At 63.2% G+C, this 115343-nt stretch carries 99 protein-coding genes and 3 pseudogenes (1 of these 102 only partly in view); 51 read left to right on the top strand and 51 right to left on the bottom strand.

Annotated elements, in window-relative coordinates; genetic code table 11:
• The 3 genes from BSY16_RS15920 to BSY16_RS15910 all read left to right on the top strand — a co-directional run.
• Positions 1-29 carry the end of a RidA family protein gene (locus BSY16_RS15920; protein ID WP_069060570.1) on the top strand. Its footprint begins 352 nt before the window's first position, so 29 of the gene's 381 nt are visible here — the last part of the coding sequence; its start codon lies off the left edge, out of view; it ends in the stop codon at positions 27-29.
• Positions 30-125: 96 nt separating this feature from the next.
• Entirely contained in the window at positions 126-1235 is a 1110-nt protein-coding gene (gene leuB, locus BSY16_RS15915) for a 3-isopropylmalate dehydrogenase (protein ID WP_069060569.1), read from the top strand.
• Between the two features lie 122 nt (positions 1236-1357).
• A complete protein-coding gene (locus BSY16_RS15910; RefSeq protein WP_069060568.1) occupies positions 1358-2056 on the top strand; it encodes a phosphatase PAP2 family protein in 699 nt (232 codons plus the stop codon).
• A gap of 59 nt (positions 2057-2115) precedes the next feature.
• Here BSY16_RS15910 and BSY16_RS15905 read toward each other — a convergent pair whose 3' ends face one another.
• The gene (locus tag BSY16_RS15905; RefSeq protein WP_069060567.1) at positions 2116-4005 is read right to left on the bottom strand and encodes an MFS transporter; all 1890 of its coding nucleotides are present in this window, start codon (positions 4003-4005) and stop codon (positions 2116-2118) included.
• A gap of 490 nt (positions 4006-4495) precedes the next feature.
• Between BSY16_RS15905 and BSY16_RS15900 the strand changes: the two genes are divergently transcribed.
• Together BSY16_RS15900 and BSY16_RS15895 are read left to right on the top strand one after the other, a co-directional pair.
• The gene (locus BSY16_RS15900; RefSeq protein WP_069060566.1) at positions 4496-5530 is read left to right on the top strand and encodes an aspartate-semialdehyde dehydrogenase; all 1035 of its coding nucleotides are present in this window, start codon (positions 4496-4498) and stop codon (positions 5528-5530) included.
• A gap of 234 nt (positions 5531-5764) precedes the next feature.
• Entirely contained in the window at positions 5765-6586 is an 822-nt protein-coding gene (locus tag BSY16_RS15895) for a lytic murein transglycosylase (protein WP_069060565.1), read from the top strand.
• A gap of 141 nt (positions 6587-6727) precedes the next feature.
• Here the strand turns inward: BSY16_RS15895 and BSY16_RS15890 are convergent, their stop codons facing one another.
• Both BSY16_RS15890 and pdxY read right to left on the bottom strand, forming a co-directional pair.
• Positions 6728-7369 (bottom strand): carbonic anhydrase, encoded by a 642-nt coding sequence (locus BSY16_RS15890; protein WP_069060564.1) that lies wholly within the window; start codon positions 7367-7369, stop codon positions 6728-6730.
• Between the two features lie 89 nt (positions 7370-7458).
• Positions 7459-8334 (bottom strand): pyridoxal kinase PdxY, encoded by an 876-nt coding sequence (pdxY, locus tag BSY16_RS15885; protein WP_069060563.1) that lies wholly within the window; start codon positions 8332-8334, stop codon positions 7459-7461.
• A gap of 275 nt (positions 8335-8609) precedes the next feature.
• Here pdxY and BSY16_RS15880 point away from each other — a divergent pair, with 275 nt between their 5' ends.
• Both BSY16_RS15880 and BSY16_RS15875 read left to right on the top strand, forming a co-directional pair.
• Complete coding sequence (locus tag BSY16_RS15880) at positions 8610-13391, top strand: NAD-glutamate dehydrogenase (protein WP_069060562.1); 4782 nt, start codon at positions 8610-8612, stop codon at positions 13389-13391.
• Positions 13392-13482: 91 nt separating this feature from the next.
• Entirely contained in the window at positions 13483-14868 is a 1386-nt protein-coding gene (locus BSY16_RS15875) for an MFS transporter (RefSeq protein WP_069060561.1), read from the top strand.
• 57 nt (positions 14869-14925) lie between these two features.
• On the opposite strand, the gene purH is transcribed toward BSY16_RS15875, so the two are convergent.
• From purH to htpX, 4 genes are all read right to left on the bottom strand, one after another.
• Positions 14926-16536: a bifunctional phosphoribosylaminoimidazolecarboxamide formyltransferase/IMP cyclohydrolase gene (purH, locus tag BSY16_RS15870; RefSeq protein WP_069060560.1), complete on the bottom strand. Its 1611-nt coding sequence runs from the start codon at positions 16534-16536 to the stop codon at positions 14926-14928.
• Between the two features lie 98 nt (positions 16537-16634).
• On the bottom strand, positions 16635-18317 hold the full coding sequence (locus tag BSY16_RS15865) for a heparinase II/III family protein (protein ID WP_069060559.1): 1683 nt from the start codon (positions 18315-18317) through the stop codon (positions 16635-16637).
• Positions 18318-18428: 111 nt separating this feature from the next.
• Entirely contained in the window at positions 18429-19835 is a 1407-nt protein-coding gene (locus BSY16_RS15860) for an RsmB/NOP family class I SAM-dependent RNA methyltransferase (RefSeq protein ID WP_069060558.1), read from the bottom strand.
• Positions 19832-20797 (bottom strand): zinc metalloprotease HtpX, encoded by a 966-nt coding sequence (gene htpX / locus BSY16_RS15855; RefSeq protein WP_069060557.1) that lies wholly within the window; start codon positions 20795-20797, stop codon positions 19832-19834. Before htpX ends, BSY16_RS15860 begins: the two co-directional genes overlap by 4 nt.
• A gap of 158 nt (positions 20798-20955) precedes the next feature.
• Here htpX and BSY16_RS15850 point away from each other — a divergent pair, with 158 nt between their 5' ends.
• A complete protein-coding gene (locus tag BSY16_RS15850) occupies positions 20956-21153 on the top strand; it encodes a DUF1674 domain-containing protein (protein WP_069061575.1) in 198 nt (65 codons plus the stop codon).
• A 192-nt stretch (positions 21154-21345) separates the two neighbouring features.
• On the opposite strand, the gene acs is transcribed toward BSY16_RS15850, so the two are convergent.
• Positions 21346-23301 carry an acetate--CoA ligase gene (gene acs / locus BSY16_RS15845; RefSeq protein WP_069060556.1) on the bottom strand — a complete coding sequence of 652 codons (1956 nt, stop codon included), beginning with the start codon at positions 23299-23301 and terminating at the stop codon, positions 21346-21348.
• A gap of 231 nt (positions 23302-23532) precedes the next feature.
• Here acs and BSY16_RS15840 point away from each other — a divergent pair, with 231 nt between their 5' ends.
• Entirely contained in the window at positions 23533-24234 is a 702-nt protein-coding gene (locus tag BSY16_RS15840; protein WP_069060555.1) for a DUF1013 domain-containing protein, read from the top strand.
• A 75-nt stretch (positions 24235-24309) separates the two neighbouring features.
• Here BSY16_RS15840 and BSY16_RS15835 read toward each other — a convergent pair whose 3' ends face one another.
• Both BSY16_RS15835 and BSY16_RS15830 read right to left on the bottom strand, forming a co-directional pair.
• Entirely contained in the window at positions 24310-26208 is a 1899-nt protein-coding gene (locus tag BSY16_RS15835; RefSeq protein ID WP_069060554.1) for a propionyl-CoA synthetase, read from the bottom strand.
• A 136-nt stretch (positions 26209-26344) separates the two neighbouring features.
• The gene (locus tag BSY16_RS15830; protein ID WP_069060553.1) at positions 26345-27004 is read right to left on the bottom strand and encodes a YggS family pyridoxal phosphate-dependent enzyme; all 660 of its coding nucleotides are present in this window, start codon (positions 27002-27004) and stop codon (positions 26345-26347) included.
• Between the two features lie 197 nt (positions 27005-27201).
• Between BSY16_RS15830 and leuS the strand changes: the two genes are divergently transcribed.
• From leuS to holA, 3 genes are read left to right on the top strand one after another with little or no spacing between them, the layout of a single operon-like run.
• A complete protein-coding gene (gene leuS, locus BSY16_RS15825) occupies positions 27202-29832 on the top strand; it encodes a leucine--tRNA ligase (RefSeq protein ID WP_069060552.1) in 2631 nt (876 codons plus the stop codon).
• Positions 29819-30343: an LPS assembly lipoprotein LptE gene (gene lptE / locus BSY16_RS15820; RefSeq protein ID WP_069060551.1), complete on the top strand. Its 525-nt coding sequence runs from the start codon at positions 29819-29821 to the stop codon at positions 30341-30343. Before leuS ends, lptE begins: the two co-directional genes overlap by 14 nt.
• 7 nt (positions 30344-30350) lie before the next feature.
• A complete protein-coding gene (gene holA / locus BSY16_RS15815) occupies positions 30351-31385 on the top strand; it encodes a DNA polymerase III subunit delta (RefSeq protein ID WP_069060550.1) in 1035 nt (344 codons plus the stop codon).
• A gap of 53 nt (positions 31386-31438) precedes the next feature.
• Here the strand turns inward: holA and BSY16_RS15810 are convergent, their stop codons facing one another.
• The 8 genes from BSY16_RS15810 to hemE form a co-directional block, all read right to left on the bottom strand.
• The gene (locus tag BSY16_RS15810) at positions 31439-32329 is read right to left on the bottom strand and encodes a ParB/RepB/Spo0J family partition protein (RefSeq protein WP_069060549.1); all 891 of its coding nucleotides are present in this window, start codon (positions 32327-32329) and stop codon (positions 31439-31441) included.
• A gap of 23 nt (positions 32330-32352) precedes the next feature.
• Positions 32353-33147, bottom strand: a complete 795-nt coding sequence (locus BSY16_RS15805; RefSeq protein ID WP_069061574.1) for a ParA family protein — start codon at positions 33145-33147, stop codon at positions 32353-32355.
• Positions 33148-33160: 13 nt separating this feature from the next.
• Positions 33161-33793, bottom strand: a complete 633-nt coding sequence (rsmG, locus tag BSY16_RS15800) for a 16S rRNA (guanine(527)-N(7))-methyltransferase RsmG (RefSeq protein WP_069060548.1) — start codon at positions 33791-33793, stop codon at positions 33161-33163.
• The gene (mnmG, locus tag BSY16_RS15795; RefSeq protein ID WP_069060547.1) at positions 33790-35679 is read right to left on the bottom strand and encodes a tRNA uridine-5-carboxymethylaminomethyl(34) synthesis enzyme MnmG; all 1890 of its coding nucleotides are present in this window, start codon (positions 35677-35679) and stop codon (positions 33790-33792) included. The genes rsmG and mnmG overlap by 4 nt, the downstream gene beginning before the upstream one ends.
• 67 nt (positions 35680-35746) lie before the next feature.
• On the bottom strand, positions 35747-37072 hold the full coding sequence (gene mnmE, locus BSY16_RS15790; RefSeq protein ID WP_069060546.1) for a tRNA uridine-5-carboxymethylaminomethyl(34) synthesis GTPase MnmE: 1326 nt from the start codon (positions 37070-37072) through the stop codon (positions 35747-35749).
• 124 nt (positions 37073-37196) lie between these two features.
• A complete protein-coding gene (gene rho / locus BSY16_RS15785; RefSeq protein ID WP_150129972.1) occupies positions 37197-38462 on the bottom strand; it encodes a transcription termination factor Rho in 1266 nt (421 codons plus the stop codon).
• Positions 38463-38648: 186 nt separating this feature from the next.
• Complete coding sequence (hemJ, locus tag BSY16_RS15780) at positions 38649-39188, bottom strand: protoporphyrinogen oxidase HemJ (protein ID WP_069060545.1); 540 nt, start codon at positions 39186-39188, stop codon at positions 38649-38651.
• Positions 39185-40219 (bottom strand): uroporphyrinogen decarboxylase, encoded by a 1035-nt coding sequence (gene hemE, locus BSY16_RS15775; RefSeq protein WP_069060544.1) that lies wholly within the window; start codon positions 40217-40219, stop codon positions 39185-39187. The genes hemJ and hemE overlap by 4 nt, the downstream gene beginning before the upstream one ends.
• A 404-nt stretch (positions 40220-40623) precedes the next feature.
• Here hemE and BSY16_RS15770 point away from each other — a divergent pair, with 404 nt between their 5' ends.
• From BSY16_RS15770 to dnaQ, 5 genes are read left to right on the top strand one after another with little or no spacing between them, the layout of a single operon-like run.
• A complete protein-coding gene (locus tag BSY16_RS15770; RefSeq protein WP_069060543.1) occupies positions 40624-41445 on the top strand; it encodes a pyruvate, water dikinase regulatory protein in 822 nt (273 codons plus the stop codon).
• Between the two features lie 29 nt (positions 41446-41474).
• On the top strand, positions 41475-42074 hold the full coding sequence (locus BSY16_RS15765; protein ID WP_069060542.1) for a Maf-like protein: 600 nt from the start codon (positions 41475-41477) through the stop codon (positions 42072-42074).
• A complete protein-coding gene (locus BSY16_RS15760) occupies positions 42067-42924 on the top strand; it encodes a shikimate dehydrogenase (protein ID WP_069060541.1) in 858 nt (285 codons plus the stop codon). The genes BSY16_RS15765 and BSY16_RS15760 overlap by 8 nt, the downstream gene beginning before the upstream one ends.
• Entirely contained in the window at positions 42924-43520 is a 597-nt protein-coding gene (coaE, locus tag BSY16_RS15755; RefSeq protein ID WP_069060540.1) for a dephospho-CoA kinase, read from the top strand. Before BSY16_RS15760 ends, coaE begins: the two co-directional genes overlap by 1 nt.
• Positions 43521-43536: 16 nt before the next feature.
• On the top strand, positions 43537-44241 hold the full coding sequence (gene dnaQ, locus BSY16_RS15750; protein WP_069060539.1) for a DNA polymerase III subunit epsilon: 705 nt from the start codon (positions 43537-43539) through the stop codon (positions 44239-44241).
• Positions 44242-44324: 83 nt separating this feature from the next.
• Here dnaQ and secB read toward each other — a convergent pair whose 3' ends face one another.
• Together secB and BSY16_RS15740 are read right to left on the bottom strand one after the other, a co-directional pair.
• Positions 44325-44801, bottom strand: coding sequence for a protein-export chaperone SecB (gene secB, locus BSY16_RS15745; protein WP_069060538.1), 477 nt, complete (start codon positions 44799-44801; stop codon positions 44325-44327).
• A 74-nt stretch (positions 44802-44875) separates the two neighbouring features.
• Positions 44876-45334 (bottom strand): FxsA family protein, encoded by a 459-nt coding sequence (locus BSY16_RS15740; RefSeq protein WP_069060537.1) that lies wholly within the window; start codon positions 45332-45334, stop codon positions 44876-44878.
• Positions 45335-45488: 154 nt separating this feature from the next.
• Between BSY16_RS15740 and BSY16_RS15735 the strand changes: the two genes are divergently transcribed.
• The 6 genes and pseudogenes from BSY16_RS15735 (at position 45489) to gyrB (ending at position 50818) form a co-directional block, all read left to right on the top strand.
• Positions 45489-46193 carry a Tim44/TimA family putative adaptor protein gene (locus BSY16_RS15735; protein WP_069060536.1) on the top strand — a complete coding sequence of 235 codons (705 nt, stop codon included), beginning with the start codon at positions 45489-45491 and terminating at the stop codon, positions 46191-46193.
• A gap of 13 nt (positions 46194-46206) precedes the next feature.
• Entirely contained in the window at positions 46207-47322 is a 1116-nt protein-coding gene (mltA, locus tag BSY16_RS15730) for a murein transglycosylase A (RefSeq protein WP_069060535.1), read from the top strand.
• A pseudogene (locus tag BSY16_RS33265) lies at positions 47309-47411 on the top strand (Smr/MutS family protein); the annotation flags it as partial. The gene mltA and the pseudogene BSY16_RS33265, both read left to right, overlap by 14 nt.
• Before the next feature lie 119 nt (positions 47412-47530).
• Positions 47531-47875: pseudogene (locus BSY16_RS33260) on the top strand (Smr/MutS family protein); the annotation flags it as partial.
• Entirely contained in the window at positions 47872-48252 is a 381-nt protein-coding gene (locus BSY16_RS15720) for a helix-turn-helix domain-containing protein (protein WP_069060533.1), read from the top strand. The pseudogene BSY16_RS33260 and the gene BSY16_RS15720, both read left to right, overlap by 4 nt.
• Positions 48253-48385: 133 nt before the next feature.
• Positions 48386-50818: a DNA topoisomerase (ATP-hydrolyzing) subunit B gene (gene gyrB / locus BSY16_RS15715; protein WP_069060532.1), complete on the top strand. Its 2433-nt coding sequence runs from the start codon at positions 48386-48388 to the stop codon at positions 50816-50818.
• Positions 50819-50860: 42 nt separating this feature from the next.
• Here the strand turns inward: gyrB and BSY16_RS15710 are convergent, their stop codons facing one another.
• Entirely contained in the window at positions 50861-51454 is a 594-nt protein-coding gene (locus tag BSY16_RS15710) for a nitroreductase family protein (RefSeq protein ID WP_069060531.1), read from the bottom strand.
• Positions 51455-51614: 160 nt separating this feature from the next.
• On the opposite strand from BSY16_RS15710, the gene gabD reads away from it, so the two are divergent.
• The gene (gabD, locus tag BSY16_RS15705; RefSeq protein WP_069060530.1) at positions 51615-53066 is read left to right on the top strand and encodes an NADP-dependent succinate-semialdehyde dehydrogenase; all 1452 of its coding nucleotides are present in this window, start codon (positions 51615-51617) and stop codon (positions 53064-53066) included.
• A 64-nt stretch (positions 53067-53130) separates the two neighbouring features.
• Complete coding sequence (locus BSY16_RS15700; protein ID WP_069060529.1) at positions 53131-53931, top strand: HpcH/HpaI aldolase family protein; 801 nt, start codon at positions 53131-53133, stop codon at positions 53929-53931.
• On the opposite strand, the gene BSY16_RS15695 is transcribed toward BSY16_RS15700, so the two are convergent.
• Positions 53925-55016, bottom strand: coding sequence for a mannitol dehydrogenase family protein (locus tag BSY16_RS15695; protein WP_069061572.1), 1092 nt, complete (start codon positions 55014-55016; stop codon positions 53925-53927). The genes BSY16_RS15700 and BSY16_RS15695 overlap by 7 nt on opposite strands.
• 10 nt (positions 55017-55026) lie before the next feature.
• The gene (locus tag BSY16_RS15690; protein ID WP_069060528.1) at positions 55027-55905 is read right to left on the bottom strand and encodes a GntR family transcriptional regulator; all 879 of its coding nucleotides are present in this window, start codon (positions 55903-55905) and stop codon (positions 55027-55029) included.
• Positions 55906-56098: 193 nt separating this feature from the next.
• Here BSY16_RS15690 and BSY16_RS15685 point away from each other — a divergent pair, with 193 nt between their 5' ends.
• The 9 genes from BSY16_RS15685 (at position 56099) to BSY16_RS15640 (ending at position 65535) form a co-directional block, all read left to right on the top strand.
• Entirely contained in the window at positions 56099-57118 is a 1020-nt protein-coding gene (locus BSY16_RS15685; RefSeq protein ID WP_069060527.1) for an aldo/keto reductase, read from the top strand.
• A 26-nt stretch (positions 57119-57144) separates the two neighbouring features.
• Positions 57145-57591, top strand: a complete 447-nt coding sequence (locus BSY16_RS15680; protein ID WP_069061571.1) for an RbsD/FucU family protein — start codon at positions 57145-57147, stop codon at positions 57589-57591.
• Between the two features lie 268 nt (positions 57592-57859).
• Positions 57860-58846 carry an ABC transporter substrate-binding protein gene (locus BSY16_RS15675; protein WP_069060526.1) on the top strand — a complete coding sequence of 329 codons (987 nt, stop codon included), beginning with the start codon at positions 57860-57862 and terminating at the stop codon, positions 58844-58846.
• Positions 58847-58919: 73 nt separating this feature from the next.
• Entirely contained in the window at positions 58920-60473 is a 1554-nt protein-coding gene (locus BSY16_RS15670) for a sugar ABC transporter ATP-binding protein (protein ID WP_069060525.1), read from the top strand.
• Between the two features lie 89 nt (positions 60474-60562).
• Positions 60563-61537 (top strand): ABC transporter permease, encoded by a 975-nt coding sequence (locus BSY16_RS15665; RefSeq protein ID WP_069060524.1) that lies wholly within the window; start codon positions 60563-60565, stop codon positions 61535-61537.
• 1 nt (position 61538) lies between these two features.
• A complete protein-coding gene (locus BSY16_RS15660) occupies positions 61539-62555 on the top strand; it encodes a zinc-binding alcohol dehydrogenase family protein (protein WP_069060523.1) in 1017 nt (338 codons plus the stop codon).
• Between the two features lie 180 nt (positions 62556-62735).
• Complete coding sequence (gene phaZ, locus BSY16_RS15655) at positions 62736-64025, top strand: polyhydroxyalkanoate depolymerase (protein ID WP_069060522.1); 1290 nt, start codon at positions 62736-62738, stop codon at positions 64023-64025.
• A 128-nt stretch (positions 64026-64153) separates the two neighbouring features.
• Positions 64154-64591 (top strand): DUF2852 domain-containing protein, encoded by a 438-nt coding sequence (locus tag BSY16_RS15650; protein WP_069060521.1) that lies wholly within the window; start codon positions 64154-64156, stop codon positions 64589-64591.
• A 182-nt stretch (positions 64592-64773) separates the two neighbouring features.
• A complete protein-coding gene (locus BSY16_RS15640; protein ID WP_069060519.1) occupies positions 64774-65535 on the top strand; it encodes a M48 family metallopeptidase in 762 nt (253 codons plus the stop codon).
• Positions 65536-65538: 3 nt separating this feature from the next.
• On the opposite strand, the gene BSY16_RS15635 is transcribed toward BSY16_RS15640, so the two are convergent.
• On the bottom strand, positions 65539-65733 hold the full coding sequence (locus BSY16_RS15635; RefSeq protein ID WP_069060518.1) for a YqaE/Pmp3 family membrane protein: 195 nt from the start codon (positions 65731-65733) through the stop codon (positions 65539-65541).
• Between the two features lie 129 nt (positions 65734-65862).
• Here BSY16_RS15635 and BSY16_RS15630 point away from each other — a divergent pair, with 129 nt between their 5' ends.
• The 5 genes from BSY16_RS15630 to BSY16_RS15610 are packed head-to-tail and all read left to right on the top strand — an operon-like array spanning position 65863 to position 70926.
• A complete protein-coding gene (locus tag BSY16_RS15630; RefSeq protein ID WP_069060517.1) occupies positions 65863-66549 on the top strand; it encodes a phosphoribosylanthranilate isomerase in 687 nt (228 codons plus the stop codon).
• Positions 66546-67766, top strand: a complete 1221-nt coding sequence (gene trpB / locus BSY16_RS15625) for a tryptophan synthase subunit beta (protein WP_069060516.1) — start codon at positions 66546-66548, stop codon at positions 67764-67766. Before BSY16_RS15630 ends, trpB begins: the two co-directional genes overlap by 4 nt.
• A gap of 1 nt (position 67767) precedes the next feature.
• Complete coding sequence (gene trpA / locus BSY16_RS15620) at positions 67768-68607, top strand: tryptophan synthase subunit alpha (RefSeq protein WP_069060515.1); 840 nt, start codon at positions 67768-67770, stop codon at positions 68605-68607.
• 42 nt (positions 68608-68649) lie between these two features.
• The gene (accD, locus tag BSY16_RS15615; protein ID WP_069060514.1) at positions 68650-69561 is read left to right on the top strand and encodes an acetyl-CoA carboxylase, carboxyltransferase subunit beta; all 912 of its coding nucleotides are present in this window, start codon (positions 68650-68652) and stop codon (positions 69559-69561) included.
• 21 nt (positions 69562-69582) lie between these two features.
• Positions 69583-70926, top strand: a complete 1344-nt coding sequence (locus tag BSY16_RS15610; protein WP_150129971.1) for a bifunctional folylpolyglutamate synthase/dihydrofolate synthase — start codon at positions 69583-69585, stop codon at positions 70924-70926.
• 57 nt (positions 70927-70983) lie between these two features.
• Here the strand turns inward: BSY16_RS15610 and trxA are convergent, their stop codons facing one another.
• From trxA to BSY16_RS15550, 13 genes and pseudogenes are all read right to left on the bottom strand, one after another.
• Positions 70984-71304 carry a thioredoxin gene (gene trxA / locus BSY16_RS15605; protein WP_069060512.1) on the bottom strand — a complete coding sequence of 107 codons (321 nt, stop codon included), beginning with the start codon at positions 71302-71304 and terminating at the stop codon, positions 70984-70986.
• Positions 71305-71399: 95 nt separating this feature from the next.
• Complete coding sequence (gene addA, locus BSY16_RS15600) at positions 71400-74978, bottom strand: double-strand break repair helicase AddA (protein ID WP_069060511.1); 3579 nt, start codon at positions 74976-74978, stop codon at positions 71400-71402.
• Entirely contained in the window at positions 74971-78150 is a 3180-nt protein-coding gene (gene addB, locus BSY16_RS15595) for a double-strand break repair protein AddB (RefSeq protein ID WP_069060510.1), read from the bottom strand. Before addB ends, addA begins: the two co-directional genes overlap by 8 nt.
• Before the next feature lie 35 nt (positions 78151-78185).
• Positions 78186-78306 (bottom strand): annotated as a pseudogene (locus BSY16_RS33255) (endonuclease domain-containing protein); the annotation flags it as partial.
• Between the two features lie 25 nt (positions 78307-78331).
• On the bottom strand, positions 78332-79066 hold the full coding sequence (locus tag BSY16_RS15590) for a nucleotidyltransferase family protein (RefSeq protein ID WP_069060509.1): 735 nt from the start codon (positions 79064-79066) through the stop codon (positions 78332-78334).
• A 13-nt stretch (positions 79067-79079) separates the two neighbouring features.
• Positions 79080-80576, bottom strand: a complete 1497-nt coding sequence (gene tsaE / locus BSY16_RS15585) for a tRNA (adenosine(37)-N6)-threonylcarbamoyltransferase complex ATPase subunit type 1 TsaE (protein WP_069060508.1) — start codon at positions 80574-80576, stop codon at positions 79080-79082.
• 15 nt (positions 80577-80591) lie between these two features.
• Positions 80592-83045, bottom strand: a complete 2454-nt coding sequence (locus tag BSY16_RS15580) for a sensor histidine kinase (RefSeq protein WP_069061570.1) — start codon at positions 83043-83045, stop codon at positions 80592-80594.
• A gap of 288 nt (positions 83046-83333) precedes the next feature.
• The gene (gene ahcY, locus BSY16_RS15575; RefSeq protein WP_069060507.1) at positions 83334-84734 is read right to left on the bottom strand and encodes an adenosylhomocysteinase; all 1401 of its coding nucleotides are present in this window, start codon (positions 84732-84734) and stop codon (positions 83334-83336) included.
• A gap of 108 nt (positions 84735-84842) precedes the next feature.
• The gene (locus BSY16_RS15570; RefSeq protein ID WP_069060506.1) at positions 84843-85115 is read right to left on the bottom strand and encodes an HPr family phosphocarrier protein; all 273 of its coding nucleotides are present in this window, start codon (positions 85113-85115) and stop codon (positions 84843-84845) included.
• Between the two features lie 15 nt (positions 85116-85130).
• Positions 85131-85532 (bottom strand): PTS sugar transporter subunit IIA, encoded by a 402-nt coding sequence (locus BSY16_RS15565; protein ID WP_069060505.1) that lies wholly within the window; start codon positions 85530-85532, stop codon positions 85131-85133.
• A 150-nt stretch (positions 85533-85682) separates the two neighbouring features.
• Positions 85683-86138, bottom strand: a complete 456-nt coding sequence (locus tag BSY16_RS15560) for an HPr kinase/phosphorylase (RefSeq protein ID WP_069060504.1) — start codon at positions 86136-86138, stop codon at positions 85683-85685.
• Positions 86135-87916: a sensor histidine kinase gene (locus BSY16_RS15555; protein ID WP_069061569.1), complete on the bottom strand. Its 1782-nt coding sequence runs from the start codon at positions 87914-87916 to the stop codon at positions 86135-86137. Before BSY16_RS15555 ends, BSY16_RS15560 begins: the two co-directional genes overlap by 4 nt.
• 116 nt (positions 87917-88032) lie before the next feature.
• Entirely contained in the window at positions 88033-88761 is a 729-nt protein-coding gene (locus BSY16_RS15550; RefSeq protein ID WP_210187395.1) for a response regulator transcription factor, read from the bottom strand.
• 315 nt (positions 88762-89076) lie between these two features.
• Between BSY16_RS15550 and BSY16_RS15545 the strand changes: the two genes are divergently transcribed.
• The 4 genes from BSY16_RS15545 to BSY16_RS15530 all read left to right on the top strand — a co-directional run bounded on the left by BSY16_RS15545 (position 89077) and on the right by BSY16_RS15530 (position 92472).
• Positions 89077-90687: a phosphoenolpyruvate carboxykinase gene (locus BSY16_RS15545; RefSeq protein WP_069060502.1), complete on the top strand. Its 1611-nt coding sequence runs from the start codon at positions 89077-89079 to the stop codon at positions 90685-90687.
• 113 nt (positions 90688-90800) lie between these two features.
• Entirely contained in the window at positions 90801-91235 is a 435-nt protein-coding gene (gene arfB / locus BSY16_RS15540; RefSeq protein WP_069060501.1) for an alternative ribosome rescue aminoacyl-tRNA hydrolase ArfB, read from the top strand.
• 100 nt (positions 91236-91335) lie between these two features.
• Positions 91336-91848 (top strand): peptidoglycan-binding protein LysM, encoded by a 513-nt coding sequence (lysM, locus tag BSY16_RS15535; RefSeq protein ID WP_069060500.1) that lies wholly within the window; start codon positions 91336-91338, stop codon positions 91846-91848.
• A gap of 6 nt (positions 91849-91854) precedes the next feature.
• Positions 91855-92472 (top strand): alpha-ketoglutarate-dependent dioxygenase AlkB family protein, encoded by a 618-nt coding sequence (locus tag BSY16_RS15530; RefSeq protein ID WP_069060499.1) that lies wholly within the window; start codon positions 91855-91857, stop codon positions 92470-92472.
• Between the two features lie 4 nt (positions 92473-92476).
• On the opposite strand, the gene coaA is transcribed toward BSY16_RS15530, so the two are convergent.
• The 8 genes from coaA to BSY16_RS32760 form a co-directional block, all read right to left on the bottom strand.
• Positions 92477-93472: a type I pantothenate kinase gene (gene coaA / locus BSY16_RS15525; RefSeq protein ID WP_069060498.1), complete on the bottom strand. Its 996-nt coding sequence runs from the start codon at positions 93470-93472 to the stop codon at positions 92477-92479.
• The gene (locus tag BSY16_RS15520; protein ID WP_069060497.1) at positions 93472-93792 is read right to left on the bottom strand and encodes a phosphoribosyl-ATP diphosphatase; all 321 of its coding nucleotides are present in this window, start codon (positions 93790-93792) and stop codon (positions 93472-93474) included. Before BSY16_RS15520 ends, coaA begins: the two co-directional genes overlap by 1 nt.
• A 10-nt stretch (positions 93793-93802) precedes the next feature.
• Entirely contained in the window at positions 93803-94579 is a 777-nt protein-coding gene (hisF, locus tag BSY16_RS15515) for an imidazole glycerol phosphate synthase subunit HisF (RefSeq protein WP_069060496.1), read from the bottom strand.
• On the bottom strand, positions 94576-95319 hold the full coding sequence (gene hisA, locus BSY16_RS15510) for a 1-(5-phosphoribosyl)-5-[(5-phosphoribosylamino)methylideneamino]imidazole-4-carboxamide isomerase (protein WP_069060495.1): 744 nt from the start codon (positions 95317-95319) through the stop codon (positions 94576-94578). The genes hisF and hisA overlap by 4 nt, the downstream gene beginning before the upstream one ends.
• A gap of 13 nt (positions 95320-95332) precedes the next feature.
• The gene (hisH, locus tag BSY16_RS15505) at positions 95333-95983 is read right to left on the bottom strand and encodes an imidazole glycerol phosphate synthase subunit HisH (protein WP_069060494.1); all 651 of its coding nucleotides are present in this window, start codon (positions 95981-95983) and stop codon (positions 95333-95335) included.
• Between the two features lies 1 nt (position 95984).
• Complete coding sequence (locus tag BSY16_RS15500; protein ID WP_069060493.1) at positions 95985-96461, bottom strand: DUF2628 domain-containing protein; 477 nt, start codon at positions 96459-96461, stop codon at positions 95985-95987.
• 23 nt (positions 96462-96484) lie between these two features.
• Positions 96485-97078, bottom strand: a complete 594-nt coding sequence (gene hisB, locus BSY16_RS15495; RefSeq protein ID WP_069060492.1) for an imidazoleglycerol-phosphate dehydratase HisB — start codon at positions 97076-97078, stop codon at positions 96485-96487.
• Between the two features lie 769 nt (positions 97079-97847).
• Entirely contained in the window at positions 97848-97976 is a 129-nt protein-coding gene (locus BSY16_RS32760) for a hypothetical protein (protein WP_286157141.1), read from the bottom strand.
• 234 nt (positions 97977-98210) lie between these two features.
• Between BSY16_RS32760 and hslV the strand changes: the two genes are divergently transcribed.
• From hslV to BSY16_RS15470, 5 genes are all read left to right on the top strand, one after another.
• Positions 98211-98771 (top strand): ATP-dependent protease subunit HslV, encoded by a 561-nt coding sequence (gene hslV, locus BSY16_RS15490; protein ID WP_069060491.1) that lies wholly within the window; start codon positions 98211-98213, stop codon positions 98769-98771.
• A complete protein-coding gene (locus BSY16_RS15485; RefSeq protein WP_069060490.1) occupies positions 98758-99252 on the top strand; it encodes a GNAT family N-acetyltransferase in 495 nt (164 codons plus the stop codon). The genes hslV and BSY16_RS15485 overlap by 14 nt, the downstream gene beginning before the upstream one ends.
• A gap of 9 nt (positions 99253-99261) precedes the next feature.
• Positions 99262-100572 carry an ATP-dependent protease ATPase subunit HslU gene (hslU, locus tag BSY16_RS15480; protein ID WP_069060489.1) on the top strand — a complete coding sequence of 437 codons (1311 nt, stop codon included), beginning with the start codon at positions 99262-99264 and terminating at the stop codon, positions 100570-100572.
• Between the two features lie 178 nt (positions 100573-100750).
• Entirely contained in the window at positions 100751-101698 is a 948-nt protein-coding gene (locus tag BSY16_RS15475; protein ID WP_069060488.1) for a DUF1402 family protein, read from the top strand.
• Between the two features lie 111 nt (positions 101699-101809).
• On the top strand, positions 101810-103219 hold the full coding sequence (locus tag BSY16_RS15470; RefSeq protein WP_069060487.1) for a cytochrome P450: 1410 nt from the start codon (positions 101810-101812) through the stop codon (positions 103217-103219).
• Here the strand turns inward: BSY16_RS15470 and BSY16_RS15465 are convergent.
• A complete protein-coding gene (locus BSY16_RS15465) occupies positions 103164-103715 on the bottom strand; it encodes a hypothetical protein (protein WP_069060486.1) in 552 nt (183 codons plus the stop codon). The genes BSY16_RS15470 and BSY16_RS15465 overlap by 56 nt on opposite strands.
• A 145-nt stretch (positions 103716-103860) precedes the next feature.
• Here BSY16_RS15465 and BSY16_RS15460 point away from each other — a divergent pair, with 145 nt between their 5' ends.
• Both BSY16_RS15460 and BSY16_RS15455 read left to right on the top strand, forming a co-directional pair.
• Entirely contained in the window at positions 103861-105867 is a 2007-nt protein-coding gene (locus BSY16_RS15460; protein WP_069060485.1) for a hydantoinase/oxoprolinase N-terminal domain-containing protein, read from the top strand.
• Between the two features lie 126 nt (positions 105868-105993).
• Positions 105994-108153 carry a malate synthase G gene (locus BSY16_RS15455; protein WP_069060484.1) on the top strand — a complete coding sequence of 720 codons (2160 nt, stop codon included), beginning with the start codon at positions 105994-105996 and terminating at the stop codon, positions 108151-108153.
• A 249-nt stretch (positions 108154-108402) separates the two neighbouring features.
• Here the strand turns inward: BSY16_RS15455 and BSY16_RS15450 are convergent, their stop codons facing one another.
• Positions 108403-109065 carry a L,D-transpeptidase gene (locus BSY16_RS15450; protein WP_069060483.1) on the bottom strand — a complete coding sequence of 221 codons (663 nt, stop codon included), beginning with the start codon at positions 109063-109065 and terminating at the stop codon, positions 108403-108405.
• Positions 109066-109442: 377 nt separating this feature from the next.
• Between BSY16_RS15450 and BSY16_RS15445 the strand changes: the two genes are divergently transcribed.
• Positions 109443-109973: an MmcB family DNA repair protein gene (locus BSY16_RS15445; protein ID WP_069060482.1), complete on the top strand. Its 531-nt coding sequence runs from the start codon at positions 109443-109445 to the stop codon at positions 109971-109973.
• Here the strand turns inward: BSY16_RS15445 and BSY16_RS15440 are convergent.
• The 4 genes from BSY16_RS15440 to hrpB form a co-directional block, all read right to left on the bottom strand.
• Positions 109970-110533, bottom strand: coding sequence for a hypothetical protein (locus tag BSY16_RS15440; RefSeq protein WP_069060481.1), 564 nt, complete (start codon positions 110531-110533; stop codon positions 109970-109972). The genes BSY16_RS15445 and BSY16_RS15440 overlap by 4 nt on opposite strands.
• A gap of 145 nt (positions 110534-110678) precedes the next feature.
• The gene (locus BSY16_RS15435; RefSeq protein WP_069060480.1) at positions 110679-111251 is read right to left on the bottom strand and encodes an ActR/PrrA/RegA family redox response regulator transcription factor; all 573 of its coding nucleotides are present in this window, start codon (positions 111249-111251) and stop codon (positions 110679-110681) included.
• A gap of 76 nt (positions 111252-111327) precedes the next feature.
• Positions 111328-112629, bottom strand: a complete 1302-nt coding sequence (locus tag BSY16_RS15430) for an ActS/PrrB/RegB family redox-sensitive histidine kinase (protein WP_069060479.1) — start codon at positions 112627-112629, stop codon at positions 111328-111330.
• An 80-nt stretch (positions 112630-112709) separates the two neighbouring features.
• Positions 112710-115178 carry an ATP-dependent helicase HrpB gene (gene hrpB / locus BSY16_RS15425; protein ID WP_069060478.1) on the bottom strand — a complete coding sequence of 823 codons (2469 nt, stop codon included), beginning with the start codon at positions 115176-115178 and terminating at the stop codon, positions 112710-112712.
• Positions 115179-115343 lie beyond the last annotated feature (165 nt).

The following is a 115343-nucleotide window of genomic DNA, read 5'->3' as shown; positions in this document are numbered from 1 at the left end:
TCGAAGTGACGGCTCTTCGACAGAGCTGAATCACTCGCGCAAAAATCTTTCGTCCCGGCGATTTTCCTTGAACGGAAGTTGCGCTAAGAAGCGCGCGACCAATCCGTGACATCAAGGAAATTGCCATGACAGCGCGTACCCTCCTCCTTCTGCCCGGCGACGGCATCGGCCCGGAAGCCATGGCGGAAGTCCGCAAGATCATCGCCTATATGAACGCCGAACTCGGCGCCGGCTTTGAGACCGACGAAGGCCTCGTCGGCGGCTCGGCCTATGACGCCCATGGCGCGGCGATCTCGGAAGGCGACATGGAGAAGGCGCTTGCGGCGGATGCCGTACTGTTCGGCGCCGTCGGCGGCCCGAAATGGGATACCGTTCCCTACGAGGTCCGCCCGGAAGCCGGCCTGCTGCGCCTGCGCAAGGACCTGAAACTGTTTGCGAACCTGCGCCCGGCGATCTGCTATCCGGCACTCGCCAACGCCTCCTCGCTGAAGCCCGAGCTGGTCGAGGGCCTCGACATCCTCATCGTGCGCGAACTGACCGGCGGCGTCTATTTCGGCGAGCCGAAGGAGATCATCGATCTCGGCAACGGCCAGAAGCGCGGGATCGACACGCAGGTCTACGACACCTACGAGATCGAGCGCATTGCTGGCGTCGCCTTCGAACTGGCCCGCACGCGCGGCAACCGCGTCTGCTCGATGGAAAAGCGCAACGTCATGAAGTCCGGCGTTCTGTGGAACCAGGTCGTGACGGAAACGCACAAGCGCGCGTATTCCGACGTGCAGCTCGAGCACATGCTGGCGGATGCCGGCGGCATGCAACTGGTTCGTGCGCCAAAACAGTTCGACGTCATCGTCACCGACAACCTGTTCGGCGACATGCTCTCCGACGTCGCCGCCATGCTGACCGGCTCGCTCGGCATGCTGCCGTCCGCCTCGCTCGGCGCACCGGACGCCAAGGGCCAGCGCAAGGCGCTCTACGAGCCCGTGCACGGCTCGGCACCGGACATTGCCGGCAAGGGTATCGCCAACCCGATCGCCATGATCGCCTCCTTCGCCATGTGCCTGCGCTACTCGTTCAACATGGTCGCGGAAGCCGACAACCTCGAGAAGGCGATCGCAGACGTGCTCGACAGCGGTGTGCGCACCGGCGACATCATGTCCGAAGGCAGCCGCCAGGTCGGCACGACGGAAATGGGCGACGCGATCCTCGCAGCCTTCAAGACGCTCTCGGCCTGAGACAAACCATCCGACTGAAAAGGCTCCCGGCGCATCGCTCCGGGAGCCTTTTTCATGTCCGCTCTCTTGAAATGGCAGCACTCGCCAACACATGGGACACACGCCATGTCCGAAGGATGCCCATGAACCGCCCGCTCGCCACCTCCACGCTCTGGATTCTCGCCGCCACCGTCGTGCTCGTCCTGGCCCTCATCCCCTTCGATCCGGCTCTGTCGCAACGCGCCCAGGGCCTGCCTGGCGCCATCGTCACCTTCAACCAGCGCATCACGGATTTCGGCACCTTCAGCTGGATGATCTACGGCTCCGCCGTTATCATCATCGTCGCCTACATCATCCACCGGGTCAGCCGGAACGAGACCTTAGCGGGCCGGGCAAGAACCGCGCGACGACTGTCGCTCTACTTCTTCCTGACGATCGGCGCGACAAGCGCACTGGTGCATCTCTTCAAACTGATTGTCGGGCGGGCACGGCCGGAACTCTTTGCCGACCACGGCGCCTACAGCCTGACGCCCTTTGCCTATGATGACCTCTATTCCAGCTTTCCATCCGGTCATTCGGCGGCCGTCAGCGCCTTCTTCGGCGCCTTTTCCATGCTCGCGCCGCGGCTGCGGCCGCTCTTCCTGATCGGCGCGCTGATGATCGGCGTCTCGCGCGTCATCGTCGGCGCGCATTATCCGAGCGATGTGGCCGCTGGCCTGTTGCTCGGCCTCTGGACCGCCGTTGCCACAGCCTTTTTCTTCGCCCGCAAGGAATGGCTTTTCCGTTTCAACGAGAAGGGCTGGCCGCTGCCGAAGGCGCTTCTTCCCCCACCAGCGCAATAAAAAACCCGGCCCGTGTTGCCACGAGCCGGGTTGCCATGAACTCATCGGAAGGGGGGAGATCAATCCATGGCGTGGATGTCGCGGTCCTTGGTTTCCGGCAGGAACAGCAGGCCGATGACCAGCGTGAGACCTGCGAAGACGATCGGATACCAGAGACCGAAGTAGATATCGCCCTGGGCCGCGCTCATCGCGAAGGCCATTGCCGGGAGCAGACCGCCGAACCAGCCGTTGCCGATATGGTAGGGCAGCGACATGCCGGTGTAGCGGATGCGGGTCGGGAAGAGTTCGACCAGCAGGGCGGCGATCGGGCCGTAGACCATCGTGACGTAGATCACGAGGACCGTCAGCACCGCGATGATCGTGGTCCAGTTCACGTTTGCAGGATCGGCGACCATGGTGAAGGGACCGCCGCCGGCAATCGTGTAGACCGGCATGTCGGTGACACCGGTGGCTTCTTCGGCCGTCAGCAGCTTGGCCTTGATGAGGTCGGCTGCCGGCATGTTGGCCTTTTCGCCGGCACGGATGGCCGCCGCATCAAGGGCGAGTTCCGGGTTCGCGGCGACGAAGGCATCGAGCTTGGCTTCCGGAACCTTGGCGGCACCGCGGACCAGCGGATAACCGCCGTCATGAAGCGCCATGTTGGTCTGCTTCTGGAAGGCAGCGTCGAGAGCCTTGGCCTGGTCGCCTGCGGCGATGGCGTCATAGCTGTTGATCGTCTGCTCGCCGATCTTCACCGTCGCAGCCGTGCCGGCAGCCGCCGTGGTGACGACGTCATAGGGCACCGAGTTGCGGGTCAGGAACGATGTTGCGATATCGCACGAGGTGGTGAACTTCGCAGTTCCCGTCGGGTTGAACTGGAACTTGCAGTCTCCCGGAGCGGCGGTAACCGTCGCGCGGATCGTGTCCTGTGCCTGTGCAAGTGCCGGGTTGCCGGCCCAGGTCAGAGCCTTGAACAGCGGGAAGTAGGTCAGCATGGCAAGCAGCAGGCCGGCCATGATGATCGGCTTGCGGCCGATCTTGTCGGACAGCCAGCCGAAGAAGACGAAGAAGCCGGTGCCGAGCAGCAGCGAGCAGGCAACCATGATGTTCGCGGACTGACCGTCGACCTTCAGCACGCCGGTCAGGAAGAACAGCGCGTAGAACTGGCCGGAATACCAGACGACGGCCTGGCCGACGACGGCGCCGAACAGTGCGAGCAGCGCGATCTTGGCGTTGCGCCACTGGCCGAAGGCTTCGCTGAGCGGTGCCTTGGAACCCTTGCCCTCTTCCTTCATTTTCGCGAAGGCCGGCGATTCGTTCATCTTCAGACGGATCCAGACGGAAACGCCGAGCAGAATGGCCGAGAGCAGGAACGGAATGCGCCAGCCCCATTCGGCGAAGGCTTCCTTGCCGAGAATATATTGCACCGCGAGGATGACGACCAGCGACAGGAACAGGCCGAGCGTCGCGGTTGTCTGGATCCACGAGGTGAAGTAGCCGCGCCTGCCGTCCGGAGCATGTTCCGCGACGTAGGTGGCAGCACCGCCATATTCACCGCCGAGCGCCAGGCCCTGCAGCATGCGCAGCAGGATCAGGATGATCGGAGCGGCGATACCGATGGTGGCGGCACCGGGCAGAAGGCCCACGACGAAGGTCGAGACCCCCATGATGAGAATGGTGACGAGGAAGGTGTACTTGCGGCCGACGAGATCGCCGAGACGACCGAACACCAGCGCGCCGAACGGACGAACGAGAAAGCCGGCAGCAAAGGCCAGCAGCGCAAAGATGTTGCGCGTCGTTTCTGGATACTGGCTGAAGAAGGTCGCGCCGATATAGATCGCCAGCGAACCGTAAAGATAGAAATCATACCATTCGAAAACTGTGCCGAGCGAAGAGGCGAAGATCACCTTCTTCTGCTCACCGGTCATCGGCGCCGCCTTGGCGGTGCCTGCCGTCGAAACATTTGCCATTTGTTTGTCCTCCACAAAAACGGCGTGTCGGGGCAGCCCATGGGGGTCCGGTGTTCCTCCCTAAAAACACCGGACGGGGCGCGCCTGATGGAAGGATGGCAGAAAACGGACTGTGACATCAGCGCTGCTTTGGGCTTATGACTTTCGGCCTACGACTTAAGTTACAGGCGGCTGGTCTCACTGAAACGCCGCATTCATCCTGCAAGGCTTGACTCTTCGCAAGATGAGCGTATTCAGCACGCACGCAAGGGAACCGACATGAACCGCTTTGGTCTAACCATCGCCAGCATGATCGCTCCGGCCTTCAACGCCGGACGGGTTCGCTATTGCGTATCGATTTCCAAAACAACGGCCAAAACGACGACGAAAACCGTCTGACGTCTCTGGCCCACCGCTCTCTCCCCGGTATGGCCGGGGACCGAAACCCGCGTCGAGGCCGGCGGGTTTCCCCTCCTGACCCCGCGGAGAGACAGAGAAAGAGAGCATAAATATGGGTTTCAAGATCGCAATCGTCGGCGCGACCGGCAATGTCGGCCGTGAGATGCTGAACATCCTTTCCGAGCGGGGCTTCCCGGCTGACGAAGTCGTGGCGCTGGCCTCCAGCCGCTCGTTCGGCACCGAAGTGTCCTTCGGCGACAAGACGCTGAAGGTCCAGAACCTCGAAAACTACGACTTCTCGGACACCGACATCTGCCTGATGTCGGCTGGCGGCACGGTTTCGCAGAAGTGGTCGCCGAAGATCGGCGCCAAGGGCTGCGTCGTCATCGACAACTCGTCCGCCTGGCGCTACGACGCCGACGTTCCGCTGATCGTTCCGGAAGTGAACCCGGACGCCATCAGCCTGTTCACCCGCAAGAACATCATTGCCAACCCGAATTGCTCGACCGCCCAGCTGGTCGTCGCGCTGAAGCCGCTGCATGATCGCGCCAAGATCAAGCGCGTCGTCGTCTCGACCTACCAGTCCGTCTCCGGCGCCGGCAAGGAAGGCATGGACGAACTCTTCCAGCAGACCCGCGCCGTCTTCGTCGCCGATCCGGTCGAATCGAAGAAGTTCACCAAGCGCATCGCCTTCAACGTCATTCCGCATATCGATAGCTTCATGGAAGATGGCTACACGAAGGAAGAGTGGAAGGTTCTCGCCGAGACCAAGAAGATGCTCGACCCGAAGATCAAGGTGACCTGCACGGCCGTGCGCGTTCCGGTCTTCATCGGCCATTCCGAATCGGTCAACATCGAGTTCGAAAACGAAATCACGGCGGACGAAGCCCGCGAGATCCTGCGCGAAGCGCCGGGTTGCCAGGTCATCGACAAGCACGAAAACGGCGGCTACATCACGCCGTACGAATCGGCCGGTGAAGACGCGACCTACATTTCGCGCATCCGCGAGGACGCAACCGTCGAGAACGGCCTCAACATCTGGGTCGTTTCCGACAACCTGCGCAAGGGTGCCGCCCTCAACGCCATCCAGATTGCGGAGCTGCTCGTTGCCCGTGGCCTGATCAAGGCGAAGAAGCAGGCCGCCTGATTGAACGAAAGACGAGGAGAAGGGGCGTCTGGCGCATTTCGGTCAGAAATGGCAACGTTCCCTTAACCAAGTTTAAATAAAAGTCCCGGTTGTTCCGTCTGAGAACAATCGGGACTTCGCTTTGAAACCATGCCGGCGGTCGCGCCGGAGCGGGCTCACGGCGAGTTGCGGTGACAGGAACAGGGGAGCATGACATGCTCCCGCAGCGGATAGACGAACATCACGGGGTTTTTTATGGGCATGACAAAGAGCGTGACCAAGGTGCTGGCCGCATTGATCGCCACAGCAGCGGTGCCGGCGGTGGCTGAGGCTGCCAAGTGCGGCAACGATGCGAGCGGTTTTCCGGCCTGGGTCGAGGCATTCAAGAATGAGGCGGCGGGCCGCGGCATCAGCAGCGCGACGATCAACAAGGCTTTCGCCAATGTCAGCTACGCGCGCGCGACGATCCGCGCCGACCGCGGCCAGAAAAGCTTCAAGCTCTCGCTCGAGCAGTTCATGCAGAAGCGCGGCGGCCAGGCGATCATCCGCCGCGGCAAGGGCCTGAAGAAGCAGAACGCTGCCCTCTTCGACCGTATCGAAGCGCGCTACGGCGTGCCGGCCGGTCCGCTGCTCGCCATCTGGGGCATGGAAACCGGCTTCGGCGGCTTCCTCGGCAAGGAACACACGATCTCGGCCGTCGCGACGCTCGCCTATGACTGCCGCCGGTCGGACTATTTCACCAACCAGCTCTACGCGACGCTGCAGCTCGTGCAGAACGGCACGCTCAGCACCACGGCCCGTGGTGCGGCGCATGGCGAAATCGGCCAGACGCAGTTCCTTCCGGCAAACGTGCTGAAGTATGGCGTCGACGGTGACGGCAACGGCCGCATCGACCTCGTCGGCTCGAAGGCCGACGCGCTCGCCTCCACGGCGAACTTCCTGCGCGGCCACGGCTGGAGTGCCGGCGGCGGCTATCAGCCAGGCGAGGGCAATTTCGGTGCATTGCAGGGCTGGAACGCGGCCAGCGTCTACCAGCGCGCGATCGCGATCATCGGCGCGGAAATCGACGGCGACTGAGCCGGATAGGATTTGAATACGGAAAACCCGGTGCGAGCCTTCGCGCCGGGTTTTTTCGTTTTGAGCATGCCCGCTTTGTTTTAAATCGCGAAAAAGCTCGCCCGCTTGTTTTTCGCGATTCCGGGCTTTGCCGGAATTGCTCTAGAGGCTCGGGCGTAAAAAATCGCCCGTCTTGCCGTCCATGACCCAAAGCTCGCCGGTCGAAATATCGAACCAGGAGCCATGCAGTTGCATGCGGCCTTTCTCTTCCAGAATGCGCACGCAAGGGAACGTCCGCAGGTTGGCAAGCGAGTTGCGGATGGAGACACGCTCCAGCGCACGCTGCCGCTCAGCCTGCGTCAGGATTTCAGCGCCCTGGATCTGCTCGGCAACGGGCTTCAGCATGCCCATCCACTTGCCGATGAAGTCACCGGGTGACAGCGGTTCGGCATCCGGGTCGAGCGCGGCGGAAATGCCGCCGCAGCGGCCGTGGCCCATGACGACGATATCGCTGACCTTCAGCGACTGCACCGCGAATTCGAGCGCAGCCGAGGTTGCATGGAACTGGCCGTCCGGCTCATAGGGCGGCACGAGGTTCGCGACGTTGCGCACCACGAAAAGTTCGCCAGGCCCGCTGTCGAAAATGGTTTCCGGTGCAGCGCGGGAGTCACAACAGGCAATCACGAGGGTCTTTGGCTTCTGGCCGGTCTCGGCCAAGGCCCTGTAGCGCGCCGATTGTTCGGCATAGCGGCCGGACATGAAATTGCGGTAGCCGTTCAGAAGACGATCGGGAAAGCGGTTCATGATGTCGGAATACCCCCGTGTAACGATCTACGGATGAGGCCCCATCCGGAAGTGCATAAACCACTCCGCAGGGCAGGGCGCAAGGCGCTTTAGGGCCGTCGCGTCTGCGCCGGATGCACAAGGCGGCGCATCTGCACCATGGCCATGGGTGTCGAAATGCTGGCGGCGTCCTGCTCGAGCGTCAGTTCGTCGGCACCGCGCTTTGCGGTGCGTGCGACAATCTCGAAGACGCTGGCGGTCGCCATCATCAGCGCGCGCTCTTCCGGCAGCTTTTCCATCAGCCGGGACAGGAAGATCGCGGCAAGCAGGTCCCCGGTGCCGTTCGGCGGGTTTGGCACGAGCCTATGTTCCGCCAGAAGCGCGCTGCGGCCGGAAAGATAGAGATTGCCCGTGCTGCCCGCCATCAGCGGCAGCGAGGAGGTCACGAGCATGCGGGCCGGGCCGAGCGAGAGGGCCGCGTCAACGATTGCCGCATTGGTCTCAAGCGGCGCGCCGGCGAGCCAGGCCAGTTCGAAGCGGTTGGGCGTGGCGATCGAGGCGAGCGGGATCAGGCTGTCGCGGATCGCCACCGCCGTTTCTTCCGCAATATAGAGGCCGTTCTCGTCGCCGCAGACCGGATCGCACATGTAAAGAAGATCGGGGTTGTCCACACGAAGGCTTTCAACCAGCCGCGCCACGGCGCGCGCTTGCGCAGCGTTGCCAAGATAGCCGGACAAGACGGCTTTCACCTCGCCCCGCCATGGTGCACGGATGAGGTCTGATATCATCGCGTCGAAATCATCCGCCGAAATCGCCACCCGCGTCGATTTTCCGTGGCCGGGATGCCAGGGCAGAATGACCGTCGGCAGCGCCCAGACCGGATGCCCGAGCGTTTCGAGCGCGAAGACGGCGGCGCGGTTGCCCACCGTGCCGCGCACCACATGGCTCGAAATGACGATGACGGTGCCCTTGTCGCTCTCGGTCATAGCCTGCTCCCTCGTTCCGTTCGAGTGATGACAAGGGGGTGTTTTCCTGTCAACGCCCGACATGGCAAGCGCCTGTCGCTGCAGGGCAACATGGAACGGCTTCAGCCGGTTTTTGGCTGCTTTTCGACGAAAAAACCCCGATTTAACGTCAAAACGTCAGCAAAACTGACCTATTCCGGACAAAATCGATTGAATTTTCTCGCAAATGCACAAATTTCGTCGCGCGTATTTTTTCTTCTGCTAACGTCCGGCGATCGGATTCGAGGGAAAATTCCATGGGTGCCAGGACCAACGTGAAACGAGAAAAACACATCGAGGCCGCCAAAGCTGCAGCCGCCGCCCTCGGCGCAAAGACGCTGAACCCGGACATCCTTTTCGGACGTGCCAGCAAGGACGATATCGAGCATTATACCGGCGAAATGCTGGCTGCCGCCGCCGCCCATGCCATGGCCGAAATCGAGGCCTGGGACGGCTCCGCGCCGCGCGTGACCGTCACCACGCTGCCTGACGTCCGGCCCCAGGGCCAGCCGGTCTCCGTGCTCTCCGTTACCGACCGCAACCAGCCGTTCCTCTACGATTCGGTGATGGGCGAAGTGACGAGCACACATCGCGACGTACACCTCGCGATCCACCCGATCCTCGTGGTGAAGCCCGGTGAAGCGCCGAAGCTCTTCTCGCCGGACGAGGAAAGCGAGCCGACGCAGCGGGTCAGCCATATCGAGATCCATCTCTCGGAGCTCGCGCCCAATGAGGCGGCGTCGCTCACCGAGCGGGTCCGCAACGTGCTTCACCAGGTTCATGTCGCCGTCGACGACTGGCCTTCCATGGTCGAAAAACTCGACAGCGCCATGGCCGACATGGAGCGCTACGCCAAGGCCAAGGCCGACAAGGACGAGGCGCTCGCCTTCCTGACCTGGCTGCGCGGCAACAACTTCACCTTCCTCGGCATGCGCGAATACAGTTATTCCGGCAAGGGCGAACAGGCGACGGTGGAGCGCGGCGGCGAAGGCCTCGGCATTCTCGCCGACCCGGATGTCCGCGTGCTGCGCCTCGGCAAGGACGCCGTGACGACGACGCCGGAAATCCTCGAGTTCCTCGAAGGCCCGGATCTGCTGATCGTCACCAAGGCCAATGTGAAATCCGTCGTGCACCGTCGTGCCTACATGGATTATGTCGGCCTCAAGCGTTTCAACGAGAAGGGCAAGGTGATCGGCGAGTTGCGCATCGTCGGCCTCTTCACCTCGACAGCCTATACCCATGCCGCCGGCCAGATTCCGCTTCTGCGCTCCAAGGTGGCGGATGTTGTCGAGCATTTCGGCTACGACCCGAAAAGCCATTCGGGCAAGATGCTGATCAACACGCTGGAATCCTATCCGCGTGACGATCTCTTCCAGATCGACACCGGCCTGCTTGCCAGCTTCTGCGAACAGATCAACGAACTGTCCGACCGGCCGCGCATTCGCGTGCTGCCGCGCATCGACCGCTTCGACCGTTTCGTTTCCGTGATCGTCTATGTGCCGCGCGAGCAGTACGATTCCGACGTGCGCGAAAAGATCGGCAACTATCTGAAGTCGGCTTATGACGGCCGCGTCTCCGCCTATTATCCGGCTTTCCCGGAAGGCGGCCTTGCCCGCGTGCATTTCATCGTCGGCCGCTCCGGCGGCAAGACGCCACGCATCCCGCAGGCAAAGCTCGAGCAGGCCGTGCGCGAGATCGCCACCCGCTGGACCGACCGTTTCGAAGCACTCTCCAATGCCGATGGCCTGCGACTGGTCGCCGACCGCGGCTACCAGGAGGATTTCACGCCCGCCGAGGCCCATGCGGACCTTGCCCTGATTACCACGGCAACATCCGAAAACCCGATCAGCATCGCCTTCTACCGCAAGGCCTGGAACACCGATCTCAGCTCCGTCGAGTTGAAGATCTTCCACGCCAACGAACCGGTGTCGCTGTCGAAGCGCGTACCGCTCTTGGAAAACCTCGGCTTCAACGTCATCAGCGAACAGACGCACGACCTGACCGTCGTGGGTCTCGATGGCGAACAGCGCCGCGTCATCCTGCATGACATGGAGCTGAAGCACCGCGACGGCATCGAGATCAACCTCGACAAGCTGAGCCCGATGCTGGAGGAAGCCTTCCTTGCCGCCTGGCATGGCGAGGTGGACGATGACGCGCTGAACCGTCTCATCCTGACCGGCGGGCTTTCCGCGCGCGAAATCATGGCCCTGCGCACCTATTCGCGCTACCTGCGCCAGACCGGCATCCCCTATTCGCAGGGCTATATCGCCGATACGCTCAACAAATATCCCGCGATCGCCGCCAACCTCTTCCGCCTGTTCAAAACCCGCCTCGACCCGAAATTTTCGGACCGCCAGCGCGAGAAGAAGACCGGTGAAACGGCGACGGCGATCGAAGAAGCGCTGGCCAACGTGCCGAGCCTCGACGAGGACCGGATTCTCCGCCGCTACGTCAACGCCATCCAGGCGACACTGCGCACCAACTATTTCCAGCGCGATGCCGACGGCAAGCCGCGCAAGACGCTGGCGATCAAGCTCGATCCGAAGGCGCTGGACGGCCTGCCGGAACCACGCCCCTTCCGCGAAATCTTCGTCTACGGCGCCGAGGTCGAAGGCGTGCACCTGCGCTTCGGCAAGGTCGCCCGCGGCGGCCTGCGCTGGTCCGACCGTGCACAGGACTATCGCACGGAAGTGCTGGGCCTCGTGAAGGCGCAGCAGGTGAAGAACTCGGTCATCGTACCGGTCGGCGCCAAGGGCGGCTTCTATCCGAAGCAGTTGCCGGTTGGCGGCAGCCGTGACGCCATCTTCAAGGCCGGCACCGAGGCCTATAAGACCTACATCCGCACGCTGCTTTCGGTCACCGACAACATTGTCGGCCAGGACATCGTGCCACCGGCCGATACGGTCCGTCTCGACGGTGACGATCCCTATTTCGTCGTCGCCGCCGACAAGGGCACGGCGACCTTCTCCGACACCGCGAACGGTCTGGCACAGGAAGCCGGCTTCTGGCTCGACGACGCCTTCGCGTCGGGTGGCTCCGCCGGCTACGACCACAAGAAGATGGGCATCACCGCCCGCGGTGCCTGGGAAACCGTCAAGCGCCACTTCCGTGAAATGAACATCGACATCCAGAAGACGCCCTTCACCGTTGCCGGCGTCGGCGACATGTCGGGCGACGTTTTTGGCAACGGCATGCTGCTGTCGCGGAAAATCCGGCTCCTCGCGGCCTTCGACCACCGCGACATCTTCATCGATCCGTCGCCGGATACCGATACGTCCTTCGCCGAGCGCCGCCGCATGTTCGCCCTGCCGCGCTCGAGCTGGCAGGACTATGATCGTTCCGTGCTCTCCAAGGGTGCGATGATCATCCCGCGTACGGAAAAATCCGTGACGCTGACGCCGGAAGCCATGGCGGTCATCGGCATCGACAAGGCCAAGGCGACGCCGTTCGAGATCATGACGGCGATCCTGAAGGCCCCGGTCGACCTGATGTGGTTCGGCGGCATCGGCACCTATATCCGCGGCCAGAACGAAACCGACGCGGAAGTCGGCGACCGCGCCAACGACCCGATCCGCATCGTCGCCGACGACGTGCGCGCCAAAGTGATCGGCGAGGGCGCAAACCTCGGCGTTACCCAGCGCGGCCGTATCGCCTTCGGCCTCAAGGGCGGGCGCTGCAACTCCGACGCCATCGACAACTCGGCCGGCGTGAATTCGTCGGACGTCGAGGTCAACATCAAGATCGCGCTCGCTTCCGCCATGCGTGACGAGCGGCTGACGCGCGCCAAGCGCAACGTGTTGCTCGCCTCGATGACGGACGAGGTGGGCCACCTCGTGCTGCGCAACAACTACCTGCAATCGCTGGCGATCTCGCTCATCGAAAAGCAGGGTGTTGCCAACCGCGCGCCGCTGACGCGCCTGATGGACCGCCTGGAGGCCGCCGGGCAGCTCAACCGCAAGGTCGAGACCCTGCCGGACGACCGCACGGTGGCGGAACGCTACCAGGCTGGCAAGCCGCTGACGCGACCGGAAATCGGCGTGCTGCTCTCCTATGCCAAGCTCGTGCTGTTCGACGAACTCGTACACACCGGCCTGCCGGACGAGCCCTATTTCGAACCGACGCTGATGAGCTACTTCCCGGCGAAGATGCAGAAGACCTATGCGGACGACATCCGTTCGCATCGCCTGCGCCGCGAAATCATCGCGACCATCCTTGCCAACGAGGTGATCAACCGCGGTGGCCCGGCCTTCATCACCACGCTGACCGACGGCACCGGCTTCGGTCCGGCGGATGCCGTGAAGGCGGCCGTCATCGCCCGCGACGGCTACGGCCTCTCGGCGCTCTATGCTGGCGTCGATGCGCTGGACACTCTCGTCGCCGGGTCCGTGCAGAACGAACTCTATGAGGAGATCGGCCGCATCTACGCCACCGTCACAAGCCTGCTTTTGACGACGGGCGCGGTGTCGGGCTCGATGGAGCAGGCAGTGCACAAGCTGAAGCAGGCACTGAAGCAGCTTCGCCCGCATCTTTCGACGCTGATTTCGGAAGCGGCTGGCGACGAAGCCCGCCGCAAGGCCCATGCCTATGAGGACGAGGGCGTGCCGGCGGATCTGGCGGAAGAAATCGCCACGCTCTCCATGCTGATCTTTGTGCCGGAGGTGATGCTGATTGCCGGGGCGACGGGCGACACGCTCGGCAAGACCGCGCAGACCTTCGCCGGTATCAGCTCGACGCTCAATATCGGCCGGCTGCTCTCGGCGGCAAGCCGCATCCCGACCGGCGATCTCTACGAGGCGCTCGCCCTGCAACGCAGCCTCACCGACATCGCCAATGCCCGCCGTGACCTCGCGACGGTCGTCCTGACGCGCCACAAGGGCGACAAGGCGCCGCTCGCGGCCTGGCAGCAGGCCGACGAGAAGAAGCTTGCCCGGGTGACGGCCAATCTCTCCGCGCTGATCGAAGCAGGCGAAGCCACGCTCGCCAAGGTGAGCGTCGCCGCAGGCGTCCTCAGCGATCTTGCGCAGGAACGGGCGAAATGACACAGTCCTGCTGCCGGTTGATGAAGCATAGGCTTCATTAGCCGGCTTGCGGACGGGCGCTCAGTCTTCGCCCCGCGTTTCAGGAGGGGCGATGACGGATGTCGTGGAAAGCCGGGAGCCGCGCGTAGGCCGTTTCGGTATTACGGGCTGGATGCTGTTCGACTGGGCGGCACAGCCCTTCTTCACGGTCATCACCACCTTCATCTTCGGCCCCTACCTCGTCTCGCGCCTGACCGAGGACCACGCAGCCGGCCAAGCCGCCTGGAGCTATACGCTCACCATTTCCGGCATTGTAATTGCGCTGCTCGCGCCGATCATGGGCTCGATCGCCGATGCTTCCGGCGCGAGAAAACCCTGGATTGCCGTCTTCGCGGTGATCAAGATCCTGTCACTCATTGCGCTTTGGCATGCCACGCCCGGCAGCAGCCTGCCCTTCGCCATGGCCATGATCGTGCTGGCGACGGTGGCGGCCGAGTTTTCTATCGTCTTCAACGATTCGATGATGCCGCGCCTCGTCAAGCCGGAAGATGCCGGCCGTATCTCCAACATCGCCTGGGGCCTTGGTTATCTCGGCGGCATGATCGTGCTGATCGCGGTGGTCGCCCTTCTCGCGGCCAACCCGGAAACCGGCAAGACCGCCATCGGCATTGCGCCGCTGTTCGGCCTCGATCCAGCGACCGGCGCGGACGCCCGCATCACCGGGCCGATTTCAGCACTCTGGTATCTCGTCTTCATCCTGCCGATGTTTTTCTTCACGCCGGATCAAAGCAAAGGACTGCCGATCGCCGCCGCCGTGCGCGCCGGCTTGGCGGATCTCTCCGCCACCCTACGCGACCTGCGCGGCAAGCCGGGCATCCTGCGCTTCCTGGTCGCCCGCATGATCTACCAGGACGGCGTCAACGGGCTCCTGGCACTCGGCGGCACCTTTGCCGCCGGCATGTTCGCCTGGCAGACGTTTGAACTCGGCATCTATGGCATCATCCTCAACGTCGTCGCCATCGGCGGCTGCCTCTATGCCAGCCGGCTCGACAAGCGCCTCGGCTCGAAAACCGTCGTGGTGATCAGCCTCGTCTGCCTGACCATCGCGACGATCGGCATCGTCTCCACCGGCCCCGGCTTCACGCTGTTCGGCCTCATCCCGCTATCGACCGCCGATTCCAGCGGTCTCTTCGCCACGGCAGCGGAAAAGGCCTATATCCTCTACGGCCTGCTGATCGGCGTCGCCTTCGGCCCCGTGCAGGCCTCCGCCCGCTCCTACCTCGCCCAGAGCATCCATCCTGACGAAGCCGGCCGCTATTTCGGCCTCTATGCTCTCTCGGGCCGCGCCACATCCTTCCTCGCACCGCTGTCGGTCGCGCTCATCACCACGGCAACAGGCTCAGCGCGCATCGGCATGATGGCACTCATCGCCTTCCTCGTCGTCGGCTTCCTGCTCTTGCTGCGCACACCCTATCCGGCCAACAGGGTGAACACCTGAAACGCAAAACGCCCCGCAAGCGGGGCGTTTCGATTCCGGGGAAGAATCCGGATAAATTCAATGCCGGAAGTGGCGCATTCCGGTGAAGACCATCGCGACGCCCGCCTCATCAGCCGCCGCAATCACTTCCGCATCGCGCATCGAGCCACCCGGCTGGATGACGGCGGTCGCACCGGCGGCAATCGCCGAAAGCAGGCCGTCGGCGAAGGGCAAAAAGGCTTCGGAAGCCACAGCCGAGCCGCGTGTCAGCGGCTCCGCAAGGCCCATCGCCTTGGCAGCCTCTTCCGCCTTCAGCCCGGCAATGCGGGCGGAATCCACGCGGCTCATCTGCCCGGCGCCGATGCCAGCCGTCTGGCCGTCCTTGGCATAGACGACGGCATTCGACTTGACGTGCTTGGCGACCTTGAAGGCGAACTTCATGTCGACCAGCTCCTGCGCGGTCGGTGCGCGATTGGTGACGATCTTGAGTTCGAGATCCTCGACCATGCCGTTGTCACGGCTCTGCACGAGCAGGCCACCGGAAACCGTCTTGGCGGAAAGGCCCGGCACGCGCGGATCGGGCAGCGCGCCCGTGACCAACAGGCGCAGGTTAGGCTTGCCGGCAATGATGGCCCGCGCTTTCTCGTCCGCATCCGGCGCGATGATGACCTCGGTGAAGAGCTTGACGATCTCTTCCGCCGTCTCGCCGTCGAGCGTCGTGTTGAGCGCGATGATGCCGCCGAAGGCGGAGACCGGATCACAGGCCAGCGCCCGCGCGTAAGCATCCTTCAGCGTCTTGCCGGTGGCGACGCCGCAGGGATTGGCGTGCTTGATGATCGCGCAGGCCGGGCCGTTTTCCGGCAGGAACTCGGCCACCAGCTCGAAAGCGGCGTCCGTATCGTTGATATTGTTGTAGGAAAGCTGCTTGCCCTGCAGCAGCGTCGCTGTGGCGACACCGGGGCGATTCTCGCCGGTGACGTAGAAGCCGGCCTTCTGGTGCGGGTTCTCGCCGTAGCGCATCTCTTCCTTGAGCACGCCGCCAAGCACGCGGTGACGCGGCATAGCGATGTCGAGCGCCTCGGCGAACCAGTTGGAGATCGCGGCGTCATAGGCCGCCGTACGAGCATAGGCCTTGGCGGCGAGGCGCTGGCGGAAGGCATAGGAGGTCGACCCATCCGCCAGCTCTTCCAGCAGGGCAGGGTAATCGGCCGGGTCGGTGACAACAGTCACATAGGCGTGGTTCTTAGCGGATGCGCGGATCATCGCCGGGCCGCCGATATCGATGTTCTCGACGGTCGTCGGATAGTCGCCGCCCTTGGCGCGCACCTCCTCGAACGGATAGAGGTTGATGATCGCCAGGTCGATCGCATCGATGCCATGCGCCTTCATCGCCTCGACATGCTCAGCGTCGTCGCGGATCGCCAGCAGGCCGCCATGCACGGAGGGATGCAGGGTCTTGACCCGACCATCCATGATTTCCGGAAAGCCCGTGACCTCGGACACGTCGGTCACCGCAAGCCCGGCGTCGCTCAGCGCCTTGTGCGTGCCGCCGGTCGACAACAGGCGTACCCCCTTGTCGGCGAGCGCGCGGGCGAGATCGACGATGCCCGCCTTTTCGGAGACGGAGAGAAGCGCGGTGCGCACGGCAACACGATCAGGGGCGGGGATTTTCTTGGAAACAACGGCCATGGGGGCGCTCCGTTCTGACGGCCCGCGGGAGGGGGCCGGATGGTCATGCGCCCCGTTATCACAGCCGTCGCCCGGAGAAAACGGCAAACGCCCGCAATTCAGCGCTGTCGCACCAGCGACCACTGAACTTCAGGCACCGTATTGAGCGGCATGGTCAGCGTCAGCTGGCGCGACGTCCTGACGCCGGAGGGATCGGCAAAGAAGACGTCCTCTTCCTCCTCAACTGGCACATCGACGCAGGTCAGCGCCCAGGCCTCGCCATCCGGCGCGACCAGCCGGGTCTCGTTCGAGGATGCGCGATAGAGCTGGATGGTCGGGTGGATATGAAAACGCACCACCGCCTGGCCCTTTTCGATGGTGCCGTTCGGGTCGTTCGGCTTGAAGAAACGCTCCCGGCCGCGAATTTCGCTGCCGGTGGCTGCAACGAGGATATCACGCTCGTAGAGAAGGCCGAAGCGCTTCAGGTAACCGTCATGGCTGGCCGTCACGCCATCGGCACCGGATTCGCGCTCGGTGCGGGCGACATCGACTTTCTTGACGCCGCCGATGATGATCGGCCCGAGGAACCGCGAGCCGGAAATGCGCGACGATGAGGTATCGTTCAAGGTGGCGACCGAATGGGCCGCCGTCGTGCGCGACAGCTGGCGCAAGGCCTCTCCGGCAAATCGCGGCCGGCCGGAATTGACGATAAAACGGTTTTTGCCGGACGACATCTCGATGGAAAGCGTTCCCGCAGACGCCGTCGCGGAAAGATCGACGGCTTTCAGCAGGCCGGTGTCCATCAGGACGACCGTCTCCTTCACCGCGAGGCGATCGTAGTTGATGGACGGCAGCGCCTTGAACGGCGCGCCGCCCGTCTCATCGTAGCGCAGGGCCGACATCAATTCGTTCGCCAGCGTGTAGGTGGCGCCATTGAACAGCGCGAGTTCACCCCCCTGGTGGCGGAAGAAACGCAGCGCCGGATAGATGCGATCGATGCAGGGAATGAGCTGCGCCGGCATGTCATGGCCGAGATTGACATAGGTCTGGCGCAGCGGCAGCAAATCGAGCAGCAGATCGAGGGCTGCCCGCGGATTGCGCGAGCAATGGCCACCATCGGCAAGGATTTGCCGGTCGAGTTCCTCGTCGAGATGACGCGCGGCCTTGCGCATCCGCGCGGCGGTGGCCGGCATGGCGATGGAGGCCATGGCAAGGGCTATGCGCACCCTGAGCCGCGGCTCACCATCCCGCGTCGTATCGGCGACGTGGCGCAGATAACGGACCTGGAAGGCGAGGCTCTTCAGGAAGCGGCGATAGAACGGATAGTCGGCATCCTTCAGCACGACCGGCGAATGGGAAAGCCAGGCGATGATGCGTTGCGCGGCGACGTCCGGCCGCCAGGCGAGGCCGCCGATGACGCGGCCATGGCTTTGCAGCCAGTCGTCGACGATGAAGCGAGAGGTCTGTGCTGCCTTTTCCGGATCGACGAGGCGCATATGGCGCAGCCAGCCAAACGAATGCAGGCGGACGGCGAACTCTTCCGAGGGAAGCTCCAGCGCGAAGGGCGAATCACCCTCACACTCCAGAACACGACCCGCCAGGGGGAACCGGCCGGCAGCTATTTCTTCGCCGGCAAAAGAATCGGCAGGATGCAGGTCGGTGGGTGCGACGACCAGGCGATCCGGCGTACCGCCGGAAAACCGCATGGCGCTGATTCGGCCCAGGGCAAGCCGTCGCGAGAACCGGCGCCAACCCTCACGCAAATACAGATAGAGAAGCCGCTGCCGGTCGGAAAGCTGCATGGTTAACGAATGCCTCCTTCCTATAGGTAGGCTGATGCGGCAAGCCGCGTCAATTCATCGGAGCTGATGGACTGTTGATGACGCAGCCGGTGCGGGGTGAGGTGCTGTCGTTTAGCCGCCGTTTCGCAGCCGCACGGCATAAAATCCGTCCAAACCGCCGGCATGTGTCTCGGTTGCCGGCAACATGGCGGGTGTCGTGCGGAATTCGCCGCGCGGCGAGATCGCCGATTCCAGGCCGGGCCAATCGGCAGGATCGACTGGGTCGATTCGCCAGGACGGATTATCGGCGAGGACGCGGGCGACCGTCTCTTCCCCTTCGTTCGGATCGAGCGAGCAATTGGAGAAGACGAGCGTGCCGCCGGGCTTTACCAGCGTCAGAGCGTGGCGCAGCAGGCGCTCCTGCAGGCGGGCAAGTTTTTCGATGTCTTCCGGACCCTTGGTCCAGAGCACGTCGGGATGGCGACGGATCGTGCCGGTGGACGAGCAGGGCGCATCGAGCAGGACGGCGTCAAAAAGCGCGTCAGGACGGTAATCCGCCATGTTCGCCTCGACAGCCGTCACCGGAAGCGCCAGACGTTCGAGATTGCCGATGAGCCGCTTCAGGCGGTTGGCCGACTGATCGAGCGCCGTGACCTCGGCACCGGCATGCGCCAGCTGCGCGGTTTTTCCGCCGGGCGCAGCGCAGAGATCGGCAACGCGCTTGCCGGCAAGATCACCAAACAGCTTTGCCGGAATGCTGGCGGCGGCGTCCTGCACCCACCATTCGCCCGCATCAAACCCTTCCAATGCCGGAATGGCGCCGGAGGCGGCCGGCAGGCGCACGGAACCGGTCGGCAGGACGAGACCACCCAGCCGAGCAGCCCAGCCTTCCGGGTCGGATTTGACGGTGAGGTCGATAGCCGACGGTTCGAGAAGCGCTTCGGCAATCCGTCCCGTGTGCTCACGCCCGTAGATGTCGATAAGCCGTTGGTAGAACCAGTCCGGAACGACGGGAATCGAACGGGTCGCCGCCAGATGCGAGGCCTTTTCGCGCGACAGGCGACGCAGCACCGCATTGGTGAGGCTGGCAAAGCGGCGGTTGCGCGGGTCGATCTGCGCCTGCTCGACCGCAAGGTCGACAGCGGAATGATCCGGAACGTCGAGATAGAGGATCTGTGCTGCGGCGACCGTCAGGGCGTGCTGCAAGGCGCGCGCGCCCACCGGCAGCGGCGTGCCGACCAGCGTGTCCAGAATGGTGTCGATGCGGGGAAGATGGCGCAGCGCCGTGTTGATGATGGCGCGTACCAGTGCACGGTCGGCGTCGTTGAGCTGCCGATAGGCCGGATTGCCGTTCTCGGCGTCCAGCATGCCGTCGAGCGGCGTCCGGCGGTCGATGACGGCGGCAAGGATCTTGGCGGCCGCCTGCCGGGCACGCAAGCCCGGCTTTTCCGAATGGCTCTCGTGCGCCTCCACGGGGGCTCGCCCCTTACCGCCGCGATGCCGATTGGGATGTGCTCTGTGTTTTCTGTCGTCGCTCAAGACCAGGGACCCTTGGGTGGTTCGGAACCACCGCGTCCCCAGCCCGTCGTCGGGACGGAGCGCGATTTGCGTGAGGGATTATCAGCCCGGACCGGCTCCGTCGAGCGCGCTTGCATGCCACGGGCCATTTCCTCAAGGGCCGCGATGCGGTTCTCGGTGTTCGGATGGGTCGAAAACAGGTTGTCCATACGCTCGCCCGAGAGCGGATTGATGATGAACATATGCGCTGTGGCCGGGTTGCGCTCGGCATCGTTATTGGGAACGCGGCCCGCCGCGACGGCGATCTTGCCGAGTGCCGACGAGAGCCACAACGGATTGCCGCAGATTTCCGCGCCGCGCTTGTCGGCCGAATATTCGCGCGTCCGGCTGATCGCCATCTGCACCAGCATTGCGGCAAAGGGGGCGACGATCATCGCGATCAGCACGCCGATGAAGCCGAGCGGGTTGCTGTTTTCGCGGTTGCCACTACCGCCGAAGAACATGGCGAAGTTGGCAAGCATCGAAATCGCACCGGCAATCGTCGCCGTCAGCGTCATGGTCAGCGTGTCGCGGTTCTGAATATGGGCAAGCTCGTGCGCCATCACGCCCGCCACCTCTTCATAGGAGAGCGCCTGGAGAAGACCGGTCGAGGCGGCAACCGCAGCATTTTGCGGATTGCGGCCGGTTGCAAAGGCGTTCGGCTGGTCGCTGTTGATGACATAGACCCGCGGCATGGGCAGGCCGGCGCGTTTTGCGAGGTCGCGTACGATGCCGAAATATTCCGGCGCTGACCGCTCATCGACCTCCTTGGCGCCGTACATGGACAGAACCATGCGGTCGGAATTCCAGTAAGAAAAGAAATTCATGGCGATGGCGATGAGCAGCGCGATCATCATGCCGCCCTTGCCGCCGATGAGCAGGCCCACGCCCATGAAAAGCGCCGTCATGAAGGCGAGAAGCATGGCTGTGCGAACGATGTTCATAGGTTTTCGGCTCCTGTCGGGTCTCGTTGCCCGCGTGCATTCCCCTGTTGTCAAGGGAGTGTTTCACGTGAATCAGCGCTTTCCACAACGCCGTCACGCTCCTATATGATGGTAAGCGAACAGGAATTCTTCAATATCCGGGAAGGATGCCGATTTTCATGCAGAACGACAACGACAATCATTCAGACGGCCGCAAGGTGCTTTCTCCCGCCGCATTGCGCGCCCTCCAGGAAGCTCAGGAACGGCGCAAAGCCGCGCAGCCGGTTGAACCGGCGCCCGAGGTCGGCGGCCGCGGCGGTGCGGACCCGGCCCGTTTCGGCGATTGGGAAGTCAACGGCCGGGCGATCGATTTCTGAGGGTAGGAATCCGGCTCAGGAATGACCCGGGCTATCGCCGCGGTCCGTTACCTCTCCTTCGTCATGGTCGGGTCGAGCCCGAGGATGACGGAAGAGGGGAGGAGAGGAGAGGAGAGGATATTCCCTCAAGCAATTCTCCAAAAGAAAACGGCGGCCTGGGCCGCCGTTTCGCATTTATCCCAGCCTCTTCAATCAGCCAGCGGCCTTGTTTTGCCGATTGGCGATCAGGTCATCCACGACGGCCGGATCGGCAAGCGTCGAAGTATCGCCGAGCGCACCAAAATCATCCTCGGCGATCTTGCGCAGAATCCGGCGCATGATCTTGCCGGAACGGGTTTTCGGCAGGCCGGGAGCGAACTGGATCTTGTCCGGGCTCGCGATCGGGCCGATCTCCTTGCGCACATGCTTCACTAGGTCCTGGCGCAGCGCATCATTCCCCTCCTCGCCGGCCATCAGCGAGACGTAGCAATAGATGCCCTGACCCTTGAGGCCGTGCGGATAACCGACGACGGCGGCTTCCGAAACCAGATGGTGCGAGACCAGCGCCGATTCGATTTCCGCCGTGCCGAGGCGGTGGCCGGAAATGTTGAGCACGTCGTCGACGCGGCCGGTGATCCAGTAATAGCCGTCCTCGTCGCGCCGGCAGCCGTCACCGGTAAAGTACTTACCCTTGTAGGTCGAAAAATAGGTTTCGACGAAGCGCTTGTGATCGCCGTAGACCGTGCGCATCTGGCCGGGCCAGCTGTCGGTGATGCAGAGATTGCCGTCAGCGACCCCTTCCAGCACATTGCCTTCATTGTCGACGAGCTGCGGCTTGATGCCGAAGAACGGCCGTGTTGCCGAACCCGGCTTGAGGTCCGTCGCGCCCGGCAACGGGGTGATGAGAATGCCACCGGTCTCCGTCTGCCACCAGGTATCGACGATCGGCGCGCGGCCCTCGCCGACGACGTTGTAGTACCATTCCCAGGCTTCCGGGTTGATCGGCTCGCCGACCGAACCGAGCAGGCGCAGCGACGAACGCGACGAGCGCTTCACATAGGCGTCGCCTGCACCCATCAGCGCGCGGATCGCCGTCGGCGCGGTGTAGAAGATGTTGACCTTGTGCTTGTCGACCACCTCCCAGAAGCGGCCGGCATCCGGGAAGTTCGGCACGCCTTCGAACATCAGCGTGGTCGCGCGGTTCGCCAGCGGGCCGTAGACGATGTAGGAATGGCCGGTCACCCAGCCGACATCGGCCGTGCACCAGTAGATATCGCCATCCTGGTAGTCGAAGACGTATTTGTGCGTCATCGAGGCATAGACGAGGTAGCCGGCAGTGGTGTGCAGCACGCCCTTCGGCTTGCCGGTCGAACCGGACGTGTAGAGGATGAAGAGGGGATCTTCCGCCTTCATCTTTGCCGGCGGACAATCGCGCGGCACGGTCAGCACTTCCTGGTGGTGCCAGATATCGCGGCCCGGCGCCCAGCCGATCTTGCCGCCGGTGCGGCGCACGACCAGAACCTTGTTGACGATGACATGGTTCTTCGCCGCGATGTCGATCGCCGTATCGGTGTTTTCCTTGAGCGGGATCGGCTTGCCGCCGCGCACGCCCTCGTCGCAGGTGATGACGAAGGTCGATTCGCAGTCGACGATACGGCCGGCCAACGCATCCGGCGAGAAGCCGCCGAAGACGATCGAGTGAATGGCGCCGATGCGCGCGCAGGCGAGCATGGCATAGGCCGCTTCCGGGATCATCGGCATGTAGATGGTGACGCGGTCACCCTTCTTGACGCCGTGCTTCTTCATCACGTTCGCCATGCGGCAGACGTGCTCGTAAAGCTCGTTATAGGTGATCTTCTTGTCGATATAGGGGTTGTCGCCTTCCCAGATGATGGCGACCTGGTCGCCATGCGTCTTCAGGTGGCGGTCAATGCAATTGTAGGAGACGTTGGTGATGCCGTCCTCGAACCACTTGATCGGGACCTTGCCGGTGAACGACGTGTTCTTGACCTTGGTATAGGGCTTGAACCAGTCGATCCGCATGCCGTGTTTGTCCCAGAAACGCTCCGGGTTCTCGACGCTCTCGCGATACCATTTCTGATAGGTTTCGTTGTCGATCAGCGCTCGGCTTTTCGCGGATTTCAGGACCGGATAGGTCTTTGCGGACATGGATTCCTCCTCACTGCGCATAGGCGGGATGCCGCATCTCCTCGGGCTCCCCGCAACTCCTGCGCCATACATAACAGGTCAAATCCGTCGGGCAATTAGACAAAGGTCATTTGTCGCTTGAAGAATTGCATTTCTGCGACAGTGAGGTTATAGAGGGCCGAATTCCCGGAACATAGTGGTTACTACCCACGGCCCGCGACACCGGCGCGGACGCACAAGAGGACTATATCCATGGCTCAACAGCTGCTTATGCCAAAGGCAACGGCCGTCTGGCTTGTTGACAACACGGCGCTGTCGTTCGACCAGATCGCCACGTTCTGCAAACTGCACCCGCTCGAAGTGAAAGCGATCGCCGACGGCGAATCGGCCCAGGGCATCAAGGGCCTTGATCCGATCTCGACCGGCCAGCTTTCCCGCGACGAAATCGCCCGTGCGGAAGGCAACCCGAACCACAAGCTCAAGCTTTCCGAACCGAAGGTTCGCGTGCCCGAATCCAAGCGCAAGGGCCCGCGCTACACGCCGGTCTCCAAGCGTCAGGACCGCCCGAACGCCATTCTCTGGCTGGTGCGCAACCACGCGGAACTGAAGGATGCGCAGATTTCGCGTCTCGTCGGCACGACCAAGTCGACGATCGAGCAGATCCGCGAACGCACTCACTGGAACTCGACCAACCTGACGCCGATGGATCCGGTGACGCTTGGCCTGTGCTCGCAGATCGACCTCGACCTCGAAGTCGAACGCGCCTCGAAGGGCCGTCCGCTGCCGACCGCCGCCGAACTGGGTGCGACGCTCGAATCTGCGCAGGAAACGGAAAAGCTGCCCTACGGCACCGACCGCGAGGAAGAGAAGGAAATCGACGCCGATGCCGTCTTTGCCAAGCTCAAGTCGCTGAAGTCGGCAACGCCTGACGAGGATGAAGACGAGCGCTTCTAAGCACCGTCGAACACCACATCAAAAAGCCCGGCCGTTTCCACGACCGGGCTTTTTCTTTGCCTGTATGCAAGGCAGCTAGCCGATTCGTCGTGCCGACAGCGCCCCGGCGATCTCATCGAGAACAGCAGGATCGTCGATCGTCGCTGGCATCTTCCATTCTTCCCGGTCGGCGATCTTCTGCATGGTGCCGCGCAGGATCTTGCCCGAACGCGTTTTCGGCAGGCGCTTCACGCAGAGCACTGTCTTGAAGGCCGCAACGGGGCCGATACGCTCGCGCACCAGTGCCACGACCTCCTGCTCCACAAGCGATGATTCACGTGAAACACCGCTCTTCAGAACGAGGAAACCAGCAGGCACCTGTCCCTTCACCGCATCGGCAACGCCGATGACGGCGCATTCGGCAACGTCCGGATGGCTGGCGCAAACCTCTTCCATCGCGCCCGTCGACAGCCGATGGCCGGCGACATTAATGATATCGTCGGTGCGCGCCATGACGAAGACATACCCGTCTTCATCGAGGTAGCCCGCATCTGCTGTCTTGTAATAGCCAGGGAACTCCGCAAGGCAGGTCGTGTGAAACCGTTCGTCGGCGTTCCAGAAGGTCGGCAGGCAGCCCGGGGGCAGGGGAAGTTTTATCGCGATGTTGCCGAGCGTGCCTGCCGGCACCTCATGGCCGGCATCGTCCAGTACGTGCAATTCGTAACCGGGCATCGGCACGGTCGGCGATCCGTGTTTCACGGGCAGCGGATCGAGGCCAAGCGGGTTGCCGACAATCGCCCAGCCAGTCTCCGTCTGCCACCAGTGATCGATGACCGGCACGCCCAGCACACTTTCCGCCCAGCGGATCGTTTCCGGATCGGCGCGCTCGCCGGCGAGGAACAGCGCGCGCAGGCTGGAGAGATCGTGCCGTTTCACGAACACACCCTCCGGATCCTCCTTGCGGATCGCACGGAAAGCGGTCGGCGCCGTAAACAGCACGGAGACCTTGTACTCCTCGACGACGCGCCAGAAGGCGCCGGCATCCGGCGTGCCGACCGGCTTGCCCTCGTAGAGCACCGTCGTGCTGCCGTTCAGCAGCGGCCCATAGACGATATAGGAATGGCCGACGACCCAGCCGATATCCGACGCCGCCCAATAGACCTCGCCGGGCGCCACCCCGTAGAGCGCGCCCATCGACCAGGCGAGCGCCACCATATGCCCACCATTGTCGCGGATAACGCCCTTCGGCTGGCCGGTCGTGCCCGACGTGTAGAGAATATAGAGCGGATCGGTCGCGGCAAGCGATGCGCAGGCAACCGTGCGCCCCGCGGCAGCCTCCAGTGCCGCGCCGAGATCGACATCCCGACTGGACGTGAGGTCTGCCGCGAGTTCAGCGCGCTGCAGCACGAGGCAATGCTCCGGCTTGTGCTTCGCAAGTTCGATCGCCGAATCGAGCAGCGGCTTGTAAGCGATGATGCGATTGGGCTCGACGCCGCAACTCGCCGAAACGACCAGCTTCGCCGCGGAATCGTCGATACGCGCCGCGAGTTCACTTGCTGCAAAACCGCCGAACACCACCGAATGGATCGCCCCGATGCGGGCGCAGGCGAGCATGGCGAAGATCGCTTCCGGGATCATCGGCATATAGAGGATGACGCGGTCGCCCTTCGCGACACCATGATCGACAAGCACCGCCGCCATGGCGTTCACCTGCACCAGCAGGTCGGCATAGCTGTAGCGCGCCTTGCGGCCGGTCACCGGGCTGTCGTAAATCAGCGCGACCTGATCGCCGCGACCGGCCTCCACATGCCGGTCGACGCAGTTGTGACAGGTATTGCTGAACGCGTCGGGAAACCAGCGCCCATAGACGCCCTGGTCGGCATCGAAAATCTTCACCGGCTCCGTGAACCAGTCGATCGCCCGCGCGGCCTCGGCCCAGTAAGCCTCGTGGTCATCCTTCCAGGCCCGATAGGTCTCGGCATAATTTTTGTGCATCGCTTCCTCCCGCCGACCATAAAGCGGCCAGCTCCTCCAATCGGGAGAATAGGAGAGGGAGGGCTTTTCGCAAAGCCAGACGAAAGCCCTAAGCGACAAAACCGACGCTTGCGCTTCATCAAATCGAACAGGCGGTTTAGCGCGTGCCGAAAATCGCCGAGCCGACGCGCACGCTGGTTGCGCCGAAGCCGATGGCAGTTTCATAATCACCGGACATACCCATCGACAGCCTGTCGAGACCGCAGCGTGCCGCGAGCTTGGCGAGCAGTGCGAAATGCGGACCGGGATTTTCGTCCGCCGGCGGAATGCACATCAGCCCCTCGATGACCAAGCCAAGCTCTTCACGGCAGAGGGCAACGAAAGCGACCGTGTCGTCCGGTGCGATGCCGGCCTTCTGTGGCTCGAGCCCGGTATTGACCTGGACATAGAGCCTGAGCGCGCGCCCCTGCCGTGCCATTTCCGCAGCAAGTGCGCGGGCGATCTTCTCCCGGTCCACCGTCTCGATGACGTCGAACAGCGCCACCGCCTCGGCGGCCTTGTTAGATTGCAGCGGACCGATCAGGTGAAGCTCGATGCCATCAGTCTCCTCGCGAAGGCCGGGCCACTTGCCCTGCGCTTCCTGCACGCGGTTCTCGCCGAACACACGCTGTCCAAGCGCAATCGCCGGGCGAATCGCTTCCGCATCGAAGGTCTTCGAGACCGCGACGAGCGTGACCGCTTCAGGCCGCCGATCGGCTTCCATGGCTGCCTTGCGCATGCGGTTGCGAACGTCTTCGAGACGGTCCTGAAGGTCCATGATCACTCTCCATCAGCATCAGGCTCCGGACCTAGCGAAAACGGCGCCACTTGCCAAGCACGAGACGCTGCGACAAGCCCGCGCGAGGCCCACAAAACTTGACGCTTCGGCGGTTTCATGATGAAGGTCTCGCCACTATATTCGCATGGGCGAACCGCCCTCCAAGACTCCCAAAAGACTTCCGGAACATCAAAGACATGGCCACCGAACGTTACAATCCGCGCGATGCCGAACCCCGCTGGCAGGCAAAATGGAACGAAGAAAACGTCTTTCTGACCCAGAACGACGATCCGCGCGAAAAGTACTACGTGCTAGAGATGTTCCCCTATCCGTCCGGCCGCATCCACATGGGCCATGTGCGCAACTATGCGATGGGCGACGTGGTTGCCCGCTACAAGCGTGCGCGCGGCTTCAACGTGCTGCACCCGATGGGCTGGGACGCCTTCGGCATGCCCGCCGAAAACGCCGCCATGCAGAACAAGGTGCACCCGAAAAGCTGGACCTACGAAAACATCGCGACGATGCGTGCGCAGCTGAAGTCGATGGGCCTGTCGCTCGACTGGTCGCGCGAATTCGCCACCTGTGACGTCGAATACTACCAGCGCCAGCAGCACCTGTTCCTCGACTTCCTGGAAAAGGGCCTCGTCTACCGCAAGCAGTCCAAGGTAAACTGGGACCCGGTCGACCACACCGTTCTCGCCAATGAGCAGGTCATCGACGGCCGCGGCTGGCGGTCGGGCGCGCTCGTCGAGCAGCGCGAGCTGACGCAGTGGTTCTTCCGCATCACCGATTTCAGCCAGGACCTGCTCGATTCGCTGGAAACGCTCGACCAGTGGCCGGAAAAGGTCCGGCTCATGCAGAAGAACTGGATCGGCCGCTCCGAAGGCATGCTGGTGCGCTGGGAAGTGTCCAGCGGCGCTGGCCTGACGACCGAAAAGGACGTCACCGTCTATACGACGCGTCCCGACACGCTGTTCGGCGCCTCCTTCCTGGCGATTTCCGCCGATCATCCGCTGGCTCGGGAAGTCTCCGCCACCAATCCCGAGATCATGGCGTTCTGCGAGGAATGCCGCCGCGCCGGCACTTCGCTTGCCGCCCTCGAAACCGCCGAGAAGAAGGGCATGGACACGGGCATCCGCGTTCGCCATCCCTTCGATGCCAGCGTGGAACTGCCGGTCTATGTCGCGAACTTCGTGTTGATGGACTACGGCACGGGCGCCATTTTCGGCTGCCCCTCCGGTGACCAGCGCGACCTCGATTTCGCGCGAAAATATGACCTGCCGGTCGTGCCCGTCGTCATGCCGAAGGATGGCGACGCCGCCACCTTCGCGATCGGCGATGAAGCCTATGTCGGCGACGGCGTAATGATCAATTCCCGCTTCCTCGACGGCCTCGGCACGGAAGAAGCATTCGAAGAGGTCGCCAAGCGCCTGAGCGCGGCCACGCTCGGCAATGCGCCGCAGGGCGAGCGCAAGGTGAATTTCCGCCTGCGCGACTGGGGCATTTCGCGCCAGCGCTATTGGGGCTGCCCGATCCCGGTCATCCATTGCGATGATTGCGGTGTCGTGCCCGTACCGAAGGCCGACCTGCCGGTAAAGCTGCCGGACGATGTCACCTTCGACAAGCCCGGCAATCCGCTCGACCGCCATCCGACCTGGCGCCATGTCGCCTGCCCGCACTGCGGCAAGGATGCCCGTCGCGAGACGGACACGATGGATACATTCGTCGACTCGTCCTGGTACTACGCCCGCTTCACGGCACCTTGGGAAAACAACCCGACCGATCCCGCCGCCGCCAATGCCTGGCTGCCGGTCGACCAGTATATCGGCGGCATCGAGCACGCGATCCTGCACCTGCTCTATTCGCGTTTCTTCACCCGCGCCATGCAAGTGGCCGGCCATCTCGACATCAAGGAGCCCTTCAAGGGCCTCTTCACGCAGGGCATGGTCGTGCACGAAACCTATAGCCGCGGCGAAGGCGCCAAGCGCGAATGGGTGACGCCGGCCGAAATCCGCATCGAGGAAGCGGACGGCAAGCGCAAGGCCGTGCATCTCGAATCCGGCGAAGAAATTGCCATCGGCTCGATCGAGAAGATGTCGAAGTCGAAGAAGAACGTCGTCGATCCGGACGATATCATTGCCTCCTATGGCGCCGATACCGCCCGCTTCTTCGTGCTTTCCGATTCTCCGCCGGACCGTGATGTCATCTGGTCGGAAGCCGGCGTCGAGGGCGCAAATCGTTTCGTCCAGCGCGTCTGGCGTCTCGTCTCCGAAGCCGCACCGGTGCTGAAGACCGTCGAAAGCCACGCCGGCGCCGAGGGCGAGGCACTCGCTGTCTCGCAGGCCGCGCACAAGACGCTGAAGTCCGTCCAGGCGGATTACGACAAGCTCGCCTTCAACAAGGCGGTCGCGCGCATCTACGAATTCGTCAACACGATCGCCGCACCGCTGGCAACGGCAGCCGCCGGCAAGGCCTCGCCGGAACTCACTTCCGCCCTCCGGGAAGCCGTCGGCATCCTGATCCGCATCGTCGCGCCGATGACCCCGCATCTGGCGGAAGAGTGCTGGCGTGAAATCGGCGGCGAAGGCCTGGTGGCAATGACGGCCTGGCCGTCCTATGACGATCGTCTTGTCATCGAAAACGAAATCACGCTGCCCGTGCAGATCAACGGCAAGAAGCGCGCGGATTTGACAATCGCCCGCGATGCGGACCAGAGTGCGGTCGAAGCGGCCGTGCTGGCCCTCGAGGCCGTCCAGGTAGCACTTGCCGGTAAGCACCCCAAGAAGATCATCGTCGTACCGCAGAGGATCGTGAATGTTGTTGTCTGACGGAACCGGCCTCTCGCGGCTCGGCAAGGCGCTCGCCGGCATCGCGCTTCTCGGCGTGCTCGCCGGGTGCCAGGTGCGCCCGCTTTATTCCACGGCCGCTGGCACGGAAGGCAAGCTTGCCTCCGTCTCCATTTCGGAGGCCGACGACCGCGTGGAACAGCAGGTTCGCAACGACCTGATCTTCCTCTTTGCCGGCGGTGCAGGCGAACCGCAGAATGCCCTCTATCACCTCGATCTCAACGTCTCCGTGCGCAATATCGGCGTGCTGATCGATGTGGCAGACGATGTTCCACGTGCCGGTCGTATCGTCGTGTCGGCGGACTACAACCTCGTGAAGTCCGACTCCGGCGAAACGATTACATCCGGCAAACGTTCGGCCGTCGCGCTGGTCGATTTCCCGATCCAGGAATTCGCCAAGCTGCGCGCCGTTCGCGATGCGGAAAACCGCGGCGCCCGTGAACTGGCGGAACTGGTCCGAGCCGATATCGCGTCGGCTCTCGGCCGTCGCTGAGCCGGCTATGGCCGAGATCAAATCGCACGAATTTGACGGTTTCCTGAAACGGAAGCCTTTGCCTGCACGCCTGCTGCTCATCTACGGACCTGACCGCGGCCTCGTTTCCGAACGAGCCTCGGCACTTGCCGCGGCCAGCGGTGTCGATCTCAAAGACGCGTTCTCCGTCGTGAAACTCGACGCCGGTGAAATCGGCAACCACCCAGGGCGTCTCATAGACGAGATGAACGCCATCGGTCTTTTCGGCGGTGATCGTCTTGTCTGGATCCGCAACGCCGGCAACGAGAAGGGTGTTTCCGATGCCCTGGAAATCCTCTCGCGCGAGCCGGCAGGCTCCTCTACGCTGATCATAGAAGCCGGCGATCTCAAGAAGGGCGCAGCCCTGCGCAAGGCGGCAGAATCCGCCGCCCAGGTCGTCGCCGTCCCCTGTTACGCCGATGACGGCCGCGCCCTACAGGCGTTGATCGATCAGGAATTGACGGCCGAGAACCTGCGAATTTCTCCCGCCGCCCGGCAGCGTCTGACGGAAACCATCGGCGGCGACAGGCTGGCCTCTCGCAACGAGGTGCGCAAGCTGGCGCTCTACTGTCGCGGCAAGGCGCTTATCGAGGAGCAGGATGTCGAGGAAATTGTAGGCGATGCCAGTGCGATCTCGACGGACGACGCCATCGATGCCATTCTCAAGGGCGATCGTGACGGCTTCCTGCATGCCATCCAGAAGATCGTTTCGTCCAAAACGCCAGTCTTCCTCGTCCTGCAAGGATGCCTGCGACAGTTCCAGCTCATGGAATTGATGCGTGCAGAAATGGACGAAAAACGAGCGCCCGCCGCCCAAGCCATTGCGATCTTGGGCCGGCATCTTCATTTCCGCCGCAAACCGATCGTGGAAAATGCGCTGAAAACCTGGACAGGTCCGGCCATTCGGCGTGAAACACAGCGCCTGCAGGCGGCGATCCTGCAAAGCCGGCAGCGCGCCGCTCTGGAAGATACGATTGCCATGCAGACCATGCTGGCAACCGTGCTTCAGTCGGCCCGCCGCTGAATCCGGCTAAGGATTTGTGACCTTCGCGCGAAATAGCGAGCCTCTTGGAAGCGTCAGCGACGCTCTAGAAGCCGGCAGATTTCTTCGAGCTGTTCCAGTGTCTTGTAGGCGATCCGAAGCTGGCCGCCGCCGCCCTTGTGATTGACGGTGACATCGAGACCAAGGACATCCGAAAGCGTTCGCTCCAAGGCCAGCGTATCGGCATCCTTTTCCTCCTTGCGCGGTGTCTGCGCATGGCTCGGATCGCTCTGAGCTTTGATATCGTTCTGGGCGAGACGCTCCGTATCCCGTACGGACATACCTTTTGCCACGACTGCTTTCGCAAGGACAGTCGGATCCGAGGTCGGAATGAGCGCCCGCGCGTGCCCGGCGGATAGCGTGCCGGAAGCAAGCATATCGCGCACAGGCTCCGGCAACTTCAACAGGCGAAGACTGTTTGCCACGTGGCTGCGGCTCTTGCCGATGATTTCGCCGAGGTCGTTCTGCGTATAGCCATGATCGGCGATCAGCAGCTCATAGCCCATTGCTTCTTCCAGTGGGTTGAGATCCGAACGTTGGACGTTCTCGACGATTGCGATTTCCAGCGCCGTGCGGTCGTCCACGTCGCGGATGATAACCGGGATCTCGATCAGCCCTGCCAGCTGGGCCGCACGCCAGCGACGCTCGCCGGCGATAATTTCGTAGCGGCTTTCTGCAATCGTGCGCACGACAACAGGTTGGACTATACCATGCTGGCGAATAGAGGACGCTAGGTCCTGCAATTCGGATTCGTCAAAATAACGCCGCGGATTGCGCGGATTTCGACCGATAAACTCGATCGGCACAAGTCGATCGGGATTGACTGCCGGTCGATCACCGATGTCGGCGGCCGGTACCTGGTCCATCTCCCCGATCAGTGCCGCGAGGCCGCGGCCGAGGCGCCGCTTGGAGGTATCATCGTTCATCGGTTCTACTCACGGATACTGAATCAAGCAGCCTTCCGCTGCCTTTCTCGCTGGATCACCTCGGAAGCGAGCTGAAGATAGGCCTGGCTTCCGGCGCATTTGAGATCGTAAAGAATGGCCGGCTTACCGTAGGAAGGTGCTTCCGAAACGCGCACATTCCGCGGAATGAGCGTATGATAGACCTTCTCACCGAGATGCGTGCGCACATCGTTGACAACCTGCTGCGCCAGATTGTTGCGCGAATCGAACATGGTGAGAACGATGCCCTGGATATCCAGTCGCGGATTGACGGTGCGACGCACCTGGTCGACCGTTTCCAGAAGCTGGCTAAGGCCTTCCAGGGCAAAAAACTCGCATTGCAACGGCACGAGCACGGAATGGGCCGCCGCCATGGCATTCATCGTCAACAAATTGAAAGACGGCGGGCAATCGACCAGCACGTAAGAGTAAGACAAAGCGCCTTCAGATGCGAGCGCACGCTTCAAGCGGAAGACCCGGTCATTCTGCTGGGCAATTTCCATTTCGATGCCAAGCAGGTCCATTGTCGATGGAATGATCGACAGGTTGGGCACAGCGGTTGGTACAGCTGTCTCGGCCACGCCATGGCTGCCGATCAAAAGATCAAATGACGACAGTTCGCGATTGCGGCGGTCGATGCCCAGGCCGGTGCTGGCATTTCCCTGGGGATCCAAATCAACAATCAGGACCCGCTCGCCGATCGCTGCCAGCGCCGTCGCGAGATTGATCGCCGTCGTCGTCTTGCCAACGCCGCCCTTCTGGTTCGCAATCGTAATGATCCGGTTCTTTTCGCCTGCCATGGACATGCAATCCCTAAGGTTTTCGCGAAAGATGCGAGAGTTCGAGCACGACAGAATCCGGCTCGACAACACTGGCATGTTTTACCAGATCGAATCTCCACCGACCAAGCGCTTTATCGACCTCCCTTTGGTAATCCCGCCCTTTGTGCAGGAAAAGTCGCAAATCCGGATTCCGCTCCGCCCAAGGGAGGCCGAAATCCATGAGAAGATCAAGATCTGCCAGGGCTCGGGCAGAGATCGCATCGCACTGGGGAATAACGGACGGCGCTTCCTCGATGCGAATCGCATGGACCGAAGCGCGCGCGCCGGTTTCGCGAATTGCTGTTCGCAGAAAAGCCGCCTTCTTGTTGTTGCTCTCGACCAGATGAACCCAGCCATCGTCCCGCTCAGCGAGGAGAATGCCTGTCACGATGCCGGGGAAGCCACCCCCACTGCCGAGATCAACCCACGTCCGGGCTCCGGGATAGAGTGCATAGATCTGCGCGCTATCCACGACGTGCCGGGCCCAAACCTCGGAAAGAGTCGACGGCGCAACCAGATTGATGGCTTTCGCCCATTTCTGAAAAAGCACGACGAAGCCGTTCAGCCTCTCCACAGTTTCACGTGAAACATTCAGGCCATCCAAATCGCGAGGCATAGTCTTCATATAGAGGCAGCCTTTTGCACTGCGTCCGCCGGTAGACGCTTCAGATATGCGAGGAGAAGGGTCAGTGCCGCTGGTGTCATACCATCGACGCGCGACGCCTGGGAAAGGTTTGACGGGCGCGCCGCGGCAAGCTTCTGACGAAGCTCGATCGATAGGCCCGGCAGCGTGCTGAAATCAAAGTCGTCCGGAATTCGGCGTTCCTCTTCGCGGCGCGCCTCGGCAATGTCCGTCTCCTGCCTATTCATATAGACGGCGTAGGTGGCCTCGATTTCGATCGCATCCCGAACCCGCGGCACAAACTCTGCCAGGTCGTCCGGCCAGATTGCCGCCAGATCTCTAAAGTTGATGTCGGGATAGGCAAGCAGGTCATAAGCGCTTCGACGGACACCGTCGAAATTGATCTTGATGCCGTGTACTGCCGCCTCATTCGGCGATAGCCGCAGCGTCTGCAACCTGTCTCGCGCGGTCTGCATGTCGCCACACCATTGGGCAAAACGATCCCGGCGCGGTTTGGCGACGATGCCGAGGTCAATACCGAGTGGTGTCAGTCGGGCATCGGCGTTATCCGCCCGCAAGGACAGTCGGTATTCCGCACGGGAGGTGAACATCCGGTACGGTTCAGTGACGCCACGCGATGTCAGGTCATCGATCATCACGCCGATATAGCTGTCGGTCCGGCTGAAGACATGGCCATCGTGACCCGCTGCACGACGCGCGGCGTTGAGACCCGCAACCAGCCCTTGTGCAGCGGCCTCTTCGTAACCGGTCGTGCCGTTGATCTGCCCCGCGAGGAAGAGGCCCGGTTGGCGCCTGACTTCCAGGCTCGCCGACAGTTCCCGTGGATCGACGTGATCGTATTCGATCGCATAGCCGGGTTGCAGGATTGTCACCTCCTCCAAACCCGGAATCGTTCGGATGAACGCTTCCTGCACGTCGGCGGGCAGCGAAGTGGAAATGCCGTTGGGATAGACAGTGTGATCGTCGAGACCTTCTGGCTCCAGAAAGATCTGGTGCCCATCCCGCTCCCCGAACCGGACAATCTTGTCTTCGATCGAGGGGCAGTATCGCGGTCCCACACCCTCGATCTGCCCGGAATACATGGCGGACTTGCCGATGTTTTCTTCGATGATGCGGTGGGTCGCCGGTGTCGTGCGTGTCACGCCACATTCAATCTGCGGCGTCGTGATGCGATCCGTCATGAAGGAAAACGGCACCGGATCTTCATCGGCAGCCTGACGGCCGACGACATCCCACCGGATCGTCCGTCCATCCAGGCGCGCCGGCGTGCCGGTCTTCAACCGCCCCAAGGAGAGGCCAAGCTGTTCGAAGGTCGCGGAAAGCCCAATCGATGGGTCTTCACCAACGCGGCCAGCCGGAATCTTTTCGCTGCCGATATGAATAAGGCCGCGCAAAAACGTGCCCGTCGTGATGACCACAGCGCGGCATGCAAGCCGGCGTCCATCCTTCATGATCAGGGCTTCGAGCTGTCCATCAGAGAACGCCAGGTCGAAGGCGTCACCCTCAATGACGTCCAGGCCGGAAATACCAGAAATCTCGGCCTGCATTGCCTGAAGGTAGAGCTTCCTGTCAGCCTGCGTGCGCGGTCCACGCACCGCAGGCCCTTTTTTGCGATTCAGCAGTCGAAACTGAATACCGGCGTGATCCGCGACACGGCCCATCAGCCCGTCTAGGGCGTCGACTTCGCGAACGAGGTGACCTTTGCCGAGACCACCGATCGCAGGATTACAGGACATAGTGCCAATAGTCGTCGCTTTGTGCGTGACCAATGCCGTCTTGGCACCAAACCGTGCCGCCGCGGCCGCGGCCTCGACGCCAGCGTGGCCGCCACCGACGACGATGACATCATAGCTGTTTATACTTGTCATATCGCACCTACCTGTTTCACGTGAAACGCTCGAAACGACTCGTGCACGTTGTGGTGTTTCACGTGAATCATTTGCCAATACAAAATTCCGAAAAGATGACGTCGAGCAAATTCTCAACATCGACTCGACCCGTCACCCGACCAAGCGCTTGGCCGGCGCGGCGAAGATATTCCGCCCGTATATCCAGGCCTTCCACATCCGCTTCAAGTGCAAGGGCTATCTGCTTCCTTGCCTCAGTCAAGTTGGCGACATGTCGTTGCCGTGTTGGGAGCGCCAAGGCGCTGCCGGCCTCGAGATTGGGCAGATGCCGCCCGATCGCGCCGAGCAGTTCCGCTATGCCCTCACCGGATTTCACGGAGATCATAACATCCGCGCCGTCGTTCGGCCAAGGCTGGTCCATTATATCTGCCTTCGTGCGAACGTGAAGAACCGGGCCTTCGTAGTGCTCATCGAGCAGTAGCCTATCGGCGCCCGAGTGTTCGGACAGCATGAGAACAAGATGTGCTTGCGACATGGAGAGATGCGTCCTTCGAATACCCTCCCGCTCAACCACATCATCCGTCTCGCGCAAACCCGCCGTATCATGAAGCCGGACGGCGAAGCCGGACAAGTCGAGATCGACGGAAAGCACGTCCCGGGTGGTTCCCGGCACGTCCGTGACGATCGCGACATCGCGCCTGGCGAGATGGTTCAGAAGGCTCGACTTTCCGGCATTTGGCGGACCGGCGATCACGACATTCAAGCCGTCCCGAACGATTTCTCCGGTTTTTGCTTCGGCGAGATGGTTAACAATATCTTGCTTCAAGGCATGCATATCGCGCCAAATCGAGGTGGCAACTGATCCCGGAACGTCGTCCTCATCAGCGAAATCCAGCTCCGCTTCGATCATCGCCCGGGCGTGCGTCAATCGTTTCGCCCACGAATCGTAAAGCGCGGACAAGCCACCCGAGGCCTGCTCCGCCGCAAGTCGGCGCTGCATCTCCGTTTCGGCGACGATGAGATCGGCAAGGCCTTCTGCTTCCACAAGGTCCATGCGCCCGTTCAGAAAGGCGCGGCGTGAGAACTCGCCAGCCTCGGCAGCGCGCAATCCTTCAAGCCCGGCGAGGGTCGCCAGCACGACTTTTACCGTCGCGCGTCCTCCATGAATCTGGAATTCGGCGCAATCTTCGCCGGTAAACGAGTTGGGGCCAGGAAAATACAACACGATCCCCTGATCGAGCATCGCACCGTTCCGGTCCCGAATCGGTAATAACGACGCGTGCCGTGGCTGGGGAATACGACCGCAGAGTCGCTCAATCGCATCCCGGCTCAGTGGGCCGCTCAGCCTGATCACAGCGACGCCGGAGGGCAGTCCGCCGCTCGACAGGGCAAATATTGTGTCTCTTGCCGTCATTGCGTTGTCGTTCCGGATACGAATCGGTCTGTTTGTTTCGGTGTAGAATCGATTTGTGTTTCACAAACGAAAATGGTCCCGACTTGCGATCGGGACCATGGGACGAACAAATCGGCGGAACCGATTAGGTGTTCATCGAATCGAAGAAATCGCCGTTGCTCTTCGTCTGCTTCAGCTTGTCGATCAGGAACTCGATCGCATCGGTCGTGCCCATCGGGGCGAGGATGCGGCGGAGAACAAAGATCTTCTGGAGATCCCCGCGCGGCACGAGCAGGTCTTCCTTGCGCGTGCCGGACTTGAGAATATCCATCGCCGGGAAGATGCGCTTGTCGGCGACCTTGCGGTCCAGCACGATTTCCGAGTTGCCGGTACCCTTGAACTCTTCGAAGATCACTTCGTCCATACGGCTGCCGGTATCGATCAGCGCCGTTGCGATGATGGTCAGCGAACCGCCTTCCTCGATGTTGCGCGCAGCACCGAAGAAGCGCTTCGGGCGCTGCAGGGCGTTGGCGTCGACACCACCGGTCAGAACCTTGCCGGACGACGGCACGACTGTGTTGTAGGCGCGTCCGAGGCGGGTGATCGAATCGAGCAGGATGACGACGTCACGGCCGTGCTCGACAAGGCGCTTGGCCTTTTCGATGACCATTTCGGCGACCTGCACGTGACGCGTCGCCGGCTCGTCGAAGGTCGAGGACACCACTTCGCCCTTCACCGAGCGCTGCATGTCCGTCACTTCTTCCGGACGCTCGTCGATCAGGAGAACGATGAGATAACATTCCGGATGGTTCGCCGTGATCGAATGGGCGATGTTCTGCAGCAGAACCGTCTTACCCGTGCGCGGCGGGGCGACGATGAGGCCGCGCTGGCCCTTGCCGAGCGGTGCCACCAGGTCGATGACGCGCGGCGAAAGATCCTTCGACGTCGGAACGTCGAGTTCCATCTTGAAGCGCTCGTTCGGATAGAGCGGCGTCAGGTTGTCGAAATGAACCTTGTGGCGGATCTTTTCCGGGTCGTCGAAGTTGATCGTGTTGACCTTGAGGAGCGCAAAGTAGCGCTCGCCTTCCTTGGGTCCACGGATCGGACCCTCGACCGTATCGCCGGTCTTCAGCGAGAAGCGGCGAATCTGCGAGGGCGAGATGTAGATATCGTCCGGACCCGGAAGGTAGTTCGCATTGGCCGAGCGCAAGAAGCCGAAACCGTCCTGCAGCACTTCCACGACACCCTCGCCGATGATCTCGACCTCCTGCGAGGCCAGCATCTTCAGGATGGCAAACATCAGTTCCTGTTTGCGCATCGTGCTCGCGTTCTCGACCTCGAGCGATTCGGCGAAAGCAAGGAGGTCGGTCGGAGTCTTGTTCTTGAGGTCTTGTAGCTTCATTTCGGCCATGAATGGTCCATGCTGGGATCGTCGAGGGTGGGAAAAGGCGTGCGGGTCAAGGACGAACTGCGCGGGGTCCGGTGCAGTCCACTGAACGAATACACATGCCACGAGAGATGAGATGGGCGGAAAGTAGCGGTTCCGGCGCTGCCTCGCAAGGGGGCCTGCAAATTTCGTCTTTTTTGTCGCGACGACCTAGAACGGTTTGACCACCACCATCACGACGATGAGGATCATCAAAAGGGCCGGAGCCTCGTTCCAGATGCGCCATTGCCGGCCGGTTTTGGTGTTTTTGTCGTCGGCAAAGGCTTTGACCGCGTTGCCGTAAAAGTGATGGACACCTGTCAAAAGCACGACGAAAGCGAGCTTGGCATGGAGCCAGCCGCCCTGAAAACCATAGACGGACCAGGCGAGATAGAGGCCGAGCAGCCAGGAAAGACCCATGGCCGGCTGCATGATGGTGCGGTAGAGCCGTTGCTCCATCACCTTGAACGTCTCCGACTGGGCGGAGCCGACCGGCGCGTCCGTGTGATAGACGAAAAGCCGCGGCAGGTAGAGCAGCCCCGCCATCCACGAGATGACCGCGATGATGTGCAACGCCTTGATCCAAAGATACAAATCGTCGGGCGGGAAGGCGAACAGGACGACGACCAGCAGGGCGAAGACAGCAAGGGCGGCCGCCGCACGCAATCGTGCCCGGCGCCCGGCGCTTTCGCCCGTCTGTTTCTCGCTCACCGGTTTTCTCCGCGAACGCGCGCCACCAGGCGCATGACGTTTTCCGGATCGGCCTGCGGCGTGATGCCGTGGCCGAGATTGAAGATCAGCGGGCCATTGCCGAGGGCTTGCAGGATGGCATCGATACCCTCGTCCAGAGCCGCACCGCCGGCGACGACACGCATGGGATCGAGATTACCCTGTACCGGGCCGTCCTTCTGGAGATCGGCGGCGAAGGACAACGGCACCGACCAGTCGAGGCCGATGGCGTCGGCGCGCGTCTCCTGCCGGTAGGTCTTCAAAAGCAGGCCGGCGCCCTTGGCGAAGGCGATCACCTTGGCGTGAGGACGGCGGGATTTCACCGAATCGATGATTCGCCGCACGGGCCGCACGGCATAATCGGCAAATTCCTTTTCACCGAGGACGCCGGCCCAGGAATCGAAGAGCTGCACCGCGTCGGCGCCGGCATCGATCTGCGCCACCAGGTAGTCGGCGGACAATTCGGACAGCACATCGAGCAGTCGGGCGAAGGCGCGGGGCTCCCTGTAGGCGAAGAGGCGGGCCGGCGCCTGGTCCGGCGTTCCCTGACCGGCGATCATATAGGTCGCAACCGTCCAGGGAGCCCCGCAGAAGCCGAGCAGGGCGGTTTCCGATGGCAGGGCATGGCGGATACGGCCGACCGCTTCCATGACCGGCTGGAGGTGATTTTGAACGTCATCCCCCTTCAGGGCAAAAATACCGTCCGCGTCGATCGGATCGAGACGGGGTCCATGGCCTTCCTCAAAACGCACATTGCGCTTCAGGGCATCGGGAATGACGAGGATGTCGGAAAACAGGATCGCCGCATCAAAGCCATAGCGGCGGATCGGCTGGAGCGTGACCTCCGTTGCCAGTGCCGGCGAATAACAGAGATCGAGGAAACTTCCCGCTTCTGCACGCGTTGCCCGGTATTCCGGCAGGTGACGTCCGGCCTGCCGCATCAGCCAGACAGGAGGCGGAGACACCGTCTTGCCGTTCAGGACTTCGACGATCTTCCGGCTTTTCGCAGACATCGCGGGGTTCTCCAATAAAGAAATAATCTCTCTTAAAAGGGTTTCTATTTCTTAGAGTCGGTGACTATCAAGGATTAAATCCTCTCAACAGACGACGGGTCTCAGCGCACAGAGAGAGGAAAAAGCGAACGGCCCAATGCGATTTTCATTCCAGAACGAGGAAATCCTGATTCCTCTTTTAGAATCAAAATGATTCCTCGTGCCGTCAAAAGCGTTTTCCTGTGGATAGGCTGTGGGCAAACGCGACACTTTGCCATGCTGTGAGTCTTATCCACAAGCGCCCTGAATCGCTTTCCTCGCGACCGCCATTTGTGGATAAATCGGCACTTATCCTCTTGCCTCCGCTCCCCTGCCGTTCTTAGCTGCTGTTTATCCCGGGTCATCAACAGGGGGTCGAGGATATTGTGGAAAGCACCAAAAACTACTTCCATCTGCACCTCATTTCGGACTCGACGGGCGAAACGCTGATCGCGGCGGGACGGGCGGCGGCGGCGCAATTCCAGTCTTCGCAAGCGCTCGAACACGTCTATCCGCTGGTCCGAAATCGAAAGCAGCTGATGCCGGTGCTCGATGCGATCGATGGTGCGCCGGGCATCGTGCTCTATACGATCGTCGACCGGGAGCTGTCGGACATCATCGACCAGCGCTGCCGCGAGATGGGTGTGCCCTGTGTTTCGGTGCTTGAGCCGGTGATCGATCTCTTCCAGTCCTATCTCGGCGCGCCGTCGCGCCGCCGGGTCGGCGCGCAACATGTGATGAATGCGGAATACTTCGCGCGCATCGACGCGTTGAACTTTACGATGGACCATGACGATGGGCAGCTTCCCGCCAATCTGGAGGAGGCCGATGTCATCCTCGTCGGCATCAGCCGCACGTCCAAGACGCCGACCAGCATCTATCTCGCCAATCGCGGCATCAAGACAGCCAATGTGCCGATCGTGCTCGGCGTACCGCTACCGGACCGGTTGTCGACCACGACCAAACCGCTGGTCGTCGGCCTGATCGCCACGACGGACCGAATCGCCCAGGTGCGTCAGAACCGGTTGCTCGGGCAGACGCAGGATTTTCGCGGTGAAGACTATGTCGACCGGGCGCAGATTTCCGAGGAACTGAAATATGCGCGCGCCATCTGTGCGCGCCACAACTGGCCGATCATCGACGTCACGCGCCGCTCCATCGAGGAAACGGCCGCCGCCATCGTTGCGCTTCGTCCCAAGCTTCGCTAACGCGGGGAAAGACCCACGGAGATATCTGGATGACGGTGCCCCTGATCCTGGCTTCGCAAAGCCTCTTTCGCCGTATGCTCATGGAAAATGCCGGCCTGACCTTTGAAACGCAGGCGGCCGAGATTGATGAGCGTGCCGCGGAGGCCGCCCTTGCCGCGCACAATCCGACGCCGCAGGCGATCGCCGAGGCGCTGGCGATCGAGAAGGCGCGGGACGTTGCCCGGCGCAATCCGGGTGCGCTGGTAATCGGCTCGGACCAGACGCTTTCACTTGACGGCCGTGTGTTTCACAAGCCGGCGGATATGGCGGAGGCGAAGTCGCACCTGACGGCGATGTCCGGGAAAACCCATTCGCTGAACTGCGGCATTGCGCTTGTGCGGGATGGGGAAACGCTCTGGAGCGACGTTTCGATTGCGAACCTGACGATGCGGCCGCTGTCCGAAACCTTCATCGACCGTCATCTCGCCCGGGTGGGCACGCGCGTGCTGGCGAGCGTCGGCGCTTATCAGTTGGAAGGGGAAGGGGTCCAACTCTTCGAGCGGATCGACGGCGACTACTTTACCATCCTCGGCCTGCCACTGCTTCCGTTGCTGGCTAAACTTCGCGATCTCGGTGCCATCGATGCATGATTCACGTGAAACAATCGCCCGCCATGCCTTCGTGACGGGCTACCCGGTCAAACATTCGCGCTCGCCGCTCATTCACGGCTATTGGCTGGAAACCCTGGGGATTGCTGGTTCCTACACACGCCAAGAGATTTCGCCGCAGGATTTCGCCGGCTTCATTTCTAGGCTGCAGAGTGGTGAATCCGGCTTCACCGGTGGCAATGTCACCATTCCGCACAAGGAGACAGCCTTTGCACTGGCCGACAGGCCGGATGCCCTGAGCGAGGAACTCGGAGCCTCGAACACGCTCTGGCTGGAGGACGGTGCGCTTCACGCAACGAACACGGACGGCTTTGGCTTTCTGGCCAATCTCGATGCTGTTGCACCCGGTTGGGACAAGACCGATCGTGCCGTTATTCTCGGGGCAGGAGGGGCAAGCCGGGCGATCATACAGGCCGTGCGCGATCGTGGTGTCGCTGAAATCCATGTGGTGAACCGCACCGTCGCGCGGGCGCAGGAACTGGCTGACCGTTTCGGGGCAAAGGTCCACGCGCATGACATGGCGGCCTTGTCGGAGGTGTCGAAAGCGGCGGGGCTTTTCGTCAACACGACGTCGCTTGGCATGGATGGCGAGCCGGCGCCGAATTTCGATTTCTCGCCGCTGGCTCACGGCGCGGTGGTGACGGACATCGTTTATGTGCCCTTGATCACGCCCATCCTCAGCCAGGCAAAGGCGCAGGGGTTTGCCACAGTGGATGGCCTCGGCATGCTGTTGCACCAGGCGGCACCCGGTTTCGAAAAGTGGTTTGGTCAACGACCGACCGTCGATGCGGAACTGCGTCGCCGGATCCTTGCGGATATGGAGGCCCATTGATGATCGTGCTCGGCCTTACGGGATCGATCGGGACAGGCAAGTCGACGACCGCGCAGATGTTTTCGGATCTGGGCGTGCCGGTGCACGATGCCGATGCAACGGTTCACGACCTGTATCACAAGGAAGCCGTGGCGCCGGTGGCCGAGCGATTTCCCGAGGCGCTGAAAGATGGCGCCATCGACCGGAAAGCGCTGTCGGCAGTTCTGGCGCAGGCGCCCGAGCGTTTTCGCGAACTGGAGGCCATCATCCACCCCCTGGTGCGGGCGCGGGAAAACGCCTTTCTCGATGCGGCGCGCCGGAACGGGTCGGCGCTCGTTCTGCTCGATATTCCACTGCTCTATGAAACGGGCGGCGAGAAGCGGGTGGACAAGGTGGTCGTCGTCACCTGTGATCCCGAGACGCAACGGCAGCGGGTGCTTGCCCGCCCCGGCATGACGGCGGAAAAATTCGAGCTGATCCTGTCGCGCCAGATGCCGGATGCTGAAAAGCGCCGGCGGGCCGATTTCCTCATCGATACGGACCGGGGGCTTGAAGCGGCACGCAAACAGGTGGAAGAGGTTTTGCTGGAATTGCGTCAAGGCAAATCCATAGCTTGAAGGGACGGCAGGACTGATGCGCGAGATCATCTTCGATACGGAAACGACCGGCCTCGACAACAAGCTCGACCGCGTCATCGAGATCGGCGGCGTGGAGTTGGAAAACCATTTCCCCACCGGCCGTACGCTCCATCTCTATATCAATCCCGGCGACCGCAAGGTCCACCCCGATGCGCTTGCCGTGCATGGCATCACCGACGAATCGCTGAAGGACAAACCCTCCTTCGGCGAGGTGGTTGAAAAAATCCTCGACTTCTTCGGCGAAGCCCGTTGGGTCGCGCATAACGCCAACTTCGACATGGGCTTCATCAATGCCGAGCTGGATCGGCTCGGCCGGCCGCCGATCCTGCAGGAACGGGTAACGGATACGCTGGCGCTGGCGCGCCGGAAACATCCGATGGGGCCGAACTCGCTCGATGCGCTCTGCCGGCGCTACGGCATCGACAATTCGCACCGCACGCAGCACGGCGCGCTGCTCGACTCCGAACTGCTCGCCGAGGTCTATATCGAGATGCTCGGTGGCCGGCAGGCGGCACTCGGTCTCGGCACGGCCGAAATGGGCCGCAGGACTCTGGTCGAGGCCGAGGATGAGGTCGCCCTGCAACTTGGCGCGCGCCCGAAACCCCTGGCACCCCGTCTCACCGAGGAAGAGCAGGCCGCCCATGCCGCCATGGTTGGAACGATGGGCGGAAAAGCGATCTGGGCGAAATACGACGCCTGAATCCGGCTTCGGCTATCGGTACGCAAAAGAAAACGCCCGGTCACCAAGTGGCCGGGCGTTGTGTTTGGAAAGTCCTGGTCGGCTTAGTTGGCCTGAACCTTGGCCTTGACCTGCTCTTCGGCCATGCGCTGGCTGAACATCTGGGCAAAATCGATCGGGTCGATCATCAGCGGCGGGAAGCCACCGTTGCGGGTGGCGTCGGAAATGATCTGGCGCGCGAAGGGGAAGAGCAGGCGCGGGCACTCGATGAAGAGAACCGGCAGCATGTGCTCCTGCGGGAAACCCGTGACGCGGAAGACGCCGCCATAAGCGAGCTCGGCGTTGAACAGCATCTTGTCGCCGTCCTTGGCTTCGGCGTTCAGCGACAGGATGACGTCGAAGTCCGTTTCCGAAAGCGGGTTGGCGTTGACGTTGACGCTGATGTTGATCGCCGGCGCCTTGTCACGGGCCTGCAGCGACCGCGGTGCGCCCGGGTTTTCGAAGGAGAAATCCTTCACATACTGCGCCAGGATGTTGAGCGAAGGGCTCGCGGCGGAATTGTCGGACACTGCGTCGGTCATGGAAACGATCCTCGGGGACTTAAGAAAGTCAGGCCATCTATCATTTCGGCCCCGGGCTTACAACCCTCGGGGCCTCAGGGCCGGTCGTCGCGACTGAAGTCGCCGTCGTCGAGATCGATGGTGCGCTGCGGGTCGGTTCTTGGCCGATTGTCCGGCCGCGCGCCGCCGATATCGACCACAACCACGTTGCGCATCAGCCGGTTCCAGAGAAAGCTGCGGACCGGCGGAAGAAAAAGCGCGAGACCGAGGATATCCGTGAGGAAACCCGGAATGAGCAGCAGGATGCCGGCAATGAGGATCATCGCCGCGTCGAGCAGCTCCTTGCCGGGTGTGCGCCCCGCCTGGCCCGACTGGCGCAACCGGTTGAGCACGCCAAAACCCTGGACGCGCATCAGGACAATGCCGGCAACGGCCGAAAGCACGACGAGCGACAGTGTCGGAAACAGGCCGATGCGCCGCCCGACAACAATGAAACAGGCGATTTCCGCCAGCGGCAGCAAAAGAATGAAGAGAGGAACAAGACGTCTTAGCATGGCGGCAACTGTCGCATAGATTCGCTCAGATCGATACTGCCGACACCTATTCCGCGCGTCTTGGTCGCATTCACGTCATCGCCATTTGAATGATCAGGCTTTGCGGACTATATGGGGATAGAAAAGAAAAACAGGAACCGGTTTCGGATCGATAATGGGCTCATTCGACTTTGTAACGATTTTCTTCCTTGTGGCTGCGGTGGTCATCTTCCTGCAATTGCGCAGCGTGCTTGGCCGTCGCACCGGCAGCGAACGCCCGCCCTTCGATCCCTATTCCAAACGCGAGAGCGTTGGTGAGGCTGATTCGGCTGATCGTGGCAAAGTGGTCACGCTGCCGAAGCGCGATGGTACCGATGAGGAGGAAAATCCTTATGCCTCCGTCGATAGCTTCGCAGCCCCCGGCACGCCGCTCAACGAATCCTTGCGCAGCGTCATCAAGGTCGATCCGTCCTTCAACCCGAAGGAATTCGTCAACGGCGCGCGCATGGCCTACGAAATGGTCGTCGTGGCTTTTGCCGATGGAGACCGCAAGACGCTGAGCAACCTTCTGTCGCGCGAAGTCTACGAAGGCTTCGATGCTGCGATTTCCGAACGCGAAAGCAAGGGCGAGGTCGTTCGCTCCAGCTTCGTCGGCATCGAGAAGGCCGATATCGTCGGTGCAGAGGTCAAGGACAGCGAAGTGAACGTGACGCTGCGCATCATCAGCCAGCTGATCTCCGCCACCTATGACAAGGCCGGTGCGCTGGTCGAAGGCGACGCGGAGACGGTAGCGGAAGTCAACGATCTGTGGACCTTTGCCCGCGACATCCGTTCGCGCGATCCGAACTGGAAGCTGATCGCCACCGAATCGGAAGGCTGAGCGAGGCCCTATCATGGACTACCGCCTGGTACCGGCCCGGTTTTCCGCGCTTCCCGGCTGGGACGACGATGATCCAACGCCGCTGCTGGCGGCGATGGATCGCTGTCGCGCCCACATCCGCACGATAAAGCCCTACAAGACAGGCTCGCTTGGCATCACCGCCGGCGAGCTTTTGACCTTGCTGGATGCCGCCGCTGACGAGAAGCCGCAAGGTGCCGCGGTGGTACGGGCGTTTTTCGAGACGCACTGCGTGCCGTTCCTGATCGACAAGGCGGATGGCTCCTCCGGTTTCGTCACCGCCTTCTACGAGCCCGAGGTGGCGGTGCGGGCGGAGCCCGATGCCGAATATCGCTATCCCTTCTATTCCCGGCCGGATGACCTTGTCGATATCGACGACAGCAATCGCCCGGCCGGTTTCGCGCCGGGTTTTGCATTCGGCCAATTGAAGGATGGCGGGATCGTCGAACATCCGGATCGCGGCACGATCGAACGCGGCTACCTTGCGGGCCGCGGGCTGGAAATCGCCTATGCCCGCTCGAAGGTGGATGTGTTCTTCGCCCATGTGCAGGGCGCGGCGCGGCTTGTCTATCCGGACGGTTCCGTCAAGCGCATCACCTACGTCGCCAAAAGCGGCCACCCGTTCTCGCCGATCGGCAAGCTCCTGATCGATCGCGGCGAGATCGATGCGGCCACCGTCTCCATGGCCTCGATTCGCGACTGGCTTGGCCGTCATGAGGCCGAGGTGGACGACGTGCTCTGGCACAACCGCTCCTTCATCTTCTTCAAGGAAGCGGTGGTAACCGATGATTCGCTCGGGCCGATCGCCGCCGCCAAGGTGCCGCTGGTCGCTGGCCGCGCGCTCGCTGTCGACCGGATGATCCACACCTTCGGCCTGCCGTTCTTCATCTCCAGCGACAGCCTCACCCACATGGATGAGGGAAAACCGTTCCGGCGCCTGATGCTGGCGCTCGATACGGGAACGGCCATTGTCGGCCCGGCGCGCGGCGATATTTTTACTGGGTCGGGGGATGCGGCGGGTGCGCTGGCGGGGCACGTGCGCAATGCGGCGACCTTCCATATCCTCATCCCCAAGGCGGCTGCGGGGCGATACCTCGATGCCGAAGGATAAGACGCTCTCGAGCGAGGACCGCATTCTCTGGGGCAAGGTGGCGCGCAGCACGCGTGCAATGCCGGGCAAGCTCGATGCCCTGACGGAGTTCGAAGCCGTCTTCGCGGAAAAGGTCGAGGAGCAGAAAGCACCGGAGACGAAAAAGGCGAAGGCCGACAAGCCGGCCGCCGAAGGCATTGCCCTCACCGCCGCTCGCGGCAAGGAAACCCGCCACCACCCGCTGGAACGGCCGGTGAAGCGCAAGATCGCCAAGGGGCGCCTGGCGCTGGAAGCGCGCATCGACCTGCATGGCATGATCCAGAGCGAGGCGCACGGTTTCCTGCTCGGCTTCCTCATCAAGGCGCATGCGCGGGGCCTGCGGCATGTGCTGGTCATCACTGGCAAGGGCACCTCGCTTGGCAGTGACGGTGCGCTGAAGCGGGCGGTGCCGCTGTGGTTTTCACTGCCGGAATTCCGGCCGCTGATCTCGTCCTACGAGGCGGCAGCGCGCAACCATGGCGGGGAGGGTGCGCTCTATGTGCGGCTCGCCCGCCAGCCGGGGGAAAAGCCATGACGACGCCGTTCGGCAAGGCGGTCCGGCATCTGCGCGATCGCAAGGGTGTGTCGCAGAAGGAAATGGCCCAGGCGCTCGGCGTCAGCCCCGCCTATCTTTCGGCACTGGAGCATGGCAAGCGCGGCATGCCGAGCTTCGATTTCCTCCAGCGGGTGGCCGGTTATTTCAACGTCATCTGGGACGAAGCGGAAGAACTTTTCCGCATTGCACAGATTTCCGACCCGCGTATCGTGGTCGATACGGCCGGCCTGCCGCCGGAATATACCGCCTTTGCCAACCGGCTTTCGGCGGAAATCCGCAGCCTGCCGCCCGAGACGGTACGCCGTCTTGCCGGTATTCTCGAAAAAGCTTGCAATTCTCGGGTAAAACCCGGTTGATTCCCTGAATTCTGCCGTGTTTACGCGCTCTCAGGTTTGGAACTTGAGGGCAAAATCCCTATATTCAAAGACTTGGAAAGCGGTGATTCGCCGCGCTTCCCGCCTTCCGCGAAACTTCTGGAAAGACGTTTGTATGACTGACACACCCGAGACCGAAAACGGCCCGGCCGAGTATGGCGCAGATTCGATCAAGGTCCTGAAGGGCCTCGATGCCGTGCGCAAGCGCCCTGGCATGTATATCGGCGACACCGATGACGGTTCGGGTCTGCATCACATGGTCTACGAGGTCGTCGACAACGCGATCGACGAGGCGCTGGCCGGCCATGCGGATATCGTGACCGTCACGCTCAATGCGGACGGTTCCGTAACGGTGACCGACAACGGCCGCGGCATCCCGACCGACATCCACAAGGAAGAGGGCGTCTCGGCGGCCGAGGTCATCATGACCCAGCTGCATGCCGGCGGTAAGTTCGACCAGAATTCCTACAAGGTTTCCGGCGGTCTGCACGGCGTGGGCGTTTCGGTGGTAAATGCACTCTCCGTCAAGCTGAAGCTGAAGATCCGCCGCGCCGGCAAGATCCATGAAATGAGCTTCACCCATGGCGTGCCTGATGGGTCGCTCGTGGTGACCGGCGAATGCGGTGCCGAGACCGGTACGGAAGTCACCTTCCTGCCGTCCCCTGACACCTTCTCGAACATCGAATTCATCTATTCGACGCTCGAGCATCGCTTGCGCGAACTCGCCTTCCTGAATTCCGGTGTGCACATCGTGCTCACCGATCGCCGTCATTCGGATATCAAGCAGGACGAATTGATGTACGAGGGCGGCCTTGAAGCCTTCGTGCAATATCTCGACCGCGCCAAGAAGCCGCTGGTGTCGAAGCCTATCGCCATCCGCGGCGAGAAGGACGGCATCACCGTCGAGGTCGCGATGTGGTGGAACGACAGTTACCACGAGAACGTGCTCTGCTTCACCAACAACATTCCCCAGCGCGACGGCGGTACGCATATGGCGGGTTTCCGCGGCGCGCTGACCCGCCAGGTCGTTTCCTATGCCGACACATCAGGCATCATGAAGCGCGAAAAGGTGACGCTGCAGGGCGAAGACTGCCGCGAAGGCCTGACCGCAGTACTTTCGGTAAAAGTTCCCGATCCGAAATTCTCCTCGCAGACCAAGGACAAGCTGGTCTCGTCGGAAGTTCGGCCTGCCGTGGAGAACCTCGTGAACGAGGCGCTGTCCACCTGGTTCGAGGAACATCCGTCGGACGCAAAAATCCTTGTCGGCAAGGTCGTCGAGGCGGCTGCTGCCCGCGAAGCCGCGCGCAAGGCGCGTGAACTGACACGGCGCAAGGGTGCGCTCGACATCTCGTCGCTGCCCGGCAAGCTCGCCGACTGCTCGGAGCGGGACCCGGCAAAGTCCGAAGTCTTCCTCGTCGAGGGTGATTCGGCTGGCGGCTCCGCCAAGCAGGGGCGTTCGCGCGAGAACCAGGCCATCCTGCCGCTGCGCGGCAAGATCTTGAACGTTGAGCGCGCGCGCTTCGACAAGATGCTCTCCAGCCAGGAAATCGGCACGCTGATCACCGCGCTCGGCACGTCGATCGGCAAGGACGAGTTCAACGCCGACAAGCTGCGCTACCACAAGATCATCATCATGACGGACGCTGACGTCGACGGCGCCCATATCCGTACCCTGCTGCTCACCTTCTTCTTCCGGCAGATGCCGGAGCTGATCGAGCGCGGCCATCTCTACATCGCCCAGCCGCCGCTCTATAAGGTGGCGCGCGGCAAATCGAGCCAGTACCTGAAAGACGAAAAGGCACTGGAAGACTACCTGATCAATGCCGGCCTCGACGATGCAACGCTGGAGCTGGCTTCCGGCGAGGTGCGCGCCGGCCAGGACATCCGCGAACTGATCCAGGATGCGCTGCGTCTGCGCTCACTGCTCGATGGCCTGCATTCGCGTTACAGCCGTTCGATCGTCGAACAGGCGGCCATTTCCGGCGCGCTCAACCTCGAGCTCAGCCACGACCGCGAGGCCTATGCCGACAAGGCGCAAGAGGTGGCTCGCCGGCTCGACCTGATCTCCGAAGAGACGGAGCGCGGCTGGACGGGGTCTGTCGCCACCGATGGCGGCCTGCGTCTCGAGCGTATGGTGCGCGGCGTCAAGGAATCCGCCCATGTCGACATGGCGCTGATCGGCTCGTCCGATGCGCGCCACATCGACCAGCTTTCCGTGCGCTTCCGGGAAACCTACGCGCCGCCGCCGGTGCTGCGCCGCAAGGATGGCCAGCTTGAAATCACCGGCCCGCGCGCCCTGCTGGATGCCGTCTTCGCAGCCGGCCGCAAGGGCCTTTCGATGCAGCGCTACAAGGGTCTCGGCGAGATGAATGCCGAGCAGCTCTGGGAAACGACGCTCGATCCGAACGTCCGCTCGCTGCTGCAGGTGAAGGTTCCGGATGCGACGGATGCCGATGGACTGTTTTCTCGCCTGATGGGCGACGAGGTGGAGCCGCGTCGCGACTTCATCCAGGAAAACGCCCTCAGCGTCGCCAACCTCGACATCTGATCCGAAAAGAGCCGCCGAAAGGCGGCTCTTTCAGTTCGAGGGTCAGGCGGTGAATGTCCCTTCGGAGATGAACTCCGCCACCGGCTTGCGCGTGCTCGGCACCTCGCGTTTCATAAGATCCTCCGGCAGCGTCTCCTTCGGCGCGATCTTGCCGATTGCCAGTCCCGCCTCTACGCGAAACCCCTCCGGAACGCCGAGAACCTGCATGGCCTTTTCCCGGTCGATGCCGCCCATGCCGTGCGCGTGGTAGCCGGCGCGCGTCGCCTCAAGGGCGAGATAGGCCCAGGCGGCGCCCGTATCGAAGGCATGGGTATAGGCGGGACGCATCTCGCCGTCGGCATTCTTCCGGTGGGTCTGCGAGATGATCACGGCGAGCACGGAGGCTTTGTCCGCCCAGCGGCGGTTACCCTCGTCCAGCGTGTTGTAGATCGTCTCGAAGGCCTCGGTGCCGCGATGGCCGTAGACGAAGCGCCACGGCTGGCCGTTGGCGGCCGACGGCGCCCAGCGGGCTGCCTCGAAGAGCGAGAGCAGCGTCGCCTGCGGCATCGCTTCGCCGGTAAAGGCGCGGGGCGACCAGCGGTCGAGGAAGAGGGGGGCAATCGTGTGGTCCGCGATGCGGCCGGTGGGATGGGTCATAACAAGCCTCGAATGTCAGAAATTGCGCCCCGACCTTAGCCCCGCCACCGGCTGCCGCAAGCGGTAAAATCGCATGTCTGTCGCATTGTCGAAGGGGGTGCGAAGGCAATATAACCCTTGCGACACATGAGAAACGGCATCGCGAAATGGGAGATATCCGATGAGCCTGAAAGACCCGAGCCTGCTGCGCCAGGCAGCCCTTGTCGGCACACGCTGGATCGACGCGGATTCGAGCGGCATTGCCGTGAAGAACCCTGCGACGGGTGAGCTGGTCGGCTATGTTCCGAAGCTCGGCGCCAAGGAGACCAAGGAAGCGATCGATGCGGCAGCAAGGGCCCAGAAGGGCTGGGCCGCCCGCACCGCCAAGGAGCGCTCGGGCGTGCTGCGCAAGTGGTTCCAGTTGATGATCGACAACAAGGACGATCTCGGCCGCATCCTGACCATGGAGCAGGGCAAGCCGCTCGCCGAAGCCACCGGCGAAATCGTCTATGGCGCAAGCTTCGTCGAATGGTTTGCGGAGGAGGCACGCCGTCTCTATGGCGATATCATTCCCGGCCACCAGAAGGACAAGCGCCTTCTGGTGATGAAGCAGCCGATCGGCGTCGTCGCGGCCATCACGCCGTGGAACTTCCCCAATGCCATGATCACCCGCAAGGCCGGCCCGGCCTTTGCCGCCGGTTGCGCCATGGTGCTGAAACCCGCTTCGCAGACGCCGTTCTCGGCGATCGCGATCGCCATCCTCGCCGAACGCGCCGGCCTGCCCGCCGGACTGTTTTCCGTCATCACGGGCTCTGCCCGCGAGATCGGCGCGGAAATGACCGCCAACCCGACCGTGCGCAAGCTTACCTTCACCGGCTCGACGGAGATCGGCGCCGAGCTCTACAAGCAATGCGCCCCGACCATCAAGAAGCTCGGCCTCGAACTCGGCGGCAACGCGCCCTTCATCGTCTTCGACGACGCCGATCTCGATGCGGCGGTTGAAGGCGCGCTGATCGCCAAATTCCGCAACAACGGCCAGACCTGCGTCTGCGCCAACCGGCTCTATGTGCAGGATGGGGTCTATGACGCCTTCTCCGAAAAGCTCGCAGCCGCCGTCGGCAAGCTAAAGACCGGCAATGGCTTCGATGAGGGCGTGATTCTCGGCCCGCTGATCGATACGTCAGCGCTGGAGAAGGTTGAAGAGCACGTTTCCGATGCGGTCAAGAAGGGTGGCCGGGTCTTGCAGGGCGGCAAGCGCCACGCGCTCGGCGGCACCTTCTACGAGGCGACTGTCATTGCCGACGTGACGCCGGACATGGCGGTTGCGCGGGAAGAAACCTTCGGCCCCGTCGCGCCGCTCTTCCGCTTCAAGGACGAGGATGACGTCATCGCCCAGGCGAACGACACGGAGTTCGGCCTTGCCTCCTATTTCTACGCCAAGGAACTGTCGCGGGTGTTCCGCGTCGCCGAGGCCCTGGAATATGGTATGGTCGGCGTCAATACCGGCCTGATCTCGACGGCGGAAGCCCCGTTCGGCGGCGTAAAACTCTCCGGTCTCGGCCGCGAGGGCTCGCGCTACGGCATCGAGGAATTCACCGAGATCAAATATGTCTGCCTAGGCGGCATCGCCTGAGACATTTCGAGAGCAAGGTCCGGCCGGCACCGCCCGGCCGGTTTCTGTTTTGAGAGGAAAAATCGTGTCAGCACCCAAAAACGCCTTCAAGGCCGCGCTTCGCGACGGTCGGTTCCAGCTCGGGCTCTGGGCAGCCCTCGGCAGCGCCTATGCCGTGGAAATCCTCTCGACGAGCGGCTACGACTGGCTGTTGATCGATGGCGAACATGGCCCGAACGACATGCCCTTGATGAGTGCGCAGGTCGGCGCGCTGCGTCATTCGGCTACCCATGCCATGGTTCGCCCGCCGATGGGCGAGGCCTGGATCCTGAAGCAGCTGCTCGATCAGGGCGCCCAGACCTTCCTCATTCCCATGGTCGAATCGGCTGCGCAGGCGGAAGCCCTGGTCCGCGCCGTCCGCTACCCGCCGCATGGCATCCGCGGTGTCGGCGCCGGTCTTGGCCGGGCGAGCGATTTCAACCGCACACCAGATTACATAACGACCGCCAATGACCAGATCTGTCTGATCGTGCAGGTCGAAAACAAGGCGGGCCTTGCGGCGGTCGACGAAATCGCGGCGGTCGAGGGTGTGGATGGCATCTTCATCGGCCCATCGGATCTCGCGGCGGATATGGGCCACCTTGGCAATCCGGGCGCACCGGAGGTCCTGGCGGCGATCACCCATATCTTCGCGCGCACCAAGGCGCACGGCAAGGCACGCGGCATCATGACCGTCTCGCTGCCGCAGGCCGAGGTCTACCGCGATCTCGGTGCGGACTTCATGGCGATCGGAACCGACGTGAACTGCCTCGTTTCGGCGGTTGACGGCCTTCGCCGCCGCTTCCTTGGTGAAGATGTGTCGGACAAGCGCGGCGGCGGTTACTGAACGCCAGCGATTTCCAGCAGCACCGGCTTCGGGACATCAGGCGTCCAGGCGTGAAAGTCGACGAGGCGGCGGACGAGCTTTTCCGCGTGGTGGTTGGCAATGTCGCGCATGCGGTGATCGAGAAACGGATTGTCGAAGCGCTCCACCGTTGCGGCGACATAGGCCTCGGCTTCGCCGCGCAAACCCTTCGCAGCGAAGCCGGGGATGACCTCGGCGTTGTAGAGGGAAAGCAGCCGCTGCCGGATATCGACATCACGCAGCATCGCCTGCACGGTCTCGTCCGCCGGCCGGTTTTCCTTCAGCCAGAAATCGGCCAGCACGGTGTGGCCGAGATTGAGGATGTGCAGTTTCAGTTTTTCATAGGGCGTCAGGTCGTCGACGATGTGGATGGCGGGGTGTCGGCATGGCCCGGTCAGGCCGAGCTGGTTTTCGATTGCCCACAGCGCATAGGGTTCCGCCACCGCGCCCGCCGGCTCGATCGGCTCGGAGACGATCCGGTCGACCAAGGTGTTTGCCCAGACCACGGCGGTCTGCAGCCAGTCGCGGAATTCAGACTCCGGGTAACGGTCGGCCTGGAGGTCGAGGATCAGGCGCTTCAGCACGTCGCCATTTCTGGATACGAGTTCGCAGGGCAGTACGGTCAGCTTGCGTGAATTCGCCCGAAAACGCTCATGGAGCAGCGCCAGAAGCTTGCCCGGAAATGAGGCCGGAACCGGTCTCGCAAGATCGTTCTCGCCCACGTCGTAGCCGGTATCGCCGGTGTTCGACAGCACGACATCGGCTTCCTCGCAAAAAACCCGCCGGACCTCATCCCAATCGCTTGCCGTCGAAAGCGCGCGTGTGACGCTGGTCACCCGCTGTTCGCGCTCGATGTCATGGCCGTCCTGTCGACCGCGCACGATGACGGGATAGCCACCCGGTGCCGCCAGCGCGGCGAGGCGTCTGGCGCGCTCGGGCGAACCGGTCGTCTGGATGACGGTGATGGGGCCGAGCGCCTCGCCCTTTTCCAAGGCCTCGCTGACGAAGAGATCCGCATGCGCCTGAAGGAAACGGCTGGTTCCGAATTGTACGATAGGCGTCGGCATGGCGGTCATCTCAGTTGATGGATTGCAGCAGTGTTTCGCGCGCCGATTTGAGATGCTGCCGGCAGGCGAGCTCGATCTCGATTGCATCGCGCGAGCGCAGGGCGGCGATATAGGCGAGATGTTCCTCAAGTGCCCGGGCATTGCGCTGGCGCGCATTCGTCTTGTTCCACTGGTAGTGGTAGTGGAAGACGATGGCGATCACATCGTAGAAATCGACGATGAAACGGTTCTTCGAGGCGCGGTGCACCAGGAGGTGAAAACGCTCGTCGAGTTCGGAGAAATCCAGGTAACGATCGTCGATATCGGCGAGGATCGCGTGATGCACGGCCTCGATCGCGTCGAGTTCCTGCCAGGCCGGATGATCCTCCGGCAGGCGCGCGAAGGCGGCGGCTGAGCGCAGTTCGAACATTTCGCGCACTTCCGTCAGCTCCAACGCGAATTCACGGGTAAACCCCTTCAGCACCCAATGGCTGTTCGGCCGCTTTTCGATGAGCCCGAAGCGGCTGAAGCGGATGAGGAATTCGCGCACGCTGGTCGTGCCGATGCCGATCTCGCGGGCCAGCTCCAGCTCGTTGATCTGCATGCCGGGCTCGGCGCCGCCGGCGAGAATCCGGCGCATGAAACTGCGCTCGATGATTTCGGAAAGCGAATCCGTCTCCTCGGTGGGAAAATAATCGGCGGCGACGGGTTTTCTCAGCACGATCTTGCGCCGCTTTTCCCAGGTCAGCAGGCCGACGTCTTCCAGCCGGGTCAGGATCGCCCGCACGGTCGTGCGGCTGACGCCGAGCGTGGCGCCGAGTTCCGGCTCGGACGGCAGGCTCGCCGTCTGCTCCAGAAGCTTGACACAGCGATTGAAGGCGTCCTTGAAGACATTGTTCTGTTTGGCCATGGGTGCCGCCGGTTCCTGAGGTGTCGCGTCCCTTGATGGCTGACCGGGCAAATGGCCAGACGCCCGGTGCGTAACGCGCCGTTCGCTGTCATCCTCCCGCTTCCTCCTTCCTGCATATTACCCATTGACGACAATCTGTCTATTGTCGATAAAAGACAAAACGCCGATGAGAGGACATCGGCGGGGAGGCCGCATGAAGACGAGGACCATCGGGAGGACGGCTCTTGCCGTCACCGAATTCAGTTTCGGCACGGCATCGCTTGGCGGGCTGTACCGCGCCTGCCCGCGCGACACCGCGATGGCCACCCTGAATGCCGCCTGGGACGAGGGGCTTCGTTATTTCGATACCGCGCCCTGGTACGGCTTTGGGCTCGCCGAGCGTTACACCGGCGACTTTCTGCGCGAGAAGCCGAAGGGTAGCTATGTGCTGTCCACAAAGGTCGGCCGTGTCATGGTGCCGGTGCCGGACGACAAGGTGCCGAACTATGGTTTTGTCGATCCACTGCCCTTCGATGTGCTCTACGATTACAGCTATGACGGCATCATGCGGTCCGTCGAATTCAGCTACGCACGGCTGGGGCTCAACCGGATCGATATTCTCTATGTGCACGATATCGGCGTCTACACACATGGTGCCGAGCGCAACGCCGTCTATATCAGGCAGTTGCTCGATTCCGGTCTCAAGGCGCTTGCCGAATTGAAATCCACGGGCGTCATCAGCGCGTTCGGGCTTGGTGTGAACGAAGTTCCCGTCTGCCTTGATGTCATGCGCCACGCCGATCTCGACGCCATCCTGCTCGCCGGCCGTTACACGTTGCTCGATCGTTCGGCGGTGGACGCGCTTTTGCCGCTCTGCGTGGAAAAGGGCACATCGCTGGTGGTCGGCGGCGTCTTCAATTCCGGCATCCTTGCGACAGGCCCGGGCGCGGGCGCGCATTTCGACTATATGCCGGCGACGCCGGATATCCTGGCCAAGGTTGGTGCGATGGTGGGGATTGCAGAGGGTAGGGGTCTGCCGCTTGCCGCGCCCGCTCTGCATTTCCCGTTGCAGCACCCGGCCGTGGCGTCCGTCCTGCTCGGCACGGCGAAGCCTGAAAGCCTGCACCGCAACATGGCGCTCGCGCGCATGGACGTTCCGCAGGATATTTACCCGGCTTTCGAGCCATACACGCTGGTGGCGCCCGAACTGGGAGAAGAGGCCGTCCGGCAGTAATGTCGATCTGGGAGGATCGCAAAACCATGTTGAAAGGCATTCATCCGCTGCTCGGGCCGGACCTGCTGCACGCGATCAGGACCATGGGCCATGGCGACGATATCGTCATAGCCGACGCGAATTTCCCGTCGAGTTTTTTAGGCCCCAAGGTGATCCGGGCGGACGGCGTCGATGCGGTGTCGATCACCGAAGCGGTGCTGGCGCATATGCCGCTCGATACGTTCGTGCCGCAGGCTGCCTGGCGCATGGAGGTTGTTGGCGATCCGACGGCGGTTCCCGAGATCTGCGTGACGTTTCAGGATGTGGTGCGCGAACTGGCCGGCGATTTTACCGTTCATGCGGTCGAGCGTTTTGCCTTCTATGAGATGGCGAAGAAGGCGGCCTATATTGTCGCGACGACGGAATTCCGGCTTTATGGCAACATCATTCTGAAGAAGGGTGTCGTGCACCCGCATGAGGTCTTCCGGGTCTAGGGTAACTCCAGCAAACGTGCGCAGCGGTTTTGCGTCCGGAGTTGCGTAAATGATCCAAATACCCGGCAGCCACCGTTTGGGAGGACGGAGGGTAGTGGACTGGAACGCTTGGAAATGCAGCCTTTTTAGAGACAATTGCTTGCTTGCCAAGGATGGCAGGCGGGTATAGCTTGCCCCATAAATGTTTTTTATCGATAAAAGATCGAGTTGTTCGCTTCCTGCGGCCCGATCCAAAGAGGAACAGGAAGCATCTGAGAGGAGAAATCTGATGAGCATTGTAAGATCGCTTCTGTCTCGCCGCGCCTTCACGGCGCTGGCGGGTGCCGCAGTCCTCGCCACCATGGCCCCTGCCGCGTCCTTCGCGCAGGACGTCACCATCCCGATCATCGTCAAGGACACCACGTCCTTCTACTGGCAGATCGTGCTGGCCGGCGCCCGCGCTGCCGGCAAGGATCTCGGTGTCAACGTGCCGGAACTCGGCGCGCAGTCGGAATCCGACATCAACGGCCAGATCACCATTCTTGAAAACGCCGTCGCGGGCGGCCCGGCCGCCGTCGTCATTTCGCCGACGGAATTCAAGGCGCTCGGTAAGCCGGTCGACGAGGCAGCCAAGTCCGTTCCGATCATCGGCATCGACTCGGGCGCGGATTCCAAGGCCTTCACCTCGTTCCTGACCACCGACAACGTGCAGGGCGGCCGCATCGCGGCTGATGGTCTTGCTGCCGCGATCAAGGCCGTATCCGGCAAGGAAGAGGGCGAAATCGCCATCATCACCAGCCTGCCGGGCGTCGGCTCGCTCGACCAGCGCCGCGAGGGTTTCCTCGATCAGGTCAAGACGAAATATCCGGGCCTGAAGGTCGTTGCGGATAAATATGCGGACGGCCAGGCCACCACCGGCCTCAACATGATGACCGACCTCATCACCGCCAACCCCAACCTCGTCGGCGTCTTCGCCTCCAACCTCATCATGGCGCAGGGCGTCGGCCAGGCGATCGCCGAAAATAAGCTGGGCGACAAGATCAAGGTCATCGGCTTCGATAGCGACGAAAAGACCGTCGGCTTCCTCAAGGAAGGCGTGCTTGCCGGCCTCGTCGTGCAGGACCCCTATCGCATGGGCTATGACGGCGTGAAGACGGCGCTCGCCGTCTCCAAGGGCGAAAAGGTGGAAACCTTCGTCGATACCGGTGCCAATCTCGTCACCAAGGAGAACATGGCCGATCCGAAGATCGACGCGCTGTTGAACCCGAAGATCTGACCGTTTGACCATCTCCCGCCCGGGCCGCATGATCCGGGCGGGACGCTTTCCACGCAGTCGGGAGGAGACAGCGATGAGCAGCCTTGAAGAGCTCAGCCATCGGCATGAAGACGAGGCGAAGCTCGCTGAATCCGAAACGGTGCCGCGTGGCGCGCCGATCCTTGAACTGCGCGGGCTTCAGAAGAAGTACGGCCTGGTCGAGGCGCTGAAACCGGCGACGGTGACTTTTCTTGCTGGCGAAATCCACGCCATCGTCGGCGAAAACGGCGCCGGCAAATCGACGCTGATCAAGCTCCTGACCGGGGTCATCCGCCGCACGGCCGGCGAGGTGTTCTGGTGCGGCAAGCCCGTGCAACTGGCGACCCCAACCGAGGCTATCTCCCGCGGCATCAATGCCGTGCATCAGGAAGTGGTGCTCTGCCCGCACCTTTCTGTGGCGGCCAATATGTTCCTTGGCGACGAGATGGATAGCTACGGGCTGATGCGCAAGGGCGCCATGGAGCGCGCGGCGCAGGCGGTGCTCGATGATCTCGGGTTCCAGCTGCCGGCCGCCGCACCCCTCCAGAATCTCACCATCGGCCAGCAGCAGTTGGTGGCGACCGCCAAGGCCGCCATGCGCGGCATCCGTTTCCTGATCTTTGATGAACCGACCGCCTATCTGACGCGCCAGGAATCGGCCCAGCTCTTCCGGCTCATTCGCCGGCTACGCGATCAGGGCGTCACCATCGTCTATATCAGCCATCGCATGGAGGAAGTGTTCGAGCTTGCCGACCGTGTCTCGGTCCTGCGCGACGGCACCCATGTCGGCACGCGCCTCATCGGCGAGACCAATGAGAACGAACTGATCGCGCTGATGATCAATCGCACGATCGAGCAGATCTACCACAAGGAAAAGGTGCCGATCGGCAATGTCATCGTCGAGACGAAGGGCCTGTCCGGCCCGGGTTTCGAGGATGTCTCGCTCACGGTGCGCGCGGGTGAGATCGTCGGCCTTTACGGCCTGATCGGTGCCGGCCGCAGCGAGTTCGCGCTCGGCCTCTATGGCCGCCAGCCGCTTTCTTCCGGTGAAATCTTCTGGGACGGCAGGAAGGTCGATATCCGCAACGAACGCACCGCGATGGAACTCGGCATCGCGCTGGCGCCGGAAAGCCGCCGCGACCAGGGCCTCTGCCTCAACCTGCCGATCGGCCTCAACATCAACCTGCCGGTCTTGAAGCGGCTGAGTTCCGGCCTGGTGATCCGCAAGGGCGACGAGGCGGCGAATGCCGACCGGCAGATCCGCGATCTTCGCATCAAGACCCCGTCGCGCCGCGTGCTGGCATCGGCCATGTCCGGCGGCAACCAGCAGAAGATCGTCATCGGCAAATGGCTGAGCCACGGCGCCCGGCTCTTCATCTTCGACGAGCCGACCGTCGGCGTCGATGTCGGCACCAAGGCGGAAATCTACCGCCTGTTCGGCGAGCTGTTGAAAAAAGGCGCCGGTATCATTCTCATCTCGTCCTACCTGCCGGAGGTCTACGAACTGTCCGACCGGCTGCATGTCTTTCGCGGCGGCCGGCTCGTCGCCAGCCACGACCATCGGGTGGCCTCGCACGAGGACGTCCTGACCCAGGCTATCGGCATCTAGAGCAATCCAGCAAACGTGCGCAGCGGTTTTGCGTGCCGCGAACTGCGTAAAAACACACTGAGCGTCGTGCGAAAAAAGGGAGAAGAAACATGAGCGTGGACACGACGACGGAAAGCGCACCGGCGCCGAAGAGAGGCACCAACATCCTGCTTGGCCTGACGCTGCTCGGGCTTCTGCTGTTCCTCTGGCTGCTGCTCGGCCTGTCGACCAATGCCTTCTGGACACCGGGCAATATCAGCAACCTTTTGCGCCAGGGCGCGATGACGGCGATCCTCGCGGTCGGCCAGACCTTCGTCATCATCACCGCCGGCATCGACCTGTCCGTCGGCGCGATCGTCGGCTTCACCAGCGTCATCGTCGCCTGGCTGCTTCAGGCCGGCGTGCCGCTCTGGGCGTCGATCATATTGACGCTGCTGATGGGTGTTGCGATCGGCGCCTTCCACGGGTTCGGCATCGTGCGCATGGGCCTGCCGTCCTTCATCATCACGCTCGCCACGCTCACCTCGCTTCGCGGCATCGGCCTCTTGATCACCAACGGCTCGACGATCTCGATCAACCATGAAGGCTTCACGAACTTCTCCCGCACCGATTTCCTCGGTGTGCCGAGCCTGTTCTGGATGGTCATCCTGGTGGCGATCCCGGCCTTCGTTTTCCTGCATCTCTCGCGCTTCGGCCGCTATCTCTTCGCCGTCGGCTCGAACAGCGAGGCGGCGCGGCTGTCCGGCGTCAATGTCAACCGCACGATCTACCTCGCCTATATCCTTTCGGCCACCTGCGCCGCCTTCGTCGGCCTGCTGCTCGCCTCGCGCATCGGCATCGGCAATGCCACGCAGGCGGAAGGTTGGGAGCTTCAGGCGATCGCCTCGTCGGTCATCGGCGGCACCAGCCTGTTCGGCGCGGTCGGCTCGGTGCACGGGCCGCTGCTCGGCGCCTTCATCCTGGCGACCATCAACAACGGCGCGAACCTCCTAAACGTCAATTCGTTCTGGCAGCGCATCATCACGGGCCTCCTGATCATCGTCATCGTCTATTTCGACCAGCTGCGCCGCCGCGGAAGCCGCTGAGATGAAAGCCATCGTCTGCATCGAACCCGGCCGGCTGGAGATGGTTGTCAGTGAAAACCCGGGCGCACCGCCGGAGGGCTGGGTGCGCGTCGCCGTCAGCCATGTCGGCATCTGCGGCACCGATTACCACATCTTCGAAGGCAAACACCCATTCCTCGACTATCCCCGGGTGATGGGCCACGAAGTCTCCGCCATCGTCACCGACCCCGGCCAGAGCGCACTTGCTGTCGGTGCTCCTGTCGTGGTGAACCCCTATATTTCCTGCGGTACCTGCATCGCCTGCCGGAAGGGCAAGCCCAACTGCTGCACCGCGATCCGCGTTCTTGGCGTGCATACGGATGGCGCGCTCTGTGAGGAAATCCTCGTCCCGGCCGATAATCTTTATCCGGCTGATGGCCTCTCCCTGGAGGCAGCCGCGACCGTGGAGTTTCTGGCGATCGGCGCCCATGCCGTGCGCCGCTCGCTGGCGCTCGCAGGATCCCGGGCGCTGGTGATCGGCGCCGGGCCGATCGGCCTGGGCACCGCACTGTTCTCCCGCATTGCCGGCCACGCCGTGACGCTGATGGACACATCCACCGAACGCCTCGCCATGGCCAGGGAGCGATTCGGTTTCGACGACGGCATCGTCGCGGGCTCGGCGGCGGCGCAGATGGTACTTGATGCCACCGGCGGCGATGGTTTCGATGTCGTCTTCGATGCCACCGGCTACGCAGCGTCGATGCAGGCGGCCTTCGCCTATGTCGCCCATGGCGGCGCGCTCGTGCTGGTCAGCGTGGTGAAGGACGAGATCCGCTTCTCCGATCCGGAGTTCCACAAGCGGGAAATGATGCTGGTCGGCAGCCGCAACGCGACGCGCGTCGATTTCGAGCATGTGATGGCGGCGATCCGCGCGGGGCAGATCCCGGTGGACAGGCTCGTCACCCATCGCACCACGCTGGAGCGCGTTCCCCTCGACCTTGCCCGCTGGGCGGCGGAAAAGGCCGGCCTCATCAAGGCGATCGTGCGCGTTGCCGCCTGAACGGGGCCGCAAACCCGGCGAAGGGCAGAATTCTGTTCATGCCCGCGAAAGGTTCGCGGGCTTAGGATGGACATGCGGCGTGTTGCCACGCAGCGAAAACATGTTAGTCTTTTCGCATCTGCGGAAACCGGTGGTGCAGCGGGCTTGGGCCTTGCACCGGGAAATGGGGTAACGCGTCCGATGTACTATCAGCTCTACGAACTCAACCATGCGATGATGGCACCCTGGCGTGTCGTCGCAGACCAGATGCGCATGGCGTTCCGCAACCCGCTCAATCCGCTGACGCATACCACGTTCGGCCGCACCATGGCCGCAGGCTTCGAAGTGCTCGAACGCACCACCCGCCGCTACGGCAAGCCGGAATTCGGCCTTCCCACCACGGTTGTCGATGGCCAGACCATTTCGGTTCACGAAAAGGTCGTCTGGAAACAGCCCTTCTGCAATCTCATCCATTTCGAGCGGTGTCTGCCGGCCGGCCACCGCAAGGACCCGAAGGTCCTCATCGTCGCGCCGATGTCCGGCCACTATGCGACGCTGCTGCGCGGCACGGTCGAAGCGCTGCTGCCGCATGCGGAAGTGCATATCACCGACTGGGTGGATGCGCGCATGGTGCCGCTTTCCGATGGTAGCTTCGATCTCGACGACTATATCGACTACGTCATCCAGATGCTGCATGCGCTGGGTCCGGATACCCATGTGATCGCCGTCTGCCAGCCGGCAGTGCCGGTGCTGGCCGCCGTTGCCGTCATGGAAGCCGACAATGACCCGCTGTCGCCGTCCAGCATGACGCTGATGGGCGGGCCGATCGACACGCGCATCAACCCGACCGCGGTCAACAAGCTCGCGGAAGAAAAGCCGATCGACTGGTTCCGCGACAATGTCATCATGCCGGTGCCGTGGCCGCAGCCGGGCGTCATGCGCATGGTCTATCCGGGCTTCCTGCAGCTCTCCGGCTTCATGTCGATGAACCTCGATCGCCACGTCGTCGCGCACAAGGAGTTCTTTGCGCATCTCGTGAAGAACGACGGTGACGCGGCCGAAAAGCACCGGGATTTCTACGATGAATATCTGGCGGTCATGGACCTGACGGCGGAGTTCTATCTGCAGACGGTCGAAACGGTCTTCATGAAGCATGCTTTGCCGAAGGGCGAGATGATGCATCGCGCCCGTCCCGTCGATACGACGGCGATCCGCAATGTGGCGCTCCTCACCGTCGAAGGCGAGAACGACGACATTTCCGGCGTCGGCCAGACCAAGGCGGCGCAGACCATCTGCACCAACATTCCGGACCATATGCGCATGCACTACATGCAACCGGATGTCGGCCATTACGGCGTCTTCAACGGCTCGCGCTTCCGCAAGGAGATCGCGCCGCGCATCGTGGCGTTCATGCACGAACATGCCCGCAGCGCGAAGGCGAAGCCCATGCCTCGTGTCATCAAGGGCGGCAAGGCGAGCGCTGCTTCCTGATTTTTCAGGCTGCTTTCAGGCACTTGTCCGAATTCATCGGGCATCGTCTTGAACGCGATGGGCGGTCTAACCACATCGGAATCAGTGGAAACCGAGGTGGTTTCCGCCGATCGTGAGGAAGATTGCACATGAACCAGTCAGCACTGATCCGTCCGGACTGGACGCCTGCGACCATCGCCCTGATGGTGCTTGGCTTCGTGGTGTTCTGGCCGCTCGGCCTCGCCATGCTCGCCTACATCATCTTCGGCGACCGCCTGAAATCCTTCAAGAAAGACGCCAACGACAATCTCGATGGCATGTTCGCCTCCTGCCGCAGCAAGTTCGGCCGTGGTCGCGGTCGTTCCGCCTTCCGCGCCGCCACCGGCAATGTCGCCTTCGACGACTGGCGTGACGCCGAGCTCGCCCGCCTCGACGAGGAGCGCCGCAAGCTCGACGAAATGCGCGAGGAGTTCGATGCCTATAGCCGCGAGCTGCGCCGCGCCAAGGACCAGGAGGAGTTCGACCGCTTCATGCGCGAACGCCGCGCCTCCGGCCATGGCGACGTCCCGGGCTTCCCGGCTACGTAGGCGTCGCCCCCTTCGTCATCCTCGGGCTTGACCCGAGGATCCACGCAGCGTCCGCGGCATGGATGGTCGGGTCAAGCCCGACCATGACAGAAGAGAGGGTGGTGAATTCCCGACCGGCGCCCAGGCGCCGGTTTTTTCGTCGGGGCGTTTCAGTCGGGGCCGAATCGGCTATGAAAGGCAGCATGTTTTCCTCGCTTCGCAAGCCGCGCAAGGCCCTGAAGACGCCGCCCCCGCCGGAAAGGCGTGAGGTCGACGTCAATGGTCGGCGCCTGCCGCTCACCATCCGGCGGGATTTTCGCGCAACGCGCCTGACGCTGCGCATCGAGCCCGGCGGGCGGGCGCTGCGCATGACGGTGCCGAGCGGCGTGCCGGAGCGCGATATCCGCGACTTCCTCGATCGTCATCAGGGCTGGCTGATGACCAAGCTGGCAAAGTTCCGCACGACGAACGAACTGGCGGACGGCGGCTATGTGATGATCCGCGGCGTCTCCCACCGGATCGAGGCGACGGGCCGGCTGCGCGGCCTGACGGAAGCCTTGATCATCGATGACGAGGCGGTGCTGCGCGTCGGCGGCATGGAAGAGAGCATTCCGCGCCGCATCAGCGATTTCCTGAAGAAGGAGGCGCGGCTGGAGCTGGACAGGCTCGTCGCCGTTCATGCCGGCCGCATCGGTAAGAAAGTGAAGTCGCTGACGTTGCGCGATACGCGCAGCCGCTGGGGCTCGTGTTCAGCCGATGGCGCCCTCAGCTTTTCCTGGCGCATCGCCATGGCGCCGCCCGGTGTTATCGATTATCTCGCGGCCCACGAAGTGGCGCATCTTCGCGAGATGAACCACAGTCCGGCTTTCTGGGCGTTATGCGAACAGCTCTGCCCGACGACGGAAGAGGCGAAACGCTGGCTGAAGCGCAATGGCAGCCTGCTGCATGCCCTGGATTTCGGCTGATACCTAACGTCGGTCACCCAGTGCATCCCGGATTTTCTTGTCCGTATTATATTGCCCCAGCGCGTAGACGGCCCAGATGGCGGCGGGCAGCCAGCCGATCAGCGTGATCTGCAAGATGAGGCAAATAATGCCGGCAATCGGCCGCCCGATGGTGAAAAACACGAGAAAGGGCAGGAGGATGGCAATGATGAGCCGCATGGAGATCTCCGGTCTGTATCTTCAACCCATATGGGACCGCCGGGCTGTCATGCAAGGGTGCCGGTTCCGGACGATTCGCCGCCGTCTTTCGGCTCGACTCTTCGGGAAAATTGTGCGACTTCCCTGCGCATGACACGTGACAAGCCACTCGACATCAAGATCTGCGGGCTGAAGACCGAGGAGGCCGTCGACAAGGCTGTTTCGCTAGGCGCCACGCATATCGGCTTCATCTTCTTTCTGAAAAGCCCGCGCAACATCGAGCCCTCGGATGCCGGCCGTCTGGCGGATCGCGTGCGCGGCCGGGTGAAGATCGTCGCCGTCACGGTCAATGCCGACAATGATGAACTCGACGAGATCGTCGACCAGCTTTCACCCGACATTCTCCAGCTGCACGGCAGCGAGGCCCCGGAACGCGTGCTGAACGTCAAGGCGGTCTATGGCCTGCCTGTCATGAAAGCCTTTTCGGTGCGCGACGCGGACGATCTGAAGAAGATCGAACCCTATATCGGCATCGCCGACCGGTTCCTGTTCGATGCCAAGCCGCCGGCCGGCTCCGAACTTCCGGGCGGCAATGGCGTGTCCTTCGACTGGACGCTCATGCATTTGCTTGACGACGGCGTCGATTACATGCTTTCCGGTGGGCTGAACAAGGATAATCTCGCCGAGGCCATCCGGCTGACCGGCGCACCGGGCATCGATGCCAGTTCCGGCGTCGAAAGCGCACCGGGCGTCAAGGATCTCGGCCTGATCGAAGCGTTTTTTGAAGCGGCACGAAAAGCGGAACACGAGACCGCCGTCGCAGGGAGAGGCAAGTGAACCAGTCACCCAACCTGAATTCGTACCGCGAGGGTCCGGACGAGGACGGCCGTTTCGGCATTTTCGGGGGCCGCTTCGTTGCCGAAACCCTGATGCCGTTGATCCTCGAGCTTCAGGACGAGTGGGACAGGGCGAAGACCGATCCGGCGTTCCAGGCGGAGCTGAAGGATCTCGGCGCACACTATATCGGCCGGCCGAGCCCGCTCTATTATGCCGAGCGCCTGACACAGCATCTCGGCGGCGCAAAGATCTATTTCAAGCGCGAAGAGCTGAACCACACCGGCTCGCACAAGATCAACAACTGCATCGGCCAGATCCTGCTCGCTAAGCGCATGGGCAAGACGCGCATCATCGCTGAAACCGGTGCCGGTCAGCACGGCGTGGCCTCCGCCACCGTTGCCGCGCGCTTCGGCTTTCCCTGCGTCGTCTATATGGGCGCGACGGATGTCGAGCGTCAGGCGCCGAACGTTTTCCGCATGAAGCTGCTCGGTGCCGAAGTGAAGCCGGTGACGGCGGGCAGCGGCACGCTGAAGGACGCCATGAACGAGGCCTTGCGTGACTGGGTCACCAATGTCGACGATACCTATTACCTGATCGGCACTGCCGCCGGCCCGCACCCCTATCCGGAGATGGTGCGCGACTTCCAGGCCGTCATCGGCACGGAAGCCCGCGAGCAGCTTTTTGCCGCCGAAGGCCGCCTGCCGGACATGGTGATCGCGGCCGTCGGCGGCGGTTCGAACGCCATCGGCATCTTCCATCCCTTCCTCGACGACAAGAGCGTGCAGATCGTCGGCGTTGAAGCCGGCGGCAAGGGCCTTGACGGCGACCTGCACTGTGCCTCGCTGACCGCCGGTTCGCCGGGCGTGCTGCATGGCAACCGCACCTACCTGCTGCAGGATGCGGACGGCCAGATCAAGGAAGGCCATTCGATTTCCGCGGGCCTCGACTATCCCGGCATCGGCCCCGAGCATGCCTGGCTGCACCAGATCGGCCGCGCCGAATATGTGCCGATCATGGACGATGAAGCGCTGGAAGCCTTCCAGTTGCTGACGAAGCTCGAAGGCATCATTCCGGCGCTCGAGCCGAGCCACGCCATCGCCGAAGTCATCAAGCGCGCGCCGAAGATGGGCAAGGACCAGATCATCCTGATGAACCTCTCCGGCCGCGGCGACAAGGATATCTTCACCGTCGGCAAGATCCTCGGCATGGAGCTCTAAGATGACCGCACGCATGGACAAACGTTTTGCGGATATCGCAGCGGAAGGCCGCCCGGCCCTCGTCACCTATTTCATGGCTGGCGACCCGGACTATACCAGCTCGCTGGAGATCATGAAGGCGCTGCCGAAGGCAGGCTCCGACGTCATCGAACTCGGCATGCCCTTTTCCGATCCGATGGCCGATGGCCCGGCGATCCAGCTGGCCGGCCAGCGCGCGCTCGCCGGCGGCCAGACGCTCGCCAAGACGATCCAGATGGCCCGCGACTTCCGCAAGCACGACGACGCGACGCCGATCGTGCTGATGGGCTATTACAACCCGATCTATATCTACGGCGTCGACCGTTTCCTCGACGAGGCGCTCGAAGCCGGCATCGACGGCCTGATCGTCGTCGACCTGCCGCCGGAAATGGACGATGAACTGTGCATTCCGGCGCTCGCCAAGGGCATCAACTTCATTCGCCTAGCAACACCGACCACGGATGAAAAACGCCTGCCGACAGTGCTGAAAAACACATCGGGTTTCGTCTATTATGTGTCGATGAACGGCATCACCGGTTCGGCTCTGCCGGATCCGTCGCTCATCGGCGGCGCCGTCGGCCGCATCAAGGCGCATACGACGCTGCCGGTCTGCGTCGGCTTCGGCGTCAAGACGGCGGAACACGCCCGCGCCATCGGCGCTTCGGCGGATGGTGTCGTCGTTGGTACTGCCATCGTCAACCAGATCGCCTCCAGCCTGACGGCGGACGGCAAGGCCAGTGCCGCCACCGTTGCCGGCGTCGAAACGCTGGTCATGAGCCTCGCATCGGGCGTGCGTGCGTCGCGCCTTGCGGCGGCGGAGTAAAGTTCCCACATGGGAACCACCATTATAACGGGAGTCTAGACCGTGAACTGGATCACGAATTACGTTCGGCCGAAGATCAACTCGATGCTTGGCCGCCCCGACCGGGACGTTCCGGAAAACCTCTGGATCAAGTGCCCGGAAACCGGCGAGATGGTGTTTCACCGCGATCTCGAGGAAAACAAGTGGGTCATCCCCGCTTCGGGCTACCACATGAAGATGCCGGCCAAGGCGCGGCTCAAGGATCTGTTCGACGACGGCGTCTACGAGGCCCTGCAGCAGCCGAAGGTGGCGCAGGACCCGCTGAAGTTCCGCGATTCGAAGAAGTATACGGATCGCCTGCGCGACAGCCGCGCCAAGACCGATCTGGAAGACACCATTGTCGCCGGCGTCGGCAAGTCGCGCGGCGTCAAGCTCGTCGCCGTCGTGCATGAGTTCAACTTCATGGGCGGCTCGCTCGGCATTGCCGCAGGCGAGGCGATCATCAAGGCCTTCGAACGGGCGATCGCCGAAAAATGCCCGCTCGTCATGTTCCCCGCCTCCGGCGGCGCGCGCATGCAGGAAGGCATCCTGTCGCTGATGCAGCTGCCGCGCACCACGGTGGCCGTGGAAATGCTCAAGGAAGCCGGTCTTCCCTATATTGTCGTGCTCACCAACCCGACGACCGGTGGTGTCACAGCCTCCTACGCCATGCTGGGCGATATCCACCTTGCCGAGCCGGGTGCCGAAATCTGCTTCGCCGGGAAGCGCGTCATCGAGCAGACGATACGCGAAAAACTTCCCGAAGGCTTCCAGACGTCGGAATACCTGCTGGAACACGGCATGATCGACCTGGTCGTCAAGCGCCATGACATCCCGGACACGCTGGCCCGCCTTCTGAAAATCCTGATGAAGAAGCCGGCAGCGGCGGCATCCCCTGTCGTCGCGAACGGCGCTGTCGCCATCGCGGCGCAGTAAAAACCTCATCGCGAGGGTGAGATGACGATGGTAACGGCCAGCGAAGCGGCAGCGGAGATCGAGAAGCTTCTCGGTCTCCATCCCAAGGGATTCGATCTTTCGCTGGACCGCATCACGCGGCTTCTCGCAGCCCTCGGCGATCCTCATTTGAGACTACCGCCGGTCATCCATGTGGCCGGCACCAATGGCAAGGGCTCGGTCACGGCCTTCTGCCGTTCGATCCTGGAGGCCCAGGGTTTTGGCGTCCACGTCCACACCTCGCCCCACCTCGTCAACTGGCACGAGCGCTACCGCCTCGGCGTCAAGGGCGGTCGTGGCCAGTTCGTGGAAGACGCCGTGCTGGCCGATGCCGTCCGCCGCGTCGCGGAAGCCAATGGCGGTGAAAAGATCACCGTTTTCGAAATCCTGACGGCCGTCACTTTCGTCCTGTTCTCCGAGCATCCCGCGGATGTGGCGATCATCGAGGTCGGCTTGGGTGGACGCTTCGATGCGACGAATGTCATGCCGCACCCGGCCGTCAGCGTCATCATGCCGATCTCGCTCGACCACCAGGCCTATCTCGGCGACCGTGTCGAACTGATCGCCGCGGAAAAGGCCGGCATCATGAAACGCGGCACACCGGTCGTCATCGGCTACCAGTCGGAAGAGGCTGCACGCGACGTGCTGATCGAAACCGCGGAACGGCTCGGCTGCCCGCATGCCATCTATGGCCAGGATTTCATGGCGCATGAGGAATATGGCCGGCTCGTCTATCAGGATGAATTCGGCCTGGCCGACCTGCCCTTGCCGCGCCTGCCGGGCCGCCATCAATATGGCAATGCGGCTGCTGCGATCCGCACTGTCAAGGCTGCCGGTTTCACCATCTCCGACCATGCCCTGGAAATGGGCCTCGTCCGCGTCGAATGGCCGGGTCGCCTGCAACGGCTGACCGACGGCACGCTCCAGCGGCTTGCCCCGCGCGGCAGCGAGATCTGGGTCGATGGCGGCCACAACCCCGGTGCCGGCCAGGTCATCGCCGAGACCATGGCGAATTTCGAGGAGCGCGAGGCGCGCCCGCTTTTCCTCATCACCGGGATGATCAATACGAAGGATCCGATCGGCTACTTCGAACCCTTCGGCGGCCTCGCCGAACGCGTCTTCACGGTGCCGATCCGCGGTTCGGATGCCGGGCTCGATCCGGTGGCGCTTGCCGAAGATGCCGCCCGCGCTGGCCTGGAAGCCGCGCCCCTCCTGACGGTCGCCGATGCGCTGGCCGAAATCGGCAACATCACCGCGGAGGATTCCGTGCCGCCGCGCATCCTGATCGGCGGCTCGCTCTACCTTGTCGGTGACGTGCTCGCCGACAACGGCACGCCACCCACCTGAACGACAAAAAGCCCGGCTTTCCAGCCGGGCTTTTTCTTTAAAGCAGTCGTCAGCCGATCAGGCGGCGCTGGAAATCCACGAGGACAGAGCCGTCTTCGGCGCGGCGCCGACCTTGATATCGGCCACTTCACCGCCCTTGAACATGGCGAGCGTCGGAATGGAGCGTACGCCGAACTTGGCGGCGAGTTCCGGGTTCTCGTCGATGTTCAGCTTGGCGACCTTGACCTTGCCGGCCAGTTCGGTGGCGATTTCTTCGAGTGCCGGGGCGATCATCTTGCACGGGCCGCACCATTCAGCCCAGAAATCGACAACGACCGGCTCGGCGGAATTCAGCACTTCGGCCTCGAAATTGGACTGATCGACTTTAACGGTAGCCATGAGGCTCTCCTTGAATGGTGATTGTTGCACAGGATGTGATGCTTTTGGCCTGCGGTTTCAAGCCCGGCCGATGATGGATTGTTCCGCCCGGTATCTCACTTTGACGTGAGTTCGGCAAGGCTCGCCTCCAGCACCCCGGCCTCCAGCCAATAGGTTTTCGCCGCTTCCGTATAGATCAGTCCGCAGCGGATTTCCCGGCCGGGATAGAGCGGTCCGAGGATCGCCCGGTAGATCGCCAGCTGCGCCCGGTGTTCGAAGGGAATCGCCTCCGCCGATGCCGGCGGCACCCGGTTCGTCTTGAAATCGACGATCTCCACCGCCGTTTCGCTGACGGCCATGCGGTCGATCCGACCCGATACCGCATAGTCGCGGCTGCCCAGCGCCAATGTGCCCATGATCGACACCTCCGCCCGCGCCGCAGGGGAAAAGATCGTCACAAGGCTCGCGTCGTCGATCACCGCAAGCGCCGCTGTCACAAGCGACGCTCGTGCCGCGGCCGGCCAGTTTGTGGCGGCCCGTTCGAGATAGCGCCGCGCCGCCGCCGGCCGTTCGTCCGGCTCGAAGGACGGCAGGACCTGCAGGAACCGATGCAGGATGCGTCCGCGCTCCAATGCAAGCCCTGTATCCGGACCGCCGCCGCCCCGCCGCGCAAACAGCGCCGAGGGCACCAGCAGATCGGCTGCATCCGTCTCGATCACTGCGGCGGCACCGGATGGGCTCAGCGGCCGCGGCAAGGCTTTCTGCACCGGCAGGGGTTTGCCGAGCGCCTCCGGCAGGATGGTCCTGGTCTTCTCCTCGACGGAGGCCGCGACGACGACATCGCCGACAGCCGCCGCGCCGGCCTCACGCCAGGCCAGGCCCTGCCAGCTCTCGCCCGCCGTCGAAAAGGTCGTTTCGACCGCGCGTTCACTATCGGACGACAGCGCCGTCGCGATCATCGGATGCCAGGTATCCTTGTTCTCCTGCCGCCCGCGATAGCCGCAAACCACCAGCCGGTCCGCCGCACGCGTCATCGCGACATAGAGCAGCCGGCGGTACTCTTCTTCGGCACCGGCCTTGATGCGCTCCGCATCGGCCGCGGTCAGAGCATTGCCGAAATCCTTCAGCGGCAGCCAGGCCGGCAGGCCGTCGGCGAGGTTTTCTGCCGAAAGGAAGCGCAGGGTCGGCATGTGGCTGTGGCTGAAGGCCTTTGCCCCGCCATCGACGAGGAAGACCACCGGCGCTTCCAGCCCCTTGGCTGCATGAACGGTCATGATGCGGATTTCGCCGCGCGCCTTGTCCTGCTCGCGCTTGACTGTCGGCGCCTCCAGCTCCAGCGTGGAAACGAAGGCTTGAAGGCCGGGCAGGCCGTTTTCCTCCTGCTCCAGCGCGAAGGTGAGGAATTCGTCGATGATCTCGCCCGCCTCCGTCCCGAGCCGGGCAAGAAACGCCCGTCGCCCGCCGCCAGCACCCAGGATGCGGGCATAAAAATCATGCACCGACTGGCCACGTGCATCACGGACAAGGTTTTCCAGCCGGCGAACGATGGAAAAAAGCGTGATATCCTCTTCCCCCGCCGCGCGCAACCGCGCCCAGAGGCCTTCCTTTTCGCCGCGCCGCGCCGCCAGTTCGAACAGCGCGTCCTCACCGACGCCGAACAGCGGGCTCTTCAACAGCGCCGCAAGGGAAAGATCGTCCTCCGGCAGCACGGCAAAGCGGCCGAGCGCCATCAGGTCCTGCACGGCAATATGTTTTGTCAGCACCAGCCGGTCGGCACCGGCGACGGGCAGGTTGTGCCGCTGCTTGAGGGTGCGGGTGAGCGCATTGACGAAGGCGTCGCGCTTGCGCACAAGCACGATGACGTCGCCGGCGGCCATCAGCCGCGCCTTGCGCTTTTCCGTCACGGTCTCGCGGCCGATCCAGCCCGCCAGCGTGTCGGCGATGCGCCGCGCCAGCACGTTGATCGGCGCTTCTTCGGCCACGGCATCGAAGGGCGCGGTCCAGTCGTCCTCGTCCAGCCCGGGTGGTGCGGCGATCACCTCCCAGATATCGACGGCCCCCGGCTCGCGCCCGCGATTGGAGGCATGCACGATCTCCCCGCCATCCGGCGACAGCCCGCGCGCATTGCCGGCCTCGAGAAAGACCCGGTCGACGGCTGACAGCACATCACGTGTCGAGCGGAAGGAGAGCAGCAGGCGGATCGGGCTGAAGGCGGTGTCCGCCGCCCGCGTGCGCCGCGAAACCTCGCGGCCTTCCTCGGCAAAGCGTTCCGGCCGGGCGCCCTGGAAGGAATAGATCGACTGTTTCTCGTCGCCCACGGCGAAGATCGTGCGCCCCGTAACGCGCGCCGTTTCGCCGGCAAAGAAATCGTCGGTCAAGGCTTTTACGATCTGCCATTGCCGTGGGCTGGTGTCCTGCGCCTCGTCGACGAGGATGTGGTCGATGCCCTGGTCGAGCTTGTAGTGCACCCAGGCGCTCACCCGGTCACGGGTCAAGAGCGCCGCCGTCCGGTCGATCAGGTCGTCGAAGTCGAGCAGGCTGCGCGCCCGCTTCAAATCCTCATAGTCGCCGATCAGCCGCTCCGCGATGACAAGGGCTGCCGATGTCGCCTCATACATGCGAAAGCGCCGCAGTCGGTCTTCGCAGGCCGTGATATGCGCCTGCGCGGCCAGCAGCGCCTCTTCCAGATAGGGCGCGCTGTCGCGCACTTTCTTGGAGAAGAACGACCGGTCCAGGCTGCGCGGCGCGCCGGTGCCGGTGAAGAACAGATCGTAGAGTGCCGCCCGCCGCGCCTCGGCATCCGTCAGCTTTATCAGGCCGCGCAAACCGGCAGCGGACGCCTTCACCGTCTCGCTACCAAGATTTTCGGCGGCGACGAGGTAGGATTCAAGCGTGACACCCTGCAAGCCATCGAGCGGCCAGAAAGACGCCAGAATGTCCTCCGCCGTCTCGCTGGGATCGAGCCCGGTTTCCCGGCGCAGCACCACATCCACGCCGCCGGCTTTCGTCGTGGCTTCAAGAAACTCCCGGATCGACCCGCGGCGCGCGACGATGTCGGAGATCAGCCGCTCGAGCCCGGTATCGTCGGCGATGTCGAGCACGGTGGCGAAGGCGTCGGTCAGCGCCTCGTCGTCCTCGCTCGTCGTCGCCGTCAGCAGCGTGCGGCGGGCATCGGCCAGAAGCACCGCCGCCGCCCGGTCGTCGAGCACGGAAAAATGACCGGCAACATTGGCTTCCAGCGGAAACTGGTGCAGCAGCGCCTCGCAGAAGGCATGGATCGTCTGGATCTTCAGGCCGCCCGGCGTTTCGAGCGCCCGGGCAAACAGGCGGCGCGCCTCGGCGAGCTTGAGGAGGTCCGGCCGCTTGCCCTCGACGGAGGCGACACGCTCGGACAACTCCGCGTCGGAGAGTGTGGCCCAATCGGCAAGCCGCTCGAAGACGCGGTTCGACATTTCGGACGCCGCTGCCTTCGTATAGGTCAGGCAGAGGATGGCCGATGGCCGGCAGCCGGCAAGCAGCAGCCGGATGACGCGCTGGGTCAGGACGTGCGTCTTGCCAGAGCCGGCATTGGCCGAAACCCAAGCCGAGCGATCGGGATCCGACGCCGTCGCCTGTTTCTGCGACGTCCAGCTCAGCCAGGTGGCTGGATCGGCGGAGGCGGGCCGATCGTCCTTGGGAACACCGTCCTCAAGCATCCTCGGTCTCCCCGCCATTTTCCGCCGACGACCATTCGGCGACCCGCGCCAGGTGGTCGTATTCGCCGCCATAGTCCCGTTCCTGCTCGGGAATGAGCCGGGAAGCGAAGCCGTAGCGCCCCTCGATCAGCCCGGTCAGCAGCTTTTCCAGTTCCGTCAGGGAATCCTCGCCGAGCTCGGTCGCGGATTTCGGTATCGTGCCGGCGGATTTGGCGTGTTCGTTATTGACCTGTTCGGCCTTGAACCGTTCGCCCGGCTTGAGGCGCACATAGAGAAGGTTTGCCGGCTCACGGATGCCCGGCCCGCGGAAGCCACCGCGCTTGAGTGCCGCCGCCTCCAGTGCCAGCTGCGGATCGAGCAGTGCGCGTGCCACCTTGAGAGAAGGCGTGCTGCCCGTCTTGTAGTCGAGAATATCGGCGCTGCCATCCGGCAGGATGTCGATCCGGTCGGCAATGCCGGTCAGCCGGATACCGGCGACACCGAGATCGAGCGAGGCCGGAACTTCCGTCAGGCTTTCGCGCACGCCGCCGGCCCGTTCGACATGCCATGTCACGAAGGCGCGGGCGACCGCGGCAAACCGCGGACGCCAGACGGCATCGATATGCGGCGGCAGCGCGACCGCATCGAATTCCTCGTTGAGGATGCGGGCGACGAGGGTGTGGGGCTCGCCCGGTGCCTCCTCCCGCACGAAGCGATCGACGATGCGGTGATAGAGCGAGCCGCGCTCGGCCGGCCCCGGGTCGAGGTTGAACGGTGCGATCGGATCGAGACGCAGGATATGCCGGGCATAGATCGCATAAGGATCGCGCCGAAGGCGGCCGATCTGGCTGAAGGAGTATTTTTTCGGCTGCAGCTCGGCGGGTGGTCGCGGTGCCGGGCGCGTTGCATTCGCCACATTGGGTCCCTTGTCGAGCTGGTTTGCCCAGTCGATGACGTCCTTGCCGCGCAGGCGCAGATCGGCCGCCAGAACCGGACCACCGACGGCGATGAGCCGTTGCAGCCAGCGCGAGGCGACGGTCGGCGCCGTACCGTTGCGCAGCGCCCGGGTCAGCACCAGCTTGGGGGTCGCGGCCGCCATCTGCAAATCATGGCCGAGCTGGCCGATCCGCCGTTCCGGCGGCTCCAGGCCGATTTCCACCTTCATGATGCGCGACAGGAAGGCGTCGTTCGTCGCCTGTCCCGGCCAGGTGCCCTCGTTCAACCCGCCGATTACGACCGTATCGACGCTCTGCAGGCGCGATTCGAGCGCGCCGAAAATGAAGACGCGGGGATGGCGCATGGAGCGCGGCTTGACGCTTTCGCTCGCTGCGAGCGCCTCAATGATGTCGCACCATTGCGGCCCGTCCGCCTCGATCTGGCCGTCCGTCTCCATCACGCTCTTCAGCAGGTTGGCAAGGGCATCGCCCGCCTCACCGGACCAGAGTGCAGCAAGATCGCCGCGTTCATCCACCGCTATCGCCTCCAGCGCGCGGCCGGTCCGCTCCGACCAGTCGGAAACGGTGAGCTTCGAGGAAAAGCGTCGCCCGGTGCGGCTTTGCTGCACCAGCACGCCGGCCAGCGGCTCGACGGCATCTGCAACGCGGCGTGCAAGATCGCGGGCAAGCGGGATAGCCTGCTCGGGCAGGGCCGTGCGCCAGACGGGTGGATGGCGGTCGTCCGCCTGGCGCTCCAGTGCGGCATCGAGCAGGGGTTCGAGCGTGGAGATGTCGATCTCGGCCGTGCCGCCACGCAGCGCCGTCAGCTCCAGCGCGGTGACGGCGTCGCCGAGGTCGGCGGCAGGCAGGCCGAAGCGGGCGAGCGGGTGTTTTAGAAGTGCGACGAGCGGCACCGGATCGCCGGGGCGCAGCGCCGCCTCTACCAGGAGCCGCAGAAGCGTGCCCTGCGGCGTGGACAAAAGCGGCGTGCCGGCGGAATCGTCCGCCTCGATGCCGAATCGCGCAAGCTCCGCCGCCACCCGCCGCCCGAGCTTGCGGTCGGGTGTGATCAGCGCGGTCTGGGCGTCTTCGCCATCCTCCAACGCAAGACGCAGCGTTATGGCGATCGCCAGCGCCTCCTCGCGTTCATTGGCCGCCTCGACGAGCGAGACATCACGGAAGGCCTCTTCCAGGCGCCCTGTATCGAGCGCGCCGCGAACATCGCCCCAGCTCGCGGTCGCCTGCGTCGGCAGGAAGGCGCTTGAGAGGACTTTTGAACGGTATTCCAGCGCTTCGGGGGGCGTGCCGAGCGGGTCGACATCGTTTCGAGTGCAGCCCATGCGGGCGAGCAGGCGGTAGAGGCCGTATTGTGGATGGCTGCGGGCGGCTGCATCCGGTTTCTGCGCGCCTGATGCACCGCCCTGATGGCCGACGAGCAGCCATTCGGCGTCGGACATGAAGCGGTCGAGCCCCGGCAGGATGACGACACCGTTCGGCAGTTCCGCCACGGCGGCGATAAGGCCGGCGGTCGCCGGAATGGAGCCGGTCGAGCCGGCGATGATGACGGGCCCCGCGGGCGGCGCGTGTCTGTAGCGCTCGGTTTCGGCATGCAGCGTCGCATTGCGCCTCAGCGATGGCGAGGAACGGTTGAGCTCGGTCAGCCGCGCCGGCCAATACTCGCTGGCGATCTTCAAAAATTCGGCGGTCAGCTGCCACCAGAGCGCATGGTTGGACACATCGAGATTGTCGAGCGCCAGCCAATCGAGCTCCTCCGTCTCCATCGCGTCGATGATGTCGGCGAGGTTGCGGGCAAGCCAGACGGCATCGGCCGGGCTCGCCGGCGCCACCAGCGGGCTTTCGGCATGCACGGCGGTGACGGCGGCCGGCAGGCGGTTGCGCCAGGCGAGCACGAGGCGGGCGAGTTCGATAAGCCGCGTCGGCCCGGAAAGGGGTTCTGCCATGTCGAGCAGCGCCGGTGTGATTTCATCGAAGAAGCCGCTGTCGTCATCGGTCTCGCCGAGCGCCCGGATCACCGGCAGGATCGCCGAGCGCCCGCCGAGAAGATCGACAAATTCCGAGCGCAGCACGCGGGCCGAACGCCGGGTCGGCACATAGATCGTCACGTCGGCGAGCGCCAACGGATCGGCCGGGTCATAGGTAAAGCCGGGAACAAGTTGGCCGTCGATGAGGGTCGAGGCCACCGTCTTCAGGAAGGGCAGGCTCGCCGGAATGGAGTAGATGCGGCCGCGCTCCGTCATGATAGTTCTCCGGGAGGCACGGTCGCAGTGCGAGACGCCCCCTCATCCGCCTGCCGGCACCTTCTCCCCGCGGGGGAGAAGGAAAAAACCGCAAACGTCTCGTTTCCCCTTCTCCCCCGCGGGAAGAAGGTGGCCCGTAGGGTCGGATGAGGGGGAGACCCCTCATGCCTTTCGGTGAATGTCACGCCGCCGCCTCGCGGAAGGCGCCGATCACGGCTTCCGCCGCACCGATCGCGTCCGGCGTGCCGACGGTGATCCAGTGGCCTTCCAGCATGATGCCGTACAGCCGGCCCTTTTCGATCGCCCGGTCGAAATAGATGTTGAGGTTGAAGGCATCGTCGGGCGCGTCATCCAGCAGACCGGGCATCATGGCGATGGCACCGGCATAAACGTACGGCGTACCGTCGCCGTCCTTGTAGCGCTTGAGGTGCCCCGCCGCGTCCATGGAAAAATCCTTCTTGCCATTGTGGCCGGTCGTGTCCTCCAGCTTTACACAAAGCAGCAACATGTCCATGCGGTCCGGATCGAAGGCCTCGGCCAGCCGGGCGAGATTGCTCGGCCGCCCGGGCGTCTCGCCGATCCAGAACAGGTCGGCATTCATCACGAGTACAGGGTCCCGGCCAAGCAACTTCAAGCCCTTGGCGAGCCCGCCGCCCGAATTCATCAGGCCATCGGTTTCGTCGGAGAGAATGATCGCCGGTTCCGTGCGCGTTGCGAGATGGGCTTTCATCTGGTCGGCGAAGTGATGAATGTTGACGACCGCACGCTTCACGCCCGCCTCGGCGAGCGCGTCGAGCCCATAGTCGATCATCGCCTTTCCGGCGATCGGCACCAGCGGCTTCGGCATCGTATCGGTGATGGGGCGCAGGCGCGTTCCAAGGCCGGCGGCCAGCACCATGGCGTCTTCGATTGTCATCGCATACTCGCGCTTATGATTCGGTCGCGAGGATTCCAGCCTTTTCGCACCAGTCGCGCAAGGGGGCGAGGTCGGGATGACCAAGCGCGCGCGTGAGATTGCGGAAGGTGCGCGGCATATGGCGCATATAGGCGGGCTTGCCGTCGCGCTGCATCAGCCGCACCCAGAGGCCGATGAGCTTGCAGTTGCGCTGTGCGGCCATGACATGCCAGTCGCGCAGGAAACGCGTCCTGTCGAAGCCGGCGTCTTTTTCGCGCAGCACAAGGTAGTGCTCAAACACCTCGTCCGCCACACCGTCCGGCATGTCGACACGGGCATCCTGCACCAGCGAGGCGACGTCATAGGCGGACGGGCCGATCATCGCATCCTGGAAGTCGATGATGCCGACCCGGTCGGTGCCGGTCGCCTCCGGACGCCAGATGATGTTCGGTGAATGGAAATCGCGCAGCAGCAGATTGTGTTCCGCTTCCGCGAGGCTTTCGATCAGCCCATCCCAGATCGCGATATAGTCGCGCCGTTCTTCGTCGCTTGCCGGCGTTCCGCGCTTCCAGGGCAGATACCAGTCGGTGAGCAGGCTCACCTCGATCTGCATGGCGTCACGGTCGAAATCCGGCACGCGGTGGACGATACCATTGGCGACAGGCAGATCACGCGCAAAAACCTGCCCGTGCATGCGCGCAAGGCAGGCGGCACTTTCGCGGTAGCGCTCAGTGATCGGCACGCCATCGGCGTCGAGGACACCCTCGCTGCCGAGGTCTTCGATCAGCAGGATACCTTGGTCGATGTCCATGTCGTAAATGGCAGGCGCACGAAGGTCGCGGGAGACGAGGTATCTGCCAATCGCGATGAACGGCCGCACATCTTCGGCGATATGGGCGATCTGTTGGTAATATTTGCCCTTGGCAAGGATCGGTCCCGGCGTGTGCCGCGGCGAGTCCATCAGGACGAGACGCTTTTCACCCGTGTAGACATGCTCGTAGGCACGAACGGACGCATCGCCCGTCAGGTGCCGCCGTGTCGCATTCTGGTAGCCGGCATTGTCGAGGAAGGCGCGGATCGCCAGCGAGCGCCGAATCCGGGTAAGTGCTGCCGCCAGCCCGTCGATCCCAACACGGCGGCCATCACCCTCGTGCACGAAGCGCAGCGTGATCCCGTCGGTCGGCAGCGCGCCAGAACCCTTTTCCGGCCATTCGACGAGGCAGATACCGTCGGAAAGCGCTTCATCGAACCCGAGTTCATCGATCTCGGCAGCGTCCGCAATGCGGTAGAGGTCGAAATGCGCGACGGGGATGCGCAGCTCATAGCTCTGCACCAGCGTGAAGGTCGGGCTCGGCACTTCCAGCAGGGCATCGTCCGCAATGGCGCGGATCACCGCGCGGGCAAAGGTCGACTTGCCTGCACCGAGATCGCCATGGAGCGCTACATAGTCGCCGCGCTTCAGCGCGAGCGCCATGTCCTCGCCGAAGCGGATGGTTGCGGCGTCGTCGGCGAGAAAGATGTCGAGCGACATGGTGGTCCTTCGGGCCTATTCCGCCGCTGCAAACGACGTCATCGTCGCGGAGGGGAGGCGGACGGCGACATCCGTGCCGCGCCCCTCGTGGCTATCGATCGTGACGGTGCCGTGGTGCAGGCTGACGAAGCTTTCGACGATGGAGAGACCTAGGCCCGCGCCGCCGTGGCGGCCGTGGCTTTCGAAGCGATCGAACACCGTCTTCAGCACATCCTGCGGGATGCCCGGCCCGCGGTCCGAGACGGTGAAGACGAGGTCACTGCCCTCGCGCCAGCATTTGAGCCCGATGGACGTGCCCTCCGGCGCAAAATTCGCGGCGTTGCTGAGCAGCTTGATGAGAATCTGCTTCAGGCGCTGCTGGTCGGCGACGATGGTGCCGAGATTGTCCGGCGCGGTGATTTCCAGCGTCACCTGCGCGTCGTGCAGGCGGTCGGAAAACTGCATCGACACGTCGTCGAGCAGGTCCGTCAGGTTGATCTCGCTATAATCGAGCTCCATGATGCCGGCATCGACGGTGGCAAGATCGAGAATGTCGTTGACGATGGTCAGCAGCACGGCCGAGGAGGTCGCGATGTGATCGACATATTCCGACTGCCGGTCGTTGAGTTCGCCCATGGTCGGCGTCTTCAGAAGGTCCGCAAAGCCGATGATGTTGGTGAGCGGCGAGCGCAGCTCGTAGGAGACGTGCTGGACAAAATCGTTCTTCAGCGCGTCCGCCTTGCGCAGCGCCTCGTTCTTTTCCGTCAGCGCACGGCTGACGCGCACGCTATCGGTGACGTTGACGAAGGTCAGCATCGTCTGGGCGTTGGAAAGCGGAATGACGGCGAAGTCGAGGATCAGGCCGGTGCGCAGCTCCAGCACGCCCTGGCAGGACGGGCGCTCGTCATCGAAGCTGGTGATGATGTGCGCGAAGCGCTTCCAGCCGTCCGGCTTGTCGTAGGAGACCGCACAGGCCTGCTCGATAGCGCGGATATGCGTGCCGGATTTCACCTCCGCCTCGCTGATGCCCCAGAGCGCGCGGAAGGCCGGGTTGGACAGCCGGATACGCCCATCCGGGCTGAACACCGCCACACCTTCGGCGAGATGGTCGATCGTCTCGTCCTGCACCTGCACCAGCGTGTTGTAGCGCGTTTCGAGATCGACCTTTTCGGTCAGGTTCTCGAAGACCCAGGTGGCGCCGCCCTGCGGGCGCGCGGTCGCGAACACGCGCAGCGTCTGGCCGTTCGGCAGGTGCCAGAGGTCGGTCTGGGTTTCGATGGCGCGATAGACGGAAAGGGCTGCGTCCTTCCACTGTTTCCAGTTCAGCTGCTCCGGCAGCTTGCCGCCGGCGCGCAGCCTGTCGAGCAGCTCGCCATTGCCCGGCTTGCTTTCGAGGAAGGCCGTTTCGATCTCCCACATGCGCTGGAAGGCCTGGTTGTAGAATTGCAGGCGCTGTTCGCCGTCGAAGATCGCGACCGGCGTCGCCAGATGGTCGAGCGTCTCGGCATGGCTCTTCAGCGTGCGCACGAGTTCCTCGCGCACGGCCTCGATATCGGAAATGTTGACGGCGATGCCGGCGGAACCGGTCGCGCTCTTCGCATCGACGACGTCGAAGAAGCTGCGGTTGCCGTGCACGACGGTCGAGACCTTGTCGCGGAAGGGGGCATCATAGGTGCTGGCGGCGCGGATCTTTTCGCGCGCGATGGTCGGCAGCAGTTCGCGTCCTTCGTGGACGGCGCTGGCGGCATCCTTCGCCTCGACGGCCTCGGCATAGGCTTCGTTCACCCAGGCGAGCGATCCATCGCCGGCACGTTGCCACACGGGAAGGTCGATCTGGTCGAGCAGGCCCTGCAGCGTGGTCAGCGCCTGCACCAGCCGGTCGCGCTCGAGCTTCAGCTCGGCTGCCTCGGCACGAAGATTGTTGAGGGCGACGAAACGCACGAAGGCCTGTCCGCCGGACACGCGGCCCTGCGCCTCGATGACTTCGTCCCGCGCCGTCTCGATGATGAGGTCGAAACTCTGCGCCTGCGAGCGTAGCCGCTCCACGGCGCGTTCGATGTCCGCGGCGGAGTTGGGCTTCAGCCAACGGCCGAAAGCCAGGAAATCACGGTCGGCCTGCGGAGCGCCGGTTTCCGCCGGCAACTGGCCTAGGAATTCCGGCTTGTCGGAAAGGCCGTCCCACACGACGATGCGCCGGTCCTTGTCGCCGATCAGCGCCTGGAGGCGCGAGACGTTGTGGCGGGCGTCGGCAAGACTTGCCTTCAGCTCGCGGCTTTCTGCCTCCATGCGGCCGCGCTGGCGGATCATCCAGATGGCAGAAACCATCGCGGCCGACATCACGCCGAGCAGCATGGAAATGGTGACGATTTCGGTCGTGGCGAGATAGGGGCCAGCCGCATGCGCCGGGCCGGCAACAGACGCCAGCGCAGAACCGGCCGCCAGTATCGATACGAGACGGCGCCTGCCGTTCGTAAACCATCCGTTAACCATAAATTTTTGGAGCGCAAACGAATGCGCTGTATCCCGTTCCGGCATGGCTAGAGCCTGCCTGGAACGGCCTCGTTTCAATTCCGACATCATCCCCGGTATGTCTCCGTCCGTTTGCCGCCTGATCGACAAGACATCCCATCCGGCGCGTAAGGTCCGCATCTCAACGCCGAATCAACTGCTTAACGATACTTGTTTACCGAATCGTCGGGAAGGGACGAGGCCAAAAAAGAGGCGGCGCGCCTTGTCAAGCGCGCCGCCTCTAGATGTTGTGGATAATCCGGGTAAGGATCAGTACCTGTAGTGCTCAGCCTTGAACGGACCGGTCGTCGTCACGCCGATATAGCCGGCCTGCTCGTCGGAAAGTTCGGTCAGCTTGGCGCCGAGCTTGGCGAGGTGAAGGCGCGCGACCTTCTCGTCGAGCTGCTTGGGCAGAACGTAGACCTCGTTCTTGTAGGCGTCGCCCTTGGTGAAGAGTTCGATCTGGGCCAGAACCTGGTTGGAGAACGAAGCGGACATCACGAAGGACGGGTGGCCGGTGGCGTTGCCGAGGTTGAGCAGGCGGCCTTCCGACAGCAGGATCATGCGGTTGCCCTTCGGGAACTCGATCATGTCGACCTGCGGCTTGATGTTCGTCCACTTGAAGTTCTTCAGCGAGGCGACCTGGATCTCGTTGTCGAAGTGGCCGATATTGCCGACGATCGCCATGTCCTTCATCTCGCGCATATGGTCGACGCGGATGACGTCCTTGTTGCCGGTCGTGGTGATGAAGATGTCGGCCGAGGAGACGACGTCTTCGAGCTGCACGACTTCAAAACCGTCCATGGCTGCCTGGAGGGCGCAGATCGGATCGATTTCCGTGACTTTTACGCGGGCGCCGGCACCTTTGAGCGAGGCAGCCGAACCCTTGCCGACGTCGCCGTAACCGCAGACGACGGCGACCTTGCCGGCCATCATCACGTCGGTGCCGCGGCGGATGCCGTCGACCAGCGATTCCTTGCAGCCGTACTTGTTGTCGAACTTCGACTTGGTGACCGAATCGTTGACGTTGATTGCGGGGAAGGGCAGCAGGCCCTTCTGCTGGAGCTGGTAGAGACGGTTGACGCCGGTCGTGGTCTCTTCGGTGACGCCCTGGATGGCATCGCGCTGCTTGGTGAACCAGCCGGGCGTTGCAGCAAGGCGCTTCTTGATCTGTGCGAAGAGGATTTCCTCTTCTTCCGAACCGGGGTTCGACAGCACGTTCTCGCCGGCTTCGGCGCGGGCACCGAGCAGGATGTACATGGTGGCATCGCCGCCATCGTCGAGGATCATGTTGGAGAGGCCGCCATCGGTCCACTGGAAGATCTTGTCGGTGTATTCCCAGTATTCCGTCAGCGTCTCGCCCTTCACGGCATAGACCGGGATGCCGGCGGCGGCGATCGCGGCGGCGGCATGGTCCTGCGTGGAGAAGATGTTGCACGAGGCCCAGCGCACGTCGGCGCCGAGTGCGACCAGCGTCTCGATGAGAACGGCGGTCTGGATCGTCATGTGCAGCGAGCCGGTGATGCGCGCGCCCTTGAGCGGCTTTGCCGTGCCGAATTCTTCGCGGCAGGCCATCAGGCCCGGCATTTCGGTTTCGGCGATCTGAATTTCCTTACGGCCGAAATCGGCAAGCGCGATATCGGCGACGTGGTAGTCCTTCGTGGTGGTCATGGAGGTCTCCAGCCTTCTGGCTTTTGGTGATGGCGCTTCCTATCAGGAAACGTCAGCTGGAGCAACCGCATATAAAGAAGTCTTTATATCCTTATATCGACACTTGGTTTACATTTCTTCGCCGAAACGGTCGGCAATCAGCGCATCCAATGCGTCCAGCACCTGCTGCGCCTGGGCGCCCGTCGCGGTGACGAACACGCTGCATCCCGGGCTGGCGGCCAACATCATCAGCCCCATGATGGAGGTGCCGCCCACCGTCATGCCGTCCTTGGAGACGGTCACTTCCGCGTCGTAGCCGTCCACCGTCTGGACGAATTTAGCCGAAGCACGGGCATGCAGGCCGCGCTTGTTGATGATGAGAAGCTCTTTCGAGACGGTCATGGACGGCGGGAAACCTTATTTGCCGCTCAGGACGCGGCTGGCCACATTGATATATTTGCGGCCGGCCTCGGAGGCGTCGATCAGCGCCTTTTCCATGTTGTTCTCGCCGCGGATGCCGGCAAGCTTGATCAGCATGGGAAGGTTGACGCCGGCGATCACCTCGATGCCGTCGCCGGTCATGACGGAAATCGCGAGGTTCGACGGTGTGCCGCCGAACATGTCGGTGAGGATGATGACACCGTGCCCCTGGTCGGCTTTCTGGACGGCTTCCAGGATATCCTGGCGGCGCTGGTCCATGTCGTCCTCGGGGCCGATGCAGACGGTCTCGATCGCCTTTTGCGGACCGACCACATGTTCAAGGGCGTGACGAAATTCCTCCGCCAGCTTGCCATGGGTGACAAGCACCAGTCCGATCATCAGCAGTCGCTCCAGTTTCCCAATTCAAAACGAACGGCGAATACCGCAACGCAGCAATTCCGTCCACCGTTGGGGTGGCCATCATGTCAATGAAAAGACCAAGTGCAAGCCCAAAATGGCTGATTTCGTGTTTTGCTGGCGCTTTTGGCGTCAACTTTTCAGGATTTCCGGGTGGATTATGGTCAGTGTCGAAAAGGCCGAGCAACCCGGAAAGAGCGGCAGCCGCGTCAGGGGCAGGGAGAGTGAGGGCAGGACCTCGACGGTTTCCCCCTCCGGCGGCAGGCGTTCGGAAAAAGGCGGCTCGATCGGGCGGATCGCCCGCTCCAGCACGGCGGACTCGATTGCCTCCATTTTGACGATGCCGGCGCCCCGCACTTCGGCCAGTCCGGCGATGCTGGCGGGCGCCCGGGCGACGAGGCGCCCGTCCATTTCCGACACCAGAACCTGATCGTCGCTGACGAGCGCGGCAAACAGGCCGCGGGCACGCGCCTCGGCAATGCAATGGAGCGCAATGGCGCTTTTGCCCGCCCCGGACGGGCCGACGAACAGATACCCCCTTGTGCCGATCACGATCGCCGTCCCGTGCACATTGGAGCCTGTGGTCATTTTTGCGTGCCTGTCGGGAGCGAAAGGGTGAAGCGGGCGCCCATCACGTTGCCGGTCGCCTTGTCGACGATGTTTTCGGCCTTCAAGGTGCCGCCGTGGGCTTCGGCGATCTGGCGCGAGATGGAGAGGCCAAGGCCGGAATTCTGCCCGAAATCCTCCGTTGACGGTCGGTCGGTGTAGAACCGCTCGAAGATGCGATCGACGTCCTCGGCTTGAATACCCGGCCCGTTATCCTCGATCTGGATGATGCAGCGGTCGTTGCGGCCGCGCGACAGCCGCGCGACGATGCGCCCGCCCGGATCCGGCACGAAGGAGCGCGCATTCTCGATGAGGTTGGTGACGATCTGGCCGATGCGTAGCTCGTAGCCGCTGATCTCGAACTTGGCCTTTGGATTGTCCTTGCGGTCGACCACGAAATCGAGCGTGACCGGCTTCTTGCGTGTGTTGACCTGACGCGAAATGTCGATGAGGTCGCCGAGCAGTTTTTCGAGATCGACGGTGCGCGCGTCGCTGCGGGCCAGTTCCGCATCGAGCCGCGAGGCATCGGAAATGTCGCTGATCAGGCGGTCGAGGCGGCGCACATCGTGCTGGATGATGTCGAGAAGCCGCTTCTTGGATTCTTCCGTGCGCGCCAGCGGCAGGGTCTCGACGGCGCTGCGCAGCGATGTCAGCGGGTTTTTCAGCTCGTGGCTGACATCGGCTGCAAAGCTCTCGATCGCGTCGATGCGGTCATAGAGCGCGTTGGTCATCTGGCGCAGCGCAATGGAAAGGTTGCCAATCTCGTCCTGGCGTACGGAAAAGTCCGGGATTTCCTCACGCTCCTTGGCGCCGCGCCGCACGCGGATCGCTGCCGCCGAAAGCCGGCGCAGCGGATTGGCGATGGTGCTGGAGAGCAGGAGCGACAGCGCGATGTTGACGAGGCCGGCAACGCCCGCGACGCGCATGATGGCAAGCCGCTCGGCATGCACGATCTTGTCGATGTCGCCGGCCTGCGTGGAGAGCAGCAGCACGCCAAGCACGGCGCGGAAACGCTGCACCGGCACCGCGACCGAGACGATCAGCTCGCCCTTGTCGTTGACGCGCACGACGGCGCCGCGCACACCGGTCAGCGCATTCATCACTTCCGGATAGATCGAGCCGTCACCGCCGGGCGCCTCTTTATACTGCGGCAGGTTGCTCGGCTGGAGAATGCGGTTGAACCAGACATTCATCCGCTCGATGAGGCTGGTGCTTTCCGGCTCCACCGGCGGCAGGTCGAAGCGCAGCACCTGGCCCTGGGTATAGAGATGGCGCGAATCGAGCAGCAGGTTGGCGTCGGTGTCGTAGATGCGGGCGCGGGTGCGGGTCGGCGAGATCAGCCGCCGGAGAACGGGGGCAATGCGCTCCGGGTTGATCGGGAACTCCAGGTCCTCGTCATTCGGCAGCGGCGTGATGCTCTGACCAGCCTGCAGCTCCAGCAGCTTTTCCGGATCGATGGTGATCGAGTTGGTATCGACCGAGGCGGAGGCCGAAATCGCGCCGGCGATGATCTCGCCCTGCGTCAGCAGGCTTTCGACGCGTGCGTCGATGAGGCCCTCGCGAAACTGGTTGAGATAGAGGATGCCGGCGACGAGCACGACGAGTGCCACGAGGTTGAAGAACAGGATGCGGCGCGTGAGGCTGGAAAAGACGGCATTGCCGAAGATGCGGCGGGCGAGCGTGAACGGATGGGTCCAGCGGCGTCGAAACGAGCGCGGCGCGGGCCGACCCTCGGTTTCTCCTCCATCCCTGTCGAGCACGGTCTGCGGCACGCGGTCCTATCCTTGAATGCGGGCGGCGGCGATACGCCGCCGGGACTGCGGCATGCCATCGCCGCCGCAGTCGATGCAAGCGAAATCGCTTCGGATGAGCGGCTTCAGGCGCTTTCGCGGAAACGATAACCGACGCCATAGAGCGTTTCGATCATGTCGAAGTCGTCATCGACCATCTTGAACTTCTTGCGAAGCCGCTTGATGTGGCTGTCGATGGTGCGGTCGTCGACATAGACCTGCTCGTCATAGGCTGCATCCATCAGCGAATCGCGGCTCTTCACGACGCCCGGGCGCTGCGCCAGCGAATGCAGGATGAGGAACTCCGTGACGGTCAGCGTCACCGGTTCGCCCTTCCAGGTGCAGGTGTGGCGCTCCTGGTCCATGACGAGCTGGCCACGTTCCAGCGAGCGCGCGGCGACTTCGCCGGCCTTCGGTGCACCTGTAGCGCCGGCCGTTGCGGCCGCCTCGCGGCTGGAAGCACGGCGCAGGATGGCCTTGACGCGCTCGACCAGCAGGCGCTGGGAGAACGGTTTTGTGATGAAGTCGTCGGCGCCCATCTTGAGGCCGAACAGCTCGTCGATCTCCTCGTCCTTCGAGGTGAGGAAGATCACCGGGATGTCCGACTTCTGGCGCAGCCGGCGCAGCAGCTCCATGCCGTCCATGCGCGGCATCTTGATATCGAAGATGGCAAGCTGCGGGGGGCGGGCAAGCAGACCATCGAGCGCCGAGGCGCCGTCCGTATAGGTCTCGACCTTGTAACCTTCCGCCTCCAGGGCGATCGATACGGATGTGAGGATATTCCGGTCGTCGTCTACGAGTGCGATCGTCTGCATCCTGCTAATCTCCATAGTCATCGGCGCCTTTCCCGACCTCGGATCGAGTTCCTGTCCTGGATGTGATGCGCCTCCTTGGGGATAAAGGTGGAACAAATTGTGGCAAAGATAAAGGATGACGTTTTGTGAGCCGGGGACGAGTCGCTTTTTAAATCGATTATTCAAACGATTAAAAAAGTAACACAATTCTTTAAATCGATTAAATAATTGATATTATTGCCTAATTTCGAGTTGCCTCTTGTTTTTGTGACAGTGCCAGATTAGTTTCCTCGAAAATCCACACCAGTCTTGTCGCCTACGGAGGAAAACTGGACCATGCAGGAACTTGGCGTTCGCAACCCCGCTCAGGGGCTCACCGCGATGGGTATCCACACCAACGGCACGGTCCGGTACAACTTTGCAGCAGAGGCTCTTTACGAAGAGGCGCTCGGTCGCGGCGAAGCTGTCAAGACGGCGCATGGCGCGTTGCGCGCGCTCACCGGCCAGCACACCGGCCGCTCGCCGAAGGACAAGTTCGTCGTTCGTGACGAAAACACCGTCGATGCCATCTGGTGGGACAACAACAAGGCCGTGTCGCGCGAGCATTTCGACGTACTGCACGCCGATATGCTGACGCATGCCGGCGACCGCGATCTCTTCGTGCAGGACCTCATCGGCGGTGCCGATGCCGAATATGCCCTGCCGACCCGCGTCGTCACGGAACTCGCCTGGCATTCGCTGTTCATCCGCAACCTGCTCATCCGCCCGGACGAGAAGGACCTTGCCGGTTTCGCGCCGAAACTCACCATCATCGATCTGCCGACCTTCAAGGCCGATCCGGTTCGCCATGGCGCCCGCACGGAAACCATGATCGCCTGTGACCTGTCGCGCGGCATCGTGCTGATCGCCGGCACCTTCTATGCCGGCGAAATGAAGAAGTCGGTGTTCACCGTTCTGAACTGGCTGCTGCCGTCGGAAAAGGTCATGCCGATGCATTGCTCGGCCAATGTCGGCCCGGATGGCGATGCCGCCGTGTTCTTCGGCCTGTCCGGCACCGGCAAGACGACGCTGTCGGCTGATCCGAACCGCACGCTGGTTGGCGACGACGAACACGGCTGGGGCGAAAACGGCATCTTCAACTTCGAAGGCGGCTGCTACGCCAAGACGATCCGTCTTTCGGCCGAAGCCGAGCCGGAAATCTATGCCACGACGCAGCGTTTCGGCACCGTGCTGGAAAACGTCGTGCTCGATGCGAATGGCGTTCCGGACTTCAACGACGGCTCGCTGACGGAAAACACCCGTTGCGCCTATCCGCTGGACTTCATCCCGAATGCCAGCGAGACCGGCCGCGCGCCGCATCCGAAGACGATCATCATGCTGACGGCTGATGCCTTCGGCGTGATGCCGCCGATCGCCAAGCTGACGCCCGACCAGGCCATGTACCACTTCCTCTCCGGCTACACCGCCAAGGTTGCCGGCACGGAGCGTGGCGTGACCGAGCCGGAAGCCACCTTCTCGACCTGCTTCGGCGCGCCGTTCATGCCGCGCCACCCGACGGTCTACGGTAACCTGCTCAAGGAACTGATCGCCGAGCAGGGCGTCGATTGCTGGCTGGTCAACACCGGCTGGACCGGTGGCGCCTATGGCGAAGGCCGTCGCATGCCGATCAAGGCAACCCGTACGCTGCTCGCCGCAGCGCTCGACGGTTCGCTGAAGGATGCGCTGTTCCGCCGCGACGACAATTTCGGCTTCCAGGTCCCGGTTTCGGTGCCGGATGTCGATACGAAGATCCTCGACCCGCGCTCGACCTGGGCCAACGGTGCCGCTTACGACAAGCAGGCCGAAAAGCTCGTCGACATGTTCATCACCAACTTCGAGAAGTTCGAGGGTCAGGTGGATGGCAGCGTGCGCGACGCGGCACCGGGCCTCAAGGCTGCCGCCGAGTAAGGTTTTGGCAATGATTCACGTGAAACCCGGCTCGAAAGGCCGGGTTTTTCGTCTCGGCACACGGCTTCCCGTTTCCCCGTCTGCCCGTTACAACGGCCTGGAAAGGAACATCCATGGCCAGCGACCCTCTTTACATCAAGGACTCCATCACGATTGCCGGTTGGGAGTTGACCGAACAGTTCGTGCTGGCCGGCGGTCCGGGTGGCCAGAACGTCAACAAGGTCTCGACGGCGGTCCAGCTGTTCTTCGACCTGCGCAACTCGCCGTCGCTGAACGAGCGCGTCAAGGCGAATGCGGAAAAGCTCGCCGGCCGCAAGGTCTCCAAGGATGGCGTGCTGATGATCGAGGCGAACCGCTTCCGCAGCCAGGAACGCAACCGCGAGGATGCGCGCGAGCGGCTGAAGGAGCTGATCCTCAAGGCTGCCGAACCGCCACCACCGCCACGCAGGAAGACCAAGCCGACGAAGGGGTCGGTCGAACGCCGGCTCAAGGAAAAATCGGGCCGGTCGGGCGTGAAACGTATGCGCGCGAAGCCCGACGGCGAATGATTGCCGCAACTTGGCCGTTTATACGTGAGAGTGAAACGAAACCTTCCCTTCGCAGGAAGGCTCTGCTTAAGTCAAAGAAAACAAAACACGGGAGGTAACCATGGGTCTCTTCAGCTTCATCAAGAGCGCCGGCAAGAAGCTCGGCATCGGCGACGACGAAGCGCCGGCAGCGGACGCGGTCAAGAAGGAGCTCGATTCCTTCGATCTCGGCACGCAGAAGGTCGAAGTTTCCGTCGAGGGTGACAAATGTGTGCTGAAGGGCGTCGTGGCTGACCAGACGGCCTTTGAAAAGGCGGTCATTGCCGTCGGCAACACACTCGGCATTTCGAAGGTCGAAGCGGCCGATCTCAAGGTTGCCTCCCCCGATTCCGGGCTGAAGCTCGACAAGATCGACCTGACGGAACTGCTGAAGGTGTCGACGTCTGCCAAGGAGCCGACGCTGCACACGGTCAAGAAGGGCGACAATCTTTGGAAGATCGCCGAGACCTATTTCGGCAAGGGCAAGGGCGCCAAGCATATCCTGATCTTCGACGCCAACCGGCCGATGCTGTCCCACCCGGACAAGATCTATCCCGGCCAGGTGCTGCGCATTCCGGACCTGTCGGAAGCGTGAGCGACCATGGCTGAGCGCGGCCTCGCACCGGGGCTGCGCTACTTCCCCGATCATTTCGACCGCGCGGCGCAGGAAGCGCTTGTCGCCGCGATACGGCATGTCGTGGCCGAGGCGCCGCTTTTCGTGCCGCGCATGCCGAAAACGGGCAAGCCGATGTCGGTGCGCATGACCAATTGCGGGCCGCTTGGCTGGGTGACGGACAAGGACAACGGCTATCGCTACCAGCCGACGCATCCCGAGACCGGACGCCCCTGGCCGGCCATTCCCGATGCGCTGCTGGCTTTGTGGGAGACGGTTGCCGGCTTCGAAAAGCCGCCGGAAGCCTGCCTGGTCAATTTCTATGAGCCCGAGGCGAAGATGGGGCTGCATCAGGACCGCGACGAAACGGAGTTCGGCGCACCGGTCGTATCCGTATCGCTCGGCGATCAGTGCCTGTTTCGCGTTGGCGGGATTTCCCGTAGCGATCCGACCCGCTCTTTCCGGCTATCAAGCGGCGATGTGTTTGTCTTCGGTGGAGAAAACCGGCTGATTTTTCATGGGGTTGACCGGATCTATCCGGGCACCTCAACGCTTCTGAAGAATCCCGGGCGGATCAATCTCACACTGCGGCGGGTCAATCCATAGCCGGCTATAGTTTGCGCAAGGCCACCGTCTCGATCAGGTGGTTCTGGCCCTTTTGCAGGATCAGGTCGGCACGCGGACGGGTCGGCAGGATGTTCTGGTGCAGGTTTTTCAGGTTGATGTTGCTCCACAGGCCTTCGGCGATCGCCAGCGCCGCTGTCTCGCTGATCGTCGCATAGCGGTGGAAGTAGGAATCGGGGTCCTTGAAGGCGGTGTCACGCAGCCGCATGAAGCGCTCGACATACCAGTTGTGGATCAGCGCCTCTTCCGCATCGATATAGATCGAGAAGTCGAAGAAATCGGACACCATCGGCACGACCTTGCCGTCGGCCGGCAGGTTGCGCGATTGAAGGACATTGATGCCCTCGAAGATCAGGATGTCCGGCCGGTCGATGGTGCGGAACGCGTTCGGCAGGACGTCGTAGGTCAGGTGCGAATACATCGGCGCCTTGACGTCGGCCTTGCCGGCCTTGATCGCCGAGAGGAAGCGTAAGAGCGCGCCGATGTCGTAGCTCTCCGGAAAACCCTTGCGGTCCATCATGTTTTCACGTTGGAGCACGGCGTTCGGATAGAGGAAGCCGTCGGTCGTCACGAGATCGACCTTGGGACTCGATGGCCAGCGGGCCAGCAACTCGGCGAGGATACGCGCCGTGGTCGACTTGCCGACGGCGACCGAGCCGGCGATGCCGATGACATAGGGCGTCTTCGCCTCGTCGGAGAGGCTGAGGAACTGCTTGCGCTGGCGAAATAGCATCTGCGAGGATTCGACATGCGCCGACAGCAGGCGCGACAGCGACAGATAGATGCGGCGCACCTCGTCAAGGTCGATCGGGTCGTTCAGCGAGCGCAGCCGCTGCACCTCGTCAGCCTTGAGCGTCAGCGGGGTATCGGCCCGGAAATGCGCCCATTCCTCTGCCGAGAAGAAGCGGTAGGGAGAATAGTCGCGGTTGCCGAAATCGTCCGGAATATCCGCCTGGTCCTTGTCGAGCGCTGCCTGGATCATCAACTCTGCCGGCTGGCCTTCTCTGCTAGGCCGGATTGGCCCGTACGCCGGGCCAATTCCGCCATGACATCTTGTAACGGTACGCCACCGATTTTCAATACGACCATCAGATGATAGAGCAAATCGGCTGATTCACTCGTCAGAGCGGCCTTTTCGCCTTCGATGGCCGCAATAACGGTCTCGACAGCCTCTTCGCCGAGCTTTTTTGCTGCTTTCTGCTGCCCGGCCGCAACGAGCTTGGCCGTCCAGCTTTCCGCCGGATCGGCCTTGGCGCGGGCATCGACGATCTGTTCCAAATCGGCAAGGGTGAAGGTGCTCATTCGTCCCTCCTCAGTCGAGCCGCATGGCAATGCCATGCTCGGCCATATAGCGCTTGGCCTCGCCAACGGTATAGGTGCCGAAGTGGAAGATCGAGGCGGCCAGCACCGCAGTGGCATGCCCGTCACGCACGCCTTCCACGAGGTGGTCGAGATTGCCGACGCCGCCGGAGGCGATGACCGGTACCGAAACGCGGTCGGCGATGGTGCGAGTCAGCGCGATATCATAACCGCCCTTCTGGCCGTCGCGGTCCATGGAGGTGAGCAGCAGTTCGCCGGCGCCACGCTCCACCATTTTTTCGGCGAAGGCGACGGCGTCGATGCCGGTCGCCTTGCGGCCGCCATGGGTAAAGATCTCCCAACGGTCCTCTTCGCCTTCGGCGGAGACTTTTTTCGAATCGATCGACACGACGATGCACTGGTTACCGAACTTGTCGGCAGCCTCAGCCACGAAATCCGGATTGGCGACGGCAGCGGAGTTGATCGAGACTTTGTCGGCACCGGCAAGCAGGAGCTTGCGGATATCCGCCACCGCCCGCACGCCACCGCCAACGGTGAGCGGCATGAAGCAGTGCTCGGCCGTGCGCGCCACGACGTCGAAGATCGTGTCGCGGTTGTCGGAGGAGGCGGTGATGTCGAGGAAGCAGAGTTCGTCGGCACCGGCGGCGTCATAGGCGCGCGCCGATTCCACTGGATCGCCGGCATCGACCAGGTTGACGAAGCTGACGCCCTTCACGACGCGGCCGTCCTTGACATCGAGGCAGGGTATGACGCGGGCTTTGAGGGTCATGCAGCACGTCCTTTCGCACCGCGGATCACGGCGAGCGCCTCTGCGGGATCGATGCGGCCGTCATAGAGCGCCCGGCCGGAAATCGCGCCTTCCAGCTTGTGGGCTTCCGGGGCGACGAGGTGGTGGATGTCGTCCATCGAAGCGAGGCCGCCGGAGGCAATGACGGGAATGGAGACCGCCTCGGCGAGGTCCAGCGTGGCCTCCCAATTGATGCCAGTCAGGATGCCGTCGCGATCGATATCGGTATAGATAATCGCGGCAACGCCGGCGCCTTCGAATTTCCTGGCAAGCTCGATCACGCCGAGTTCGGAGGCTTCGGCCCAGCCTTCGACGGCAACCTTCCCGCCCTTGGCGTCGATGCCGACGGCGACCTTGCCGGGGAACTTCTTGCAGGCTTCGATGACGAGCGCCGGGTCACGCACGGCGATCGTGCCGAGAATGACGCGCGAGAGGCCACGTGACAGCCAGTTTTCGATATGGTCCAGCGTGCGAATACCGCCGCCGAGCTGCACGGGGTTCTTCGTCGCCTTCAGGATGGCATCGACGGCAGCGCCGTTGACGCTTTCCCCAGCGAAGGCGCCGTTGAGATCGACGACGTGCAGCCATTCAAAGCCCTGGTCCTCGAAGGCTTTCGCCTGCGCGGCCGGGTCGGGATTGTAGACGGTGGCCTGGTCCATGTCGCCGAGCTTGAGGCGAACGCACTGGCCGTCTTTCAGGTCGATGGCGGGAAAGAGGATCATGGCGTTTTCCAGTTCAGGGCTTCCAGCGGAGGAAATTGGTGATGAGGGCGAGGCCGAGCGTCTGGCTCTTTTCCGGATGGAATTGTGCGCCGGCCTTGTTGCCGCTGGCGACGAAGGCGGTCATCGCGCCGCCGTAATCGACCGTCGCGACCACATCGTCCGGGTTTTCCGCGGCGAGATGGTAGGAGTGCACGAAATAGGCGTGCAGGCCGGCCTCCCCGGTGGCAATGCCCTCGAAAAGCGGATGCCGGCGCTGGAGGTCCAGCGTGTTCCAGCCGATCTGCGGGATCTTCAGCTCCGGATCGCTGGGCGTCATCAAAACGACGTCGCCCTTGATCCAGCCGAGGCCCTCGGTCGTGGTCTTTTCGAGCCCGCGTGAGGACATCAGCTGCATGCCGACGCAGACGCCGAGGAAAGGACGGGCCTTCGCCTCGACGACATCGCGCAGCGCTTCCACCATGCCGGGCACGGCATCGAGGCCGCGGCGACAATCGGCATAGGCGCCCACACCGGGCAGCACGATGCGATCGGCGGTGGCGACGCGGTCGGCCTTGTCCGTCAGGTCGATCTCGGCGTCGATGCCGGCCTCACGGGCGGCGCGTTCGAACGCCTTGGTGGCCGAGCGCAGGTTGCCCGAGCCGTAGTCGATGATGGCTACACGCATGTCAGCGTCCTTCCTGGAAACCCACGAGGCCAAGCATGGGAGCGTGCCGGCGCGCGGAGGTTTCGGATGCCGGCAGGACGGGGCGGGCGCTTTCCGGCGCCGGCGCGTCGCCGGTCTGGTTTTCCATGTAGTAAATCTCTTCCGCCGTTGCACGGTCGTCGGCCGATATCACCGCATCGACCGTCCAGCCCTTGCCCTCCAGCGAGGCGACGACCATCGACGGGCCTTCAAGCGCGACGAGGAGGCCGGTGGCAAGCGAGACGCCGAGGCCGGCAAGGCCGAAGACCGGATGGTCGCCGATCATCGAACCGAGCGACTGCACGGCGAAGGCGAGGGCTGCGGCAAGCCAGGCGCGATGCCAGAGCAGCCAGACGACCGGAACGATGAAGGCGAGCCACGAAAAACGGTCGCGGATGATCCGGGCCTTTTCGTCCCGGGATTTTGCGCCCGGCGGTATCAGAACAAGGAATGTGGCCATCGACAGGCCTCCAGATGGGCCAATCAGGCCAGCGAACCCTTCGTCGAGGGAACGCGGCCCGCCTGGCGGGTGTCAATCTCGGTCGCGGTGCGCAGCACGCGCGCGACAGCCTTGAAGCATGTCTCCGAGATATGATGGTTGTTGGCGCCGTAGATGTTCTGGATATGCAGCGTGATGCCGGCGTGCTGGGCGAGCGCGTTGAAGAATTCGCGCACCAGCTCGGTGTCGAAGGTGCCGATCTTCGGGGCCGAGAAATTGACGTTCCAGACGAGGAAGGGGCGGCCGGACACATCGACCGCGGCGCGCGTCATCGTCTCGTCCATGGCAAGGTCGAGCGAGGCATACCGCGTGATGCCGCGACGATCGCCGAGCGCCTTGGCAATGGCCTGGCCGATGGCGATGCCGGTGTCTTCCACCGTGTGGTGGTCGTCGACATGCAGGTCGCCATCGGTCTTGATCTGCATGTCGATCAGCGAATGGCGCGACAGCTGGTCGAGCATATGATCGAAGAAGCCCACGCCCGTCGAAATGGTCGACGCGCCGGTGCCGTCGATGTCGACGGTGACCGAAACGGAGGTCTCGTTCGTCTTGCGCGAAACGCTGGCTGTGCGGCTCATTGCAGTCTCCGGTAATTTTATCGCCGCTCCTTAACAGGGCTCCATGGAAAACGCCAGTCTGTCGAGGTTTCTCAGTGCATGCCGAAACGGCCCGCCGGTTGCCCGCGGGTTGACGAAACCAGTCCGGAGAACCGCGCGAAAGCGTTGCCTCTGGAAGGGGTAAGTGGGTGGCTTCGCTTTCGCGCGGCCCAGGCGTTCTTCGGAGGCGGTCTAATCCTCCTTCAGGCATGGCAAGGCTTCGCTGCGCAGTGTGTTGGTGCATATGCCTTGTCCGAAAACCGCTTACGCGCTTTTCGGGGACATGCGCTGCCACTCTGCTTGCATGGCGGACCCAAGCCGACCCCGCGACCCGGGGAAGCCTCGCCCGCCGCAGCTTCCGCCAGCCTGATCCCGCAAGAAACGGGAAAAGGCTTCTGGTCACCACGGCGCTCCACGCCTCTTTCGCCCCTGCCGTACGTTTCGGCAGGAAACGAAAGCGCCTCCTCCCGCCCACATCGACACGTTACGCGATCCGTCCGGCGGCGGAAGGAGGGTCAGGATACGGGAGGTTTTGGGGGTGGGGAAAATCGGGGATGTAAAAAATCGAGATAGGTCGGGATCGACGCCTATTGCCTTGGGAAACCCTCGCAAAGCGCTCCCTGTCATCCTCGGGCGTGACCCGAGGATCCACGCGCTGCGGCGAGGAGGCATGGATCCCCGGGTCAAGCCCGAGGATCACGGAAGGAAGGGGGTGCGGGACTTTGTTCAGAAAACCCGCTGCCTGTACCCGTTACTTCTTCTTCGTCGAGCTTTCGCTGTTCTTGACCTGCGAACCCAGCGTCGGCGCGGCCTTGTCGGCGACCTTGTCCTTCTTGGGTTTGCGCGTTTCCTTGTTGCTTCGAACCTGACCCTTGGCCATTGCCGTCTCCCTCGTGTTGGTTAGGAGACAATAACTTGCTTATCGCGCGGAGAAAGCAAGATTTATTTTTGAAGCGGATGGGCCGTCGTTTCGGTCCGCGACGCGTGCCGGCGCCGGGCCAGGTCGCACCCGCCCGCCGTTTGCAATTGTCGAAACGCCGCTTACATAGGAGACAACGAGGCCGCCTCGATGGCGGTGCCATGCCCGGGATGCCGGGTTTTCGAAGGTACGCTTATGAGTGAACACAACCCCTACGCTTCCATGCACGCCACGACGATCATCACCGTTCGCAAGGACGGCAAGGTGGTGATGGCGGGCGACGGCCAGGTGAGCCTTGGTCAGACGGTGATGAAGGGCAATGCGCGCAAGGTCCGCCGATTGGGCAAGGGCGACGTGATCGCCGGTTTTGCCGGCGCGACGGCCGACGCCTTCACGCTGCTCGAACGGCTGGAATCCAAGCTCGAACAATATCCCGACCAGCTGATGCGCGCCGCCGTCGAGCTTGCCAAGGACTGGCGGACCGACCGATATCTGCGTCGTCTTGAAGCGATGATGCTGGTCGCCGACAAGTCCGTCACGCTGGCGCTGACCGGCAATGGCGACGTGCTGGAGCCGGAACACGGCACCATGGCGATCGGCTCGGGCGGCAATTACGCCTATGCGGCCGCCCGTGCGCTGATGGACACCGACAAGTCGGCCGAGGACATCGCGCGCCGCGCCATGCACATTGCCGGCGACATCTGCGTCTACACCAACCACAATGTCGTGGTGGAGACGCTGGATGCCGACCGCTGAGGCCTATGTTTTCCGGCCGGTGACGGAGGCCGACCTGCCGATGCTGGAACGCTGGCTGAACGCGCCGCATGTCCGGCGCTGGTGGGGCGAGCCGGCGGACGAAGTCGCCGGCATCGCGGCGGATTTCGACGAGCCGACCATGGAATCCTTCGTGGTGCTGCATGCCGGCGCACCCTTCGCCTACCTGCAGGCCTATCGGATCGCTTCGGACGACCTGTCCTTCGGTAACCGGCCGGAGCGCACCGTCGGCATCGACCAGTTCATCGGCCTTGCCGACATGGTCGGCATCGGCCACGGACCGGCGATGATCGAGGCCTTCGTGCAGAAGGTCTTCACTGAGGGTATCGACCGGGTCGTGCTCGATCCGAATCCCGACAATGCGCATGCCATCCGGGCCTATGAAAAGGCCGGATTCCATGCTTTCGATCAACGCATGACTGAGGACGGCCCGGCGCTGATGATGGCCCGGGATCGTTGCTAGAGGAAACCCATGACCAACTTTTCCCCCCGCGAGATCGTTTCCGAACTCGACCGCTACATTATCGGCCAGCACGACGCCAAGCGCGCCGTGGCGATTGCGCTTCGCAACCGCTGGCGCCGGCACCAGCTGGAGCCGGACCTGCGCGACGAGGTGATGCCGAAGAACATCCTGATGATCGGCCCGACCGGCGTCGGCAAGACCGAGATTTCCCGCCGCCTGGCAAAACTCGCCGGCGCGCCCTTCGTCAAGGTCGAGGCGACCAAGTTCACCGAGGTCGGCTATGTCGGCCGCGATGTCGAGCAGATCGTGCGCGACCTTGTCGAGGTCGGCATCGGCCTGGTGCGCGAGAAGAAGCGCGCCGAGGTGACGGCCAAGGCCCATGCCAATGCCGAGGAACGGGTGCTCGACGCGCTGGTCGGCGCCACCGCCTCGCCGGCGACGCGTGACAGCTTCCGTAAAAAGCTGCGCAACAACGAGCTCGACGACAAGGAAATCGAGGTCGACGTTGCCGATACCGGCGGCGGCATGCCCGGCGGTTTTGAAATCCCCGGCATGCCGGGCGCCAATATCGGCGTGCTCAACCTGTCGGAAATGTTCGGCAAGGCGATGGGCGGGCGCACGAAGAAGGTGAAGACGACAGTCAAGAACAGCTACAAGATCCTGATCGACGACGAGTCCGACAAGCTGCTCGACATGGAGCAGATTCAGCGCGAGGCGGTCCATTCGGCCGAGAATGACGGCATCGTCTTCATCGACGAGATCGACAAGATCGCCGCGCGTGACGGCGGCATGGGGGCGGGCGTGTCCCGCGAGGGCGTGCAGCGTGACTTGCTGCCGCTTGTCGAAGGCACGACGGTTGCGACGAAGTACGGGCCGGTGAAGACGGACCATATCCTGTTCATCGCCTCCGGTGCCTTCCATGTCTCCAAGCCGTCGGACCTGCTGCCGGAGCTTCAGGGCCGCCTGCCGATCCGCGTCGAGTTGAAGGCGCTGACCAAGCAGGACTTCCGCCGCATCCTGACGGAGACGGAGGCGAGCCTCATCCGCCAGTACAAGGCGCTGATGCTGACGGAAAGCGTCGACCTCGACTTCACCGAGGACGCGCTCGATGCGCTCGCCGACGTGGCGGTGCAGTTGAACTCCAGCGTGGAAAATATCGGCGCGCGGCGTCTCCAGACGGTGATGGAGCGGGTGCTCGACGAGATCTCGTTCGAGGCACCGGACAAGCCGGGCAACACGCTGGTCATCGACGCGGAATATGTCCGCAAGCATGTCGGCGCGCTTGCGGCCAATACGGACCTGTCGCGCTACATCCTGTGACGTTTCCGCACCGGTGGTCGCCTTCGCGACCGCCGGTGCCGGGTTTTTGACGGGAAGGGGCCTCGACAGCAAGGGCATCGCGGCCTAGGTCATTGCCACGTTTTGGCATCATTCCGACATGTTTCTCTTCCATCGGTCTCGCCATTCGCCGACATCATCAGAAGACGGAACCGCAATCGTGCGACAGCTGATCCCTGTGTTTGCCCTCGCAGCCGCCCTTTTTGTCCAGAGCCAGACCATGGCGCTGGCCATCGACGTGGTGCCCGCCGGCAATATCAATGCCGAGCAGCCGAACATCCCGGGTGCTTCCGTGCGCCGCACGAAGGCCGGAAAAACCTCCTTCGACGCGAAATACGAGAAGGTGCGCGATCTTCTCGCCACCGACCGCGAGCTCACCGGCAAGATCAAGTCCACTGCCGGCAAATACGGCATCGACCCGATCCACATGGTCGGCGCGATCGTCGGCGAGCACACCTACAATGTCGACGCCTATGACCGGCTGCAGAGCTATTATGTGAAGGCGGCGTCCTATACGGGCAGCTTCCGCTTCGCCTATGACGGGGAATCGGTCGCGGATTTCGTCGATCGGCCGGAATTTGCGCAATGCGCCAGCAAGAAGGGCTCCTATGGGCTGTGGACCTGCCGCGAGCAGGTCTGGAACCGGTCGTTCAAGGGCCGCACGGTCGGCGGCACGTTCTTCCCGAACAACCGCTTCAGCGCGGTGTTCTTCCAGCCCTTCTATGCCGGCCAGACCTTTGGCCTCGGCCAGATCAATCCGCTGACGGCGCTGACGCTGACGGACGATGTGGCGCGCATTTCCGGCTACGACCGGCTCGACGAGGCGGATGCCGTCGGCGTCTACAAGGCGATCATGGATCCGGATATCTCGCTCGCCTATATGGCGGCTTCGATCCGCCGCTCGATCGACGCCTACAAGAAGATCGCCGGTGTCGACATCTCTAAGAATCCCGGCGTGACGGCAACCCTCTATAACATCGGCAATCCGGACGCCCGCGCGAGCGCCTTCGCCGCCCGCCGCGCCGCCGGCGAGGTGACCTGGCCGGAAGAGAACTATTACGGCTGGCTGGTGAACGACAAACTGGCGGAGCTTCGGTCCCTGCTCTGATCGTCCGCACGTCGCGGTACGCAAAACACCTACGTAGTTTGCTGGAATTGCTCTAACTTCCGCCTCTATATCGGCCCAGTCTACAGGTGAGCCGATCATAGGAGCCAGACGATGGATATGCGTCCCGAGCCGTTCGAACCGCCGGCGCCGATACCGCGCACGGTGCCGCCGTCGAAGCTCGAGATCATCCGCACGGTGTTCCGCAATCCGCTGGAGCTGTGGGGCGAGCCCTCCTATACGCTGCCCTGGATCATGACGAGTTTTTTTGGCGAGAAGACGCTGATCGTCAACGATCCCGGCCTCATCAAATATCTGCTCGTCGACAATGCCGCCAACTACAAGATGGCCGTGGTGCGCCAGCTCGTGCTGCGCCCGATCCTGCGTGACGGGCTGCTGACGGCGGAGGGTGCGGTCTGGCGCCGGTCCCGCAAGGCCGTCGCGCCGATCTTCACACCGCGCCATGCCAAGGGCTTTGCCAGCCAGATGCTGGCGCAGTCGGAGCTGTACGCGCAGAAATACGAGGGCGCGGACGGTGCGGCCTTCGATATCGGCAACGACATGACGGAGCTCGCCTTCGCCATCCTGTCCGAGACGCTGTTTTCCGGCGAGATCGTCACGTCCTCCAACAATTTCGCCGACGACGTGGATGATCTGTTGCATTCGATGGGCCGCGTCGACCCGATGGATCTGCTGCGCGCGCCCGCCTGGGTGCCGCGCGTCACGCGGATTGGCGGGCTAAGGGTGCTCGGAAAATTCCGCAAGATCGTGCGCGACACGATGGATTTGCGCTTGAAGCGCATGAACAGCGCCGCGGGTGACGCGCCGAACGATTTCCTCACCCTGCTGCTACGTGCTGCCGGGCCGGAGGGGCTGACCATGGAGGAGGTGGAGGACAATATCCTCACCTTCATCGGTGCCGGCCATGAGACGACGGCGCGGGCGCTCGCCTGGACGCTCTATTGCGTGGCCAATAGCCCTCATGTGCGCGAGGCGATGGAAGACGAGATCGACCGGGTGCTGGCAAGTGGTGCCGATCCCGTCGAATGGCTGGAGCTGATGCCCTGGACGCGCGCCGCCTTCGAGGAGGCGATGCGGCTTTATCCGCCGGCGCCCTCGATCAACCGCGAGGCGATCGCCGACGACGTCTGGACGAGCCCTTCCGGCGAGCGGGTGGAGATCCCGAAGGACGTGACCATCCTCGTCATGCCCTGGACGCTGCATCGCCATGCGCTTCTCTGGCAGAAGCCGCGCGCCTATATGCCGGAACGCTTCCTGCCGGAAAACCGCGATGCCATCCACCGCTTCCAGTACCTGCCGTTCGGTGCGGGTCCGCGCATCTGCATCGGCGCGACCTTCGCCATGCAGGAAGCGATCATCGCACTTGGCGTGCTGATGCACCGCTTCCGCTTCGACATGACCGAGACGACGCGCCCCTGGCCGGTGCAGCGCCTCACGACGCAGCCGGCTAACGGATTGGCGTTGCGGGTGACGGCTCGTCGGCCCGCTTCTTCGATTTCTTGATCGTCTTGATCGAGGCGCAGGTCGCTTCCGGGTTCTTGCAGGGCTGGTAGACGACGATTTCGCTGCCGCTGCCATCATCCCACACCGCCTGGACGGCGATCGTCTGCGCCTCGCCCGGCTTCAGGTTGAGATAGAGCCAGTTCTGGCTGTCGTCCGACGGCAGGTTGAAGGGCAGTTCCGGATCGCATGCCGCCATCGGGAACGTCTTGTCGAGCGCGTCGGAATTGATCGAGTAACGCACCTCCTTCAGCCGGCAATGCATGGTCTGCAAGGCCGTGAAATAGATGAGCTGCTGGTCGGCGAACTCGCGAAACTGCACCCAGCCCGTCTGCTTGTTGGCATCCAGCATCGCCTTGTAGATCGCCACGTCCGGGATCTGCGCCTGGTATTGCTCTTCACCCTCTTCCTGGGCGCCGGCGGGCAGGCTGCCGGCAACAAGGGCCGTGCCGAGAAGAAGGGCAGCCAGAAGCGGCCTTCTGATGGAGAGATCGATCACTGGGTGGACTCCTCGTTCTTTCACCTGATGTCGCCGGCGGGATGGTGGCAATCGACTTGGACATGCAATAACACCATTCCAGACCGGCTTTGAAAAGAGCCAGTCCTGTTTTGAAGAAGACGGCAGGCAGTCTGGAAGAATTCTCGTGGCAGATCATTTATTACTCGGCATCGATACCGGCGGCACCTATACGGATGCCGTGCTCTACAGCGAAACCCACGGTGTGGTGGCCCGCGCCAAGGCGCTCACCACCCGCCACGATCTTTCGGTCGGCATTTCGGGAGCGGTCGAAGCCGTGCTGGAGCAGGCGAAAGCCGCGGTTTCCGCGATCGGCCTGGTCTCGCTGTCGACGACGCTCGCCACCAATGCGCTGGTCGAGGGGCAGGGCGGCCGCGCCGGGCTGGTGATGATCGGTTTCGGCCCGGAAGACCTGAAGCGCGACGGGCTTGCCGATGCGCTCGGCAACGATCCGGTGCTGTTTTTGCCCGGTGGCCACAACGTGCACGGCAACGAGACGCCGCTCGACATGACGGCGCTGGACGAGGCCCTGCCGATCCTGTCGCAAACCGTGTCCTCGTTTGCCGTCGCCGGTTATTTCGCCGTGCGCAACCCGGCGCACGAGCAGCGCGTGCGCGACCTCATCCGCGAGGTCTCGCACCTGCCGGTGACCTGCAGCCACGAACTGTCCTCCAAGCTCGGCGGCCCGCGCCGGGCGCTGACGACGCTGCTCAACGCCCGCCTGGTCTCGATGATCGACCGGCTGATCGGCGCCTGCGAAGACTATCTTACGCGCCGTGGCATCCATGTGCCGATGATGGTGGTGCGCGGCGACGGTGCGCTGATCTTGGCTGCCGAGGCGCGTCTTCGCCCGATCGAAACGATTCTCTCCGGCCCGGCGGCAAGCCTTGTCGGCGCGCGCCACCTGACCGGTCTCGACAATGCCGTCGTCTCCGACATCGGCGGCACGACGACGGATGTGGCGGTGCTCGACGGCGGCCGGCCGAAGCTCGATGCGGAGGGCGCCGTCGTCGGCGGCTACCGCACCATGGTCGAGGCCGTCGCCATGCGGACCTTCGGGCTCGGCGGCGATTCGGAGGTGCGCATCAACGATCGCGGCCTGAAGGCGAAGATCGATCTCGGGCCGCGGCGTTTCCTGCCGCTCAGCCTTGCTTCGGCGCTGCATCCCGGCGCCATCGTGCCGGTGCTGGAGCGTCAGATCCGCACGGCCCATGTCGGGCGGCATGATGGCCGTTTTGCCGTGCGCACCGGCGTGCCGGAGCGGCTTGCCAGCGGGCTCCAGCCGCAGGAACAGGCGCTCTACGACAAGATCGGTGCTACGCCGCTGCCGCTCGACGGTCTGCTCGTCACCACGCTGCAGAAGGCGACGCTCGACCGGCTGGTCGCCCGCGGCCTCGTGCATCTTGTCGGCATCACGCCGTCGGACGCCATGCATGTGCTCGGCGGGCAGGGCCAATGGGATGCCGCAGCCGCCCGCCTTGGGCTGGAACTCGCCGCGCGCATCAAGGACGGCACCGGCCGGCCGATCGCCGACAGCCCGGAAGCCCTGGCACGGTCAATTGTCGACCGGCTGACCCGCCAGTCGGCGGATGTCATTCTCTCCGCCTGCCTTGCCGATGACGGCGTGGGGGCGCTCGATCCGGCCAATTCGATTTCCATCGACCGCGCGCTTCACCGCGTGCCGGGCATCGTGACATTCCGTGTCGCGCTCGACCGGCCGCTCGTCGGCCTCGGGGCGTCGGCGCCGGTCTATTACCCTGATATCGCCGAGATGCTGGGCGCCGAATCGTCCATTCCGGCCGATGCCGGCGTTGCCAATGCCGTCGGCGCGGTCGTCGGCCAGGTGCGCGCGGCCGTCACGGTCTTCGTGACCATGCCGGAAGACGGCGTCTTCATCGTCAATGGTGCAGGTGACAGCGTGCGCCTGATCGACGAGGCGGCTGCCTTCTCGCTGGCCAAGGAACGGGCGGTGACGGCGGCACTGCATTCTGCCCGGGCCAATGGTGCGGACGAGCCGGTCGTGACGCTGTCGGAAGAGATCGATGCGCTGGAGGTGGAGGGCAGCCGCAAGCTCATGGAGGCGCGTTTTACCGCAACGGCCAGCGGCCGGCCGCGCATTGCCGACGAAGCATAAGTACGATTTTATCCGTAGCGGAATAAATTCTTTATGCCTTTGCCGAATTGACTATGAATGAAAGCTCCGGAAAGTGACAGCATTCGGGATACTCCCCCTTCGTCCCGCCATTCGGAGCCTTTTCAGATGACTTTTACCGAAAAAGCCGGTCTTTCGATCGACAGTGCCCTTTATGACTTTATCGTCACGGAGGCTCTTCCCGGCACGGGCGTGGACGCCGAGCGCTTCTTTGCCGATTTCTCCGCCATCGTGCACGACCTTGCGCCGGAAAACCGTGCGCTGCTCGCCAAGCGCGATGCGTTGCAGGAAAAGATCGACGCCTGGTATCGCGCAAACGGCGCGCCGGTGGACATGGCGGCCTATGAGGCGTTCCTGCGCGAGATCGGCTACCTGCTGCCGGAAGGCGATGACTTCACGGTGACGACGGACCATGTCGATCCCGAGATTGCCAGCCTCGCCGGCCCGCAGCTCGTCGTGCCGGTCATGAACGCGCGCTATGCGCTGAATGCCGCCAATGCGCGCTGGGGTTCGCTCTACGATGCGCTCTACGGCACGGATGTCATTCCGCAAACCGACGGCGCGGAAAAGGGCAAGGGCTACAATCCGAAGCGCGGCGAGAAGGTGGTGGCGTGGGCCAAGGCCTTCCTCGACGAGGCTGCACCGCTCGTCGACGCCCGCTGGGCCGATATTACCGATATCAAAGCCGGTTCGGAACTGCTTCTGACGGCGGGCGACCGCTCCGTTTCGCTGAAGCGGCCGGAGCAATATGCCGGCCATGCGGAGCACGAGGGCTGGCGCCATGTGCTGCTCAAGAACAATGGCCTCGGCATCGAGATCCTTCTCAACCGCGACTGGGAGATCGGCAAGACCGACCCGGCCGGCATTGCCGGCGTCAATATCGAGGCCGCGCTGACGACGATCATGGATTGCGAGGATTCGGTCGCCGCCGTCGATGCCGAGGACAAGGTCCTCGTCTATCGCAACTGGCTCGGCCTGATGAAGGGCGACCTGAAGGAGACTTTCAAGAAGGGCTCCGAGACGGTCGAGCGCAAGCTCTATGACGACTTTACCTATACGGCGCCCGATGGCTCGCCCTTCGAGGTCAAGTGCCGCTCGCTGATGCTGGTGCGCAATGTCGGCCACCTGATGACCAATCCGGCGATCCGCGACCGCGACGGCAACGAGGTGCCGGAAGGCATCATGGACGCCATGGTCACCGCGCTGATCGCGCTGCACGACATCGGCCCGAATGGCCGCCGCAAGAATTCGCGCGAGGGCTCGATGTATGTCGTCAAGCCGAAGATGCACGGGCCGGAAGAAGTCGCCTTCGCGTCAAAGCTGTTCGGCCGGGTCGAGGCTGCGGTCGGCATGGCGCCGAACACCATGAAGATGGGCATCATGGACGAGGAGCGCCGCACGACGGTCAACCTCAAGGAGTGCATTCGCGCGGCACAAGAGCGCGTCGTCTTCATCAATACCGGCTTCCTCGACCGCACCGGCGACGAGATCCACACCTCGATGGAAGCGGGTCCGATGATCCGCAAGGGCGACATGAAGCAGGCCGCGTGGATTGCGGCCTACGAAAACTGGAACGTCGATATCGGCCTGGAATGCGGGCTTTCCGGCCATGCGCAGATCGGCAAGGGCATGTGGGCCATGCCCGACCTGATGGCCGCCATGCTGGAGCAGAAGATCGCCCATCCGAAGGCCGGCGCCAACACCGCCTGGGTTCCCTCGCCGACGGCCGCGACGCTGCATGCCACGCACTACCACAAGGTCAATGTCGCCGGGGTTCAGGCAGCGCTGCGCTCGCGCCCGCGGGCAAAGCTGTCGGATATCCTGTCCGTGCCGGTCGCCGTTCGGCCGAACTGGACACCGGAGGAAATCCAGCGCGAGCTCGACAACAATGCGCAGGGCATTCTGGGTTATGTCGTACGCTGGGTCGATCAGGGCGTCGGTTGCTCCAAGGTGCCTGACATCAACGATGTCGGCCTGATGGAGGACCGCGCCACGCTGCGCATCTCCGCCCAGCACATGGCGAACTGGCTGCACCACGGCGTGGTGACGGAAGCACAGATCGTCGAGACCATGCAGCGTATGGCCGCCGTCGTCGACGGGCAGAATGCCGGCGACCCGCTGTACCAGAAGATGGCCGGCAATTTCGACGGTTCGATCGCCTATCAGGCCGCACTCGACCTCGTGCTCAAGGGCCGCGAGCAGCCGAACGGCTATACCGAGCCGGTCCTGCACCGCCGCCGGCTGGAGCTGAAGGCGGCGAACGGCTGATAGCAAGAGGCTGCCGAAGCAATCCGGCGGCTCGGCTGCCGACAAGGGCTGCACACCTTTCCGCCGTCATGGTCGGGCTTGACCCGACCATCCACACCCCGGGCGAGGCGGTGGATCCTCGGCTCAAGGCCGAGGATGACGTTGGTGGGGAGGTGAGCGTGGTACCAATCAAGGTGACCATGCAAAGCACAAACGAAAGAAGCCGCCGGATCGCTCCGGCGGCTTCTTTGTTTGAAGAAGGACGTCCGCTTACTGCTGGACGACGACGCGGGCGCCCTGGCCGGGGCGGACGCGCTTGTAGAGATCGATGATGTCCTGGTTCATCAGGCGGATGCAGCCCGACGATGCGGCGGTGCCGATGGAAGCCCATTCCGGCGTGCCGTGCAGGCGGAACAGCGTGTCCTGGCCCTTCTCATTGAAGAGATAGAGCGCGCGCGCACCGAGCGGGTTTTTCAGGCCCGGGCCCATGCCGTCCTTGACGTAGCGGGCGACTTCCGGCTTGCGGTCTGCCATTTCCTGCGGCGGATGCCAGTTCGGCCATTCCTGCTTCCAGGCAATGTAGGCCTCGCCCTGCCAGGCAAAGCCCGCCTTGCCGACGCCGATGCCGTAGCGCACGGCCTTGCCGCCGGGCAGCACGTAATAGAGGAAGCGGTTCGGCGTGTTGACGACGATCGTGCCGGGCTTTTCCTTGGTGGCGTAATCGACGATCTGGCGGTGGAACTTCGGGTTCACCTTGTTGATCGGGATGCCGGGCAGGGCATAGCCATTGTCCTCAACAGGGCCATATTCCGATGTAAAGATGGCATTGGTCGCCACCTTTTCGCCCGGAAGGGACACGGAGGAAGAAGAGCAACCGGCGAGCGTGACGGCCGCTGCGAGGCCGCACAGGAGGAGGGCATTGCGGAAACGCATGTGATTCTCTTGGAAAAAGGAATTAAGAAGTTCCGAGACGCGGAGCTTTCATCGGTTATGGTTTATTTTCGATTAAACCAGCCAATGCAAGTCTGTGTGCTCCGGCGTGGGCTAAAGCCAAAGCAAAAAGCCGGCGGATTGTTTTTTTGCAACAACAATGCCCGGTAACCTGCCGCTTTCGCCACACCCGAGCCATGCCAAGCACGCCTGGACGCCCCATTCAATGGCCTTGCGCCCTGCCTGCATCGAAGCCGCACAGGAACCGCGGCATGCGGTTAACGAAGTGTTTTCCCGACTGCCAATCAGCCCGTCGCCTTAACTTTTTCCCGGCCGAAAAACCGTTTCGCGGTAAAATGCGATTCGCCGAGGTTTTTTGAATGACGATCGTATCGCTTCACAACGACAATCCGCTGATCGACGGCCGCCAGTCCGACCGTGCCATGATGGTGCGCCGCGGCGTGCAGCGCATGCTGGCCGAGATGCGCCATGCGGTGCTGCCCGAACTGACGCTGGCAAGCGGCCGGCGCGCCGATCTCATCAGCCTGTCCGACAAGGGGGAGATCTGGATCGTCGAGATCAAGACGTCGATCGAGGATTTCAAGGTGGACCGCAAATGGCCGGACTACCGGCGCCATTGCGACCGGCTGTTCTTCGCCACCCATAAAGAAGTGCCGCTCGATATCTTCCCGGAGGAATGCGGCCTCATTCTCTCCGACGCCTATGGCGCGCATATCCTTCGCGACGCGCCGGAACACAGGCTGCCACCGCCGACGCGAAAGTCGGTGACCTCTGCCTTTGCCCGCGTTGCCGCCGGCCGGCTGCTGCTTGCCGAGTTTTCGATGGACGGCCGGCAGGACGGGCCGGATATCTCGGCCATCGTCTCCGGCCGGCGCGACGAGCCAGCCTAGGCGAAGATCGTCGTCGCTCCGGTGACATACAGAATGGCCACGGCAACGACCACGCAGACGACCGTCTTGCTTTTTGCCAGTGCGGCGGTGCCGAGAAGCACATAGTAGATCATGTTGAGACCGAGCCAGAGCGCGATATCCGACGGCGCCCACGGCGTCGTGACGGCGGAGATCACGTTCGGGATCTGGGTGATGAGGTTGCTCGCCAGCACGCAGAACACCACCACATGCCGGTGTTCCATGATGTGGTTGTCCAGCGTGTCCTTCTCGGTGGCCTTCGGAAAAACCTGGGTGGCGGCGAAATAATAGAGCAGGGCGACCAGCGCCACGGCAAGCGCGGTGAGATAACGCACGTCCGGCAGATCGCGATAGGCCCAGGCATTCATCCAGAAGGTGATGAGATCGACGAGGAGCAGCGTGCCGAACAGCGGCGCGACGATGCCGATCCGGCGCGTGCTGCGTTCGTCATAGGCACGCGAAAAGCCGGAGACGACCTCGGCAACGGCGAGACCGAGCAGCAGGCCGTAGAACCCGAACATAAAGCCGAATGCGTCGCTCACTGAAGTCTCCGGACAGGTTGGAAGCCGTATCGACACTTGCCGTAGCGGCGAGTGTCCTGGCTTTCAACCGTGCTTAGCAGCCGGCGCGTCGAAAAAATCGACCATTTTCGGGTTGGCCTGACCTGACGCCCGCGCAGTCCCGTTTTTACTTCGGTGCGCGTTTCGCCAGGATGCGCTGGAGCGTGCGGCGGTGCATGTTGAGACGGCGGGCCGTCTCGGAGACGTTGCGGTCGCACATTTCATAGACGCGCTGGATGTGCTCCCAGCGCACGCGGTCCGCCGACATCGGGTTTTCCGGCAGTTCCGCCTTTTCGCCCGGACGCTGGGTCAGGGCGGCAAAGATGTCGTCGGCATCGGCGGGCTTTGCCAGATAATCGACGGCGCCGAGTTTCACGGCGTTCACGGCGGTCGCGATGTTGCCGTAGCCGGTCAGCATGATGATGCGCGTGTCGTCGCGGCGCTGGCGAATGGCGGCGATCACGTCGAGGCCGCTGCCGTCGCCGAGGCGCAGGTCGACCACCGCATATTTCGGCGGGTTGGTCTTGGCCTTGGCAATGCCCTCCGCGACGGATTCAGCCGTATCGACGGCGAAACCGCGCGTCTCCATGGCGCGCGCAAGACGGCGCAGGAAGGGCGCGTCGTCATCGACGAGGAGCAACGACGGATCGGGGCCGATATCGTCTGCTGCGATGCTGTTCGTGTCGGTGTTTTCTGCCATTTTCGTCTTCCGAGGCCGATTTTCGTCCGTTCTTGATCAAGATCAGCTTATCGCCCGTAAGCGGGGGCGGGTAAAGTCATTTCGCGGCCTTTGCCTCCATGCGGCCCCGCGGCCAATCGACCGAGACGCGCGCACCCGGCCGGTCGCCCGTGCGATTGCCAAAGGTCAATTTGGCGCCCGAGCGCTCGAGCAGGGTCTTGGCGATGAACAGCCCGAGACCAAGCCCGCCGGCCCGTTCGTCACGCTGGCGCTTGGTGACGTAGGGGTCGCCGATGCGCTGGAGAATGTCCGCGGCATAACCGTCGCCGTCGTCCTCGATGACGATCGTCACGCGCTCCGGCGTGTGGTCGACGGTAATGGTGACCTCTTCGCGGGCATGGTCCACCGCGTTTTCCAGAAGGTTGCCGAGACCGTAGAGAATGCCAGGGTTGCGGTTGCCGACCGGCTCGCCGTTGCGGTCGTTGTTTTCGACCAGGTTGAGCCGGATGCCGAATTCGCGGTGCGGCGCCAGCACCTCCTCCAGCAGCGAGGAGAGCGGCAGCACCCGCATATGCGCCTCGTCCTCCGTCGACAGCGTCGTCAGCCGGCGCAGGATGTCGCGGCAGCGCTCGCTCTGGCTGCGCAGCAGCTGCACGTCTTCCTTGAAGCGCTCGTCGGTGCCGAGTTCGCGCTCCATCTCGCGCGCCACGACGCTGATCGTGGCGAGCGGCGTGCCGAGTTCATGGGCGGCAGCGGCGGCAAGGCCATCGAGCTGCGACAGGTGCTTTTCCCGCTGGAGAATGAGTTCGGTCGCCTGCAGCGCATTGGAAAGCTCGGCGGCTTCCTGCGACACGCGATAGGAATAGAAGGCGGCAAACGCGGTGGTCGACACGATGGCGAACCAGAAGCCGGCCGTCAGGATCGGCGGAACGACGAGCAGCGTGCCGGGAAACCACGGCAGCGGAAACGGCGTGAAGGCAAGGGCGGTAATGCCAAGAAACGACAGGAAGCCGAGCGGCAGGCTGAAGCGGATCGGCTGCAACGACGAGGAGATGATGACCGGCACGCAGACGAGCGGCGCAAACGGGTTGGCAAGGCCGCCGGTAATGAAGAGCAGCGCCGTCAACTGGCAGAGGTCGAAGGCGAGCAGCAAGAAGGCGGAGGCCGGCGTCAGCCGGTGTGCGGGCGGAAAGCGCACGGCAAGAAAGAAATTCACCGCCGCAAGCAGGGCGATCAGTATCCCGGCCGGCAGCAGCGGCAGCGGAAATGCCAGCCACAGCCCCACGACGATGACGCTGATCGTCTGGCCCGCCACCGCCAGCCAGCGCAGGCGAATAAGCGTTTCGAGGCGCAGCCGCCGGCCGGCGCCCTCGAACTCGATGTCCTGATATCCTGCCATGTCTTTTCCTCTTGGCTCTGGAGCCTTTGCGTCATTGCGGCCGCAAAACCGCTTCGCACTCTTGCTGGACTTGCGTTCTCTTATGTACCGCGCGGTTTGACGCGTGTCGTCGGCATCGCCTCGGCCGGGGCCTCCGGCCAGGGATGCCGCGGATAGCGCCCGCGCATGTCGGCCCTGACATCGCGCCACGAGCCCGCCCAGAAACCGGGCAGGTCGCGCGTCGTCTGGATGACGCGGTGCGCCGGGGACTGCAGTTCGAGCAGCAGCAGCAGCCGGCCGCCTGCAATGGCCGGATGCTGCTTCAGCCCGAAGAGTTCCTGCACGCGGATTTCCAGCACCGGCTCGTCGCCATCATAACGGATCGGGTGGCGCTGGCCGGTCGGTGCCTCGAAATGGGTGGGCGCCAGCCGCGCGAGATCGCGCTGAACCTCGTAAGGCACCAGCGCCATCAGGCCCTCCTGCAGGCTTGACGACTTGATATCGTCGATGCCGCGCGTCGTCTCCTGGAACGGCACGAACCAGGTATCGAGCGTCGCCAGCAGCGCATCGTCGCTGGTATCCGGCCAGGGCGCACCGATCGAGCGATGAAGGAAGCCGATCCGGTCACGCAATTGCGCCGTCTCGCGGGAAAACGGCAGGACCTGGAGGCCAAGCTGGCGAACGCCGTCTGCCAGCGCCAGTGCGGCTTTCGCTCCACTCGGGCGCGGAAGCGGCGTCTCCTCCAGAAGCATCGCGCCGAGGCGAACGACCCGGCGCGCGCGCACCTGGCGGCTGGCGCGGTCGAAGACGCATTGATCCTCGCGTACGATCTTGTCCGCAAGCTCGGCCTCGACCGTGGCACGGTCGATCTCGGCGGCGGCGAGAATGCGCTGGCGTCCGGCCTGTCCCGTCAGGTCGGCGACGACGATCATGTCGCAGCCGGCAAGGCGCTCGGTCTCCGGCAGTTCCGCGCCGCGTCCGTTCGCCATGACGAACCGCCCGCGGCCGCCGCGCTGCAGGGCAACCCGGTCCGGGAAGGCATGCAGCAGCAGGGCGCCCGGCGTGCTCGTCCCGTCTCCCTTCGCCTTGCCAAACCCCTCCGCCATGCGGCTCGCGAGCCGGCGCGCGGCGTCCGCACGCTCGCCGCGTTCGTTGGCAAAGCGCCGCAGACGGTCTTCGATGTCCACGGCCGGACCGCCGAGCCCCTGTTCCGTCAACAGCACGGCAAGCCGCGCCGCTGCCGCCTGTTCGCCGTCCTGCGCGGCATGCAGGATCATGGCGGCAAGCCGCGGCGGCAGCGCCAGCGCGCGGATGCGTTTTCCCGCCTGTGTCAAGGCACCAGCCGCATCGAGCGCGCCAAGCAGGCGCAGCAGATTGCGCGCCTCCTCAAGGGCAGCGGCCGGCGGCTGGTCGACGAGGCGGAGAGTGGCGGGATCGGCCACGCCCCAATGGGCAAGGTCGAGCACGAAGCCGGACAGGTCGCTGGACAGGATCTGCGGTGTCGTGAAGGCGGGCAGCGCCGCCGTCTGGCCGGCATGCCAGAGCCGGATCGCAATGCCCGGCTCGGTTCGCCCGGCGCGGCCGGCACGCTGGTCGGCCGAGGCGCGCGACACGCGCACCGTCTCCAGCCGCGTGATCCCGGTCGCCGCCTCGAAGACCGGCAGGCGTTGCAGCCCGCTGTCGATGACGATGCGCACGCCATCGATGGTGATCGACGTTTCGGCAATCGACGTCGCCAGCACGATCTTGCGCGTGCCGGCCGGTGCCGGCCGGATCGCCGCATCCTGGTCCTTCTGGCCGAGATTGCCATAGAGCGGCACGACGGTGGTCTCCGGCCCGAACCGGCCCGCCAGCCGTTCGGCGGTGCGGGTGATCTCGGCCTGTCCCGGCAGGAAGGCGAGGATCGAGCCGCTCTCTTCACGATGCGCCGCAACGATGGTGCGGGTCATGCCGTCCTCGATGCGCTCGCCGGCCGGCCGGTCCTGGTAGCGGATATCGACGGGGAAGGTGCGTCCCTCGCTGGCGATGACAGGCGGATTGTCGAGCAGCGCCGACACCCGCGCGACATCGAGCGTCGCCGACATGACGAGGATGCGTAGGTCCTCGCGCAGCGCCGCCTGCACGTCGAGTGCCAGCGCCAGGCCGAAATCCGCATCGAGCGAACGCTCGTGGAATTCGTCGAAGAGCACCGCGCAAACGCCGGGCAGTTCCGGATCGTCGAGAATCATGCGGGCAAAAACGCCCTCCGTCACCACCTCTATCCGTGTCTGCGCCGAGACGCGGTTGTCGAGCCGCATGCGATAGCCGACGGTCTCGCCGACCCGTTCGCCCAGAAGTGCCGCCATGCGGCCCGCCGCGGCGCGCGCGGCAAGCCGGCGCGGCTCAAGCAGGATGATCCGCCCGTCACCCCGCCAGGCCTCGCCAAGAAGGAAGAGCGGCACCAGCGTCGTCTTGCCCGCGCCGGGCGGCGCCGACAGCACGGCGCGCGTGCCCGATGAGAGGGCCGCACCGAGCGCCGGCAGCGCTTCGAGCACCGGCAGGCGCGGCAATGTATCGAGGATCGACGCCATGCTCAGATCGTACCCTCTCTATAGGAGGCGTCATTATAGGGGGCGGACATGCTCTTCTCCGGTCTGCTTTGCCCCCCTGAATATCCCGGCAGCACCCCCTTGGAGAAGGGGCGGGAATCGGGTGATCGCGGCAAACTGACATTCGTCATGGTTTCGTCATGTTTT

Origin of the sequence: Sinorhizobium sp. RAC02, assembly GCF_001713395.1 — a bacterium.
Taxonomy (GTDB): Bacteria; Pseudomonadota; Alphaproteobacteria; order Rhizobiales; family Rhizobiaceae; genus Shinella.
Note: the sequence above shows the minus strand (reverse complement) of the source record. Positions and strands in the feature narration are given on the sequence as shown.

Bases quoted from the DNA above. Each gene is read 5' to 3' on its own strand.
- leuB (WP_069060569.1), top strand. From the start codon at position 126: ATGACAGCGCGTACCCTCCTCCTTCTGCCCGGCGACGGCATCGGCCCG.
- BSY16_RS15910 (WP_069060568.1), top strand. From the start codon at position 1,358: ATGAACCGCCCGCTCGCCACCTCCACGCTCTGGATTCTCGCCGCCACC.
- BSY16_RS15905 (WP_069060567.1), bottom strand. From the start codon at position 4,005: ATGGCAAATGTTTCGACGGCAGGCACCGCCAAGGCGGCGCCGATGACC.
- BSY16_RS15900 (WP_069060566.1), top strand. From the start codon at position 4,496: ATGGGTTTCAAGATCGCAATCGTCGGCGCGACCGGCAATGTCGGCCGT.
- BSY16_RS15895 (WP_069060565.1), top strand. From the start codon at position 5,765: ATGGGCATGACAAAGAGCGTGACCAAGGTGCTGGCCGCATTGATCGCC.
- BSY16_RS15890 (WP_069060564.1), bottom strand. From the start codon at position 7,369: ATGAACCGCTTTCCCGATCGTCTTCTGAACGGCTACCGCAATTTCATG.
- pdxY (WP_069060563.1), bottom strand. From the start codon at position 8,334: ATGACCGAGAGCGACAAGGGCACCGTCATCGTCATTTCGAGCCATGTG.
- BSY16_RS15880 (WP_069060562.1), top strand. From the start codon at position 8,610: ATGGGTGCCAGGACCAACGTGAAACGAGAAAAACACATCGAGGCCGCC.
- BSY16_RS15875 (WP_069060561.1), top strand. From the start codon at position 13,483: ATGACGGATGTCGTGGAAAGCCGGGAGCCGCGCGTAGGCCGTTTCGGT.
- purH (WP_069060560.1), bottom strand. From the start codon at position 16,536: ATGGCCGTTGTTTCCAAGAAAATCCCCGCCCCTGATCGTGTTGCCGTG.
- BSY16_RS15865 (WP_069060559.1), bottom strand. From the start codon at position 18,317: ATGCAGCTTTCCGACCGGCAGCGGCTTCTCTATCTGTATTTGCGTGAG.
- htpX (WP_069060557.1), bottom strand. From the start codon at position 20,797: ATGAACATCGTTCGCACAGCCATGCTTCTCGCCTTCATGACGGCGCTT.
- BSY16_RS15850 (WP_069061575.1), top strand. From the start codon at position 20,956: ATGCAGAACGACAACGACAATCATTCAGACGGCCGCAAGGTGCTTTCT.
- acs (WP_069060556.1), bottom strand. From the start codon at position 23,301: ATGTCCGCAAAGACCTATCCGGTCCTGAAATCCGCGAAAAGCCGAGCG.
- BSY16_RS15840 (WP_069060555.1), top strand. From the start codon at position 23,533: ATGGCTCAACAGCTGCTTATGCCAAAGGCAACGGCCGTCTGGCTTGTT.
- BSY16_RS15835 (WP_069060554.1), bottom strand. From the start codon at position 26,208: ATGCACAAAAATTATGCCGAGACCTATCGGGCCTGGAAGGATGACCAC.
- BSY16_RS15830 (WP_069060553.1), bottom strand. From the start codon at position 27,004: ATGGACCTTCAGGACCGTCTCGAAGACGTTCGCAACCGCATGCGCAAG.
- leuS (WP_069060552.1), top strand. From the start codon at position 27,202: ATGGCCACCGAACGTTACAATCCGCGCGATGCCGAACCCCGCTGGCAG.
- lptE (WP_069060551.1), top strand. From the start codon at position 29,819: ATGTTGTTGTCTGACGGAACCGGCCTCTCGCGGCTCGGCAAGGCGCTC.
- holA (WP_069060550.1), top strand. From the start codon at position 30,351: ATGGCCGAGATCAAATCGCACGAATTTGACGGTTTCCTGAAACGGAAG.
- BSY16_RS15810 (WP_069060549.1), bottom strand. From the start codon at position 32,329: ATGAACGATGATACCTCCAAGCGGCGCCTCGGCCGCGGCCTCGCGGCA.
- BSY16_RS15805 (WP_069061574.1), bottom strand. From the start codon at position 33,147: ATGGCAGGCGAAAAGAACCGGATCATTACGATTGCGAACCAGAAGGGC.
- rsmG (WP_069060548.1), bottom strand. From the start codon at position 33,793: ATGAAGACTATGCCTCGCGATTTGGATGGCCTGAATGTTTCACGTGAA.
- mnmG (WP_069060547.1), bottom strand. From the start codon at position 35,679: ATGACAAGTATAAACAGCTATGATGTCATCGTCGTCGGTGGCGGCCAC.
- mnmE (WP_069060546.1), bottom strand. From the start codon at position 37,072: ATGACGGCAAGAGACACAATATTTGCCCTGTCGAGCGGCGGACTGCCC.
- rho (WP_150129972.1), bottom strand. From the start codon at position 38,462: ATGGCCGAAATGAAGCTACAAGACCTCAAGAACAAGACTCCGACCGAC.
- hemE (WP_069060544.1), bottom strand. From the start codon at position 40,219: ATGTCTGCGAAAAGCCGGAAGATCGTCGAAGTCCTGAACGGCAAGACG.
- BSY16_RS15765 (WP_069060542.1), top strand. From the start codon at position 41,475: ATGACGGTGCCCCTGATCCTGGCTTCGCAAAGCCTCTTTCGCCGTATG.
- BSY16_RS15760 (WP_069060541.1), top strand. From the start codon at position 42,067: ATGCATGATTCACGTGAAACAATCGCCCGCCATGCCTTCGTGACGGGC.
- coaE (WP_069060540.1), top strand. From the start codon at position 42,924: ATGATCGTGCTCGGCCTTACGGGATCGATCGGGACAGGCAAGTCGACG.
- dnaQ (WP_069060539.1), top strand. From the start codon at position 43,537: ATGCGCGAGATCATCTTCGATACGGAAACGACCGGCCTCGACAACAAG.
- secB (WP_069060538.1), bottom strand. From the start codon at position 44,801: ATGACCGACGCAGTGTCCGACAATTCCGCCGCGAGCCCTTCGCTCAAC.
- BSY16_RS15740 (WP_069060537.1), bottom strand. From the start codon at position 45,334: ATGCTAAGACGTCTTGTTCCTCTCTTCATTCTTTTGCTGCCGCTGGCG.
- BSY16_RS15735 (WP_069060536.1), top strand. From the start codon at position 45,489: ATGGGCTCATTCGACTTTGTAACGATTTTCTTCCTTGTGGCTGCGGTG.
- mltA (WP_069060535.1), top strand. From the start codon at position 46,207: ATGGACTACCGCCTGGTACCGGCCCGGTTTTCCGCGCTTCCCGGCTGG.
- BSY16_RS15720 (WP_069060533.1), top strand. From the start codon at position 47,872: ATGACGACGCCGTTCGGCAAGGCGGTCCGGCATCTGCGCGATCGCAAG.
- gyrB (WP_069060532.1), top strand. From the start codon at position 48,386: ATGACTGACACACCCGAGACCGAAAACGGCCCGGCCGAGTATGGCGCA.
- BSY16_RS15710 (WP_069060531.1), bottom strand. From the start codon at position 51,454: ATGACCCATCCCACCGGCCGCATCGCGGACCACACGATTGCCCCCCTC.
- gabD (WP_069060530.1), top strand. From the start codon at position 51,615: ATGAGCCTGAAAGACCCGAGCCTGCTGCGCCAGGCAGCCCTTGTCGGC.
- BSY16_RS15695 (WP_069061572.1), bottom strand. From the start codon at position 55,016: ATGCCGACGCCTATCGTACAATTCGGAACCAGCCGTTTCCTTCAGGCG.
- BSY16_RS15690 (WP_069060528.1), bottom strand. From the start codon at position 55,905: ATGGCCAAACAGAACAATGTCTTCAAGGACGCCTTCAATCGCTGTGTC.
- BSY16_RS15685 (WP_069060527.1), top strand. From the start codon at position 56,099: ATGAAGACGAGGACCATCGGGAGGACGGCTCTTGCCGTCACCGAATTC.
- BSY16_RS15680 (WP_069061571.1), top strand. From the start codon at position 57,145: ATGTTGAAAGGCATTCATCCGCTGCTCGGGCCGGACCTGCTGCACGCG.
- BSY16_RS15675 (WP_069060526.1), top strand. From the start codon at position 57,860: ATGAGCATTGTAAGATCGCTTCTGTCTCGCCGCGCCTTCACGGCGCTG.
- BSY16_RS15670 (WP_069060525.1), top strand. From the start codon at position 58,920: ATGAGCAGCCTTGAAGAGCTCAGCCATCGGCATGAAGACGAGGCGAAG.
- BSY16_RS15665 (WP_069060524.1), top strand. From the start codon at position 60,563: ATGAGCGTGGACACGACGACGGAAAGCGCACCGGCGCCGAAGAGAGGC.
- BSY16_RS15660 (WP_069060523.1), top strand. From the start codon at position 61,539: ATGAAAGCCATCGTCTGCATCGAACCCGGCCGGCTGGAGATGGTTGTC.
- phaZ (WP_069060522.1), top strand. From the start codon at position 62,736: ATGTACTATCAGCTCTACGAACTCAACCATGCGATGATGGCACCCTGG.
- BSY16_RS15650 (WP_069060521.1), top strand. From the start codon at position 64,154: ATGAACCAGTCAGCACTGATCCGTCCGGACTGGACGCCTGCGACCATC.
- BSY16_RS15640 (WP_069060519.1), top strand. From the start codon at position 64,774: ATGTTTTCCTCGCTTCGCAAGCCGCGCAAGGCCCTGAAGACGCCGCCC.
- BSY16_RS15635 (WP_069060518.1), bottom strand. From the start codon at position 65,733: ATGCGGCTCATCATTGCCATCCTCCTGCCCTTTCTCGTGTTTTTCACC.
- BSY16_RS15630 (WP_069060517.1), top strand. From the start codon at position 65,863: ATGACACGTGACAAGCCACTCGACATCAAGATCTGCGGGCTGAAGACC.
- trpA (WP_069060515.1), top strand. From the start codon at position 67,768: ATGACCGCACGCATGGACAAACGTTTTGCGGATATCGCAGCGGAAGGC.
- BSY16_RS15610 (WP_150129971.1), top strand. From the start codon at position 69,583: ATGACGATGGTAACGGCCAGCGAAGCGGCAGCGGAGATCGAGAAGCTT.
- trxA (WP_069060512.1), bottom strand. From the start codon at position 71,304: ATGGCTACCGTTAAAGTCGATCAGTCCAATTTCGAGGCCGAAGTGCTG.
- addA (WP_069060511.1), bottom strand. From the start codon at position 74,978: ATGCTTGAGGACGGTGTTCCCAAGGACGATCGGCCCGCCTCCGCCGAT.
- addB (WP_069060510.1), bottom strand. From the start codon at position 78,150: ATGACGGAGCGCGGCCGCATCTACTCCATTCCGGCGAGCCTGCCCTTC.
- BSY16_RS15590 (WP_069060509.1), bottom strand. From the start codon at position 79,066: ATGACAATCGAAGACGCCATGGTGCTGGCCGCCGGCCTTGGAACGCGC.
- tsaE (WP_069060508.1), bottom strand. From the start codon at position 80,576: ATGTCGCTCGACATCTTTCTCGCCGACGACGCCGCAACCATCCGCTTC.
- BSY16_RS15580 (WP_069061570.1), bottom strand. From the start codon at position 83,045: ATGGTTAACGGATGGTTTACGAACGGCAGGCGCCGTCTCGTATCGATA.
- ahcY (WP_069060507.1), bottom strand. From the start codon at position 84,734: ATGACCACCACGAAGGACTACCACGTCGCCGATATCGCGCTTGCCGAT.
- BSY16_RS15570 (WP_069060506.1), bottom strand. From the start codon at position 85,115: ATGACCGTCTCGAAAGAGCTTCTCATCATCAACAAGCGCGGCCTGCAT.
- BSY16_RS15565 (WP_069060505.1), bottom strand. From the start codon at position 85,532: ATGATCGGACTGGTGCTTGTCACCCATGGCAAGCTGGCGGAGGAATTT.
- BSY16_RS15560 (WP_069060504.1), bottom strand. From the start codon at position 86,138: ATGACCACAGGCTCCAATGTGCACGGGACGGCGATCGTGATCGGCACA.
- BSY16_RS15550 (WP_210187395.1), bottom strand. From the start codon at position 88,761: ATGCAGACGATCGCACTCGTAGACGACGACCGGAATATCCTCACATCC.
- BSY16_RS15545 (WP_069060502.1), top strand. From the start codon at position 89,077: ATGCAGGAACTTGGCGTTCGCAACCCCGCTCAGGGGCTCACCGCGATG.
- arfB (WP_069060501.1), top strand. From the start codon at position 90,801: ATGGCCAGCGACCCTCTTTACATCAAGGACTCCATCACGATTGCCGGT.
- lysM (WP_069060500.1), top strand. From the start codon at position 91,336: ATGGGTCTCTTCAGCTTCATCAAGAGCGCCGGCAAGAAGCTCGGCATC.
- BSY16_RS15530 (WP_069060499.1), top strand. From the start codon at position 91,855: ATGGCTGAGCGCGGCCTCGCACCGGGGCTGCGCTACTTCCCCGATCAT.
- coaA (WP_069060498.1), bottom strand. From the start codon at position 93,472: ATGATCCAGGCAGCGCTCGACAAGGACCAGGCGGATATTCCGGACGAT.
- BSY16_RS15520 (WP_069060497.1), bottom strand. From the start codon at position 93,792: ATGAGCACCTTCACCCTTGCCGATTTGGAACAGATCGTCGATGCCCGC.
- hisF (WP_069060496.1), bottom strand. From the start codon at position 94,579: ATGACCCTCAAAGCCCGCGTCATACCCTGCCTCGATGTCAAGGACGGC.
- hisA (WP_069060495.1), bottom strand. From the start codon at position 95,319: ATGATCCTCTTTCCCGCCATCGACCTGAAAGACGGCCAGTGCGTTCGC.
- hisH (WP_069060494.1), bottom strand. From the start codon at position 95,983: ATGCGTGTAGCCATCATCGACTACGGCTCGGGCAACCTGCGCTCGGCC.
- BSY16_RS15500 (WP_069060493.1), bottom strand. From the start codon at position 96,461: ATGGCCACATTCCTTGTTCTGATACCGCCGGGCGCAAAATCCCGGGAC.
- hisB (WP_069060492.1), bottom strand. From the start codon at position 97,078: ATGAGCCGCACAGCCAGCGTTTCGCGCAAGACGAACGAGACCTCCGTT.
- BSY16_RS32760 (WP_286157141.1), bottom strand. From the start codon at position 97,976: ATGGCCAAGGGTCAGGTTCGAAGCAACAAGGAAACGCGCAAACCCAAG.
- hslV (WP_069060491.1), top strand. From the start codon at position 98,211: ATGAGTGAACACAACCCCTACGCTTCCATGCACGCCACGACGATCATC.
- BSY16_RS15485 (WP_069060490.1), top strand. From the start codon at position 98,758: ATGCCGACCGCTGAGGCCTATGTTTTCCGGCCGGTGACGGAGGCCGAC.
- hslU (WP_069060489.1), top strand. From the start codon at position 99,262: ATGACCAACTTTTCCCCCCGCGAGATCGTTTCCGAACTCGACCGCTAC.
- BSY16_RS15470 (WP_069060487.1), top strand. From the start codon at position 101,810: ATGGATATGCGTCCCGAGCCGTTCGAACCGCCGGCGCCGATACCGCGC.
- BSY16_RS15455 (WP_069060484.1), top strand. From the start codon at position 105,994: ATGACTTTTACCGAAAAAGCCGGTCTTTCGATCGACAGTGCCCTTTAT.
- BSY16_RS15450 (WP_069060483.1), bottom strand. From the start codon at position 109,065: ATGCGTTTCCGCAATGCCCTCCTCCTGTGCGGCCTCGCAGCGGCCGTC.
- BSY16_RS15445 (WP_069060482.1), top strand. From the start codon at position 109,443: ATGACGATCGTATCGCTTCACAACGACAATCCGCTGATCGACGGCCGC.
- BSY16_RS15435 (WP_069060480.1), bottom strand. From the start codon at position 111,251: ATGGCAGAAAACACCGACACGAACAGCATCGCAGCAGACGATATCGGC.
- BSY16_RS15430 (WP_069060479.1), bottom strand. From the start codon at position 112,629: ATGGCAGGATATCAGGACATCGAGTTCGAGGGCGCCGGCCGGCGGCTG.
- hrpB (WP_069060478.1), bottom strand. From the start codon at position 115,178: ATGGCGTCGATCCTCGATACATTGCCGCGCCTGCCGGTGCTCGAAGCG.